This window comes from Alkalihalobacillus phoenicis, assembly GCF_047302405.1.
In the GTDB taxonomy this organism is placed as follows: domain Bacteria; phylum Bacillota; class Bacilli; order Bacillales; family Bacillaceae_D; genus Alkalihalobacillus.
In genome coordinates this window covers 4,094,670-4,210,012 of the sequence record NZ_CP154853.1, presented here as the reverse complement: position 1 = coordinate 4,210,012, position 115,343 = coordinate 4,094,670, and the positions used below count along the sequence as shown (strand labels likewise).

The window sequence follows — 115,343 nt, the reverse complement described above, 5'->3', positions numbered from 1 at the left end:
TTTCTTGCGTTTTTACACAGAGTAAAAGTTTGTAAATACAGAAGTAATATGCGGTATGTTTATTATATATTTTCAATACATGGGAACAAACCCATAGCCAAATGAGAAAAATGGCTTAGTCTATATCATCGTCATCTTATTTTTAAATTTTTGTTGACTTTTTCACACAATCCCTCTAAGATAAAAATTAATTCTTGTAACAATTGAATAGCTATACATCATTTTCTTATCAAGAGAGATCGAGGGAAAGGCCCTATGACGTCTCGGCAACAGATTCTATATTAGAAAACTGTGCCAACTCCTACAAATGCTTAGGCATTTGAAAGATGAGAAAAAGATCGTTTCTTTTTATAGAATCCTTCTTTTTCTTATTTTTTGAGAAAAGGAGGGATTTTTTTGTTGGGTATTTTTATTAGGTGTTGTTATAAAATAGGTTGTTCATTTTCGAATCTAGTTTAGAAAGTTCGATGGATGCATCATTGTCTACAAAGAATTGAAGAACTCTTCAGGAGGTCAACACATGATTGAATTTATTGATGTTTCCAAGACTTTTATTCTCGGAAAACGAGAAGTCCATGCCGTTAAGAATGTTTCCCTATCGATTAACAAAGGGGAAATCTTCGGAATTATTGGCTTCAGCGGAGCAGGAAAAAGCACACTACTTCGCTTAGTAAACATGCTTGAACGTCCCACTTCTGGCACTGTTTTTATCCAAGATATAGATGTCAGTAAGCTATCTTCTAAGGACTTACGAACAAGACGACGTAATATTGGGATGATTTTTCAAAACTTTAACTTATTTAACTCACGTACAGTAGCTGGGAACATTGCCTACCCATTGAAATTGGCTGGTGTTCCCAAAAAAGAAGTCAATGAACGTGTAACAGAATTATTGAATTTTGTTGGACTTGCCGATAAAGCAAAAGATTTCCCCGATCAACTGTCGGGCGGACAAAAACAACGAGTCGGTATCGCAAGAGCTCTTGCCACTTCACCAGATATTCTTATCTGTGATGAAGCAACTTCTGCACTCGATCCAGAAACGACTGCTGAGATTTTAAAGTTGTTAAAAAAAGTAAACCGAGATTTTGGGATCACGATTTTATTAATCACCCATGAAATGCATGTTATCCAATCGATTTGTGACAAAGTAGCGATTATGGAAAACGGAGAAGTCATTGAAGCTGGAAGTGTGTTTGATACGTTCACTGATCCACAACATCCAACAACCCAGCGATTCATTCAATCGGTTCAACAAGACTTACCATCTAAAACTATTTTAGAAAAGTGGCGAACACGAGGTGGTGGGAAATTGTATCGAATCATCTTTAAAGGAGATGTTTCCAATGAGCCCGTTCTATCAACAGTTACTAAAGAACACGGTGTTGATTTTAATATCGTCTACGGTTCAGTGCGAGAGCTACAAGAAAAGCTGTTTGGAAACTTAATCATCTCCTTTATTGGAGAACAGACAGCGATTCAAAACGTATTAAATACACTAAAATCTATCGTGGAACTTGAGGAGGTAACAGAACATGAATGTTGATTGGACCACTTTTTGGCCCCGAATATTAGAAGGTACTGGGGAAACACTCATCATGGTCATCGCCACTCTCATTTTTGGCTCCATCATTGGAATCACGTTTGGACTGCTTCTCTTTGTCACGAGAGAAAATAATATTTTAGAAAATAAAATCGTCTTTCAAGTATTAAATATCATCATTAATATTATTCGCCCCATTCCATTTATCATCTTCTTAGTTGCCATCTCGCAACTTACTAGACTAGTAATGGGGACGACAATCGGAACGGCAGCAGCTATCTTTCCAATGACCATTGTCGCAAGCTTTACGATTGCCCGAGTCGTCGAAAACAACTTAGTCAGCATTGATCCTGGTGTCATTGAAGCCGCACAAGCGATGGGTGCTAGCCCGCTTCGCATCATTTTCACTGTTTTGATTCCTGAAGCACTCGGACCGCTCGTTTTAGGCCTTACTTTCGTAACAGTCATGCTCATCGATTTCTCAGCCGTTGCTGGAACAGTCGGTGGTGGTGGTCTTGGACATATCGCAATGACTTACGGCTACCAACGATTCGATGGAAGTGTCATGCTAGTAACGGTTTTAATTTTGATTATCTTGGTACAAGTGGCCCAATGGATTGGAAATACCCTTTCGAAAAAAATTATGCGTCGTTAATCTACGCCAAAAAATAAAGAAATTTAAATTATGAGGAGTTGTTTTGAAATGAAGAAATTTTCGATTTTATGTTTGACTATATTAACTGTTTTAGTGCTTGCTGCTTGTGGTAGTAATACGAGTGGTGCAGATAGTAGTGATGATGAACCCATCAAAGTGAAAATTGGGGTAAATGGTTCAGACGGTGCTCAGTGGCCGATTTTAAAAGAGAAAGCCGCTAAAGAAGGAATTGAAATTGAACTCATTGAATTTGCCGATTATACCTTGCCGAACAATGCGTTAGCACATGGAGAAATTGACATTAACGCTTTCCAACATATCGCGTTCCTTGGACAATATGTCAAAGAAAGTGGTGAAGACATTTTACCAATTGGTTCGACAATGTTTGCACCTATGGGTCTGTACTCAGAAAAGATTGAAGACATTTCCGAACTTAAAGAGGGTGATAAAATTGCGATCCCAGATGATCCTTCTAACCAAGCTCGAGCACTCCGTCTCTTGGAAAGTACCGATTTAATTAAACTGGCAGATGATTTTGGGATGTTTGGGGATCCTTCAAAAATTACGGAAAATAAATTGAACTTGGAAATCATCGCAATGACAGCTCAACAAACTCCACGTGTTCTACCGGACGTTGCTGGTTCTATCATAAATAATGGAGTTGCGGGTCAAGCAGGACTATCACCAGCTGATGATCCGATTTTGAAAGAAGATGAAGATAATGACGAGATCCACCCTTACGTTAACATCATTGCAACAAGTGCTGAAAATAAAGAGAACGAAACTTATAAACGTGTTGTTGAGCTTTACCAAGAAGCGGATATTGAACAAGCGATCAAAGAGGACACAAACGGCGGATCAATCCTTGTGAAATTAACGCAAGAACAATTAGATGCTGCTTTTGAAGATTTAAAAAAATAAACTTTGAGGGGGAGTTACAATGAGCGTTACAAACTACTTGAAAGACGTACTATTTCAATCCGTTGAAAATAACCGTGAGCTTTACATTAAAACGAGTCAAGACATTCATGCAAACCCTGAAATAGGAAATCAAGAAGTGTATGCTAGCGGGAAACATGTTGAGATTTTAGAAAAGGCAGGTTTTGAGGTCACAACAGCTGTTGCAGGACATGAAACATCCTTTTATGCAGTAAAGGATAGCGGACAAGACGGGCCAACTGTCGCTTTTCTGGCCGAATATGATGCCCTACCTGGAATCGGCCATGCTTGCGGTCACAACATTATTGGTACAACGAGTGTGGCTGCTGGTATTGCCCTTGCAGAAGCCTTACCTGAAATTGGTGGCCGTGTCGCCGTATTAGGCACACCAGCCGAAGAAGGTGGACCAAACGGGAGTGCAAAAGGAAGTTTTGTCAAACATGGCTATTTGAAAGATGTAGATGTTGCCCTTATGCTCCATCCTTCAGGAAAAACAGCCTTAACTGGTGAAACCCTTGCCGTTGACCCACTCGAATTTCATTTTTTCGGAAAACCTGCACATGCAGCCGGTTCACCAGAAAAAGGAATCAATGCACTGGATGCTGTCATCCAATTGTTTAATGGTATCAATGCCCTACGCCAACAGTTACCATCCGATGTCCGTATCCACGGCATTATTACACACGGTGGCGATGCACCAAACATTATTCCAGAATACGCCTCAGCCCGTTTTTATATTCGAGCTGAAACATGGAGTAAGACGGAGGAAGTATCAACAAAAGTCCGTGCTATCGCTGAAGGTGCTGCATTAGCTACAGGAGCAACGGTAAAAATTGAACGTTTCCAAAATGAAGTAAAAGATTTTGTCCTTAATTCCGTGTTGGATCAAACTTTGCACGAAGCACTCGAAGCACTCGGCGAAACCGTGCATACAGAAAAACGTAAAAGCAAAGGCTCCACAGATGCTGGAAACATTAGCTATGAAGTACCAACTGCCCACGGCTATATTAAAATTGGTCCAGATGATCTCGTTGGCCATACGGTCGAGTTCAGAGAAGCCGCTAAATCAGAGCAAGGCAATCAAGCTCTAATCACCGGGGCGAAATCACTTGCCTCTACTGGTTACCGTTTGCTAACCGATTCCGAACTTCTACACCGAGTGAAAAAGGAATACGATCGAGCCCTTACTGCAAAAGAATAAAGGAAAAAAGCTGAAATGGTGTCAAATCGTTTCAGCTTTTTCCCTGTATCACCTAGAGCTAATTAACTTCTTCTAAATATCGTTCATAAAAGTTTGTGATTCATCCTTAAAATAAAGTATAGTTAGTATCTATAATAAAACAATCATCTGATTAAGGGTGTGTCAATATGCGTATAAATAAATTCATAAGTGAATCTGGAAAAGCATCCAGACGAGGTGCTGATAAATTAATTACTGCTGGGAGAGTTACAATTAATGGAAAGCGTGCAACGATAGGTAGTCAAGTTGAACCTGGCGACGACGTACGAGTAGACGGAAATCAAATTCGAGTAGCGAGGAATAATGTTTATATTGCCTTAAATAAACCTGTAGGTATTACTAGTACAACAGAAAAAGGGGTAAAGGGAAATATTGTTGATTTAGTTAATCATCCATTAAGAGTATTTAACATTGGACGCTTGGATAAAGATTCAGAGGGCTTAATACTGCTTACGAATGATGGCGACATTGTTAACGAAATTCTACGTTCTGAAAATAAGCATGAAAAAGAATATATCGTTTCCGTAGACAGGCCCATTACTCCTGAATTTTTAAAAAGGATGTCAGAGGGTGTCAAAATATTAGGGACGAAAACACTTCCTTGTGAAGTCGTTCAATTATCAAAATTTGATTTTCAAATCATTTTAACACAAGGACTAAATCGTCAAATCCGCCGCATGTGTGCTGAACTTGGATACGACGTTTACCGATTACAAAGAACGCGTATCATGAATATTCATTTAGGTAACCTCCCTCCTGGACAATGGAAAGATTTGTCCAAAAAAGAGCGAACTCAATTATTTAGAGAATTAAACTATGAGCCAAAAGAATGGTAAAAATGACGGAACTTTGAGTTTAGATAGGATTGGCGTTTGAATAAGAAGAGTTGGATGACTTTAATTTCTAGTCATCCAACTCTTTTTTAGGTAGTTTTGTCCCTACCTCTTTCGTTCTATTTATTGAAATCATAGTGGATCATGTTTTATTCACCGCTCCGGAAAACATCTACTTTTTTCACCTCAGAACTTAAGGTTTAAGTATATCAAACCAAATTTGAATGGATGTACCTAAAATGAGTATCGCCAAAATCGATTGTAAAACCTTTGTATTCATTCTTTGCCCAAGTTTCGCTCCTAGAGGTGATGCCATGACACTGGCGATAATCATGACAATAGCTGGACCATAGAGCACTTGGTTAGTCACTACTTTCCCAACAGTAGCCCCGATAGAAGAAATAAACGTAACGGCTAGAGAAGTCGCAATCGTCACTCGTGTTGGTAGTTTAAAAACCGTCAACATCATAGGTACTAACAGAAATGAACCCGCTGCCCCAACAACACCTGAGGCAACCCCTACGATAAATGACAAACCAGATGCGAGAACGCGATTAAAAGATATCTGTTCTCCTGACTGAACCGGTAATTGCTTTTTTGGTAAAAACATCACTATAACAGCAATCGTAGCAAGAATAGCATAAACGACATTCACTGAGCTTCCCGAAAAAAGGGTTGAAGCGAACGCACCTATAAAACTCCCAATTAAAATACTTGTCCCCATATACACCACTAATTTTCGGTGTATATAGCCTGTTCCTCTGTATGCCCATACACCAGCTATGGTGGCAAAAAAGACCTGAACGGCACTAATTCCAGAAACCTCATGTGCTGTGAATGCGGCAAATCCTAATAATGGAGGGATAAAGAGAAGCATAGGGTACTTGATAATTGCTCCCCCCACCCCGACCATCCCAGAAAGAAAAGACCCGAAAAAGCCAATGAGGAAAATCGTGATGACAAAATATATATCCATGTTTATCCCCCTATTGACCAAAAGAGGCAATATCCCGCCCCCTTCTCACCGTCAATCATTCGCCTTTCTTAATATAGAACGTGAACACACCACCGTCTTCTTTTGTTTGTAGTAACTCGTGACCTGTAGCTTTGGCCCAAGCTTCAAAATCTTTTAATGCGCCTTGATCCGTCGCTTGCACCTCCAAAATATCGCCAACATGTAATGCTTTCATTTCCTTTTTTGTTTTAACAATTGGCAGCGGACATGCCATACCTTTTACATCTAGTACTTTGTTTGCATTCATTTCAAAAACTCCTTCTTATTGTTTTTATCTAATGGCACAACGATTTGGGCCCATTTCCATTTCACGCTGTTCCTCTTCATTTGGTGCTTTTTTCCCCATATTGGTTTCCCGAATTTCTTGATAAGCATTCGGATGCTGCGGTAACTGCTCGGTTACCAGAGAGCGAAATGTCTTTTCATCTTCTACATTTAGTCCGTGATTCCTTTCGAATAGAACCCCTAGCTTTTCTGCCACACTTCCATCTTCATTTAATTCATCAATCATCATAAAATGGGCAGGCAGAACGATTAAGTCAGATGAAAGAGCATGATACTTTTCATAAAGAGAGCTTCTTAAATCTCCTACCCAATCTTCTGCTTTCCCTGCCAAGTCCGGTCGCCCGATCGAATCAATGAATAAAATATCTCCTGTTAACAAGTACGCATTATCAATGATAAAGGAAGTCGATCCAATCGTATGACCAGGTGTATACAGTGGATGAATACTAATCGCAGAAGCACCAATCTGGATTTGCTTCCCTTCCTCAAGTCGAGTAAAAGGGAACGTTACTTCTGTAGCATCTTTACTTGGAAGCCAATAGCTCGCTCCTGTCTGCTCTGCAATCGTCCGACCGCCCGAAATATGATCTGCGTGTAAATGTGTATCAAGCACATAGGAAATGGTCACACCCTTTTCTTTGGCAAAAGACAAATAGGCATCGATCATCCGAGCAGAATCAATAAGAAGCGCTTCCTTCCCTGAGAGAACCATATAGGAAAGACAGCCCTTTCCAAGGCGTACAAATTGATATAATTCTCCTCCCTCTTTTAAATCTGCCACTTTAACAGGTTCTAAATGCTCACTCCACGCTTTCATGCCACCAGCTAGATATAAGACATCGAACCCTTCATCTGCAAGCATTTCTCCAACCATAAGAGACGATCCTTCTTTTGCACATACAACGAGAATCGGTTTATCTCGTGGAAGCTTTGGTAATATCATCTCCACACCATCGATTAAATCGAAATAGGGAATATTCAAGTATTCGAAGTGTTCTCCTTCGACTTTCCAATCTTCAAATGCCGCTTCCGTTCGAACATCTAAAATGAAAAGAGCCTCTTTTTGGACGACTTTTTTAGCAAGCTCTTGTGGATTCATCGTTATGACATTCACCTTAGTTGCCTCCTTCTTCCTTCCACTTATTCATACCAGGTACTACATTAACAACACGCTTGTAGCCACTTTTCACTAACAAATGTGCGGCCATATCACTTCGATTCCCCGTGCGACAGACCACATAAATTGGCTTTTCTTTATCCAACTCACTCACTCGTTTTTCTAGTTCCCCCATTGGAATGGAGACAGCACTTGGAATATGGTACTCGTCAAACTCATTCTTTTCCCTGACATCCAGAATAGTTAGAGCCTCACGATTATTAATTACTCTTTTTAAATCTTCATTATGAATGATGTGCGGAAACGTATGCTCTTCCTCTTTATCACCACCCGAACGTAGGTAATGCTTTAATGTCGTTCCTTCTTCTATAGTCCCAACATACTGATGACCAGCTTTTTGTGCCCAAGCTTTTAAATCGGCTGTTGAACCTTGATCAGTGGATTGCATTTCAACAATTAAACCAGGCTCAATATCGTTCATGGCTTTTTTTGTTCTGACAATTGGCATTGGACAAGCTAACCCTTTAGCATCAACAAAAATATCGTGTTTCATATGTTCCACGTGAATCATCCTCCCATTTCTTTCTTTTTTTATACTAAAGCAAGCTTGTTGTTGTCTCACTTCTCGGCTTCCATTTAAATAAATAAGTTAACGTTTCCGTCTTCGGCCTCAGCTAAATAAGCAGCAACACCTGCATATTGGACCCCATCTCTAAGTTCTTCTTTTTGCAAACCTAATAAGTCCATCGTCATTGTACAAGCAACTAAATTAATTTCTTGTTCTTCCGCCATTTCAATTAAGTCACCTAATGGCATCGCATTATGCTTTTTCATCACTTTTTTTATTAACTTTGGACCGATACCAGCGAAGTGCATTTTGGACAATCCCATTTTCTCAGCACCACGTGGCATCATTTTTCCAAACATTTTTTCCAAAAAGGTTTTATTCGTTTGGATAGGCTCATCTTTTCGCAGTGCATTTAATCCCCAAAATGTGTGAAAGATCGTTACCTTATGATCGTAAGCCGCCGCACCATTTGCAATAATGTAGGCAGCCATCGCCTTATCGTAATCACCACTAAATAAAATAATATTAGTTGTCTTTGTTTCGCTCATACCGACACCCCTTATACATATACCCCTATAGGTATTATTAATATTAAAAATTTTTTCTAAGATAGACTGGTAACGCCTATCTTAGCGACTTTTAACGAGCAAGTTCACTGCCTGATCAACAAACTCTTTTGTGTCTTCACCATCTTCAATCGCTCTTTGGACACATGCAACAAGATTCTCACTCACAATAACACCCATTGTTCGATCAATAGCTGTTCGGGAAGCTGACAGTTGCGATACTACGTCACGACAATCTTGCCCTTCTTCCATCATTTTTAATACACCACGAATTTGTCCTTCTATTCGTTTCAACCTATTTTTCATTTGGTCATTATATTCCATCATGTTTCACCTCACTTTATAAGCTTATGAACATACTATATACCCCACTAGGTATAATGTCAACTTTGTTAATCTCGTCTTCAGGCAAGGCTCCCCTTCACATAGGCCAAACGATTAGAAAGGCTTACTTCCTGTCGAACAGCTTCTCCCATTAAAAAGCAGAAAAAACACCAATCTTTCTTAAAGAATCAGATTGGTGCATTTAATTTTTCATATATTTTTAGCATTTGTTGTCTTTCTTCATCTGTTAACTTCTCGAATAGTTTTCTACGCAGCTTTTGCCCTTCTATATTTGCTCTATGAACGATTTCGATACCTTCTTCGGTAATTTGCAAATAGATGATTCGACGATCGGAGGGATCTATGATTCTAGAGGCTAATTTTTTTTGAACAAGCTTTTCCGATAAATGTGTTAAAGTGGGCGGCGTTAACCCTAAAACCCTTGCAATATCTGATGGGCGGCTTTTCCCGTTTGCCTTTAGATGGCCCAGAACAAGAATATGAGAAACACCCAAATCTTCATTAAATATTTTATTCCACTGGATAATTAATTTATTTGTCACCTTGTCCATATTATGAATGATTTGAAAAACAGTCTGTTCTTCCATTGCTTGATACCCTTCCCTCTATTAGAAAAATTCAGCTTTTTGCCAAGTCTTGAATCCTTCTGACGTGATAATTAAAGCCTCTAATCAAATTAGAGGCTTTATTATCATACCATTCTATTTAGCTGAGAAGCCACCATCAATAACCAATTCTGCACCTGTAATGTAAGCTGAATCATCAGATGCTAAGAATAATGCTGCATTGGCAATATCTAAAGGCTTACCTAATCGTTGTAACGGTGTTGCTTGAATTAAGTGACCAAGGAGCTCCTTTGATGTACTTAAGGATTGTGTCATCGGTGTTTCGATAATGCCTGGAAATAAAGCATTAACCCGTACGCCGTGGATTCCAAAGGTTGTTGCAGCCGCTTTAGAAATGGCCCGAACTGCCCCTTTAGACGCTGAATAATGATTAAATCCTTGACCGATTTGGGCTGTATAAGATGAGATATTAATGATCGAGCCTTTCTTTTGGGCTACCATATATGGAGCTACATGTTTCATACCCGCAAATGGACCAAAGCCATTGATCGCGAGCATCTTTTGCCAATCATCTAGATTAATTTCTGGATAAGGCTTTTCTGAAGATATCCCCGCATTGTTTACAAGAATATCAATTTTCCCAAAGCGGTTATTTACTTCTCTCGCAAATTCCTCCCACGATTGATCGGAAGCGACATTTAATTTCATACCGTACACATTTTGCTTTTTACTTGCCCGTTCAAGTGCTTCTTCATTAATATCTGCAGCAATAACGATAGCACCTTCTTGACTAAACAAATCAACCATACTTTCGCCAATACCTGAAGCCCCTCCAGTGATAATGGCTACTTTATTATCTAATCTTCCCATGTTAAACCTCTCCTTAACGTAATTTGATCGAACCACCATCAACCATCATCGTTTGACCCGTTATATAGTTAGAGTCATCGCTAGCCAAGAACACGGCAACGCGACCAATATCCTCTTCAGGGTCACCAAGACGGCGCAATGGAATTCTATTAATCATGGCATCATATAATTCTCGAGCATTTTCACGCCATTGCTCGACACCAGGTGTCAATGCAATTGGAGATATAATATTTACATTTATCCCCTCTGGTCCCCACTCATTAGCTGCGACACGTGAAATAGCTCGAATCGCTTCTTTAGCAGCAGCGTAAGAGGTTTGGGTTACTTGTCCATCAAGTCCAGCACCTGATGCAAAGTTAATAACCTTACCTTGAGATTTCTTTAGTTCCGGATAAGCTGCCTGCATGAAGTGAAATGTTGGATAAAAGCCAGTACCAAACGATAGATCGAGAAGTTCTTCTGTTGTTTCTGTAAATAGTGCCTGTCTTGATGCATGTGCATTATTCACTAATATATCTAATTTCCCGAACTTTTCTATAACAGCATCTACAACTTCATAAACATTTTCCTTTTTAGAAATATCTTTGATGAAAAGTAATCCTTCTGTATGTTGATTGATCTCAGCCAAGGTTTCTTTTCCTTTTTCCTCATTCACATCTACAATAACGATATGAGCACCTTCTTTCGCCATGGCAAGAGCCATTCCTCTGCCGATACCAGAAGCACTACCAGTAATAACTCCAACTTTCCCTTGTAGCTTCATTCTTTTCAACCTCTTTTCTGAATATATTTAGATATCTAAATATCAGCAAATTGTATCCTCAAACTTGAGATCAACATCTAATAGGGACAACTGACGTAAGTTAACTCCAATGTCCTTCCTGCTCCAATCTCTTTTTATCTTTATAAGCAATGAAGACACATACAATACTAATAACTAACATAATGATGATTGCGTATAGTACAAGAGTATAACTGCCTGTAAAGTCAAAAACATAACCGTAGGCTGGCAAGGCAACGATAGAGGAGATAGCTAATCCCATCGAAGCCGTTGAGTAAATTTGACTATATTCTTTATTCCCAAATAAACTTGATGTAAGAGCTGGTACTAATGTACCGATTGATGAAGAAATTACCCCAAAAAGTCCAACAGCGAGCGTGATGAGCACGACACTTGATTCAGAAAGTAATAAGAAACCGATCGAAAGTAATCCAGCAGTCATCGCTAAAATAGCTGTATTTTTGGAACCAATTTTGTCACTTAGGAAGCCAATTACCAATGACCCGATCAATATCCCAATCATATAGGTTCCCATTACATTGCCTGCAAAAGTAACATCAAATCCTTTGTTGATTAAATAAGTTGGTACATGCATAGAAAAGCTGGCAATGGAAGTAATAAGAAAGAAAAAGACAATTAATGCGTAAAAAGCTGGAGATTTCTTCGCCACTGACATCGCCACACCTTTTTCCTCTGTTTCACTTGCCGCTTGATTTCCATTCTGTTCCTTGACTTCCATTCCAAAAGGAAGCAGCCCCTTGGCCTGAGGTGACCGTTTGATAAGGAGCAAAACGACTGGAATCACAATAATCATAACCGTAACTCCAACTATCATATAAGCGGACCTCCAGCCTTGATTAGCAATCAAATTACCGACAATTGGCTGTGAAATCGCACCAAGTGCTCCTCCAGCGGCAGTCATAATCCCAAGTGCTAGTCCATTACGCTTTTTAAACCACTGATTAATGATAACCGGTCCTGCAATAACCGTTATAAATACTCCGCCGACCGCTAATGGAACAGCTAGGATATACCAGCCCCATACAGAACTCATTAAACCAAATAATGCAAAAGCTCCAGCTTGAAAGATGATTCCAATGATTAGAATAAAACGCGTATCATATTTCGCCATCAATTTACCGCCTATTGGTAAAAAGAGCATCGTAACAACGGCCGAAACACTAAAATAAAGTGTTAAATTTCCCATCCCAATTCCAAGTTCCTGTGTAACAGGTGACAAGAATAGGCCGGCAGAGTTATTTAAACCGCCTTTTCCTAATCCGACAATGATACAAAGTGCAATTAATATCCACCATGCATAATGAAATTTACTTTTATTCACACTCACATAGTAACCCCATTTCTTACAGTTCACATTATTTAAGACATATAAAATCATTAAAGGCAGTTTTTAGATTTGCACTTTATTCATATAATCTCTGAAGTCTGGAGTACTAGGATTTCCAATATAATGCCCACCTTCGACTTGGATCGTCTGACCCGTAATAAATTTTGACTCATCCGAAGCGAGAAATAATACAGTATAACCGATATCATCAGCTTCACCATGGTATGGCAACGCATTATATTTCTCGAAAATATCCAATACTTCATCTGACATATTATTTTTGGCAGCTGGAGTTAAAATCAACCCAGGTGCTACCGCATTACAACGAATGTGATCTTTTCCATATTGAGTAGCAATATATTTTGTAAGATTCACAACAGCCGCTTTTGAAGCTCCATATGCCACACGGATCGCATCTCCAGCAAAGCCTGCCATCGATGCCGTGTTAATAATCGAGCCACCACCGGCCTTGATCATATGTGGAATGGCATATCTGCTACCTAGTAACACACTTTTTAGATTGACATTCATTAGACGGTCCCATTCTTCAAGGTCGATATTCACCACATCTAAATCCTTCTTCAGATTCGTTAAGCCGACATTATTAAACAGCACATTGATCTTGCCATAATGCTGAACTGCTTATGAAACCGCTTTCTCTATTGTCCCGCCATCTCCTGCATCAAGAAAGATACCAACAGCATCTCCACCTTGATTCTTAATATCCTCTGCTGCTTGTTTCGCCCCTTCAAGGTTAAAGTCTGCAATGACGACCTTGGCACCTTCCTTCGCCAATAAAGTAGCTGCCGACAACCCTATACCTGAAGCACCACCAGTGATTAACGCTACCTTATTCTCTACTCTCCCCATTGTTCCAAAAGCCCCTTTCTTAAAAGATCCTTTTTTACTACAGCAAATGTTGACTTTCTCATAACACTCACAATAAGCCTCTAGTCTTGCAACATTATTGGCTTGCATATTTACAAAACTTTCTCCAAATTGCTCATTGCTATGAAATCGTCATAGGAAGATGGATTATCTGATAAAAAATACCACTCTTCCTTGCTACATCTAGATATCTATTTCTATCCAAAACTATTAGACATCTAAATATTAGTCAACTAAATAGTAACTGAATAATGAAACATTTGCAATAAGTATTAGCTAACCTCGCCTAATAGTTTATCCTCACTTGTGAGATGATTTTTTTCCTTATCTATGAGGCTGATATGATCTGTATATGAGCATCAATTGAGCACTCTGTATTTGTTTGGGATTCTCATTTACTTATTTCTGGCTTCTATCACCGTCATTAATGATGAGCCCAAAAAAGAATTCTCTCAACTTTTTCTAAATAGTCAATGGCCTGAAATATACCTGTTTCATTTATTAGGCTCAGCGTCTCCGTTAGTACACTAACATTTGTAAATAGTATTTTCGATACTAACTCCAAGCTCTTGCTCTTCCATTATATTGTAATTTTAACTGTAATTTGTGGGAAGACACTGAAAAAGCCTCTAACTAATTCCAATATCCGAAACGAAGCGAGCGGAATGGCCGGAGACTCTGTAGGATTAGTGACGGATGGGAGAACTCACAGCGTTTAGCGAGGAGGCTCGAGACTCACCCGCGATTGCTACGAGCATGCAGCTCACGGAGTATGCTAACTAATATAACCATATTTTAACGAGTAGTCCGTTTTTCAGTGGTCTCAATTTGTGGCGCATGAAGGCTTTCTACTTCTTCACGCTGTGCGTAGAGTCGTAATTTAAAAAGAATTCCATCATAAGTTTTTTGTATAGAGCTCTAATTTCAATGCTTTTACCTGCCTGATTCTTTTATTGCAGAAATGAATGGAAGCACACTATCAGAAAATATGAAGTTGGAATGACTGGTGAATTTTTGGAAAATCTTTATTAAAAAAGAACCGATCATCAACCCTAAAGAAGCAAAATTATTCTTCTTACCTTTACTTTGTATGCAGATGGTAAAGGTTTAAAAGCTATTGCGAATCACTTAAACAAAACAAGATATAACTCTTATTGCACAAGGTCACAATCAAACCTTACCAAGCTCGACCCAGTTGCATAGATAAAATCGAGCTTGATTTTGATTTCATTGAGGACAATGCCGAAATCATCTACTTTTAACAATTAATTCTTATTTACAAAACAACTCTTAATCATTCGCACGTGAAGCCCCTCTCTCATATGCAGTTGGGGCATCCGCTTCTCCCCTCACCTTTTTGTTTGCTTCAATATTTTTATTTATGAGTGATTTCCATTCCTGTTCATTTTTTCGCAATCGTCTTCTTTTTTTCTGTGTTGATTTCTTTATTTGATTGAGAATGATTTCGCCTGTTCCTGAATAGGGAATATGAAATTGGTCGGCGATTGCATCTCCTTGTATTCGTCTAGCTACTGTATGTAATAGTGTTCTCGTTATTTTAGGAGGTAGGTTCGTCTGTTCCTTTAAAGCATTAACAATCGTTATTAATGTAGCATTCGTCAACGCTAGTGATGCTTCGTTTGGAGCTTTCGTTACACTTTGCAGTAATTCATCAATTCTTTCAGCGGAGGCATGATCTTTAATGCCAGAGGTTAATCTTTCTGTTACCCCTAGCAGCCTTCCTAAATGCTCCCAGTAGAAATATAGTTTTTCTAGTTCTTCTGCAGTAAGTTCATAGCCTAACATAGCCGAAAACCGTATAAGACGTAAAAGTGAAATCAATCCACGTCCTTGCCAAATCAATTTGATTAATGGCCACACCTTCTTTTGATTCATCGAACCCTTTTTCACGGGCGACATTTCTCATATGAGCATGTAGCAAACGTACATATAAAGTATCAACATAGCCAGCATTTCCACGACGTAATGAACCTGGAAGTGTAGCTGTATACAACCACTTTGATGTTTCAACAAGTCTGCGTTCAGCCCCTATATTCAATCTACCTGTGGCTGTTAACACATAAGCGATGGATGGAGAACTGTAAACGCGCAATAAACCTCCTGCACTTAGTGAAATCGTATGAATATATCTTGGAATTGTAAAAAAAGGAAGACAAGCTTCCTCCAGTAAATAATCATCTGTTTGATTCGCAATTTCTTCAACCTCAGTAAAAAAACTAATAAGAGCAGGAGTTGGATCACTTACTGCTCGTAGACCTTCTTTAGCAGCTAACCTGAATTGTTCATGACCTTTTTTCATACCAATGTCATGCATCTCACTAACAAGAGCATCTGCCAATGGATCACCAGTATTTAATGCCCAATTGATTAACATCATCCTATCTTGACCAAATTGGGCAAAGATTGATTGACAGGAAGGACGAGTTGAAGGCCAATCCGTAGGCTTTTTGAACATGTTCATATCTCCTTTACTATAAAATAAATGATTGGCATTACATTTAGATTTAGTATCCTTATCATTTTACGCTAACACATGGAATTACCTGGATCAATGAGCACAAAATAGGGGGTTAGAATGGGGGGATTTTTATACTATATAAAAGTTAGTCGAACATCCCCACAGGTTACCGCTCCATAAATAGGGCGAGGCTCGCAAAGGAGTCTCGCCCTATTTATTCCTATCATTACAGTGTAACACTTCATTCAACAAGCTGTAGTTCATGATTTTATTTTCAAAACAGGCATATTATGATATATCTAGTCATCTAATTACTGGTTAGATGCTTCTAAATCTACTATGATCTAGCCTTTCTCATCTAATAAAGAGGTTAGGCCGCTACCTTATAGATTCCATACAATTCAATAGTGGACACCGGTTTCGTGGCCAACCCAAATATGGCAAAGAACGTTCCGATTATGTTGCACTAATTTCTGCAAAACGTTTATTTTTTTTCTTCAATGATATAGTTTCATCGCTCCTTCAGGTTTTTTTGAAAAGAACTACTCATTTTCAAGTATCTACCTTAAAAGTCACCTTTTATTCGGGGTGCGCAGTACTGATTTTACACTGCATGGACGACTAACTATCCAATCCGTTTCTCTTATAAGCATAAACAAAGATACCTGCAGCCATAATAAACCAACCAAAAAGAACGGTGCTATCAAACAGATTCCATTGGTAGCTACCATGAGCAAACAAATCACTTGCAAAATTGGTTAATACACCGGTATACGTGTAGTCCACAAGGTAAGCGATATCTTCTTTGAGAAATTTGATTACCGGTACAGAAGTAAAAATAAGGGTTACAGGCATACTATAGAGAGCTGATTGGGCCTGGTTTTTAGCCAAAATACCGACGATATAGCCAATTAATAGACTAATTAAGCTAGCGACAGTCGTCATGATGATGTAACTGGCTAAAGGCACTTCTGTAAATGATACGCCACTAGCAGGAATCATGATGATATTGGCTACCATGAGAATTAATAATGGTGGTATCAACGTTCCGATTAAATATTCTAATCCGTTAACGGACGATGTCATTAAGACTCGTAAGGTGTTCTTTTCTTTTTCTTCAGCTAAAGGGCTACTGCTCATAGAAATACCCGCGATCGCAATATTAAATATAAGCCCAAAGCTAAGTACAAAGGCACCCGTTGAAAAAACAAAACCTGCTTCATTGACATCAACGTCTGGCATTACATGTCTCATCGCAAAGGCAAAAATGATTGCTAAGACTGGTCCTACAATAACACCGGTATTACTTAGTATCGTTTGAAATTTCATTCCGATTATCGCATTAACTTTTCTTAATGAAATGTTCATAGTAATTCCCTCCCTGTTACTTCTAAGAAGACTTTTTCTAATGTCGGTTCACATGAATGAATTGTGATAAGCTCGTCCTTCGCCATCCATTGTTGAACCTTAAGTGTCGTCTCTTCAGAATGTGGTAATATGAACTCTTTCCCATCTGTTAACTGTATTTGGTATCGTTTATTGCGATTGTACTTAAGGCAGACATCTTTCGGAACTCCGTGCTCGACAATAAGACCCTCATTTAACAGAGCCACGTGATCACAAAGTTTTGTTGCTTCATCCATGTTATGGGTAGTTAGGAAAATAGCCGTTCCACTCTCTTTTAATTCGTTTAGAAGCTCATGAACGGCTTCAGCTGTACTTGGATCTAAACCACTCGTAGGTTCATCTAAAAAAAGTACTTTCGGTTGGTGTAACAAAGCTCTTGCGAGAACCAACCGCTGTGTCATTCCTTTCGATAATTGGTTGGCCAATTTATTTTTATGGTCAGATAAACCAACTCTTTTTAAAAGGAAGTCAATACGTTCTTTTCCTACATCTAAAATTTTTGCAAATAATTTTAAATTATTATAAACCGTCATTTTTTCATATAATCCACTATTATCGGTCACAATTCCAACTTGTTCATAAATACTTTTATTAATTTGTTCAACAGGCTGCCCTAACACATAGGCTTTACCTGAAGTTTGTGCTAATTGTCCTGTTAATATTTTTATCGTTGTTGTCTTTCCTGAGCCAGATGGGCCGAGAAAGCCAAAAATTTCACCTGCATGTACTGAAAAAGAAAGATCTTTTAAAGCAGAATGTTCTTTGAACTTTTTCGCTAAATGTTCAACGTGAATGACTGCTTGCTTTTCCATTTTCTATCCACTCCTAAATGAAGATATTTCGTTAGACCTTCTAAATCGTTTTATCTAAAATCATTTTTTCTTTAGAATGTCCATCTGCTCATAAGTTTAGTGAACAGTGAGGGAAAAGTCGTAAAAGTCGGATGAACAGTACTTAAAAAAGCTCAAATGTACAAAAAAGAGGCTGAAATGAACTCATTTCAACCCGAGTAGTACGTTAAAACGTAATTAATTGTTTCATTTCCTCCAAACGATTGCGTGAAAGAGGAAGCTTTGCATGGGGATTGCCTTTCAAAATTAATGTATAGCTATTTTTCGAATAGCTAATTAATTCAGAGACACGTTGTAAATTTACTAAATAGGAGCGGTGGCATCTAAAAAAACCAAATTTTATTAGTTTCTCCTCTAATTGATTCATCGTTAAGTCTGTTGGAAAATACTCATTTCCAATTTGAATATTACTGACACTGTTAATGCTTTCAATATAATCAATCTCATCAGGGCTAAAGAAAATCGTCTTATCCGCCATTTTACAAGTCACTTTAAAAACATTCTTCGGTTGAATCGTTTCACTCTCACTTTTTTCCCGGGAAATAAAATCCGATTCTTCGACAAGATCCGTCTTTTCTAACCCTTTTGAACGGTCATAACGATAAATTTCGCTACTTAAAAGTAATAAATCCTCGATATAATTCGACGTGAAAAGGGTGGAGATATGATATGAGCGAAGGTGTTCGACTGCTTTTAAGTAGAGTTCAATTCCTTCATCTGTTAAATTATTTAATGGATCTTCAATCAATATAAGCTCCGGCGAAAATAAGTACATACGAAATAAGCTCACTCTTTTTTTCTGTTCTTTTGTCAGCTTCTTTATTTTCGTTTGCCAAACATCCGATAGCGAAAATGTAGCAATATACTCTTCTAGTGGGGCTTGAAAATCAGCTATTTTCTTAAAGAATTTCAAGTAGCTTTGAACGGTCATCGTCTCATATAAGTCATCATCACTTTTCTCTGTCAAGATTAATTTTGTATCTCTTTGAATATGTCCACTAGAAGGAATTTGATTCCCCACGATGAGTTCAAATAACATCCCCGTTTCCTCACCAGACATTTTAATGCCAATTTGAGAGGTTTCTTCAATCGCTAATGTGATATCTTTTAAGACCGTTCGGTTGCCTTCTTGTTTTAACACATTCTCTAACGTGATTAATGTCATGGTATACACACTTTCATTTTTTTATTTATGAACATTATTCAATTGAGTGACCGTCACTGCAAGGTTGTAAAGGAAACTTCGCGTTGGACCTCGATTTAAACGATGCGGGTTTTCCGATTTGCTGCCACTACTCCACCTATTTATCGTATGGCTCACCGTAATTTAGCTAAATGAGGTTTTCTAAAATATTTATTAAACCATTAATACAAATTTCCAAAAGTAATAACAGGGATTTAAAAATGATGTTTGGAAAGTAAAAATGTCTTATTTATTGAATTTTAAGTTAGTGGCAACCATATTGTAAAGATTGTCCCTTTCCCCTTCTCACTTTTTACTTTTATTCTTCCTTTATGTAGCTCAATCATATGATAGCTCATCGATAATCCTAGACCTAACCCGTTTTTTTTCGTTGAATGAAATGGAGTAGATAGCTTTTCTAAAGTATCTTTATCCATTCCAGCTCCATCATCTCTGATTGTCATTTCAATCCCATTATCAGATTGACTCTGATGGATATCAATTGATATGTTGCCATCAAAGTCGATGGCATCAAAGGAGTTTTGTAAAATGTTTAGAAAAACTTGCTTGATTTTATCCTTATCTACATTAATTTTATCTTTATAAAAAGCTTGATAATGAATCTTTATGTTTTTATTTCTAAAATCATTTTCCATTAACGTCAAAATATCTTCAATAAGTTCATGTATGCTCACTCTAGATTTTGAGACTTCTTTTGCATCAGGTTTAGCCATCATCACAAATTGCTGAACAAGATTTTTTATTCTTTCTAATTCACTGAAGATGATTCTAAAATATTCTTTTTGCTTGTCATTATCTGTTCTTAAATTTCCCTTAAAGACTTCTAATAAACCTATGATTGAGGTAAGTGGATTTCGAATCTCATGAGCAAGTCCGGCACTTATTTTTCCTATTGCTGATAATTTCTCACTTAGCATAAGTTGCCTTTCTAAAGCGAGCCTTTCTGTAATATCTCTAAACTGGCCAAATACTCCATTTATTTGGTTGGATTCATTATAAATTGGAAATGAGTCAAATAAATACGTTTTATTTGATATGGATATTTCTATATCTTCGTACTTTTTACTACCTCTCAAAACATTTCCCATATATCCTCCGATAACTGCTACTTCTGTAATTTGGCGATTACATATTTCTTCTTTATTGCAAGATAATACTTTCTCAGCAAAAGGATTTATTTCGACTATTTTTCCGTCCTCATTCGCCAAAATGACCCCGTTTCGACTATTTTCCATTAGCACTTGATTTAAGACTAATAATTTCTTATTCTGCTGCTTTACTCTCACTTCCCGTTCTATAGAATCTACAGCAGACTGGAGAAGCGCTGAATGGAAAGAACTTGCATGATGAGCGGCCATCATCACCGAAATGGTCCCGCTTATCTTACCTAATGAATAAAATGGGACAGAGAAACAAGCACTTTCATGCAAACAATGAAAGAAATGATCTGGCCAAATGAGTTGGGCAGATTGTCCCATTTTTAATGCCATTTCAATACTATTCGTTCCCACCTCTTCTTCCTTTAATCTGATTCCAGTAGATAAACCTAATGATTCAATTTGCCACTTAATCATTTCATCTCCGTACAACTCTATAATGTATCCTTCATGATCCGTAATAACGATTAAAACAGCTGTCTGTAACCGTCAAGTAGTTTTGAACACTTTTTGCTCATTAATTTTGAACACTTTTCGCTTGAAACAAAGACTCTCGATACTTAATTCTATGGCTAGCTCCATCAAAGTGAACAACTTCAGAGCGATGGAGAAGGCGATCTAAAATCGCCGTTGTTATTCCTTTGTCTCCTATTAGTTCTCCCCATTCCTCGGGTCCTTTATTTGATGTAAGAATAATAGAACTTCGTTCATAAAGATGATTAATTAGATGGAAAAAGAGATTAGCTTCATTTTGATCCATGGCCATATACATAAGATCATCAATTATAATCAGATCAGCTTCTCTAATTCTCTTCATTTTCAGTTGGGATTTACGGAGATACTCCTCACTTTTTAATAGAGGGATTAATTCTCCCATGGACACAAATGACACACGGTGCCCTTTATGAATAGCTTCTAACCCAATCCCAATAGCTATATGCGTTTTGCCAACACCTGGTGGCCCTAAAAATAGTAGATTAAAAGATTCATCAAGCCAAGAGAGCTCTTGGAGCTGTCTTAATTGTCTCTTACTAAGTGATGGCAATTCTTTAAGATCAAACTCATCAAGACTTTTTTGATAAGGGAACTTTGCCCACTTCAAGTGTTTTTCGATCATCTTTTCTTCTCGACGTTTTTCCTCATAAGAAAGTAATTCCCGAAGAAACTCTTGATAGGTCCATGAGTGTGACTCTGCTTTCCGCAAAAAAGAAGGCAGCTCCTTAGATGTTTCGGACATTCTTAAATGATGCAGTTGTCTTTGTAAACTCTCTACTGAGTATTCCAACTTACACACCTCCTAAAATCTTAAGATAACCATCTAGTTCTCTAACCAATGCTTTTTCTTTGTAGTAAGTGGAGGACATTTCTACAGTTGGAATATCAGTTGAGGGTATAATACTCTCTTGATCTTGAATCCTCGCTAAATGTCTAACGACATCATGAAAATCATTGGCACTCCATAAGGTCTGCTTAATACAAATTTCTAAGGCAGTTTCAGTAAATGGTTCAAAGTTCTTTACGGCTCTGCTTAAAATCTGTAACTGATCTCGCATGTATCTCGGATATCGCTTTTCAACTTCTTCAAGAAATAGTTGAATCTTATCCTGTTCATCAAAAGAAGCTTTTATCGTTTCCATATATGCTTGTATACCTTTTGACTTATCTCTTGAATGATCCGAGTTCTTTATCAACTGCCCTTTTCCTCTTGAAAGAGGATGGGTAGCTAATTGTTTACCTCCAGGGGTCTTTTCGATAATAAGTTCTTCCTTATCAATTCGAATATAGACGGTATTATCTCCCTGTGGTTTATAAGTTCCAAGTGGTAGCGAGTAACGATTCGATTGAAATTTGATAATATTGTCCTTATGGACAGTTCTTGTTATACTTGTTCCATGGTTACTCTCGAAAGAGAGTAAGGAGGAGACTTCTCGTAAGTGTGGCTTTTCCAGGGCAAACACTTCGACAGGTCTCTTTTTTATTGTGTTATGTACTTGATAGTTTCCTTTTCTATCAAGCCAAGCTAAACATTGCTCATTCCAAGTTTCTAGCTGATGATACACTCGATTTTTCGCAAAGTTTCTTTTAATAAATTTCACCACATTTTCAATCTTACCTTTCGTTTCTGGATCTGCTGCATTACACAAATAAACCGAAAACCCTCTTTGTTGTTTATAAGCTTGAAACTCTTCCGTATATATAATGTCGCCTCCATTTTCACTTACTGTCATAAGCTTATCTTGGTCATATACAATCTCGTCTGTTCTGCCTCCATAATACTCAAATGCATTCTCATGACAACGTAACACATCACGAGTAGTAAAAGGTCGATCTTGCCACTCCGCATATTTATAACGTGAGTGAGAAAGTACAAAGGCAATTACATATATTTTTATCCATTTCCCTTCAAAAGTCTTAATCTTTAGTTCTCCAAAATCCACTTGCATTTGTTTTCCTTTTGGCAATTCTTCTATTGCTTCATAACTTCTAAACATGACGTTTTTAGGTATATGGTATTTCTCCCGAAGTTCTCTAACATATGTACGAACCGTACTATCACCTATATCAGTGAACGAACAACGTTCCTCTAACCAATCAGAGATTTGTGAGGCAGATAAATCTGGATGCTCTTTTAGCCAGCCTAAAATTTGATTCTCGAAAGGATCAAGTTTTCTTTTTCTTGTCTTTAAGTCATCCACCCACCTATAAGCTTCCTCAAAATCTTTTTCTAGATATTCATAAACGGTTGTTCTGGATAATTTGCATTTTCTTGCAATAGCTGCAACTTTAAAACCCTGTCGTTTCAATTGATGAACTTCTACAATCACTTCTAATTTCAACACCTTCCCGTTCCTCCAGTACCTCAGTCATATTCATACTTCTTGATTTTAACTGATTGGAGGTTAATTAGCAGAAAGTGTTCATTTTTATCAAGCAAAAACTGTTCAATTTAGTCTAGCAGTTACACTGTCCCATCTAATTCAGCTATTTAACTTCATCATAAATGTTCTTGCTACAGAAATGGTATCATCAAGCATCCTCTTCCTTTGTTCCAACTCACTTTTAGGCAACTTTTCTTTAGGAGCTGAAAAATTATGAGGATTCATTTTTTTATTAAGACATCTTTGGTGTGAATTATATATATAAGCAATTCTAGATTCTATTATCATTAAAGCCACCATCTACCATTTATTTTGTAAGTTATTCAATTCAACCTATTAAGGATATCATTATTTTTTCATATAGGAATATGTGCTTATAAATAAATTGTAATAGAAATGCTATTGATTTCAATCTCATTTATCTCATATGGAATATGTGCTTATAAATAAATTGTAATAGAAATGCTATTGATTTCAATCTCATTTATCTCATATGGAATATGTGCTTATAAATAAATTGTAATAGAAATGCTATTGATTTCAATCTCATTTATCTCATATGGACAATTTAACAATTGTCTTATACTCTTTAGTCATTTCTCTAAAGCAGGAGATGGCGAATATGTAAGAAGATTAAATAGATAACTTGAAAAATTAAATGTGAGAGCGTTAGATTCCTAACTATATAACTTGCAAAGGCAAAGAGGCTTTCCTACTTAAAGAATTTCGCAGTTACTTATGATACGGTTCGGTTCTCTTGGATTTTTTTGAGATAATTAAAAGAATGAAGTCCATCCATCTCACTTCCTTTTCAATAAGAATTCTGATCCTTGAATAAGTAACTAGCGAAAGTAAAATAAGCGGAGATTTTTCGGTTATATGCAGAATGGAGCTCGTTTCGGGGTAAATAAGAGGAGGGTTTTCGATTATGCAAAGCAAAATCTCCATTTTCACGTTTTTCGAATCGATAGGCGAAGCGCTTTCTTTTCCATAAAATACTTATTATGTTCTAGCCTCCCCAACCTTTAGGAGAGGCATTTGGTTAAAACCTCATTTACTTATGATACGGTTCACCGTAATGATTTAAGGGTAGCTAAAAGTTAAGGACTCTATCATAAATATAGGTTAAGGAAAACATCCCATACTTTATTCTTTATCTAAGTTGTCATTAAATGTTTATTTCAAAAGAATAAACATTTATCTAAGAAACGAAGTGAATGTCTTGCAACAATAAAGTACGAAAGATTACCTATAAAATTTTCAGGGTGACAAATGTTAATGGTCTAGTAGGTTAAATCCACATGTGTAGAGTTGATAGTACTTACAAAATAGGCTAATTTATAATGGGAATAGGACTTGCCTAGATTAGAGTATTATCCAGATAAAAGAAAGAAAACAACATTAGAGGTACTTTCCTAAAAAATTCAGGTTAAAAGGCTTACTTTAGTGCTGCCCTCTTGTCCGAATTTAGTTATCATACAAGAAAAGAAGCAAGTAAACTAAATAATATAGATACTTGCTTCTTTCTTTTATAACCATTTACTTCTTTCTATTAACTCTTCTTTGTGAGAGTTTTTTCCAAATACTTCTCAATATACAAACTTCTTCATTACTAAATCCGTGGTGTTTAATAAGTAACGCTTGATCAATAATATCAAGCACCTTTTCTATATCTCGCTTTCGAATAAGCTCATCAATCTCTTCAAAGTCAACCGATATTTCTCTTAATACTGGTATTTGAATCTCTTCAATTTCGGAAGGTTCAAACGTCATTACTCCCCCTCCATAGCTACGTCCTGTAATCTCAGAAAAAGCAAAAGTCAGTGAATTAAGGAATGATAGAGTTGCTAGCCCTTTATTAATATCATCTTTAAACCTCACTCTATGAATCGTATCTGTTGATGAAGCCCCTGTCTCATTCAATACTATTTTAGGATAATCTCCGACTTGTCTCATTGCAAAAGCATCTGGCACCCATCTAGATGGCGTTATATACCAACGTTTCCTTATTCGAGTTTTATATCCTAAATTAAACCCTTGCTCTTCTCCATATTTAATGTATTTTTGGCATACTTCAGGTAGGTTTTGAAAATCTTCATCGGGTGGTAAAAATAAGTGAACCGCTTTTTGAGTTTCTGAGTTTTCTTTATAATCGTCATCTGAAAATGTGATACCTTTTAGCTGATTAGACTTACTAGTAACCGGGATTGTATATTCTTCCAAACCCCATTCTTTTACTTGTTCTTCCTTCATCATAAAGAATTCATTTCTACCCGTAACTAACCCAACGTCAACATCTAATATATCAACACAAGACATAACTCGAGGGTCGGTTTTTAAGCGTTTTAAAAGATCAATTTCATCTTCATCAAGAAAATATTTCGTCCACTTTTCTGTGCTATGATCAATAGGTTTAACATTCGAACCATTTATTTCTGCAAAATCCAAATCTTTCAACTCGCCCAAGTTTTCACATTCTATTACTCTTATACCCCTTCCATGCTCAACTTTCTTTTCACATAACAGCAATACCACTTCCTGTTGAATGTTTTCAAATACTAGTTTTTTAAATGTAACAATTGTAATGCGTTCAAAAAACTTTGACAAAAATACCCTAGTTTCTGATGCATATTTAACCTGAAAAAGTTCCGCAGGTATAACCATCCCTAACCTGCCATTGTCATTCAGCAAAGATGCTGACACAACAAGAAATGGAACCCAAATATTTGTTAACTTATTTGGATTTAGTCCAAGATTCCTCATCATTTCAATTGCCAGTTCTCGATGTTCCTCTGGGAAATTCTGATACCGAATAAATGGAGGGTTTCCAATTATAACATCATAATTACAAACTTTATTACTCTCGACATACTGAAAAAAATCACTGTTTATAATTGTTTTTGACTTGAGACCTAAAGTTTTTGCTCTACCCTCTGCTTTCAGAGCCTCTTCTTCAACCAATTCTATTCCTTTTATTTTACCATCAAGCTTTTTTCCATCGATACCAAGTTCTTTAAATCTATGAATTGCTGACTCAATAAAACTGCCATCACCACAACTTGGTTCAAGTACACTGTTGGTACTTTTTTGTATACTCCATTGGCACAAAAAATCTGCTATAGCTTGAGGGGTATAATAACCACCTCTTAATTTTTGTACACTTAGATTTTCTTTAACTTGCCCCATTATTCGTCTGCTCCTAACTCAGTTGTAAACATTTCATCATTCATTACAGTTTGAAATTCTTCATCATTTATTTCATATAATTCATTAATAACTTGAATAAGTTGTCCAAAAAGCACATTCTCTTTTCTTCTTAGAACGGTTCTTTTTGATCCATAATTTGCTTTATTCAATTTGATCTTAGTTTTAATTAAGTTTTCAACCGTTTTTACAATAATATCGTATTTCTCTACTTCATCAGCTTTATTAAAGTCGATTTTTCTTATCGGCAAATTTTCTATAAACTGCTTACCATGTGAGTAATATTCTCCACGGAATTCACTAGCTCCTGACTTTACCATATTTTCTATTAAAGGATGCGATAATATTCCTAAAAAGTAAAGTAAGGAATACTTTGATTTATTAAGTAAAGCATAGTAAGGGCCATTCCCACCACCAGTAAACTGCAAATCACTTTCATCAATCCCATATGGTGCCTCAGTTGCTAAAACTGACCATATTAATTTAGGTATATGATGAAATTTCGCTAGACTCTGAGAACGCCCAAATTGATACCATTTGGGTGTTTTCCCTTGTAAACTGCGTTTTTCTAAGATTCCTTTAAATTTATTCAAATATGTCCAAGCTAATGGGAATCTAGTTTTGAAATCCTCTTCAATTAATAATTCAGCAGTGGTTCCATTAATTGTATAAGGGAAAATCATCTGTGCGTTTGCCTCCACAGTATCGAAAAGACCAAAGGACAAATCATAAATTGCAGAAAGACAAATTCCCTTTTCAACTTCATACCTTTCTCCACTTTTAGTAAAAATAAAAGTATCTTGAGTTTCTTCTTCTGGTTCAAAAATATAAATTTTATCAGCACTTGTTTGAAGTCCAACAGTTATTTCAGCAACCTCTTTTAAAGGAACAAATAGATCATTATAAAATTTATTAAAAACAGCTTCTGTTTCAGGTGAAAGGAATACCCAAGGTGTTGAATTAAAGTTACTTGATTTATACTGAAGAAACCCCTCCGTATCCGCCAACATTTCGGGAGATATTTTTTTAATTCTCTTAAATTTAAAAGTACTCATTTTTTCCTTTTGTAGGATAAGCACTGCTGTATATGTTGACCTTTCAGGAAATACTTGAGCAACACCAAAATGAATAATTTTTGAAAGTTGACCATAACTTGTTATAAAGTCTCGTAGTTCTTTGCCTCCCTTCGTCAAAAAGAACTTGTGCGGTATTATATACCCCAAGTAACCACTTTGATTAAGAAGTTCTAATGCACGTTGAATAAACACAAAATATTTATCAATTGTTGCTTTTTTAGCAACTCCAAATCCAGAAATTTTTGATTGATAGTACTTAATTTCCTCAGGGCTATATTTTTGTAGATTTTGAATGCGAACATAAGGTGGGTTCCCCACTATGGCGTCAAATCCGTTTGTTTCTATAAGAAACGGGAACTCTTTTTGCCAATCAAAAGGTTTAACTTTATATAATATTTGATCATCTTCTAGAGTTTCTGGCATAAATTTATAAAACTTACTATCAACTACAGAGTTACCACACTTAATATTTTCTTTCAAACTAGGCAAAATTTTTCCAGAGTAACGATTAATAAAGCTTTCTACAGTTGCTTCATTCTCCCCCTCTAGTAATTTCAACAACAAACTAAACTCAGTTACTTCAGCAGCATAAGGATTAATATCAACGCCATATATGGTGTTTTCTAAAATTTCACGTTTTGCTTTTAATGTTAGAGTTTTTAAGTCTCCATCCACCTGGTGAATTATTTCGTGATTATTTAAATTTTCTTTTATCGCCTTTTCCATTCCTTTTTTAAGGATAAAATCATATGCAGAAATCAAGAAAGTTCCTGAACCGCAGCATATATCTGCAACTTTAATTGAACAAAGTTGTTCAAACGACATTTCTTCAATTAATGGTGTCAATGTATCTTGTACAATCTGTTCTACAATAATTTTTGGTGTAGGCACCACACCATTTGAAGCATATACTTCTGGTGATTCTAAAATGTGGAATTTCCGACCCTTTTCAATCGTTATTCTTCTTCCTAAAAACCTCTCATATATCTGGCTTAATATAGTCGAGTCTACCACAGAAAAATCATAAGGGCTTAAAGGAAAATATAATTCGTTAAAAATTTCAATTAATACATCAGCATCTATATCTACATTTAGAGATATCGTATCTTCAATAAAATCAAAAAGTCCAGAATTGAATTTCTTGTCTGATTTAATAAATACATTTTTCAATTCGTCATAATTTTTTATCCCTTTCAAAGTTTCATATTTTTCGATAGTTCTATCTTCGCATATCCTTAGAAAAATAATTCGATTAAGTAATCTTTGTATAATATAGTTAATATCATCCTCATTAAGGTTCTGATTTTTATTAATAGCAGATACAGCCAGCCTTTCCCTCCAACTTTCGATTTGCTGTAAGAAATACTCATCAAATGTTTGTCCAATTCTCTTATCAACATCAAACATACTATCTAATGCACCTGAATTAGCAGCATCGAAGGAAATCATTTCTTTAATCTCTTCAAAAGCATCTACAAACTGGTCATAAGAAAATATTTTGTATCGGGCTACATGCTCATTATCAGACTGCTCTGGCTTAAATCGACAGTCATAAATTATAATATGCTCAAAATTTGTAAGAACTGATATTCCTAGATTAGCACTCCATCCATATCTTCTTGCCTGAAATGCAGCCTTAGATGACTTCAAAATATTAACCGAAGGCTTTTTTACCTCCACAAATAATTTACGAGTCCCATTTATTCGTAATGTGTAATCTGGATTTTTTTTTGAAGATTCACCTTCAACTTCTATATACTCTTCCTGAACTACATCTCTTAAAAACTGTGTTTTCCCTTTTTCATTATCTACATCCCAACCTAGAAATTTCAATAAAGGATCTATAAAGTCATTACGAACTTGCGTTTCATTAAAAGTTGGTTTAAGGTACGTTTCACGATCCGATTTATATTTTTCAACTAATAGTTTTATTTCCATTAATACCACCTCACATATGTATGTTTTATATCTAAAATTCACAAAACGAAGATATCCAATTTATTGTGTCTCAATTATACCGAACGTAAGTTCTCTCGTGTGGCGATTCTTAAAGAAAAAATATATTTTTTTTGGGAATATATTTTGTGACAAACAAATAGTTATACTTTGTTATCGTCTCTTACATACTCAACAATATCTTCAATATTACAGTCTAACTCCTTACATATCTTACCTAAAACCTCCATTGTAACATTCTGGTTTTTACTTAACCTAGCAAGAGTAGAAGGCGTTATGCCAATGGCATCTCTTAGTGCTGTCTTATTCATTTTTTTATCAATTAATAGTTTCCACAGCTTATTATAAGAAAAACCCATAAAATTCCCTCCAACAACCATATATATATTTATATATTTTTTATATTTATAAGTGTACCATAAATTCATAAACTCATATTACAAAAACAATCTAATAATGACTTAGCATCTTTTGTTAAATGAAGGAAAATCTCTTATTAAACCTATATTTACGTAAAACTCTTATCCATATCTATTAACAGCTATTCTTGTATAAAAGTCAGACCCCTATTACAAGAAAATCCCCCAAACCATTAGTCTGAGGGAACAATAAGCACACTTCAATATTTAGTAAAATCCATTTAAACCTATTACTTTACTTTTTTCAGATCGGATGTCTCAACTTCTGTATAAATAATGTGTAAACAATATTATTGGAGTAGGACTTGCCTACCTGGATATATCACTCCAAGGTTTGACGCTGCAGATTAATAACTGACTGTTTTAATTTTTGATCTTCCTGTCCTTGTTTCCAAACACTCCAGAACTTAAGGCTATTGGACTTTGGTTTAAAAACTGGTTGCTCAATTTTTATCCTAAAAGGTAGTATACATGAGTCCCCTACAACAATCCCTTCACCAACTCCTAGGATAGGAAGAACTTCTTTTATTCCCCCTAAGTTTTCAGGTAATAAATTACTTACAGCATTTTTATCTGACTGATTTGCAAGTCTTAAAGCTATAACATTATTACATTGACTCATAATTGTAGTATTTAATTCTGAAGGACGTTGACTGATAATAGTTAAACTGACACCATATTTACGTCCTTCTTTTGCAATCCTTTCAAAGTGTTCAAGTGCTCTCACTTCTGAAGCATTGGCTAGTTGTTTTGCCGGTAAATATAAATGCGCCTCGTCACATATTAAAGAAATTGGATACCTTCTTTCTGAGGGCGTCCACTGTTGAATTTGAAATACAATTCTAGCCACCAAACTAATAACAATTGGCAGTATATCTGATGGAACTTCTGAAAAATTAATGATTTTAACACCACTATTATCTTCAGCTGAAGGTTCCATCAAATTTTTCACTAATTTTATTAAATAATCTGAACTACCCTTTTCCTCATCTAAACTAAATAAAAATCCATATCTTCTATCATCCATTTTAGATATTATTCTGGGAATAAACCGGTCGAATTTCCCTTTAAAAGGTCCGTTAACCATTCCTCTACTTCCTTGAACCCTCTCATTGTTTAGCTCTACTATTTTTTCAATAACATAATCTAATTTATATGGTATTGGACTATCAATAGTAAACGTTTCAAGTTCTTCCTGCATATTCAATTCTTCTAGATAATTTCTCTTAGCTTCCAGTACTGTTGATGAAAAAACCATTGCTTGGTTTGGAGCATTCTCATCTGTTCTATCTAAAATTAAAGCAAGCATATCTTCATAACCTAATAACCAATAAGGTAAATATAAAACTTCTTCAGAACTTTCATTTAAATCACCAGGACCCGCAATTCTGAATTGCTTTATTTTTTTATGTTTTGCTAAAGGGGCATACTCTCCATGAAGATCGAAAATAATCATATTTGCATGTTCTAAAGAAGCTGCTTGCTCTACTAATTTAGCCACAGTATAGGACTTTCCAGAACCTGTAGATCCAACTATCATTGCGTGCCTTTGGAAAAAAGCATTTCCATCAAGTATAGCTTTAGATTCATTAGATATAGCATAAGCTCCCAAGGTAAGAGGCGAATCAGTTGAGGTGTTTTCTGATGCAATGAGGGTTGTAAAAGAACTCAAATACTTTCCTGATAGATAAAAACAATCAGCACCAATTTCAGGGAGTACTTCAACTGCACGTGTAAATTGGGCACTTTTTCTTTCTGCATTTGGCCCGTATAAAGTCCCAAGCGCATTAATAATAGCAGAGTTGCTTACTTTTAAGTTCACACCGCCATCTATCGAATATTGCGTAATATCATCTATTCTTAATACACGATCAATTCTACCAATTAGACGTACATTAGGATTCGAAGTATGCAAGATGACAAAACCATTTACATTTAACGATTTTAAGATATCATCATCTGGAATATTAATTGTTACACTATAACTATCAACTTTAACAACTTGTCCTACACTTTCCTCACGCGGTATTTCAAACAAAATTATGCTCTCGTTAAACATTCTAATTCCCCCCATGCCATATCTAATAACCCTTTAAATGTCCAACAACATTTTTCACAATTCTCCTCTTTAACTATGTCACTATAGAGTTTACTTCCACTATCTAATTCTTCAATTGCTAAATAATTTATTATCTTTTTTTGCTCTACAATCTCTAAAAATGAATCTGATAGTTTCTTTGCTATTATTATTTTATAAATTGTTTTATCCACCAGTAAAGAAGTGAATGATCCTTGAATATGTATATCATTAAAACCAAACCCATAAAAGATCACGCTTCTTGTTTCTTGAATAGAAAGATTCATTTCAGCAATAATATTATTATATGGCTGTTGATGAGTCTCTAAATATTTACCTATTCCAGGAGTTACAATTACAGGATGCAAACCGTTTTCTCTTAACAGTGGCAGATCAGAATAACCAATGTTAGAGATACTAACAAACCTACCATATTTCCCCTTGAACCAACTTAGTGATCCATGTGGTTTAAACACCTTCAAATGACAAATTTCCTCTCTTGTAGTACTGCTATTTCTTCCTCTAATTTTTAATTCTATCATTCTTGAAACAAATTCATTATAAGAGATTGGATGTGAAACAAGTCCTGTATTAAACCCATCCCAAACTTGTAAGCCTGCAATTGAGGCAGAAAATTCTATAATTTGATCGTAATTCGTCGTTACTACATTTAATACTTTATTTTTAGTATGGAGATATTTTTTAAAATACCTAACAAAACCACAAATGTCTTCACCTGTAGCTATTTTCATCATAGCTTTCTTTTCATCTTTCGCTATGCAAGCCCATGTTTCTTCCACAATTGAAGTAGTTAGAAAATCAGGAATTACTTGTACAGATTGTAGAGCAGATTCTAAATCTAATCCCTCTTTCAATAGATTACTTATTTTTCCCCAAACAGCAGCATCTTCACCCACTAGACCTAGAAGATTTTCTTGCAGGAACTCAGAAAGTTGATACATTCCAGGTAAACCTGCGCCACAAGAAGAACCGCTTCCAACAACCAGTAGAGGATTTTCTGAAATCGCCTGTTCAATATATGATACTAGCTTCATTTTTCACCTCCTGGGCTTTATATTTCAGGTTATTTTATTAGAAAATATCAAATCTTAATTTATAACAAATTTTTCTTCAAGCTTTACTTTCTCCCTGAAAAATAATGAAAAAATTTAATATTTATTTACTTAATTCGACACAATTCATAAATTCCCTTTTATTTGAATTTATAAAAGTCTTTTGTCACATTATAATAGTTTTATTTCGCTTATCTCACTCTAGGCTATTTCTACATTTTGTTGTTTATCCATAAGTCTCCCTTTAATGGCTCTAAAGAACCCACGTTTTATTATAATGGACTTGATTCCTGATTATAGGATACTGCGATACTCTAATTAGAAAATCAAAAGAAGATGAAAATATGAAAGAAACAAAATTGATTGCAAATAACCTTACTATGATAATAGAGAAAAAGTACCTAATAGTTTGAATATACCCCTTATATCTCCACTAGTCTTCGTCTACATAAAAACCCATCAGTCTACTAATAAAATTTATGTAGAAAGGAAAATAATATAAATTTTCTACCCCTACTAGGTATTAATTTTTTATTATCTCTATAAATAATTGTGCCCCGGGTATGCCAATTATTAAAGAAGCATTAAAAACTCTCTTTTTATTATCTATTAATGAGCTAATACCCTTCGGGTATTATAGAGACGTCCTCCTGACAAAAATTCCAACAACATCCCGATCTCTTGATTTAAAATAACTTTTTAAAACCTCAAAACCTTCCCCTCATACTTTCTATTGGAATAAGTGGAAATCACTTATTTCATCTTTTCTAATTTATTCTATATCTTTTTTAGAGGAGGTATTATAGCTATTCCATAATCATTTTATAATACTCGAAAACATTATTTTAACCATTAAAATCGGAAGGATGGATAATCGATGTATACTTGTTTTTTATGTAACGACACTATTACTGACGCCTTTGTAGGTTCAAAAAACGAGACACAATTTTATTCTTGCTTTAAATGCTTCATACAAACGTTAAAACCTTTTAAATTTGAAGAAGAGTTCGTTTACTACCCTTCTTTTGGGATGCGAGATATTCAACTAAAGGATTCTGTTGTCTTTTATGACAATGATGGCCAAGAACTTGCTAGAGTCTATTTGGAGGCTTATGAAGAAGGGTTTTTAAGTTACTTAAAAGAAGAAATAGCTAGAGATTTAAACCTGGCTGTTGAAGACATTACATTAGTAATTGAACCCCATGATGTACAGTTAAAGAAATAACAAAACGGGCAATGATTGCCCGTTATCAAAACATTAGGGGGAATATTATTCACCGAATTTCAAACAAATCTTTTCATATTCAAGTGGAGACTCTAAACTTGCCCCTGTTAAAAAATTAAATATAATTAATTGATACAATCGAAAATAGATTGATGGTTTCATTGGAAAGTGGGCAACCATTGCCCACTCCCCTTGCTCATAATCAATATTGATCATTAGAATATTCGATAGTTCAGATGGCTATGCATTCAAGTAACTTATGTTTTAATCCTACTTGTATAATCTCATCATGACTTAAAACAAGAGTATTCCAGCAGTACCAGTCTAGCTGTTCTTCAGTAGCTTCTCGAATAAGGACCTTTAGATACTCACGGACTGTTACATTTAATTTTGCTTCTTTTATTTCAACTTCGATAGCATTCAAAAAACCACCATCTGGGAAACCCTCCAAAAGACAATAGTCAAGATTTTCCCTGAACATTTCTTCTGTAGCAACATCAATAAACTTACACATTTCTTCGGCATTAACTGGAACTTCAAGACACTTATGTCCTTCATATGAAAGCTTAACAGCATCGTAAGAAGATTCATTAACATGATTACGACCAAATATTTCTTCTGCTTCTTTCCCAAGACAGGTCTCACATATAATACTCCCATCATAACATTCTGCAAAATCACCAGTAATTTCTACATTACATTCAATACACTTTTTCACAATATCACCACCTGTTTTAACATTCAAAATCAACTTTTCAATTAATATAAAATGACAAAAGGTTAGCATCTCTCTTTATCACCGCAATTTGGTTTTGGTTTAAAAAAAGTTGAGATTCTCGATTTTATTGGCTATGACATACTTATTGATTTTATAGGATTTGGAATATATTTGATTCCCCAATCTTTTGGAATCGTCACAGGATTTATATCTATGTCTCTACAAGCCTTTTCATAGTTCCTGAAGGTATTTAAGCTTCCTTTAACGATTGTCTTTGTATGGGCTAGTGTTGTACCATCAACAAACTGCTGCCTCGCCTTTGATATACTCCTTGCCTGTGCAATAAGCTTGAGCCATTTCACAATATTTTCCTTCTTTCTAGTATTCCACTTTTTCGACTCTACTATTTTTATAGCCTCTGCTAAAGAATGATAATCAGCTCTGCCAATTACACTGTCATAGTAGGATAAAAAGGCCCATTCTGCAATATCTGAACGTAAATAAGTATATAAATTACCTCTACGTGGTAGATCAAATCTTTTTCTTATATGCTTCAACTTGTTATGATTTAGACACTGCACCTCGATTCGATAAATGTTTTGAGCTTCTTCTAGCAGATATGCATCAGAGGAATCTACACTTATCTTTTTTGATACATGATCGAACTTATCGTAATAGTTCAATACTACACTTTTAGACTTTCTATAGGAGCTTCCTGGCTTTTTTACTGGATCAGTATAATGATATGGATCTTTTCCTTTCTTGGCTAACGCTACGCACTCTTTTACATATTCAGACGTTAAATTCATGGTAAAGTCTATACGTGATACAGGCCATCTCTTTGAACGGGGAAGTGTAATGGATATACTTTCAATTGCATTATCTAAGGTACTTCTTAGCCTAGTAACAGAATCGGTTGTACATTCGAACACATCTATCGTTCTTTTTTCTTTTATAAGCGACTGCGGCTCTACCCTCAAATAGATTCTGTAATATCCGTTACTGGTATAAGAAATGGAGCATAGAATTATACCTGGTATGCTCAAAGGCAGTTCTATCACACCTCTTCGTCCCTTTAACTTTCCAAGCACTTTTTGTATCTCTTTCATCTCATAATACTCAGAAAGCACATTAATAGTCTGTAATTCGTTTAATAGCTTGTTGATTTGAAAAGTATGAATCAAAAAATCACCCCTATTATGATATATCCGGAACAGAGTATTATCATTGTAGTCCTTGATACAACAGCAATAATACTCTGAACAGGAGTTGTTAATTTGTGTGACATACCCTGCTTCTTTTTTCTTTACTGGTTTTAACTCGTTATATTCAGTGCAATTTAATTAATTTTTCCGTTTATCAAAAATTAATTCAGTATAATTCCTGTTCCACTTTCAAAATGCTTTGTTCCCAGTCCTTTACGATTCCTGGATGTTTTTTTAGGAAATCATAAATAATCTCCACCTTTTCAGGTATAGCCTCTATTTCTAACTTTATGATTCGAGCTGTTTCACTGTTTTCAAAGAAATAGGCATATGGCTGTTCAAAGATTTCCATTACCATAATTAATTGCTCAGCCTTTACCTTTGTTTTTCCTGTCTCTAATCTCCAGTATGCCGAGAGATCCATATCCATCAATTTAGCCATTTGCTCAAGCGTTAGTTTTTTTTGTCCTCTTGCTTCTCTTAGCATGTTGTGATTAAATTTCATAACATCAAATCCTTTCATTAAGTTCTAATAGCTTTATTACTTGGATTTTGAGTTATATAATATGTTTTTTTGAAAAATGATAGTTGAATCGCAAACAAATAGTATTACCTTTTGATTTTGTTTATATCAACATGCTCCTAGAACTATTTACTAGTAGGATTACTGGATGTTGAGAAATCAACATATTCTAATCCCTTTATTTTCAAGGCTTTATCATTTGAAATCTTCCTTTGAAAAAACGTTGATTTTATCACGTTCTTTTCGTTTTTATAAAAAGATACAAATTCCTTCGATTTCACCTAGTTTTAAAGTGATTAGAACTAATATCTGTTTCAGTTTGTGAAAGGACTAATCATTATTAATGTACTTTGACTAACCCTTAACTTGGTCAAGAGATTTTTTTGATATTAACTTTGCTATTATTTTCTGATTCCAATACTTTCTAGTAATTTCTCTAACGCTCTATGTATTTCTACTTTTTCTAGCGTCAGTGTATATACCTTACTTATTAACCTCGCTTCTTTGACTGGCTCGCCATGTTCTAACCTGGTTAATCTCCCTAGGCTTACTCCCGTTTCTTGAGCTATGAATGATCTAGATAATCCTAACCTCTCTCGCCACTCTAATAGCTGCTCACCTTCTTCAACCCACTTTTGCCTCGTTCTTTGAAACTATCCCATTTTCATCAGATTATTGTTCATTTAATTAGTCCTCCTGGTATTTTTACATACAAAAAACGCCCAGTTCGTCAATATATTATCAATAGTCCAACAAAGCAGTTGAGCTACCTATACTTGACGCCTGAGCGTTTTATCAGAAAGTGTTTTATAATTTTCATTTTTCTTTTCGTGAAATTTATCTTACAAAAATTATCACAAAAGGTCAATACTTTTTATTTTTCACAAGCAGATGGGTAACAAAATTTATGCCAATTTAATATGTTCTGCTTTTATCAGTGCTTCGTATGATGCTATAGCAACTTCTAAATGCTTTATTGATGGTTTTGATGTAAATAAAGTATATTGAAAAAAACCTCCAATCCAATAAAAAGGGGCCAAAATTTTCGATTGAATAAGAAATACTTCATATCCTAAACAAATACTAAGCATCGTTAATGTAATAAGGTCTGAAATAAAGAATGAAAGTATGAAATAAGTAACAAATACAAAGACCACAAAATTTGTCCCACAATGGGCATGAATCCTTGATTGTTTAACTACATCTGATATAGCTAAGCTAGACAGTGTACTATACGCTGTATCTGTCATATGCTCAGCACCATGATACTTGCCAAGGTTACTAAGTTTAATAACAACTCCAAAAATAACCATTATGATAGCTATTAGCAATAAAAAATGATTTTGAATTGTCTCTACTATAATTGGGAAAACAGGTATTGACGAACCACTCGAGTTTTTTCCGCTATGACTGGCCAACAGAAGGAAAATTAAAAGTGGAAGAAAAACCATTAGATAGATCTTCCACATAACAATCAAAGGTTTTACAAATAAGTATAGTCCACGAATAAATGGTAATCTATTAATCAAACTCTCAAACTTAGGAGCAACCTTTCGCTTAGATACATTTATAGTAATCGTTCCATCTTTATTCCTTATGGCTCTTGAACTAAAATTCTCGGAATAAAAAACTACACTTTTAAAACCAGCCGCACCACCTTTAATTATTGACATACATACCTCCGCTAAGCACTTTTATGTTATAAACCAATTTATTACTATTCTAATAAGGAATCACAATGAGGGCAACCATTGTCCACTGGATTATTGATTCTTTGAAAATATTATTTATTGACAATAATTTTTACTTTATATAGAATCAAGTTGTACTCAACTAAAGGTTATTTTGACACTCTTTCTTACTCCTTTATACTGGGGATGATAATCTGTGTTGGTTGTTCTTACTCCCTTACTAGAATAAGAACAGTAAAATAATCTCTCCACTACTACAAATGACAATTTAAAAATGTATAAAAACGCTCGGCTAAGCATGTACATTTTTGATTTCCCATGTATATTACAACTTTACATGGAGTGGCGGGCATGATAGCCTTGATTGGCTAGCCAGTCCTTGAGGATACTGGCTTCCTGGCTATATAGTCATGCCCGCAGAGGCTCCGTGTCAAGTTGTAATTATCCACTCGCTTGTATAAAGGAAGTTAATATGAGCAAAAGTGTACATGCTTATATCATCAAAAATGGACATTTAGATACGAGCATTTATACACTACATAGACAAAATGCTTCTGCATTAATTCACTATTTTACAAACTCCATATTTCCTAAACTTGTTAATGTTAAATTCAATAAACAGTAATTACTGCACTAACAAGACAAGACACACTATTAGTATTCTTTAAAATAAATAAACACACCTGATAAAAACGTAACCATACGTATAAGACACTTCGTTATTTTTAAGCTGTCATCTATACGTGGTAACGTTTTATTTTTTATAAAAAGGGATCGCACTCAAGATTGAGCCAGTCCTCTCTTTTATCAAACTTACCCGTCCGACAGAAAGTTAATTTTTTCAACAATTATTTCGGAGGGGTTAGCATGGAAAAAGAGACTAGTCAAACAATTCAAACTGATAAAAAGGATACTATGGATGTCATATCAGCATTTATTTATAAAGCCATTTCTAATAAATTGCTTTCTGAACAAAACAAGGAGCGTGTATAAAGATGAATAAAGAGATAAAAACAGTTGGTCTTTATATACGAGTTTCGACTCATAAGCAGGCGGAACTCGGTTTTTCATTAGATGGACAAAAAGAGGAAGGTATTCAAGAAGCCCACAAACGCTTTGGTAATAACGTTGATATAAGATTTTATGTTGATGAAGGGATAAGCGCAAAATCAACAAATGATAGACCTGAATTAAACCGTATGATGCATGATGTTAAAAAAGGCGACCTGCATGCTATCATAGCTTATAAAGTTTCCAGATTGAGTAGAAACCTTTCAGATTCATTGTCCCTTGTGGAAGATATACACCATTCAAGTGTAATATTTATCTCCATAAAGGAAGGTGAATATGGAACGCCTCATGGAAATTTGCAATTCAATATCTTATCATCAGTCGCACAATATCAAAGAGAAGAGTTGGCTGAAAACGTAAAAATGGGAATGACACAAAGGGCTAAAGAGGGTAAATTCAATGGTGGTAGAGTTCTTGGTTATCGGAGTGAAAATAAAGAACTTATCGTTATTCCGGAAGAAGCTGAGATAATTAAATTAGTCTTTAGCAAATATGTCAATGATAACTGGGGTACAAAAAAAATTGCTAACCATCTCAATAAAACTGGTCGGCGAACAAAAAACAATAAAGAATTTACTCAATCCACTGTAAATGCTTTATTGAAGAATCCTATATATAAAGGATATATCCGCTTTAATCAGGTAGTAGATTGGGAAAAAAAGCGAAGAAAAGGTACGAACCCTAATCACATATTAGTTAAAGGAATTCACACATCAATCATTGATGAAGAAACTTGGGATAAAGCTGATGCATTAATGAAAAGGCGTTCAACAGGCACACCTCGACAATACACTGGAAAATTCCCTTTGACATCTATAGCAAAGTGTCCTGAATGTGGATCATATATGACAAGTATGTATGGATCGAAACGTAAAGATGGCACTAAGTTACGTTATTATGTTTGCGGTCGCTATCATAATGGTGGAAAAGCAGTATGCAATTCTAACACTGTAAATGCTAGTGTACTAGAACAATCGGTTTATGATAGGCTTGCTAAGGCATTACAATCCGAGTCCGCCATCGATGCAATCACAGATTCAATAAATAAGCAGATTGTTGAACAATATACGAAAAATGATATCAGTAACGAAGCTAGCATAATAAAAAAACGTATAGCTGAATTAGATTCCCAAAAGAAAAGAATTCAGTGTTTATGGCAAACTATTAATGTAGGGTATGGCAATTAATTTCTGTAGGGCCCGGAGGGCCCTGCAGAAATCAAAAAAAACACTTGCCAATCATCTCAATTAAAAATACACTTCCTGTTGGGTAATCTAACGCAGGAGGTACTTTAGGAGATGTTGGCAGTGGCCGAAATTAATTATATCAGACACGAGATTAATAGAAAAGGTAGTAATTATCACGCTTTAGCGAAGAGGTTGGGACGAGATCCTCGTACGGTTAAAAAATATGCGGATTTAGAGGATATGAGTCCCCGATCTAGAGGGATACAGAAGCGTCCATCAAGGGTAATGGATCCATTTAAAGAAACGGTGGATCAGTGGTTAAAAGAAGATTTCAAACAGAAGAAGAAATTCAGACGAACAGCTAAGCGTATCTGGGAGTTATTGGTGAAAGACCATGGCTTTACAGGGTCTGACCGCACCGTACGTCACTATATTTCTAAGCGTAAAAAGGAGCTCTTAAATGAGGCGAGTGAGGCGGCGTTACCTCTAGAACATCAACCAGGTATGGCTCAAGTAGACTTTGGAGAAGCACCTTTCATCCATAAAGGAGAACAAGTGACGCTCCCTTATCTTGTCCTATCTTATCCTTATAGTAATAGTTTTTACTTTCAAGTGTTTCCTTCCCAAAAGATAGAGTGCTTTTTAGAAGGAATGAAACGTATTTTCCATCATGTCGGTTCTGTTCCCAAGGTGATTCGGTTTGATAACCTGTCTGCCGCCGTGAAAAAAGTCTTGCCAAATGGGGAACGGCAATTAACAGAGAGCTTTGAAAACTTCGTTTCCCACTACGGGTTTCATTATGAGTTTTGTAATCCTGGCAGTGGGAATGAAAAAGGACATGTAGAATCCATGGTCAAATACGTTCGAAATAATTTCCTCCTTCCCGCCTTGCCCGTTCTTCATATAGAAGATTTAAACGGGGATTTCTGGAAACAAGCAGAAGTGGACAGGCATCGTCCGCACTTCGATAAAAGAGAATCCATTGAGGAATTGTTTCAAAAGGACAAGCAGGCTAGCTATGTGTTACCAACGAAAGCCTATGAATGTGTACGGTATGAGACACTTAAAGCTGATAAATATGGGTATGTTCATTTTGAGAAGAATCAGTACTCAACATCGCCAAGATATGCCTTACAGAAGGTCTTGATTAAAATTCACTTTGACCGTATTGAGATTCTATCCGACATGAATGAAACGATCATTAGTCATTCTAGAGTGTACGGGGTTTATCGTAAATCGATGGAATGGCAACCGTACTTACGCTTAATGGCCAAACGGCCTTTGGCATTAAAGTACACGACGTTCTATTCGCAGTTACCTGACGAATGGCAAAGGTATTTTAATAGATGTACAAGTACCGAGAAATCCGACGCCTTGAAACTATTATCTTTCGCTTTAAAAGACCGCGGGTTTGAACAGATTACAGAAGCTCTAACCATCGCCTCAGAGCATGGGCACCCTTCTGCGGAATCGATCAGCCAAGTGTTTTATCAATTAATCAACGGCCGTGGGATTCGACCGACCATTAAACCTAAGCAAACCTTACCATCTATGCCAAAGGCATCAAGAGGACTGTCTCATTACGATCAACTTCTCAAAGGGGTGAACTCCTAATGCAGCCGTCTATATCGGAATTAGCTAAACGCTTAAAGCTTAGTTGGATTCGAGAACACTATGATGAAATAGAAGCTTCTTCTAATGAAGACTATTTACGGATTCTGTTTGAAAAGGAGATTGAGCAAAGAGAGGAGCGAAAAGTAAACCTTTTATTAAAGCAAGCGACTCTTCCTAAGATGAGCGGAGTGCCTTTTAATTGGAAAGATGTTGTCCTAACGCCACAATTAACGCAGTCTTATTTACTAGAAGGATTATTCTTGGAGAAGCAGGAGAACTTAATTTTTTATGGTGGAGTAGGCACAGGTAAAACCTATTTATCTTCCCTTATTTCGTTACAGTTGATTCAACAAAGAGGGTTATCGGTCAAGTTTTATACGGTAGCGACGCTGGTGAACAAACTACTAGAAGCTCATGAAAAAGGGACATTAAGCAAAGTATTTAAGCAAATGGAGAAATTGGATTTACTCGTTTTAGACGAGTTATGTGAAGCTTTGCATAACTCGTCTTATGGAAAGTCAAATATTATGTGGAGTTGAATGCTGAAACCCATGTTGAACCGAAGATTTTCAACATCCAACTTGGCATAATTAATATCTAGATAAATTCCTTTAGCCAGCTTAATAAATCTTTTTTGTCTTTGGATGTAAGTTTTTCATCAGGTAGCACATCAGGACTTGCTTGCTCAATAGCCCTCCGTTTGATTTCAGGGTTTGATTTTGCATAAACTTCAGTTGTTGTAACCGATGCATGTCCTAAAAAATCCCTTATGTATATTAAATTGACTCCACTTTCTAGTAAATGCATGGCTTTACTATGTCTAAATACATGTGGAGAAACTTTGGCTGGAAATAAATCAGAATGTTTTACTTTAGCTACCAAAATATATTTGTTTAAAATATAAGATAGGCCTGCACGTGTGAGTTTTTCTTCCCTTTTATTAAAAAACAAGGGTGCAAAAATTTTCGTTTCATTGAACAAACCGTAATCATTTATATATGCTTTTAAAATACTTATTGTTTGTGGCATTACCGGGATAATTCTAGTTTTTTCACCTTTTCCAGTTAATCTAATTGTTGCTGGTACTTTTATTCTTAAATCACTTACAGTTATATCAGCTAATTCTTGGACCCTTGCACCTGTATCATAAAGTAGTGAAAGAATGGCTAAATCCCTTCGACCTTCCTTTTTAGAAATATCAGGTATAGACAATAACTCTTTAATTGCTTCTATAGATAAGTAGTTCATTTCAACAACAGGTTTTTTTTTCGAACTTACAGATAAAATTGAATTGCACAGTTCCATATATTCTGGAGCCTCGATCTGTACATACCGAAAGAAAGAATGCAAAGCAGCCAATCTTTGATTTCTAGTTGAAATAGAATATTTTTTTGTGTCTTCTAACCAAAATAAAAACTCTTCAATCATTTTCCTGTTCACTTTAGAAAAACTTAATTTTTCGGGTCTAACACGAAGCACATCATTACAGTATCTGAGAAAAATTGTAAAGGTATCCCGATATGACTTAATGGTATTATCACTGTATCCTGTTTTATAGGGTATATATTTAATGAAATACGAAGATAGGTACTTTCCAAAATCAGTACTATGCATCTGTTTTCACCTCCGGGAAAACGTCATCATAAAGAGGGTTAAGGGAATCAATGATTTGTCCATAAGCTTCTTCGGTAAGTCGTAAATATTTTTCTGTGCTCTCAATATCCCGATGACCTAAGTAAGTACATAAGATCGGTAGAGCACAATAGATGTCCTGTCCATTCTTAACCATCTTTTCTAGCGAATGTACTGCGAAAGTATGCCGTATATCATGTACTCTAGGACCAACTTCGTTAGCTGTGAATATTTCTGCTGTCTTCATAAAATGTTTGAATTTCACATAAACAGGGGTCTTGTTATATTTTCCTTTATCCCGTGAGGGATAAAAATATCCATCGCCATACATATCGAATTCCATTTTCGAAGCATATTGGCGGCAATATTCGTTTAATGACTTCGACATAGGAATTAGTCTGCTAGTATTATTTTTTGCTTTTGTAACTGTAAGTATCCCATTTTCTATATCAACTTCTACCTTTTTCAACGACAATGCTTCATTGATCCTTAGTCCACATCCATACAACATCCTAAAAAGCATTGGATAAATCAAGTGATAATACTTACTCGATGGGTTATACTCCAAATTATCTACAACTTTTAATATCCTAACAATTTCTTCGTGAGTGAAAATATAAGGAGTAAATGTATTTGTAATGGGAATTAATTCTTTCGGGTGTATGTAAAAACTAAACCCAATGCTATTCATAAATATAGAAAATTGTCTAATAAGGCTCATTCTCATATGCTGAGTTTTGGGTGCTTCACTACCTCTTCTACTAACATAGTCTTCGACCATTTCTTTATTTAGTTTTAAGGTAGGCATATTATATTTTTTGAAAAAATCATCCATGTATCTTAAATTATAAAGTGACGATTCTCCAAATTTATAACCAAGATTTCTTTTATAATCGACATACATCGGACAGTATTCTTTAAATGGACCATCAAAAATGAACTGTTTTTCTCTATCTTTCATAAGGCACCTCCAATGCTACTGATCGGAGTTGTTCTATGTCGATACGGAGATACAACTTCGTTGTATTTGAATTTTCATGCCCTAATACACCTGTAATAACCGGAAATGGGGTATTTTGTTTGAGTAAATTGCTCGCCAAACTATGTCTCAAAGAGTGAAGTCCGTGTTTTCTATTATTAATAGTGATGCCGGAGGTATCCATGTATTTATTGATGGTACTCCAAAATACATGACCTGTGGAAAAAGCTGTGAAGGGTGCTCTATGTCGAATGAAAATATGAGGGTCGTTTGAGGATGGTCGACTATTTTTCATATAATCAATCAGTGCAAATTTTAAGTTTTCTGTTAATGGAAGTTGTAATGGATTTTTTGTTTTTTCTTGTATGAATTCAATTGTATCTAAATGCCATCTTATGTTTTCAAATTTCAAATGTTTTATATCGCCAGCACGCATGCCTAACTGCACTGCCAATATCAGAACTATATAGTCTCTGCGTCCAATTTCTGTATTCCGATCCACCTCTAATAGAATTTTGTGTATTTCTTCTATTGAGTAATAGGAAGGAATTCGTTCAAATTTATTTGAGAAAATAACAGGAAATAGCTGATCTAATTGATGACTAATATACCTTTTCGAAACGAGAAAAGCCAAGAATTCTCTCAAAGTAAACATAATACCAGTTTTTGTGGAGCTTGAATAATTACTCAATGAATCTAAGTACGCCAAGACATCATAAGGAACCAAATGATTGATGTCAATAATTTTTTGCTCATCAAGAAAACACAGAAAGTGTATAATTTGAATTTGTTTTCCTTGTATAGTACGTTTTGAAAATTGTCGATCTTTTTGTAGGTAAAAATATTCATTAAGGATGGGGCTAAACTGGTCAGGGACTTGTCGTCCTACTGGTTGATGACATTTATGAAATAATTTATGTTGGCGAAATTCTTCTAATACTTTTATGCACCTGACTATAAAAACCTCTGAACTGGTCAGTCTCATACCTTCTTCAATACCATAATTATCTGATAAAAAAGCTTTTCCCAGCTCTAATGAAAAATTAATCTCATTCTTAGTTTTAGCATAGGTCTGTAGGTGTTTCCATTTGAGCCTATAACGGTATAATGTCCCTTCGGAATAGTTCAATTCATTTAGATACAGAGTTGCCTGTTCAATCAAATTAGACAGTGAGATGTTTGTAGTATCAGTCATATGTTCCTCCTTAATATAGTTGATACTACTATAAACATAAAAAATATTATGCAAACTTGAATATTGAAAAACCATTGAAAAATAAGGATTTCAACACTTAACTTTACATAATAACTGACTTTCCATAAGACGAGCTAGGTTATATCCCTTTACACAAACAAGGGGCGGAGTTATTATTTCAAGTCATTTCATTGTGTTATGAGAAAACGAGCATTATCATTACGAGTAATTTGACGTTTGGGGAGTGGAATCATGTTTTTGGAGACCCTATTTTAACGGAAGCCGTTATCGATCGTCTCATCCATCACTCTCATTTAGTCGTCTTTAACGGGGAAAGTCACCGTTATAAGGAATCGATGATACATCAATAAAAAAGATTGGCAAGTGGTTACATATTTAATTGCCGTTTTATACATTTCTCACTTGCCAAATACAATTCAGGACGATGTAATGACTGGATCAATGTTTTACACACCAGAAGAAGCTAAAGAAAGAATCACTGAACTCCGTATGGAAGAAACTGATTTAAAGGATTCATTAGCCAAGCTACTAAATGAGCAAAAAGCAAACAACAATATGGTAAAAGAGATCAGTGGTGACTTTATACGGGAGCAACTTAAAGAATTTCTAACGCTTAAAGAGCAATTAGATATAATGGAGTTCAGACAGCTTCTTGTAGCATCTATCAAAAGAATTGACATTAGCAATAAAAAGCTTAAAAATATTCAATTTTCTTTTATTGCTCATATACCAAAGGGTGGGGGGTCAAATGATCCCCCATTACATAATACGATAACTAACAACTCCCCAGTCATCCTTAGGGGTTTATATTTTAAAGAAAACCGCTACCTATTTGTGGTAAGGTTCACCCTTAATAATCCGAAACGCCCGATACACCTGCTCTACTAACACAAGCTTCATTAACTGATGAGGAAACGTCATTTTAGAAAAGGATAACTTTTCATTAGCTCGTTGCAACACTTCATTAGATAGTCCGAGTGAACCACCGATAATAAAAGTAACTTTACTTTTGCCGTATGTTGCGAGATTGTTGAGGTTTTGGGCGAGTTGTTCTGAGGTAAGTTGTTTGCCTTCGATTGCTAAGGCAATGACGTGGCTGTCAGTGGGGATTTTGTTTAGGATACGTTCGCCTTCTTTTTGCTTCACTTGTTTTTCTTCTGCTTCACTTAATTTTTCAGGTGCCTTTTCGTCTGGAACTTCGACTAAATGAATTTGGCCGTAAGCTCCGAGTCTTTTTGTATATTCTTCAATTCCTTGTTTTAAATATTTTTCTTTTAATTTTCCGACTGAGATAATCGTGATATTCACAGTGTGTATAACTCCTTTTTTATTTTTATCCACAGAAGTTATCCACATATCAACAGGTTGTTTTTCTATTGATTTGATACGCTATATTTCGCCTCGTTTTGACAAAACTCGCATGCTGTGGATAAATCTTGATCTTTTGTTAGTATCTCTATATTAGGGGCCACTTCTTTTTCATCAATAATCATTTCCATTGCAAGCTCTACATGCTCTTGACAAGCCATTAACTTCATTTTATCCGTCCCTTCTTTTTTCCGTTTTTTATTATAGCATATTCTAATTTTAGATGTGGATACTTCCCAATATATTCTTATCCACAGGTGCAACCTCAGATTCTTTTCGCTCTTTTTCGACCTATCCCACTATCTCTCTTTTTGCCCATTGAAATTTGCAAGTGTAGAATAGCTGAAAGAAAGTACTTTCAAAACGTTTATCATGATGCGTTAATCCAAATGTAATCACTTCGGCCTCGCTCCGGGGAGACTCCACTGCAACCACTGAAAAGGTCCGGTTAGTTAGAATAGGTTGGATCATTAAGCCCACTCCACGTCTTCTCATCATCAAAAAAGCTCATCAACAAACCTCATTAATGAGACTTGTCGATGAGTGAGATTTCATTTAAAAACTTTCTTGTTCTTGTAACGTTAACGTAACCGTTTCCTTCTCGCCGTCACGATAGTACACCACGTCAACCTCTTGACCAACCTCGGCTTCGGTATATAAAAACTTGCGTAAATCATGGGTATCATTTACCTCGACGCCACCGATTTCAACGATTACATCATATTCCTGCATATTGGCACCTGCTGCAGGTGACCTTGGCGAAACGCTTGTGACAACAACTCCTCCACGTACGTCCGTTGGGAGGTTTAATGTTTCTTGCCAATGAAAGCTTTGAATTTGATTTAAGGAAATAATCCCTACCCCGAGCTGTGGACGCCTTACTTCTGAGAATCGTTCTAGATCATCAATAATAGGCAAGGCGATTGCCGTTGGAATTGCAAAACCAATGCCTTCTACGGCACTTTGGGCAATTTTCATCGAGTTTATTCCAATGACTTGGCCTTCTATGTTTAATAAAGCCCCACCGCTATTTCCTGGGTTAATCGCGGCATCCGTTTGAATAACCTCAGCATGCCAATCGACTTGACCGTCCCCATTTGTATCGACCGGAATGCTTCGTTCAGTACCGCTAATAATTCCTTGGGTCACTGAGCTTGCAAATTCAAGACCGAGCGGGTTTCCAATCGCAATAGCTGGCTCACCGACACGGAGGGTATTAGAATCGCCAAATTCCGCAACTGTATCCACTTCACTGCCATCGATACGAATGACCGCTAAGTCTGTTAACACATCTTCGCCGATCAGTTCTGCCTCTACTCGTGTGCCGTCTGAAAGGCTCACTTCAATCGTATTAGCTCCTTCGATCACATGTTGATTTGTCACGATAAAGGCATGTTCATCTGTGATTTTATAGACGACGCCTGAGCCTGTTCCTTCACCTGACATCCCTAAAAAGCCTGCTTGTTGAATATTAACAACGCCAACAACCGCATCTGAAACATTTTCAACAATTCCCGTTATGTCCGTATTAACCGAATAGGAGACAGATTGTAGATCACTAGTGTCATTTGTTCTATTTTCCTCGACATCTTGATTCGTTTCTTCATTTGAATAAATTTCATATGGCAACCAACCTAAGTTTGCTAGCACTGGAACCGAAAATAAAACGACAACCGCTCCGATAATCGCTCCTAAAAAAGCCGACAAAGCCGTACTACGTCTATTACCACTTCTTGTAGTTCGTGTTTGTCTCACATGTTCGTCATAATACCCCATAATAACAGCCTCCTAATAGGAACATTGATTCAATACTTATTAGTTAACTACTATTTTGACTAAGTCATCATCAAAATGTCCAATAAAATGCTTTTAAAATCCCTATCTATTATTTCCGATTTCGTTCACTTTCAAACGTTCAAACGACGGTCAAAGCGGTTGGTTCCACTGGGTCGGTATCATACAGATCAAATTGATCATTGACTGCTTGATCTTGTTCTTTTAAAACTTGCTCAACGGTCAAACGAGCTAAATCTTTCATATTATTATCTAAGCTTAAATGCGCTAAATAAATTCTTGAAGTGGCATCTGTAATCACATCATTTAAAGCCATTGCCGCATCTTCATTTGAGACGTGACCGACATCACTTAAAATGCGTCGTTTAATGCTCCACGGATACCTACCCATTTGTAACATATTAATATCATGGTTTGACTCAAAAACAAACATATTGGACCCACGAATCGTTCCTTTAATTCGTTCACTTACATAACCCATATCGGTTGCTATTGTTAGCTTCCTCCCTTGATGATGGAAAACATAAAACATCGGCTCAGCCGCATCATGTGAGACACCAAATGACTCGACCTCAAGATCAGCAAAGCTTTTCACTTCCGCGACTTCAAAATGAAACTTTTGCTCGTTTGTAATAACCCCTAGATGCCCTTCCATTGCCTGCCATGTTTTCGTATTCGCATAAATCGGCAAACGATGCTTCCTCGCAAAAATCCCGACTCCTTTTATATGATCACTATGTTCATGAGTGACTAAAATCCCATCAAGCTCTTTTGGATTCCGGTTAATCTTTTGAAAAAGCTCTTCCATCTTTTTTCCACTCAAACCCGCATCCACTAATAAACGTTGATTTTCTGTTTCTACATACATCGCATTCCCCGTACTACCGCTTGCTAACACACTAAAACGTAACGTCATTCCTGTTCACTCCAGTATCTCTCAACTCATCCTCTAAAGTATCTATTCTTCCTCAGCATCATCGACGGTTAAATGTTGGACATCTCCTTCAATCGCATGAACTAAATAACTTTCTTCACCTACTTCAATTAACCACATCGGTGCATACATTAAATCATCATTTTCTAATGAAAAACGATTATAATAACCATACTCAATTTTATTAATCGTATCACCAATATTTAAAAGCTGACTATTTAATAATACTTCAACCGCCTTTAAACTTGATAAAATTTCACTTTCACTACCATGTTGTTCAAACTCTATAAAACGTTGACTATAGCCAATAATTTCCCAATCGTCATTTAACTTTATCGTTAATGGTTCATAATTATCAGAGTACGCGGTATGCTGATTAAAAGTTTGATAAAAATAAATGTGCATAAGCTCTTTATGACGACCACCATATTGATAATGAGCTCCACCATTGACATGATCTAATAAAAATTGATTCAAATCTTGAGAAAATTGTTCCCTTGATAATGGATAAGGGGCATTTAAAATCGAGGTTAACACTTTGCCATCCTCACTCACCTCGGCAAATTGATCACTTAAATATTCGAGTTGCTGCTCATTAAATCGTTGATTGCGACCAATAATATGATAGTCTTTGCTCGTTACTTCAGGCAAGTCCCCTTCAATCGTAATGTTATTTGTCTTAAGTCGCTCTTGTAATGTCACTTCGGGTATGGAGCTTATTTGATAATGTTCATTTTTTTGAATTAATTGAAACGTTAAAAAAACATTAAGGAAGAGAAACGTAATAATAAAAATCGTTTTAGTTCTACTCCAATTCATCTCGATTCTCCCCCACTACATCTGTTCTCTCTTCGTCACTATCGCCTAGCTTTCTCCAATTTCCCTCATACTTAATAAACCAATGTGGTTCGATAGTAACATAAGAAGTCGAACTACTTTCCATCTCATAACCAATGAGCATTTTTTCTACTTTATCAAGTTCAAAAAACTCTTGTTCCTTTAATCCCGCTAACATTTCAGGACCTGATTGAAGTTGTACCGTATTCGTTTCAAAAGACAGGCTTTCAATACTAAATAACGGGCGAATATATCTTGACGTCTGTCCACCAACACGAGATACTTGTAAATTCATTAAATCGTCCTGTCCCTCATACATAATCACCGGTAGGTTTTCTAGCTGCAAACGGTATTCCGCCTTCGCTTCTGTTTCCGTCAATAATGACCAATCTGATAAATAATAAGAATTGGTCCAGCCATTATGACCATTAATATAATCAAAGCTTGAATCGACAATATGACGAGACGTAACATCTTCAGATATGGCTGGATAACGGAAATCAAAATCCATAAAGTCTTCGTTACTCGAAGTGGTTAAAATACGGCTTCCATCTGTATAAAAACGTTGTCCATTTGCCTGTCTACTTTCACTAATGGAGCTAGGGACAGGGAATAAAAGCTGTTGGAAAAAGTCAATATCAATCGAAGGGGCGGTATAAGATAGCTTTTTCCCTTCGTATGGTTCACCGGGTACATATAGCTGTTCCTTCAATTGCTCATCCAATTGTTCTCTCACACCAACAGCTGGGATAAATTCCTCAACTTCATTAAACATATTTTGGGCAAACATATGATAATCCAAATTAGAACGGAGGACGACCACATCTTGGTCAATGGCTGAATAAAGCTGCATGAACATATTGGCTCCATTTGGATTTTGATAAATATAAATACGATTAACCGCCGTCAAAGGAACTATTACTTCATCTTCTTCGTTAATAAACAATCTCATCAAAACATTCGTAGGAATCGCCGTTGGAAAAATAATTTCTAACCCTTGCTCCCCTTGTTCATTTGGGAAAGGATCACCTATTGGTGTCGTCTCCATCTCGATATTAGAACGAAATATCCGTTGATAAGTATCACGATATTGCTCACTATCTGCTGGGATCAAATAATAATCGCCCCCATTATGAACAACAAGTGCTTCTGCCGCAATCACGTCTTGTATAGATAACGAGCGACCACCAACTAAAGTATCAGGAGTGGTCAAATTATCTCGATCGGGATTGTCAAAGTCAGGCTGAAAGGTCCATAATTCCCATGTTAGAACAAGACTTAAGGTGACAAGACCAATTAATATCCAGTTTTTCACTTGTTCGTATCTCACCAATTACCCTCCTTATTTTTCGTAAAAGGTAAAGTAAAGAATATCGTGGTCCCTTGTCCATACATGCTTTCCACCCAAATCTCTCCATGATGAGCATGAACGAGCTCCTTAGCAATAGCAAGACCTAGTCCTGTTCCCCCAATACTTCTTGCTCTAGCCTTATCAACTCGATAAAAACGATCGAATATTTTTTGCTGGCTTTCTCGTGGAATTCCCATTCCTTCATCGGCAATACTAACACGGATATTTTGACCATAATGCTCGAGTGTAATCGTCACATTTCCACCTTCTGGGGAATACTTCATTGCATTCGAAATAATATTATCTATCACTTGTGTTAATTTATCTCGATCCATTTTGACGTACGTAAGTTGCGGCGAGATCTTACGAATAAAATGGATGTTTTTGTTGGCCGCAATCATATCAAAACGATCGATCACTTCATGTAAATATAAAACAAAATCAACCGTACTAAAATTTAATTGATAATCACGGCTATCAATTTTGGACAGCTGTAATAAATCGTTGACGAGACGTATCATTCGTTCTGTCTCATTTTGAGTGACCCCTAAAAAACGTGGACCTAAGTCTGGATCACTAATCGCCCCATCTTCTAATGCTTCCAAATAACTTTTCATCGTCGTCAATGGCGTTCTTAACTCATGAGAGACATTTGCGACAAATTCACGTCTATCTTGTTCGATTTGCTCTTGCTCTGTCACATCATGCAAAACCGTAATCACACCATTAATCGGTCCATCATTTTCTTGAATAACCGAAAAGTTCGCTTGTAACATATAATCGTTTTCTTCATCACTAAAATCAAGAATCAGTGATTCATCATGATCAAATAAATCATCGACGACATAGTCTTCCGCAAGCTGCAACACTTCTGTAATCGGTTTACGAATGACCTCATAAGTCGCTTTTCCTAATAACTCCTCGGCTCGATTATTCATCAAAATGACTAATCCTTTAGCGTCAGACGCGATCACACCATCCGTCATATGAGCAAGTACAGAGCTTAATTTCTTTTGTTCCCGGTCCCGTGTCGCTGTCGCATCTTGTAGCTTGGAGGTCAAATCATTAAATGATGTTGCCAGCTGACCGATTTCATCAGTTCCATAAACTCGAACTTTTCGCGAAAAGTCACCATGACCCATGCGCATGGCCTGTTTTCTCATATCAATAATTGGTCCAGTAATCGTCTGAGACACTAAAATGATTAAAATAACTGTAATCCCTAACGCTATAAAAGTACCGGTTAGCAGGATGCCATTAATTTGTTCCATTTGTAAATAAATTTCTTCCATCGAAGCTTGAATATGAATCGCTCCAACAATAACCCCATCGGCCGTTATAATCGGAACACCCATCGAACGAACAATACTACCAGTCTGCTCATCGACAAAGTTTCTTTGATCAGCAGTTCCAACTAATGCTCGTTTTATAAGGACATCATTTGATTGTTGACCAACGATATTACGTCTTGATAAATCCGACGTACCAACGACCACTTGATTAGCATTAACGACAAGTACCTCAGACTTATCAACATTAAAAAAGTCACGCAAAATGGAAGTTACCTCTGATTCAACGGCATTTGGTTCACTATCAATCATAATTTGAGCCAAATTATAAGCGAGAAACTCCGCACGATCAGCTAACATTTGATGATGGTTTTCGCTTAATTGTTGCTCTAATTGTTTCGTAAAATAAACACCAATAACTTGCATCGCAATTAAAATTAATAACACATAAATAATGATTAGCTTGAATTGAATCGATTTAAAAAAGCCAACCTTATTTTTCATTAAGCTTGCTCCAATGGGTCAGGAGAAGCCAAATAATACCCTACTCCTCGACGGGTAATAATCCAAGTTGGAAAGCTAGGATTATCCTCTACTTTTTCACGTAAACGACGAACCGTGACATCAACCGTTCGAACATCACCAAAATAGTCGTATCCCCATACCGCTTGCAACAAATGCTCACGCGTCATAACTTGTCCGAAGTGTTTGGCTAAATAATGAATCAGTTCAAATTCACGGTGTGTCAATTCAATCGTATCGCCTCGTTTTTTCACTTGATACGCATCTGGATAAATCGTTAAATCACCAATGACAAGCTCCTTCTGTGCTGTCGTTTCATCGGCACTTACTTTATGACGGCGTAAATTCGCTTTAACTCTCGCTAATAACTCTCTTGTACTAAATGGCTTTGTCACATAATCATCTGCTCCAAGCTCCAAGCCTAACACTTTATCTATTTCAGAATCCTTTGCGGTTAACATAATAATCGGTACATCTGACTTTTTACGTACTTCACGACAGACTTCCATCCCATCTTTATGTGGTAACATAATATCTAATAAAATTAAATCCGGATCAAATTTATCTACTTGTGCTAAGGCCTCTATCCCATCATAAGCACAAATAACCTCAAACCCTTCTTTTTCTAAGTTAAATTTTAATATATCAGCAATTGGACGTTCATCATCTACAACTAAAATTCGTTTATCCATCTAACAACGCTCCTGTTCTACACTTAATACGTGCTTTCTCTAGTTTATCATAAGTCATGGTTTTCCTTTAGTAGTTCACATTCTTACTTGTACCACTTCTTGACGATCCGTTCAATTCCCTTCTAACATATGAAGCAACTAAAAAACTCCGAGAGTTAGATTCCATTTTATCATTTAGCTTACTCCACTCGCTGCATGCCCTACGCGTTCCGCGGGTGAACCGGGAGCCTCCTCACGACAAGTCGCTGCGGGGTCTCCCGTGTTTCACTAATCCCGCAGGAGTCTCCGGGCATTCCGCTCGTTCCGTTTTGGTAATCCAACGCATAGAATAACATTGAATGAAGTTTCTTCTCATTTAGTCTTAGAATCCTACTTTTTCAGTGGTCTCCAGGACGCGGAGCATGATTTTCGGGAGTGGTGAATTGAGCACCATTCATCGCCATCCACTTTGGTTCTAATAAATAGAAAGAAAGCCAGTAACATTTGACTCGTAAAAATGTTACCGGCTTTTCCTATCAGAGAAGGGGTTTGTCCCAGCCTCTTTCTTCATTATGGTAAATAGTCCATCGGATTTAATAGACTACCGCCACGGGTCACTTCAAAATGAAGATGAATGCCCGTAGAATCTCCAGTAGAGCCCATTACCCCAATTTGTTGGCCTCTTGTAACACTCTGACCAACTTGAACACTCGTCGATTTTAAATGAGCATATAAAGTCTCTAAGCCATTATCATGACGAATACGAATATAGTTTCCATAACCTCCACCACTTGTGACCGCTGTAACGGTTCCACTTTCAGCCGCATAAATACTGTATGAGCTTGGTCGGGCGATATCAATTCCTTTATGATAGCTTCCCCAACGCTTTCCTTGATGACTTGAAATATAACCACCATCTGCTGGCCACGCTAGTTCTGATCTTTCCTTCGTTCCTTTTCTAACGACTTCACTAACGGGCTCTTCAATAACTTGTTGATTCAACACTTCCTGTTCAACCATTTCGCCATTTAGTCTTACCGTTTTATATTCAACATGTTGTAAGCCAGGGATCCCTTTTCGCTCGACTTTCTCTTCCCCTTTAAAAAGGTTGCTATCTTCTTTAACCTCTATGTCAAAGTCAAGCTCTTCTTCTACTTTACTATGCTCGACAACTTCAATTTCTAAATATGGCTCTAATGTTTTTATTTGTAATTTATCCCCTGCTCTGATCACACTCTCTTTATTTAAATCCTCATTGAATGCAAGCAATTCCTTTATCGATAAATTTAATTCAGATGCAATTGTACCAAGAACATCGCCTTCTTTTACCTCATAATAAAATTCATTCTCTTTTCCTTGTTCTATTTCTTCAAATGCCTCTTCCACAGTGCTAACTTTTTCAGGTGAAACGAGCACTTGTTTACTTTCAATGTCCGTTGTAAAAGAAACCGAATTAATGAGCTTTTCTTCCAATTCTAACCCAATCTCTTTATCATTCATTTCGTTAGTATGAACCGGTTCACGCTCGCCACTTTCTGAAGAGGGCAACTTCCTCGCTACTTCTTCTTCATTCACTTTCAATGAACCTTCTTCTTGTAAAGAAAGCACATACTCTTCAAAAGCTTCCTCTTCAACTTGTTCTAAGACCATTTGCTTTTTTAACTGTGCGACTGCCTCTTGTTCAGCCAAATAAACAACCTCGTCTTCCTCAATCACAAGAGCTGTCGCCACAGCCTTTACCGTTAGTAACTCAGCTAGCTTTTCTTTCGTTTGTTCCGTATTCGCATTTGGGATAAAAACGAGCTCAGGTATAACATCAATCGTCTCTTTAAAATCAAAGGTTAGCCCGAAATGTCGCTCTTGCTCTTCTTCTAATAGCTCATTTAAAAAGCCCAAGTAATCTTCTTCATCATCGACTGTCCCAATAAACTCTTCTTCAAGATAAATATGATAAACCTTCTCCATCATCAAATCTGAACTAGCCAACACATTAGAGACACCTGAAATCGATAAGAGCAATACCATCGCTAATATCCAGTGTTTATAAATAGGTTGCTTTAAGCGTAAATCAACTGCTTGCTGTTTTTCTACTTTATTCCAAACTATCATAATCCTTTTAAAATCCTCTCGCCAATTGCCTGTAAACGTACAATCAGTTCTTTCTTATAATCTAATAATCTAGCTTTTGTATTTGAAATTTTCTTATATAAACCAAATAAACCTCCCCCATTCTAGCATAATTCTAATTAAGGTGAGTCAATATTACTAAATGAAATTGATTTGTAATCTTTTTGGATAAAAATTCATGATAAAAGTCTGCTTTTTCACATTAGCCAGCTTAATCAATAGTGAATAACCTAATTCTTTCTTTTCCTACTTCTTAAAATGACTATAATCACTAACAGCACCAACAGGGCAACTTATTGATTTTGCAACTATTCCCTAAAAAACAAAAAAACCGTCACATACCCTAATCGGATAAGAAACGATTTTAACTTCTAACAGGTGCACTTTTACGGTAACAAGTATAAAAGGCAGATAGGAGTTTTCCTATCTGCCTTTTATACAACTAATAACCATTCAAAAAATTCTACTAATATTTATCCAAATAAAAAAGCATGCCATTGCATACTGAACAAAAAGTAAAATCTATATAAAATGCCGACCAGAGGACTTGAACCCCCAACCTACTGATTACAAGTCAGTTGCTCTACCAATTGAGCTAGATCGGCATAAAAAAATGGTGGCTTGGGACGGAATCGAACCGCCGACACATGGATTTTCAGTCCATTGCTCTACCGACTGAGCTACCAAGCCAACTTAAAAATAACCGAAATATAAAACTCATGGCGGTCCGGACGGGACTCGAACCCGCGACCTCCTGCGTGACAGGCAGGCATTCTAACCAACTGAACTACCGGACCGTATTAAAGATAAAATAAAAATTGGTGACCCGTACGGGATTCGAACCCGTGTTACCGCCGTGAAAGGGCGGTGTCTTAACCGCTTGACCAACGGGCCAATACACTTAAAATTTAAGAGTAATGGTGAGCCATGAAGGACTTGAACCTTCGACCCTCTGATTAAAAGTCAGATGCTCTACCGACTGAGCTAATGGCTCCTATTATCTTGCTTGTCTTACTCGCCTTAGCGACAAGATTTATAATACCACAGACAAAACACTACTGCAAGTATTTTTATAAAATATTTTTATTTTTTTTGTGGAAACACAAAATTTCTAAAACAACCTTCATTAGCATATCGAAAACGTAGCGAAAACACAAGCCTTTCCTTGCATTTTCGCCGTTTTCATTTTCTTAACTAGTGCAATTAAGCAAAAACTCCACGAACAAGATTTGTTTGGTTACGATCTGGTCCAACAGAGAAAATCGTTAATGGAATACCTGTTAATTGGGAAACACGCTCAATATAATGACGAGCATTTTCTGGAAGTTCATGTAAAGATTTTACTCCTGTAATATCTTCCGTCCAACCAGGTAATTCTTCATAAACAGGTTCACATTCTGCAAGAACTTTAAGACTTGCAGGGAATTCTTCGACAACTTCACCACGATATTTATAAGCGGTACAAATCTTTAATGTTTCAATCCCTGTTAAAACGTCGATTGAGTTTAATGAAAGATCCGTCAATCCACTCACACGACGTGCATGGCGAACGACAACTGAATCAAACCAACCAACACGACGTGGACGGCCTGTAGTTGTACCATACTCATTCCCAACTTCACGAATTTGGTCACCAATTTCATCAACTAACTCTGTTGGGAATGGGCCATCACCAACACGAGTCGTATAAGCTTTTGACACCCCAACCACATGATTAATTTTTGAAGGTCCTACACCTGAACCAATAGTTACTCCACCAGCAATTGGGTTAGATGACGTCACAAATGGGTATGTACCTTGATCAATATCAAGCATAACCCCTTGCGCTCCTTCAAAAAGAACACGACGGCCATCATCAAGAGCATCACTTAAGACGACAGATGTATCACAAACAAGCTCAGCAATTTGTTGACCATATCCATAATACTCTTCTAAGATTTCTTCTTTTGTAAAACCAGTCGTCTCATAATATTTTTCAAAAAGACGATTTTTCTCTTCTAAGTTTCGAACAAGCTTCTCTTCAAATACTTCTTTATCTAAAAGATCAGCAATACGAATTCCGATCCGAGCCGCTTTATCCATATAAGCTGGGCCGATCCCTTTTTTCGTCGTCCCGATTTTGTTATCACCTTTACGCTCTTCTTCCACAATATCTTGTTTTAAGTGGTAAGGTAAAATAACATGGGCACGATTTGAAATTCTTAAATTGCTTGTATCAATATTACGTTCATGTAAATAAGTTAATTCTTCGACAAGTGCTTTCGGATCAATCACCATTCCGTTTCCAATTACACATACTTTATCTTTATAAAAAATCCCTGATGGAATGAGATGAAGTTTGTACTTTACTCCATCAAATACAATCGTATGTCCTGCATTATTTCCACCTTGATAGCGAGCGACAACCTCTGCTTTTTCTGAAAGATAATCTGTTATCTTTCCTTTTCCTTCATCGCCCCATTGTGTACCAACTACAACAACTGATGCCATCTGTTGCACCTCCGCCTCGGACGTACGAGCCGAGTATTTTTATTCAAAAACCATTGATTAGTATAACAATTTAAGGGTGAAACGTCAACAAAACACGAACATTATTGTAAAATTATTTTTAGTTTGTTCGTGAAAACACTCAAATAATTCTAATAAATGAAAGCTTTTTCAAGTTTAAATGCACATCCTATTATTTGCTACACGCTGCGATTATATGTATAAACCCTTTCATTGCTCATTAGCCTTTTATTCGTACTAATTTCCCTAGCACTCTCTTTTCATTACTTATCACCATCAACAAAACAAACATCTTTCATTAACAAAAAAGGACTGTCTCAAATGGTCGAATGACCTTTTGAAACAGTCCTGCTCTTTAAACTAACCTAATCCAATTCCAGTGGCAGCTTTATCTTAACGGCTCCACAATAACACAATCAAACTTAAGCTCCTGGCGGCATATCTCTTTCGTCATGACGCCGGTCTAAATTCACGAATTTATTATATTCTTTTACGAATGCGAGTTCGACCGTCCCAACTGGACCGTTACGCTGTTTCGCGATTATAATTTCGATAATGTTTTGATTTTCAGATTCTTTATCATAATAATCATCACGATATAAAAAGGCAACGATATCGGCATCTTGCTCGATACTTCCTGATTCCCTGATATCAGACATCATTGGGCGTTTATCTTGCCTTGATTCTACGCCACGAGATAGCTGTGAAAGGGCAATAACCGGCACTTCTAACTCCCTGGCAATCCCCTTTAATGTACGTGAAATCTCAGACACTTCCTGTTGACGGTTTTCGCCACTACGGCCATTCCCTTGAATGAGCTGCAAGTAATCAATCATAATCATACCAAGACCGCTTTCTTGTTTTAAACGACGGCATTTAGCTCGAATTTCACCAACTTTGATTCCGGGGGTATCATCAATATAAATACCCGCTTTCGCTAAACTTCCCATCGCCATCGTTAACTTTTGCCAATCCTCAGACGTTAAGGCTCCTGTTCTCATACGTTGGGCATCAATATTCCCTTCTGCACACAACATACGTTGCACAAGCTGGCTCGCTCCCATCTCCAAACTGAAAATCGCGACATTCTCATCCGTCTTTGTGGCGACGTTTTGAGCAATGTTTAAAGCAAAGGCTGTTTTACCAACAGAAGGTCTGGCCGCGACAATAATTAAATCGTTTCGCTGAAAACCAGCTGTCATTTTATCAAGCTCAACAAAGCCGGTTGGAATCCCAGTAATATCGCCTTTTTGATTTTGAAGCATTTCAATGTTTTCATATGTTTCAACAAGTACGTCTTTGATGGAAACAAAGGCACTTGTATTTTTACGTTGAGCTACATCTAAAATCGTTTTCTCTGCATCATCTAAAATGGCATCCACTTCATCTTCACTCGTGTATCCTTCTGCGGCAATATTGGTCGCCACGCGGATGAGACGTCTTAAAACCGATTTTTCTTCAACGATGCGGCTATAGTACTCCACATTAGCAGCGGTAGGCACGGCATTTGCCAAATCAGCCAAATAAGCCATTCCACCAATGTCATCTAGCCATTTTCGGTCCTGAAGCTCTGAGGTCAACGTGACTAAGTCAACAGGTTCTCCCTTTTCGGCAAGATCAAGCATGATTTCATAGATTCGTTGATGAGCCGCTCGGTAAAAATCTTCTGGCTGTAAACGCTCAGATGCCGTAACGAGAGCCGTATCCTCTAAAAAGATCGCCCCCAATACAGCTTGCTCAGCTTCTATATTTTGCGGTGGTGTGCGGTCAGCAAATAAATCACTCATACTCAATTTTCCTTTCTCAGGAATCGCTCTGTTAACAATAACTGCTTCTTATTGTTCGACAACATGAACCTTAACAGTAGCAATAACCTCTGGATGAATTTTAATCGGCACATTTGTATAGCCTAAAGAACGAATCGGATCATCAAGCAAAATTTTACGTTTATCTACTTTTAGTTTCATGGAAGCTAATGTCTCCGCAATTTGTTTAGTTGAGACAGCCCCAAACAAACGGCCACCCTCACCTGACTTTGCCTTAATCGTCACTTCTGCTGCTTCTAATTTCGCTTGATACGCTTTGGCTTCCTCTAACTCTTCTTCTGTCTTTTTTTGAACACTTTTCTTTTTCGCCTCTAAATCTTTTACATTAGAGTTTGTTGCTTCTACTGCCAAATTTTTTGGTAATAGGAAATTACGTGCATACCCTTCTGACACGTTTTTCACTTCGCCTTTTTTTCCTTTTCCTTTTACATCACTTAAGAATATGACTTTCACTTTAATTTCCCCCTTCTAATGTTTCATCAATCACTTCTTGCAATTTTACTTTCGCTTCTTCTATTGTAACATTTTCTATTTGAGTAGCAGCATTTGTAAGATGGCCACCACCACCTAAATGTTCCATAATGAGTTGAACATTTACGTTCCCTAAAGAGCGTGCACTAATCGAGACACAGCCATCCGTACGGTTGGAGATGACAAAAGAAGCGTCTACCCCTTTCATCGTCAACAATGTATCCGCCGCTTGGGCAATCGTTATCTGATTAAAGGTCTCGTTCTCATCTGCCGTAGCAATCGCATATCCTTGGCGATAGTATTCCGTATTTTCGACCAGCTGTGCTCTTTTCACATAGTGATCCAAATCTTCTTTTAACAAATTTTGAACAAGCGTCGTATCCGCCCCATTGGAACGTAAATAAGAGGCCGCATCAAAGGTTCTCGCGCCTGTTCGATTGGAGAAACTTTTTGTATCGACAACAATTCCAGCTAAAAGAGCCGTCGCTTCTAAACGATCGAGCTTCAATTTCTTTGGTTGATATTCTAATAGCTCTGTGACAAGCTCTGCTGTTGATGAGGCATAAGGTTCCATATACACGAGAACAGGATCATTAATAAATTCCTCGCCACGACGGTGATGATCAAGGACAACAATTCGCTCAACCCGCTCTAATAACTTCTCTTCAATTACCATACTCGGCTTATGCGTATCGACAATAACGAGTAAGGTCTTTTCTGTTACTTCCTCTAACGCTTCTTCTGGAGTAATAAATTGCGACCATAAATGATCATGAACTTCAATTTCCTCCATTAAACGTCCCACATCAGGATTAACATCGTTAGAATCTAAAATCACATAACCTTCCTTTTGATTCACTTCCGCAATTTTTAACACACCAATAGCGGCACCAATGGCGTCCATATCAGGGTTTTTATGGCCCATCACCATCACTTGATCACTATCTAAAACAAAATCACGTAAAGCATGGGATATCACTCTTGCTCGAACACGCGTCCTTTTCTCGACCGCATTCGATTTGCCCCCATAAAAACGAAATTTCCCATTTTTCTGCTTGATCGCGACTTGATCTCCACCTCGACCTAACGCTAAATCTAAGCTTGATTGAGCCAGTTGACCTAATTCACGAATTGACGTATCCCCCGTACCAATTCCAATACTTAACGTCAGTGGGACTTTTTCTTTTCCTGAAATTTCACGAACTTGGTCTATAAGCTCAAATTTATTTTGTTCAATCTTTTTTAAAACACGATGATTCATAATCGCGATAAATCGGTCTGAGGATGTTCGTCTGAGGAAAATATCATACTCCTGTCCCCAATTATTAATCGCTTGAGTGATTTGACTTACTAGCTTACTCCGAACTTGCTCCTCCAACCCTTGGGTCACATCATCATAGTTATCAAGTAAAAGAAAGGCGACGACCGTCTGCGTGTTAACAAATAACCTTTTAGTTTCTTCTACTTCTGTCACATCAATTAAATAAAACAGGCGTTCATCTTGTTTTAACTGGACATGATAGGAATTGGACTCGATCGAAATAATCTCTTCATCTATATTCTCTTCAATCATCTCAACTAACTTTTCATGAACTTCCTGTAAACCTTCACCGATCGTATCTTTGTCGATAATTGAGCTTACAAACGGATTCATCCACTGAATTTTTAAATGCTCGTTATAAAGAAGCATTCCAACAGGTAAATTCAAAACCGCTTCTTCTCCGGCCTTTTGGACACGGTAGGAAAGAGTCGAGACATACTCCTCCATATCTTTGATAAACGCATCTTTCGCTTGCCAAGCATAAATCAATAGACCTAATAACAGAATGAAAGTAATAAGACCGAGCTTCCAATTATAAAATGTTACGATCCCTACTAATAATCCGGTGAAAAGAAACAAGCCGATTACATGATATCCAGACAGGTGTCTCAGTAAGAACTTCGGCATATGGTCAGCTCCTATTTTTTCTTCTTATTCTTAATCCACGTTCGTAAATCAAAGCCTAGATCGATTATCCCTAGAATTTTGACGATTTCCATTAATGGCGAAAACAAAAAGCAAACAACGACGATGACAATAGGCCATGCTTTTGACTTATTGACTGTATGAAAATAATTAAAAATAAAACTAAACCCTTGCACAATCATCACAAACCCAAGAAGAAAGTAAAGGTTAGTAATAGCTAAGAACATCGTTGTTCCTTCTTCAAAGCCAATTAAGGAAAGTATCATAACAAGTAAAAAATACCAAATAAAGGAACGCGGAAACTTCCACTCTCTAAAAGGTGGCATCTTCTTATACTTAAATCCAAGACGTTTGAGTACCATATTACTTAAAGCAACCGTTATTACAGCTATGGTAACCCCACTCATCACAATCATAAGGGGAGCTAAATAAAGAAGTAAATCAGCCATTTGATACATTTGCTCAATCGCTTCTGTATTCCCCATCGAACCTAAAGTCGACTTAACAAAATCAATTTGAAGATACATTGAATCACGCCCAGCGGTCATTGGATCGATACCAAAAATCGCAGTACTGACCACATAAGCAATCACCATAGCGGTCGTAAAGGTCAATCCAGCTCCTAATATTTGAGAAAAACCACCTAAATTACGACGATAAATCTCTCCTATCACAAGCCCGCATGTTCCAAAAAATAAAGCAATTAACAACCCAAGTGGCCCTGTTAAAATAAGAGCTAAAAACATCGCAACAAGCCATGTAATTCCATTCGCTTTTAAGCCAGCTCGAACTCCAAATATGATAAAGGGTAATGGTAAAAACCATAAAAATAAAATTCCTAATATAGGGATAAATAATGTAGCTAAAAGAATAATTGAAAAAAGCGCCGCCATCATCGCTCCCTCAATTAACGTTCGTCGTTGTTCCACTAGTTCACCTCATTTTGCCAAACTCATAAGTTTTAGCTTCTTCAAGTTGAAGATGTTTCAAGGTAAACTAAAGCATCCTTAACTATAAAATACGCAAAAATGAACGCAATTATCGAAACATCTTTCACAGTTTTCCATATCTTTGTCTATTTTAGCTTATTTAAGTCTTCAGGGAAAGCGATCACCTATTATATAAGTAAAAAACCCCCGTAATGGAGGTTTTCGACAGTTGAAAGAATGGCTCATTCCTTTCAATTCATGGCAGCCGAAACAAGTACCGCCTTTATTCACTTAAACGGTCGCTTTTTTATTAACTTTCCCAAGTAAGTAAGCCACGAAAAATCCTAATATAAAGGTAATGATACAAATACTGATTTCCGCCAAAGTAGCTGGAATACCAGGATAAATAACAAATACAGAACCGGCAACCGCGCCAATCATGACCGCATAAGTTAAACTCTTATGGTAATAGAAGAAATATCGAACGATCTTACTCGTAATTAATAATCCAAGTAAAACACCACTACCAACCGTAATAAGGACCGGCATATGGAAGGTCGAAACTGCTTCAATAATCGTGGCATACACACCTAATATTAAAAATATTAACGATCCACTAATTCCCGGTAAAATGAGGGCTGTACTCGCAAGCCAACCAGATAAAAAGAGTAATACATACGTTTGCCACGTAAAAATTTCAATAATATTCCCTTTATCCTCACTAGCTAACGCCGTTAACCCGACTAATGATAAGGCAATCAAAAACAAAATATAATGTTTGGCTCCAAATTCCTTTTTATAATCAACATCCCTTAATAAGGTAGGAACGATTGCTAAAACGAGACCCATAATAAAAAAGAAAGTTGGATGTGGCTGATGTTCAATTAACCACCCGATCGCACGTGCTGCAATTAATATTGCTGCTCCCATTCCTAGACCAACATTAATTAAAAAAATGAAATGACGTTTCCACTCTCGTGTCGTAATTCCATTAATCGCTTCAATTAACCTTTCATATAAACCTATTAATAGAGCAACTGTCCCCCCGCTTACACCAGGAATAACTTCAGTAAGTCCAATTAACATTCCTTTAAAAAAACGCTCCAACTTAAACAAAAACTCAAATCCTTCCTATCTCATCTCTTCGTTCCATTAAGCTTGTTTTACTTTACTAATAGTATCATTTTTTTTCTCAAAAAAGCATCGAGTTTTGTCAAAGATAATAAAAGGGATAAACATATTTTACAAGTATTCAAACCAACTACATTTCGCTAAATCCACTTGCCCTTCTTTGATAAAAGGAATACCTTCTTTTTCAAGTAGCACCCTTTGCGGAACACCTTGAAAAACTGATTCAGGAGGTAAAATCCCATCTTTTTTTACAACACGGTGAGCAGGCACATCATCTGGCGCTTTACTTAAAGCCCAACCAACCATACGAGCATGATGAGGAGCATCCAAATAACGAGCAATTTGTCCATATGTAGCGACTTCTCCCTTCGGTATCTGTTTCACCGTTTTATAAACCCGTTGAAAAAATGGCTCCATTTATTTATTTTCACCTCTTTCAAAGCTAACGTACTTATGACGATTTGGTAGTGGAGTTCATGCATTATCTATAAGCCTGTAATCAAACTATTTTATAGAAGTTGAAATCACTAAAAACGGGTTACTTGTTAAAATAGGGTTACATTAGTCAGCTTTAGTAATCAAAAAAAAACAATTTGTGCCAACTATTAGCCAATAACTCAACTTTCGCAGAGTATGATTTCTTAACCGTTGATAGAGATTGACTTTACATAAAAGGTTCATCGTTGACAGTCTGAACATATCTCCTCGTAGGCTGTTGAAGGAAACTGTTCACTAAAATGAAGCGCTTCGGTTGTCGCTTAGGCCCTCCGGCGGTCGCTCCCAAACAGACACTCCGCGTCCTGCAGGAACCTCATGAGCCTCCTCAGCACGCTTGCGGGGTCTCATTGGACGGTTTATTCCTGCGGGAGTCTCCGTGTCTGTTTGTCCGCTAGATAATGGAATCGAATCTAGATTCAGTTTTCTCATTGAATAAAAAAATAGTCATTACTTCAACGTACATTAGCTTGAGAATGATTTTTCTCCTTCCATGACTCATTCCGTTACAGTTGTAAACAAATCAGTGTCGATGCTCTGTACGTTAGCTAGATGATCGAGCTGGTTTCGATAAAAATAGGTGGCAACTATCTATTTAGTTTCATAACCAACAAAGGGAAGAAGAAGGTCCTTCTGCGTTAGAAATAGCTGATTGAGAATGGCCCTATCATCAAGCATCTCCACGACACTTAGCGGACAAAACCATACGGAGACACTCCCGCAGGAATAAACCGAGCTTACTGAAAAAGTCTTATTCTCACCTTTACCGGGGAAGAATCTCAAATAATTAGGTGATTCATTAGATGATCTATTAGGGCTCAGCTGGTTTTTCTTTGACCAAAACGGAGCCAGCGGAATACCCGGAGACTCCTGCGGGAGAAGTGAAACACGGGAGACCCCTCAAGCGATGAGTGAGGAGGCTCCCGGTTCATCCGCGGAACGCGTAGGGTATGCAGCTGGCGGAGTAAGCCAAATCATCCAACCCTATTGTAACTAACAGAACTTTTTCAGCAGCCTCGAATAAACCGTGGAGCGAGACCCCGCAAGGCTTGCCGAGGAGGCTCGTCAGGTTCTCGGCAAGGACGCGGAGTGTCTGTTTGGGAGCGACCGCCGGAGGGCCTATTATTTTTTCTTACTGCACAGTTTATCCGTTTGGTGTGATAATACGTTCTCGCTTTTCAAACGTGTCAAGGGCATTTGTTTAAGAGCTTCCCTTTCGCTCTGCCAACTAGTTGAACGGATTTTCTCGATGCGAAAGTTGAGCCAATAACTTTAAGTTACTTCTCCTTTAGTTATAGAACAAAGCAGTAGGTTATCTCGTACATTGTTGTTCAAACCATTAAGCAGAAAAAGCGGACTGATTCTCTTCATGAACATGTCAAATTGGAAAAAATTCATCACCATCCATCTGAGAAAAGATCATGATGAATAATTATTTGTGCTTCCTTAAGAAGAAACATAGAAGAACGGACCTCATGCCACAAAGGATTCTTAAGCTCCCGGGAGCGATCGGTTTTCCTCTTTCCTTGTCGAAAGAGGTTAATGATACATTTTTGGCTTACCATGAATCCACCGAATTTCAGCATGATTAACGGGAAAGGTATAAAACATCCCCTTCAAAATTATACAATTTCCTGTGTATAAATCGTCTGTAACTGCATGATGATAATAAGAAACTAAAAAGAGACTAATATTCTTAAGATTATAACGCACTATCCTTTTCATCTGCTCGTTTAAACGGTATTATAAGATTATACATATAGATATTATTTCGTTTGATATAAATTGAAGGAGGCTTCTCTTTTGAAAAAGGTAATACCTATTAAACAAATCCTTAAAATCATAGGGATTGTAGCTTTTATTGTACTTGCTTTTGTCTATTTCTCTGCTCTAATGCCGATTTTATTTGCGATACTTGCGGCCTTAATTGTAGAACCTTTTGTACGGTTACTCCAAAAGTGGTTTAAAAGCCAAAAACGGTTATTACCTGTTACAATTGTTTTTTTAACCTTTCTCTTTATTAGTTCAACCATACTTTATTTTACGATTGCCCGAGTTTATAAATCCTTTTATGAATGGTCGTTACAAATTCCTCAATATGCACTAGAGCTTCAAAAGTTTATTGATGGATTTATTATTGAGTTCAATACATTAATTGCAGAATTTCCACAAGCAAATGTCATTATTCAAGAATTAGAGAATCAATCGGCCGGCTTATTCGATACCGCAGTCCGGATGACATCTCAGCTTGTGACAATGATTGGAACATGGTTACAGTCGATCCCGAATCTATTATTTGTCTCATTAATTTTCTTAATCACCTTTTTCTTAATTAGTCTTGATTTACCAAGGTTGACTAAAATGTTTTTCCAATTATTTAAACCAGAAACATCAACGAAGTTACAATACATTTCTCAAAAAATGGGAACGGTTTTCCTCGGTTACTGGAAGGCTCAATTTATCCTTTCTGTTGGTGTTTTTATTGTTACGTATATTTCATTACAATTTATTGCACCAGAACTTGCACTATTTATGTCCTTCTTTATCTGGATTGTCGATATTATCCCACTTTATGTAGGGCCCGCTTTAATTTTAGTGCCTTGGGGTATTTTAGCGATGATTTTAGGCTCCGCTCAACAAGGGATACAATTAATGGTGTTAGCACTCGTTCTCCTTATTTTGCGTCGTATTATTGAACCGAAAGTTTTAGGAGATTCGATTGGGTTAGCTGCCTTACCAACTGTGCTATCCATGTATTTCGGGTTTATCTTTGGTGGGGTAATGGGTTTAATTGCTGGGCCATTCGTTTACATCGCCTTTAAATCAGCCATTGAAGCTGGCTTATTTACCTCAGAAAAAAAAGAGGAAGAAACGATTGATACACCTCCTGCTGATGACTTAGATGATCTTGAGCCCGAACAAGAAAAACCGACCGACTAAAAATAAAACTCCCCAGACAGGATGATTCCTTCGGGGAGTTTTTATGTTTTCTTATGCCTTTGCCAATAATGAATCGCCAGTTGCGTTCGATCTCTTAGTTCTAACTTATCTAAAATAATGGAGAGGACATTTCTGATGGTTCCTTCACTTAAAAAAAGCTGGCTCGCAATTTCTTTATTGGAAAACCCTTCGACCACAAGTTCAACAATATCGCGTTCTCGTTCTGTTAATCCTTGAAAATTGAATTCATTCGGTTGCATCAATGTTTTGAGTACATCACTTGCAAGCACCGTCGAACCCGTTTTGAGAGCACGAATTTGTTCTCCCATATGGTCAATCGATGCTGATTTCAATAAATAACCTTCTGCCCCAGCCTTTAATGCTAGACGAATATTTTTTTCATCTCGAAAGGTGGTCAGCATCATAACTTGAACATGTGGCCACTTCCTTTTAATTTCCTTCGTTCCCTCAATTCCGTTCATCCTTGGCATCTGAATATCCATCAAAATCAAATCCGGCTGGCTACCTTTGCAAAAGTCAATCGCTTCTTGTCCATTGTTCACTATTCCAAGAACCGTAAAATCCTCTTCCTTATCTAATAACAATTGTAAGCTTTGACAAACTAACGGGTCATCATCAACAATTAAAATCTTCAATTCTTCAACCTCCCCGTTGTAATTGGTAACACACAAACTAGCAAATAGCCGTTGGAGCGATCAATCGTCAAACTTCCTTTTAAAGCACGTGCTCTTAACTGCAAGCTTCTTAGTCCGCTCCCATTTTTAGATTTCTTTTTGACCGAGCCATTATCTTGGACTCTTAGCCTCGCAATCGTCTCCGTAATGTCTAAATCAACCTCAACTTTTGTTGCATTACTATGCCGGACTACATTTGTTAAAGCTTCCTTTAAACAAGATTCAAGTAAAACCGAAACATGAATGGGAGCCAGTTCAATATTGCCAGAAGACAGAAATTTAACCTCTAATGATTCAACATCGTTAATGATCTGCTCAAACCTCTCCATCTCCATTAAGGTGACAGGAGTCATATTATGAACGGTTTCGCGGAGCCTTTTGGTACTTCTTGTTATTCTTTCTTTTACTTGTTTGAGCATCTCTATTGCTTTTTCCTCATCATCGACATGTTCATATGCTTGTAAAGCAAGTAACGCTCCCGTTAAATCATGCCCTAAATGATCGTGTAAATCCCGTGAAATTCGATTACGCTCTTTCACTTCGGCTATCTGTGCCACCTCACTATACGCTTCTAATAAATCTAGTTTTACTTGCTCTAATTCATAACGAGCCCTCCGTTCAAAATCTGCTTCTAAGAGAGACTCTGAGCGATTTTTAAATGCATAGTAGGCAAAAAGCCCAAAAAAGAAAGCTTGAAGCAAATACCAAAATAGTAGCCCAGTTAAATGCCCTTGCAAAATGATAATGAGTCCTACTGGAATAACAAACAACCACTTCCCTTTTAAAGAGAATTCAAATAATGGGAATGATAGTCCAAAAATAAAAGCAGGATTAAACGGAACAAAAAATAAACAAATGGACGTATCAATGATTATCGTCCATACAGGCAATTCATAGCGATAACGTAAACAAACCATAATTGCTAGTAAAATAATTAAGATAAAACCCTCTATCCCTTGCTCCCCTAAATACCAAAGATGTGTAAGAACAATTAAATTAAGAAATCGCCATCCATTTACAAACCAAATGGGGTCCTCTAATTTTTCCATCTCACACATCTCCTCTCGAAAAAAGTTATGCACATGTGGATAACTTTTATTGAATCCTTCTTATACTACCTAATATTAAAAAGATAACCGCGTATAATAAAAGCATACCATTAACTAACAGAAAATCACTCAAGTTTTCTCCTAATACAATCCAATTTAACCCTTCCATTAACCAATAAGTCGGAAAGAGAACCGCTAACTTTACTAACACATCCGGCATCATCTCAATCGGAATTAACAAACCTCCCATTAAAGCTAATAAGCTAATCAACGAAATGAAAATCAGAAAAGATGTTTCTTTGCTACGAAAAAAAGAGATCCAAGCTAAGGCAAAAGCTAAAGCCGTTAAACTAAAGGAAAGAAATAACCCAAATAATAAAAATGGTTGATATAGCTCTTGCCCATAAAGCAGTCCACCATAAACAACAATAAAACTTTGAATGACCATAATGATAAAATAAGCGAGTAAATTTTGTGACAAATACTGAAAATGGGTTATTGGGGCAACCGCTAGCCTTTTCACAACCCCTCTTGTACGGTCTTCCAAAATAATACTCGTTAAACGCATACTAATAAACATAATTAAAATCCCAAAATACTGATAGCCAAAAGGAAAAAGTGGCCAATGTTCAGCTGCTGGTAAAAAGATACAAACAACGGGGGCTAGCATTAAAAACAGCATATTTGTTTTGTTTGAAAAGCTTCTTTTTAAAGCATACTGAAAAATCGTCACTTTATTTTTCTCCTTCCGATCAAAAACATGATCATAAATGTCACAATAATTGCTCCTATTAAGATAAGGACATTAAACCATGCCTCACTCCCATTCCCCATTTGTTGATACCAAATCGCTTCTGCCGATAAAACAAGAGGATTTATATACGTATTTACAAAGGTAAAAAAAGCATGATCGGGCATCGGGAAAAACAAACCAGCTAAAACGATAAATCCAACCCCATAAACCTCACTTAATCTTTCAGCAATTTTGTAGCTTTTTACTGAGAAAACAAAGATTAAACAAATAATACTAGATAAAATCGCCATTAAGGAGATGACAAATAAAGCCCACAACCAACTTCCCCAATCCACTCCTAATACTAACTCGCTATAGATGACTAAAATAAGGCCAAGCATAATGGAATAAAGCGTTCCACACATTGAGATTGAAAAAGCGTACATAGACCGATTAAACGGTAATACTTGAATACGCTCCTTTCGTTCTGAGAAAAAATCCGGGTGTATATAAGCCATCACAACCGCTCCCCCAAAAAACTGAAAAGCGAGTGTCATTAAGATGGCGGATTCATTGATGACAGGTACTCCTGTTTCGGTTGTTATATCATTAAAAATAAAAGCGAAGACGGTAATTAATACTAACGGAACAATTAATAAGAGTAATAAAGAAATATAATCTCGTAATAACCTTAAAGCCGTATAAGGTACAGTGGAAAGAACTCGCATTAGCTCTCCCCCCCATCTCTTAATTTCTTCCCTGTTAATGTCAGGAAAACATCCTCCAAGTTCGGTTTGTCTGCTTGAATACCTATAATCCCAACATGTTCTTTAACAATAGAAAGAATCCGATCAAAATGCCCTGCACCGGCTGTAGAAATGACGTGAATTTCATTTCCAATCGATGTGACTTGCTTGACTCCAGCTAAGCTTTTAATTTGCTCTAATGGTACTTGTTTTGCATTAATGACTTCAATTTTTATTTTCTCTTCATGCTGAATGTTTTTAATTAACTCCTGCACTGTTCCTTCTGTAATAATTTGCCCCTGATCCATTATTACAACTCTTGACGCAATCGCTTCGACTTCTTCCATATAATGAGTCGTATATAAAATCGTCGTCCCTCGTCTTTTTAATTCCTTGACCGCTTCTAAAATATGATTTCTAGATTGCGGATCAATGCCAACAGTTGGTTCATCCATAATCAAAAATTGAGGATGATGAGTCAGTGCGCAGGCAATATTTAAACGACGTTGCATCCCTCCCGAAAACTTAGTAGGAAGTTCTTTTGCATGCTCCGTTAAACCGACAAATTCTAACGCTTCCTCGACTCTTTTTTTACGTAACTCCCCTTTTATTCCGTAAACACCCGCAAAGAAGTTGAGATTCTCCTTAGCCGTTAATTCAGGGAAAACGGTAATTTCTTGTGTCACAAGCCCTAACTTTTCTTTATTTTTATTTTGAAAGGGCTGCTTCTCTTCGTCAAAAAGCACAATCGTTCCTTGGTCAATTGGGACCATACCCGTTAAACTTTTAATAAGCGTTGTTTTCCCCGCCCCATTCGGTCCAAGCAACCCAATAATCTCGCCTTTTTGTATATCTAAGTCGATATAGTCTAACACCACTTTAGAACCATATCTTTTCAAAATTCCTTGCATCGAAGCAATCGTCATGACCATCACCCTTTTCTTCATTGATTACCCTCAGTATGACAAGAAAGAGATATTGACAATAGTTACATTTGTCATCGAAACATATGGAACGACTTTTCATGACTATTTTTCCGTTATTCGTACTTTAATTTCGCACATCTCGATTTTTCATTACTTATTCTGATTTATTTGTACCCTAATTCCACACAGCTCGGCTTTTCATTACCTATTCTGATTTATTCGCACTCTAATTCCGCTCAGCTCGACTTTTCATTACCTATTCCCAATTATTCGCGCCCTAATTCCACACAATTCGGTTTTTTATTACCTATTCATAATTATTCTCACTCTAATCAAAGCAATCCTCCCTTTTCATTACTAATTAGCCTAATATGGTTCCTTTGATTTACACGAATGAACATAGTCTCTTCATCTCAAAAAAGACTTCGCAAAAGGTCAGATAACCTTTTGCGAAGTCTTTAAAAAATTTATTATTGGTCTGACCAACGTTCAACAGTTACCTCAAAAACATGGTCGTCCTCTTCAAATGTATAGATGCGATTTTGTGTTTGGCGTTCTCCTATTAAATCAACACCTTCACTTTTTTGTTCCCGTTTCGCCCAATCGCCTCTTGTAAACTTATACTCTACCATTTCAAAAGGTCGACCTTCGATAGTAATTTCATAATGATCACCAACAGGCTCTAAAATCATATCCGGATCAGCTTCATTCCATCCATTAAATTCTCCAACAAGATAAATATCTTCTTCCTCTGGAGTATTTTTCGGCAAGGTGACTTTAAAAGTGACGGAATAATCTTCATCAGGAATTTCCACTACTACTTCCTCTACTGGCAAAATTCCCTTATCAGAATGAAGAATAATCGTTTGATACGGAGCAATGGTTACTTCATCTCCACTTCTATATTCTGAATTTTCCCGTAACTCTTGAACATCATCAGTGATCACATCTACTGTTTTCTGCTCATTTCGTTGATTATGAATGATCGTTAATTGATAATTTACCTCGTCCGACTGAACAGTATATCCATATAAACCAAGGTCTTCTAGAAAATCGATCAATATCATGATTATCGATAAAGGTAACTTGGTCTAGTTAACTGAAAGAATTACTATTATTCATTCAATAGTTTAAAAAAAGATTTTCCTCATAATTTCATCTAGTTTTTCGTGCTTAAAATAACCATAGACAGCACAACGCTCCAGCTCTAACGGAGTGATTTCTACGAGTACTTGAAATAACTCTTAACGACTCTACCCAATAGGGTACAACGGTAAACAAAAACGTCTGAAATCCTGCAATTTAAAGGATTTCAGACGTTGAGTTTAAAGCTACCCACAGTTTCTAGGAGAAAAGGATGGCTTAATACCATGTTTTTTGAACATATATTATGGTTTTTTATTTTACAGTATTGTATGGAGTTATGTTTTTTTGAAATTTACTTATCATTCATCTAACTTATTACTAGCTTTTTGGCTTTGTAAGCTAAATACTTCAACTGTATCATTCATTTCTTTACGAGCAATTTCTATTTTATCAAGTAAAAGTTCCTTTTTAATTATCTCTACACATATCAATTACCCATAATTCAATTCTATAAATCTTCTCAAAGGTCTTTTTAACCTATTCATTCTTTAGTATTCCCCCGTTTGTTTCAATTACTTTCTTATACCAATAAAAAGAGGCTTTTCGGTATCTATTCAACGTCCCATTACCATCATCATCTTTATCCACATATATAAAACCATAACGTTTTTTCATTTGACCAGTTGAGGAACTAATAAGATCAATTGGGCCCCAACTTGTATAGCCTATCACCTTAACACCATCTCTTATTGCTTCTTTAACTGCTAAAAGATGATCATTAATGTATTTAATTCGGTAGTCATCATCAATAATGTTGTCTTCTCCAACCTGATCGACTGCCCCTAACCCATTTTCAACTATGAATAAAGGAAGATTATAACGTTCATAGAGTTGATTTAATGCATACCTTAATCCCTTAGCATCAATTTGCCAACCCCAATCTGAGACGAGAAGGTTTGGATTTTTAACTCCACCAAAGATGTTTCCTTTTGCTTTTGCTTCCTCATTGTGCTCTAAAGCTGTACTATAAGTATTACTATTGTAGTAACTCAAGGCAATAAAATCAACTTTATTTTGTTTAAGTAAATCTTCATCACCTTGTACAGTCTCTATTTCCACATTATTTTCTTCAAAAAACCGTTTTATATAATAAGGATAACTTCCTTTTACCAGAACATCACCAAAGAAAAAGGTTTTTCTATCATGCTCCAATGTCTTGAAAGAATCTTCTGGCTTAGAGGAATATGGATAATTTGCTGAACCAGCTATCATACAACCTATTTTTGCATCTGGAATGATCTCTCGACCAGCTTTAATAGCAAGGGCACTTGCAATAAATTGATGGTGTGCAGCTTGATAAATTACTTGCTTTTTGTTTTCATCGTCTTTAATAACACAACCACCCCCTAGGTATGGAACATGAGCGATCATATTACTCTCATTAAAAGTTATCCAGTACTTTACCTTGTCTTTATACCTATCAAATAAAGTCCTTGCATATTTTTCATAAAAATTAACTAGCTTTCGATTTCTCCAGCCTCCATAATTTTGCAAAAGAGCAAAAGGCATTTCAAAGTGTGAGATTGTTACAATAGGTGCTATTCCATATTTCAATAATTCATCAAATAGATTATCGTAATATTGAAGACCCTTTTCGTTTGGTACAGAATCATCACCATTCGGAAAAATTCTAGACCAAGCAATAGAGGTTCTAAAACATTTAAATCCCATTTCTGCAAATAACGCTATATCTTCCTTATATCTATGATAAAAATCAATCGCTTCATGGGTAGGATAAAATTTATCTTCTAACTTTATTTCTTTTATCTCCCCATCATAAATTTTGAACCTATAAGGAGCAGATGGAAGAACATCCGCCGTAGATAAGCCTTTTCCATCCTCTCGGTAAGCACCTTCAACTTGATTTGCGGAAACAGCTCCTCCCCATAAAAATCCTTCTGGAAATTCTTTAATGTTATTATTCATCCCTAATCCTCCTATATAATTAAATAAACTTTAAACTAAAAAATGTAGGCTACTTAACAAGTTATTTTAATAGTGTCATTAATTTCTCTCTTGCTTTAACATCCGAACTATTATTCTCTACTATTTCAAGATAGGTGCTAGCATTAGTTATAATGATAGGTGTAGTAAGCTCATAACCTGCTTCTTTAATTTTTTCCATTTCAAATGTAGTCAATAGATCTCCACTCTTTATTTCATCCCCCTGTTTAACAAGAGAATTAAAGTATTTTCCTTCTAACTTTACAGTATCAATCCCGACATGAATGAGAATTTCAGCTCCATTTTCAGAAGTAATTCCTATTGCATGTCCTGTAGGAAATAAAGTTGTTACCGTACCAGCCACAGGTGAAATCACTTCACCCACTGTAGGTTCAATCGCAATTCCCTTTCCCATTGCACCGGAAGAAAACACGTTATCATTTACCTGATTTAAAGGCTTAATTTCACCCGTAAGAGGACTATTAATAACTTCTTTTTTTGTTTCAGATTTTTTTGTTTCAGTATTATTTACTTCATTTACTTTTACTCCATGTTCTTTTACTGCTTTACTCTCAAATCCTAGGAAATAAGTAAGAAGAGTTGCCATTGAAAACGAAACAGCAATCGCAATTACATAAGAAAGCATCGGAGTAAATACCGTTATTGAAAATAAACTTGGAAACGCAAATGCTACAGATTTAGTACCAAGAGATCCAGCAATCGCGCCCCCAACGGCACCAGAAATTAAAACGTAAGGAATCGTACGTTTATATCTTAAAAATAAGGCGTAAATAATAGGTTCTGAAACTCCAGCTAATAAACCAGGTAATAATGTAGATCCAGAAAGTGTCTTAAGCTTTTTGTCCCTAGTACGTAAAAATATTCCTAGTGCTAAACCCATCTGAGCAAATACAGCACTTGCGGTCATGGCAGATAGTGGATCTCCACCGTATTGAACAAGATTTTGTATCATGATTGGTACAAGTGCATGATGAATACCAAAAATCGTAAAAATTGACCATGAACTTCCCATAACAACTCCAGTAAGTAAACCACTTTTATCCATTAGAAAGGCAACAAAATCACCAATAGCCGTCCCTACATATAAGCCAAATGGACCAAAGACAAGAACTGTAAAAGGAACCATAACCAATAAAGAAATCATCGGATTTAAAAATAATTGTAAATGTTGATTGATATTATTTTTCAGGAATTTATCAAGCAGGGAATAGATAGTTACAGCAATAAAGATCGGAAATACTGTAGCCGAGTACGTAGCAACTATAACCGCCATTCCAAGAAACGTAACATCACCTTCAAAATTTGCTAATTGAGTAAAGTTCGGTTCTAACAATGCAGCACCTATTAACCCCCCAATGTATGGGCTCGCACCAAGTTTAGTTGCTAAGCTAATTCCTAGAAATATAGGCAAGAAATAGAAAATGGCATTAGAAGCAGCGTATAAGATTAAATAAGTACTACTTTCTTCTGAAAGCCAGCCTAACATTGTTAGAACTGTAAGAAGCGCTTTTAACATTCCAGATCCAGCAAGAGCACCAATTAATGGTCCGAAACTCCCGGATATAATACCAAATACCTTAGTCATTACAGTTTCCTTTTTATTTGACGAGCCACCAGAACTTCTATTAGTTATTTTTCCGACTTTTGTGATTTCATTGAAAACATCTGAAACATGTGTTCCAACTACTACCTGAATTTCTCCTCCATTTTTCACAACTTTAAATACTCCATCCAAAGACTCCATTTTGCTTTCATTTATTTTAGATTCATCCTTAACTTGAAACCTTAGACGGGTTGCACAGTGAACGAGACTAGTAACATTTTCACTACCACCAATCTGTTGCAGAATTTCTTTAGATAAATTAGTATATTTCATTTTTGAATACTCCTTCATTTATTTACATTTTTTCTAAAACGAGTAATAAAAAAACCTAAACCAAACAGTCATTTAAGAAAGTTTGATTTAGGTTTTGCCCTTGTGGTAACACCCTAAATAGATTATTCACTTTTTCTTGTTATTCTTTCAATGTGGATGGTCAAATACATCTTTTCTTCGTTAGTTAACTCATACGTATATTTATTTTCTATAAACTTCTTAATTTTCTCTGAGCAACTATATGCATTGGGATATTTACCTTTAATAACATCCAATAAATCGTCGTCACTGGATCTATTATAGTGGTTACCTTTAACTAACCTCTGAGCAAAGAATTTCAAATGGGTAATAAAACGATAATAATTTAGAGAATTTTCATCAAACTCAATCTTAAAATGATATTTCAGGAGCGTCAAAATTTCTTGCATAACTTTAGTCATATTCTTAATATTAGGCATTTCTTCATTTAATTCAGCATTAACAATGTGAAGTGCTAAAAAACCTGCTTCGTCTTCTGGTAATATGACCCCAAATTGTTCACAAATCATATTCAAAGCTTCCATACCGATTTCATATTCCTCTTTATACAAATGTTTCGTTTCCCATAGCAACCCATTTTTTATAGGTAAATTGCTTTTAAAACGTTCAATTGCAAAGTGTATATGGTCTGTCATATGGAGATAAATACTTTCATTTAAATGTTTTCCCAGCTTCATTTTTGCATATGCTATTATATTTTCGGAAATTTCCATATATTCAATAGGTATACTAGTTATCAAGGTTTTAAACTTTTTATTTATATCTTCGTTTTCTAAAGTGAAAATCTTTTCAATTTGAGAATCGATAATCTCATCCCCGATAGATTTGTTAAAGGCGATACCGCGCCCAATAATTATTATTTCCTTTTTATCTTTTATAGCAACAACTGCATTATTGTTTAACACTTTATTAATTTTCACTTTAACCACCTCCGATATAAAAAAGGCAAAACCATCACCTTTTTAGGTAATCGGTTTTGCCTGATTTAACAGTAACAACCCGTTCTGTATACGCTATCACAATAGTAGCATAATTTTTTTGAAATAACAACAATAATAAATAAATTTTTTGGAAGCATGGGGACGGTTCGAGACTGGTGAAAAAGTCAATTGTGAACAGTTGCTTCCTAAAGAAGAACTTTTTATTGCAAATAGAAGAAATCCTTCGGATTTAAAACAGAAAAAACCTCCTAAATGGTATAATAAGTGTGACCAAACACCAACCATTAGGAGGTTTTTCTTATGCTTCGACAAGAGCCAAAGCAATTAAGTTTTCACTCAGTATTATACAATAAAATCCCAGAGAATCATATGCTTAAGAAGATTTCAAGAGTAGTAGACTTTAGCTTTATCAACGAGTTATTAGAGAATACATATTGCAAAGAGTTTGGGCGTCCTGCTAAAGAGCCAGAATTAATGTGTAAGCTTCTTTTTCTTCAATATTTATATGATCTATCAGACGAAAAAGTAAGGGAGGAAGCAAGCTTTAACCTTACATTTATGTACTTTCTTGGTATTAACCCAGAAGATACTCTTCCTAATAAAAGCCTTCTATCTAAGTTTAGAACTCAACGTTTAGGAGAATCGACTTTAGATGAAATTATTATAGAAATAGTAAAACAATGCGTTGAAAAGGGTATTCTTAAAGGAAAAAGTGTAAGTATAGATGCAACTCATATCGAAGCCAACACTAAGAAGAAAACTCCTGAACATTTAATGAAACATCTTGCGAGAGGAATTATTCAAACATATACAGAAGAAACTGGACGAGAGTTAGATAACATTCCTACGGTACCAGAGTATCAAGAAATTAAAGATCATCGTGAAGCGAAAAAGGTTATGAAAGACTATTTAGAAACGGTCATAGACGAAGCAGAAAAACAGTCTGAAACTAAACATGATAATACTCATAAAGCTGTCAATAAGGCTAAACAAGTTTTAGAAGATCCGAAGTTTATAAATCAAAAAGGAATACGTTCCATTATCGATGAGGATGCTAGAGTTGGACGCAAAAGTAAATCGCAAGATTTCTTTGGCTTTAAAACGGAAATTGTTATGACAACTGATGAACGCATTATTACTTCCGTTAGAACGGCTAACGGTTCCTATATGGATGGAAACTACGCTAAGGAAATGCTTGCAGCAACAAAGAAGGCAGGTATTGCAATTAATGAAGTATATGGTGATAAGGCGTATTTTAGAAAGTCTATTTTAGATGACATTAAAGAGACCCCGGCAAAAGCTTTTATACCAGTAAGTGCATTAGTGTATAGAATTGATGAAAGTCAGTATACATATAACAAAGATTCCGACGAGTGGCAATGTATTCAAGGTAACACAACAGTTGAAAAGAAGTATTATAAATCGAAGCGTAAGGATGGTGTAAGGGAAGGTTATAAATACTATTTTGAATTACAACAATGTAAGCAATGCCCACTAAGGGAGGAGTGTACCCAAAAACGGGCTAGAAGAATTCTTACAGTGGGTAAAAATACAACAGAGTTTTATGAAATTTCTCAGTATCAAAAAACTGAGGAGTTTCTAGAAAAGTATAAAAAAAGAGCTTCAATTGAAGGAAAGAATGCGGAGCTCAAAAGGTTTCATGGCCTATCTCGTGCTAGGGGGTATGGTCTATTAGGTGTGTCTAAACAATCTAAATTGGCTGCAATAGCAGTCAATATTAAAAGAATAGCAGCTTTAGTATCATAATAGAAAGGAGAAAACCGTAAAGGTTTTCCCCCTTCAGAGTTAGAATCATTAAAATTCTTTGGATTTTAATTTTTGAACCTAAAATTTTTGCGCTTAAATAAAATTGGCTAATTATAAACGGTACTTTTTCACCAGTCTCGAACCGTCCCTATGCTTCACTTTTTCCTTTGCTCTTTTAATACGCTCAATTGTTCGATCACAGTTTTAAAATTTTTCTTTTGTTCTTCTAGCTCACACCTAAATGTCCGAAATGGATCCCCGTCACTTCGAATTCGCTCTAATACGTGTGGAACGGTAAATAAATTCGGATTTAAATTATCATCAACCTCATCCCAATATAAAGGAGTCGCAATTAACCCTCGTTCATGACCACGAGGCGAATAAGGAGCGATAATCGTTTTCCCCTGATCATGTTGCAAATAATCAATATATAAACGTCCGTTTCGATTTTTCTTTAATCTCTCTAACGTAAATAACTCTGGATTTTGCTCACAAATATATTCACTCACAAACTGACAAAATAATCTTGTCTCTTTATAAGTGAATGACTCTTCTGGCAAAGGCAAATACAGTTGGATACCCTTATTTCCAGACGTTTTCACAAAAGCGTTCAGAGAGAACTGTTCAAAAACTTCTTGCATTTTTTGGGCTGCTATTATCGCAAGCGAAAATTCATTGACACTTGGTGGATCGAGATCAAAGACAATTTCACTTGGTTTTATTTGGTCTTTTTGTTGAAAGGGAATATGAAATTCCAATGCCAATTGATTGCCGAGCCATAGCAAGGTCTCAAGATCATTACAAAGAATATAGTCAATCTCCTCGACGTGAAAAGTTTGAACAAACTCAGGAGCATAATCGGGACAGTTTTTTTGATAAAAAGCTTCACTATTGGCCCCATGTGGGTACCGGATCGTCGTTAATAGTCGGTCATGCAAAAAGGGCAATAGATAAGGGAACACGGACTGCAAATAATATAAATAGTCCTCTTTTACAAGCTCTAATTTAGGCCATATTGGTTTAGTTTCACTCGTTATCTTTACTTGTTCTGGAAAAGGAGTAAGCTGGCTTTGCAGATTTCGCCACGTGCAGTTCTCAGGTTCTTCTTCTAACAAAAACGAGTCAAACAGCGGCTCCCGCAAATGTTTCCCATCAAATCCAACACAGCCAATCTTTACACAAATCGAAGGCGGCAGTTGCCACACCTCCTTTTGAATAAGCTCACCGTTTTTTTGAAAAAGAGTCGCCAATGTCCTTTTCTCTTCTTCCGACATCCCATGTGAAAAGGTAACCACTTCAACTAATGTCTCCCCTTTATAAACAGACCCTTTAAAGTAACCATTCTGTTTTTCATAACTCGTCAACACAACATGAACAAATCGATAATTTTTATATTTGAACCATTCTCTTGAACGCATTTGCGTATAGACACTCTTCTTCTTTTTCGCAACAATCCCTTCACTAAAATGAGCTTTCATAACTCCTGTAACCTCATCTAAATCGTTAAAGGTTTGAATTAATTGAAAGGCTTCTTGTTGTCCGATTGAAGTAAAAAAAGCCAAAAGTTCTCTTTTTCGCACTGTTAAAGGCTTCCCTTCAAGACAAATTCCTTTCTTTTGTAAAAAATCAAACACCAAAAATTGAGTGGGCAATCGTCCAGAATATTTACTTATTTGACTTTTTGTTCTCAACTTTCCCCTTCGCTGCACAATTTTGAAATCACTGTGATAGGGATTGAGTAGATAAACAAGTTCACCATCCAAAATGAGTGGTAGATAAGTTTTTATTTGTTCATAAATACGTTCACTATCTTTAATAATTTCAGGAAACATCGAAGACAAATCTTTTCCATTTCGACTTAATAGGCGGGGTGTTTTCTCTTCCCATTCCAATAAACAACGAAAGCCATCATATTTAATTTCATAAAGCCAATCATCACCTATTGGCAAGTCCGTAGTCGTCGTTAAAAGCATTGGTTTCAAGCAAATATCCCCCCACTCTTTTTACGACTAGCTTTTACTCGTGATACATAAATTATGATGTTCTTCAACATATTAAGAAGAAAAGTAGGTGCCTACATGCATACAGTTTGGAAAGGTAGTATTAGTTTCGGTCTCGTGAACATCCCCATTAAACTTCACACAGCAACAGAAAATAAAGACATTAAACTAAGACAACTACACAAAAAATGCCATACCCCCATTAATTATCAAAAAGTTTGTCCTGACTGTGAAGAAGAAGTGAAAAACGAAGATATCGTCAAAGCATATGAGTATGCCAAAAATAAGTTTGTCATTTTGGATCATGAGGAACTTGAGCAATTAAAAAAAGAACAAGAAGATAAAGCAGTTGAAATCATTGATTTTGTGAAATTAGAAGAAATTGATCCGATTTATTTTGAAAAAAGTTATTTCCTCGCCCCTGATAGTGGTGGTGGAAAAGCCTATGGATTATTACGTGCCGCTCTTGAAGAGTCGGGAAAGATTGGGATAGCAAAAATCATCATACGTTCCAAGGAGCAATTAGCCATTGTCAGAGTCTATAAAAATGGATTAATGATGGAAACGATTCACTTTCCAGATGAGGTACGAAATATAGCGGATGTCCCAAATTTACCTGACGAACAAAACATCGTAAAAAAAGAGTTGGATGCCGCTCTTCTTTTAGTCGAACAATTAACGACTACTTTTGATCCTGATAAGTATCATGATGAATATCGAACAGCCTTAATGGAATTAATTGAAGAAAAGAAAACAGGGAAGAAAACCGTTACCCATACAGACAAAAAACAAACTAAATCAAATGTGACCGATATTATGTCTGCCTTGCAAGCATCCATTGATAAAACAAAAAAGAAAAAGCCAGCAGCGAAAAAGAAAACAACAACGAAAGTAAAAAAGAATGCTTAATTTGTCTTACTCGGCCAGCGGAATGTCCTACGCGTTCGCTGGCTCCGCTTTGGTCAAAGAAAAAGCTACTGAAGCCATATTCGAACCGTAATTAGTAGAATTTATGATTTTCATTACGTATTTCCCGTTATTCGTACCTTAATTAAAACAACCCTCAACTTTCATTACCAATTACCGTTCTCTTATAGTCGTATGAGCGTTTTATATGGTTTGAGGTTTATTGCCTCAGTTCTTAGTTCTACTTCTTTTCCCCTCCCCTTAATTATTGGAAATTAATGCACTTGATTCCTGCATTCATCCATAGAAACGTCTCAAAGTCTCTTTTATACTAAAAGATAGACAAATTAAAGGGTGAGTTAAATGAATCAAGAGCAATTTAAAAACAAGCTAAATGAATTCCATAATGACTCCAATCATTTAAGCGATGTCATGGTTCAATATTTAAAATGGAATGCACAACTAAACTATGAAACAAAAACGTTTCAGTGGCTTTATTCCAATGTGATGTTAGTTGCGTCTTTAGAAAATAAACAGGTCGAACAGATCTTGATATCTGAGCTTGAAAATAGACATTCTTATTATGAGGTCATTAACCTTATTAAAAGTGAGGAAGAAATTTCTTTATTTAATCAATTCACTAATATGGTTCCTTTGTTTTATACGAATTAACAAAAAAATGGCACGGTGGATGAGTCATCCTAAAAGAGACTCCTCAAAGGGTTTTTTGACCTTTTGAGGAGTCTTCAAGAATCTATTTATTGGTCTGACCAACGTTCAACGGTTACCTCAAAAACATGGGCATCCTCTTCAAATGTATAGATGCGATTTTGTGTCTGGCGTTCTCCTATTAAATCAACACCTTCACTATTTTGTTCCCGTTTCGCCCAATCGCCTCTTGTAAACTTATACTCTACCATTTCAAAAGGTCGACCTTCGATAGTAATTTCATAATGATCACCAACAGGCTCTAAAATCATATCTGCATCCGCTTCATTCCATCCATTAAACTCTCCAACAAGATAAATATCCTCTCCCTCTGGAGTATTTTCTGGTACTGTGACTTTAAAAGTTACGGAATAATCCTCATCTGGAATTTCCACTTCTACTTCCTCTACTGGTAAAATTCCCTTATCAGAATGAAGGATAATCGTTTGATACGGAGCAATTGTAATCACATCACCACTACTAAATTCAGAATGTGACCATAGCTCTTGAACATCATCAGCGATCACATCAACAGTTTTCTGCTCATTTCGTTGATTATGAATGACCGTTAATTGATAATTTTCCTCGTCAGAATGAACGGTATATCCATATAAACCAAGGTCCGTTGCGAAAGATTGATACTCTCCTGTAAATAGCATTGGATTTTCTGTTCGAATTTGAATTAGTTTTTTATAATGTTCATACATACTTTCTGCTTGGCCTTGTTGCTCTTCCAAAGAGATTCCATCATTCGGGTGAGTAAATTGACTTGGATGAAAGAAATGCTCATCCATGACCGTCATCCCATCCCCTTCAGCTGCTGCATACCATTGGAAAGGCTCGCGACGATTATCATCTGGTCGTTGCCCTTCTTGTCCTAATTCATCACCGTAATAAATAAAAGGTGTTCCTGGTAAAGTAAATAAAAGGCTTGCTGCTAATTTTGCTTGTTCTTCACTACCAAGACGGGTCATGACACGATCCATATCGTGATTGCCAATCATCGTTGAATCAATAGCAGGTGCCTCTCCTCTACTATTTGAAAAACGATCATAACGATTGTGAGCATCATTTAATTCTGCAACAATATCAACCGTCATTCCATTCGCCATCCCGATAATCTCTTCCGTTAAAACAAAGTTAAAGTGGGACTCTAACGCACTATAATAGAAACTAATATCCTCCCAACTATGGTACCATGTCTCACCTACGATAAAGGCTTGAGGGTTTTCTGCTTTAACATGTGTATTAAATTCACGCCACCACTCAATCGTTTCATTTCGATCGTCATAAATATCGGCTACAGCGTCAATTCGAAAACCATCGACCCCTTTATCTAACCAAAAACTCGCCATTTGTTTAATTTCCTCACGGACGGCCGGATTATCATAATTTAAGTCGGGCATGTCGACATTAAAGTGTCCGGAGTATATTTGACCATCTACTTCATGCCAACCTTGTTCCCCATTAGGCTCTTCCCCATTATAAGATTCATGATTATCCCAAATATAATAATCACGGTATTCACTATCTGGATTAGCTAAAGCTTCTTGAAACCACTCATGCTCATCAGATGTATGATTCACGACAAAATCAATAATCACCTTTAAATCCCGCTCATGTGCTGCATTCAAAAAGCTCTCAAATTCCTCCATCGTTCCATAATCTGGTTCAACCCCATAATAATCGGTCACATCATAACCATGATAAGACTTGGAATCCTTCATCGGCATTAACCAAATCGCGTTAGCTCCTAACTCTTCCACATATGAGAGCTGTTGTTCAAGCCCAGCAAAATCACCGACCCCATCTCCATCTCCATCAAAAAAGCTCCGGACAAAGATTTGATAAAAAATCGCTTCCTCTGCCCAATGATAGTCTTGCTCTAAATCAGCTAAAGCAATAATTCGCTCTTCCTCAACGTTTTTTTCCTCTTTTTCGTCTACTTCTTCGGCTTCCTCTACATCGATATTTGCCTCATCCGTCGGAGAACAAGCAAACAAAAAGAGACAAAATGTTGATAGAAACAGAAACAACATCATTTTTTTTAACATCTTTTTACCTCCATGCGATATTTATTCGTCGACCATATACTTATTGATTGAAATTCACTTCTACGATTCCAGTAGAATTTTCTGGTGTTCTATAGATATGGTTGCCTCCACTTTCCCAGCTTACATTTCCATTTTGATCTTTCATAATATATTTGTACTCTATATCTTGATTAGCAGGTACACTCACATCATAATACCAAGTGGGATATGAATATAAAATTTGATTAAACATAGGACCAATTGCTTTATCAGGATCCCAGCTCCCTAATTCAGGTACATGCCCAACTACGTATAGATTTTCTCCAACAGACGTTTCGGCTTGATTCACAACAAATCTTACAGATGTTTGTGAACCAGTTAATAATTCAAACGGATAACCATTACTGCTTTCACCTGAGTTAGTCCTTACGGTGATACTATTTTTTCCACCATTATGCACAGGCAGTTCGGCTATGATTGTATCATCACTCCAAGACAGTACATTCATAGTTGAACCCGCAAAAGAAACATCCCCCGTACTATTTCCAAAACCTGAACCATCGATTCTCACTTCATCTCCTGGTTTCCCAATAGGAGGACCAATTTGTCCAATTTCCGGTGCTATATTCTGACCATTCGAATACTGCCAAACACTGACTTCACCTGGAGCTAACCAAAAGGGCTGAACAGACCCATTTTGATCGACGGTTATCGATTGACCGTCTAAAAGACCTGACAGCTCATCTTCATATAATTGCGGAGGCATATCCGTTACTAAACTACTAATCTGATAAGAATGGTTTAAATTCCGGTTCAGAGCAACAAGGGCATATTCGCCATTAAATGAACGCTCATAAATAAATACATCTTCATTAATCCATCGTTCAGTCGTATCACCATAAGCAATCGCCTTATTTTCTTGTCGCAGTGATGAGAGGCGTTGAATGATTTGATAGGCAACGGTTGATTGATCAAATGTATTCATCATTTGCCGATTATCTGGGTCCCCATCACCTGTCATATAAATTTCAGTACCATAATAAATCGTCGGAACTCCTCGAGATGTCAACAAAAGGGCTAAGCCTAAATCTGTTGGACGCGTTGAGTGACCACTTCTAGAAAACCGATTAATATCATGGTTATCGATAAAGGTAACTTGATCTTGCGGCTTTTCGTAAACGCTTTCAGTTTCTCGCAACACGGTTTCCAAATCATACATCGTTCCATCGTTATTTCTTAACACATCTTGGACGACTTGTGCGTAACGAAAATCTAACGCACTCATCCCGCTATTATTAATAAAATAATGATACTCATCACTTCCACTGGCACCTGTAAACCATTCTCCAAATGTAAAGACAGGATTATAATCATAGATGGAGCTAACAAAATTCTTTTGCCACCCTACTGGCATATGGGCTACGGCATCTACCCGAATTCCATCAATCCCTAAATCTAACCACATTTGAATCGATTCTTTTAAATAACGATCAATAAATGAATTTTGCTGGTTTAGACTAGCTAAATCATAAAGATTTCGATAAATACTGTCTTCATAACTTGAGAAATCTGAACCTCCATTTGTATAAAAATAATCGCCACTATCATTGGAATAATGACCAACTAAACGACCATTATCATATAACGCTCCATCCTCAATATCGACAGGAGATGTATGGTTAGGAACAAAATCGATGATTACTTTTATATCATGATTATGAGCCGTTTCAATTAATCTCGAAAAATCTGCCAAACTACCAAAAGCAGAATTTGTTCGTTTAAAATCTCTACCCCAATAACCATGATAAGATGCAAAACCCCCTGGGTGAGGCTCCATAACATTTTCAATCGGTGGCGAAATCCAAATAGCCGTTATGCCCATATCCAGCAAATAACCGTCCTCTATCTTTTCAATAATACCTTGCCAGTCTCCGCCACAATATTTGGTTAAATCTAGACAACCTGGACTAAACAAAGCTCCTTCAGGATTATTCGTTGGATCGCCATCAAAAAAACGATCCGTAACAATTTGATAAATAACTTCTTCTGCATAATTAATATTGTTTAAATTTTCATTTGCCCCTGCCTGCCCTGTGTTAACAATAACTAGAAAACTAATCAAAAATGAAATCATAAGTGAAAAAGAAAACTTTCGAATCATTCTCAAACCACCCTTTGAATTAGTTTTTGGAAAAGCACTCTTCCATTAATTGATTCATTACACTTACTTTGTAAATAAAGATCTCGCTCCCCTTTATCATGCAATCGTTTGCTCTAGTAAACGCTTTCATACCAATTTAAACATTGATTCTCTCAATTGTAAATACTTTACTATAATATAAACCATACGTTTACATAGTTCGTCCAAATGACCTACGTTTGCACAAATTTCGCAAACATTCACTTCCTTCTTTTCCACTTGTTACTTTCGTTGATTAAGAAACCCTTGCTTTCATGTTGTTAAAAGTACATCCCATTTCCATAACATAGTTTCACCCCCTATGTATCCACACATCACAAACTACAAAAAAAAGACATATTAGGTTCATCCCTAACATGCCTTTTAGCTGCTAATTAGTTTACATCATTAACATACGGTAATAAAGCGATTTGACGAGAACGCTTGATTGCAGCAGTTAATTGACGTTGATATTTAGCTGAAGTTCCAGTTACACGACGAGGTAAAATTTTACCACGCTCTGAAATGAAACGTTTTAGTAAATCAGTATCTTTGTAATCGATGTGCGTAATTTTGTTTACTGTGAAGAAACAAACCTTACGACGTTTTGGACGACCACGACGAGCCATTATACAGCACTCCTTTCAAATTTTTATTCTATATTATACATTCCGTTTATTCACTAGAGGTAGGGTTAGAACGGTAAATCATCATCTGAGATGTCAATTGGCTTGCCATCGTTAGCAAATGGATCATCATTAAATCCACCAGATTGACGATTTGATTGCTGATTCCCTTGCTTAGCGTAGTCATTTCCACCACCAGCAGGTGCACCATAGAAATCATTATTTCCTTGGCTTTGTCCTTGACCACCTTGGTTTGCACCACGTGGCTCTAGGAATTGCACACTGTCAGCGACAACTTCTGTAATGAAAACACGACGTCCTTCATTATTATCATAGCTTCGCGTTTGGATTCGACCATCGACTCCTGCTAAGCTACCTTTTTTAAGATAGTTCGCCACATTTTCAGCTGGCTTACGCCAAATGACACAATTAATAAAATCAGCATCACGTTCGCCTTGTTGATTGGAAAATGTACGGTTCACTGCGAGTGTAAAATTCGCTACCGCTACTCCATTCGGTGTATAACGTAATTCTGGATCGCGTGTTAAACGACCGACTAATACGACACGGTTCAGCATCCGTACCCCTCCTCGAAAAATTTATTACTGTTCGTCTCTTGTAACAAGGACACGAATAATGTTGTCATTGATTTTTACAAGACGGTTAAATTCGTTAATCGCATCAGAGTTTGCAGCAACGTTTAATAGTACGTAGAAACCTTCACGATAATCGTTGATTTCATACGCTAAACGACGTTTACCCATCTCTTCAACTTTTTCAATTTCAGCACCATTAGTAGTTAATACACCATTAAAACGTTCGATTAACTCTTTGTTTGCTGACTCTTCTAAGTTTGGAGCGATAATGTACATAATTTCATACTTACGCATTCCGGTCACCTCCTTTTGGTCTAAGCGGCTCCTACACGGAGCAAGGAGCAAAAACTACTCTACTGAGTCATTTTACTCGCATTATTGAATTATATCAGAATGCCTTGTCCGAGGCAAGGAAATTTCTTAATAGTTGATTTTAAATCGTTATATTTCTCTCCTATTTAATGTCAATGGAAATATAAATCATTTGATGGCTTGATACTTGTATACACTGTCAATTGTATACCCTATACTTTCTGCAGACGAAATGAAGCATATGTAGCCATAAATCGGAGCCCACTAGAAAAACAACCTTTCCTTATAATTCGTTTAGAACATGCTGAAATGGCCCTCTAGCGGACGAATTCGGATGGGTGACTCCTAGGCCTTCATTAACCGCAAAAAAGCTTGTCAACGTCCCCAAACGAAACTTAATCGACAAGCTAAAAAATAACCTCTTATAACACTTATTCTACACATTAAAACGGAAATGAATGACATCGCCATCTTGTACGACATAGTCTTTTCCTTCAAGACGAACCTTCCCATTTTCCTTGGCTTGTCCCATTGAACCAGCTTCCATTAAATCATCATAAGAAACAATCTCCGCTCGAATGAATCCACGCTCAAAGTCTGTATGAATGATTCCAGCTGCTTGTGGTGCTTTTGTTCCTTTACGATATGTCCAAGCCCGTACCTCTTGAACACCAGCTGTAAAATACGTTTCTAACCCTAATAACTGATAAGCTGCTCGGATTAATTGATCTAACCCAGACTCTTCAATACCAAGCTCTTCCAAGAACATCTGCTTTTCCTCGCCGTCAAGCTCAGCAATTTCAGATTCAATTTTGGCACAAACGACGATCACCTCACTATTTTCAGCTGCGGCAAATTCCTTTACTAGCTTCACATAGTCGTTGTCCCCATCACCTAATAAATCCTCTTCACTCACATTGGCAACATATAATACAGGTTTGCTCGTTAATAAATGTAACTGCTTAACAATTTTTTGCTGCTCTTCACTAAATTCAATACTTCGAGCCGGCTTTTCTTCTTCAAATGTTTTTTGGAGAATTTCTAAGACTTCAAGCTCAGCAACGGCTTCTTTATCCTTCGTTTTGGCCAACTTACCGACACGGGTGATTCTTTTTTCAATACTTTCTAAGTCGGCTAAAATAAGCTCTAAATTAATGACCTCGATATCACGGATTGGATTTACACTTCCTGAAACGTGCGTAATATTGTCATCAGAAAAACAACGAACAACATGTGAGATAGCATCGACTTGGCGAATATGTGATAAGAACTTATTTCCAAGTCCCTCTCCTTTACTTGCTCCTTCTACAATCCCTGCAATATCAGTAAACTCAAAAGCGGTTGGAACTGTTTTCTTTGGGTCTACTAATTCTGTTAACTTTTGCAAACGGTGATCAGGCACTTCCACAATCCCTACATTTGGATCGATTGTACAGAACGGGTAATTCGCTGATTCCGCTCCCGCTTGAGTTATTGCATTAAATAAAGTTGATTTCCCCACATTTGGGAGACCTACAATTCCTGTCGTTAATGCCATTGAATCATTCACTTCCTTTATTTGAATAAATATCTATTGAGCCATTGAATATAAGTCCTTTCAATTATAGGAAGAAGACCACAAAAAAACAAGACAGATTGGAGGAGACGCCCCATTCTGTCAATGTATCGCCCTAATTTGATGATTCGAGAACTTTTTTCAACTTCTTGCTAAATTCTTTTCGAGGTAGCATCACACTATGCTGACATCCAAGGCATTTAATTCGAACATCCATCCCCATTCGAATTATTTTCCAGCGATTTTCACCGCACGGATGTTGTTTTTTCATCTCAACAACGTCATGCAGAGTAAATTCCTTCTCAGCCAACTGCTTCGCCCCTTTCAATTCATTGCTATAGTACTCTCTATTATACACCAATGTTAAAGGAGTGGAAATGATTGAACTCATTCAAGTTTATTTCGAACGGTACGATGATTTAAAATTGGATATAAAATAATAGAAGATAAAAGATAAAGATTGAGAACACCATATAATGGGTATAAAACACTAATTAAAGTAGAAAAGCCAAACATTGTTAAGGGGGCCATAATCGCCACTAACAATAGTGCAAGCATCCATGCTGGTGATTGAATATATCCTCTTATTCTTGAAATAATACCAAACACACCAGATGCAGCTGTTGTATAAATTGCTACCCATAGAAGCCCAGACATGACTAAAACCATATAATAAGGGTAGTGTTTCAGAATCGCAAATAACGGAATTTCATAAACGACTAACTCATTTGCCACTTCTAATAAAGAACTATTGTATAAAAAGGTTAAACTTCCTAAAATCACCCCACTCCCAATACTAGCAATTAAGATTTCTCCTTTTTGCTTTATCTTCTGACCAATTGCACCTAAGACAGAAATTAAAGGAAGAATATTGAGAGCGGTAAACGTAAGTGAGCTGGGCCAATTGCTTTGGTTTCCATCAATAAAATGAAGGGGAAAACCATGTAAGGATTGAAAGGCTAATAAGACCCCTACTAAGGCAAAAATAAGGAGAGGTGTAATAACGGTATGAATTGTCGTAATCCCGTCCGTATCCCAAATAAATAAGACTACAACAAATGCTGCTAGAATAACCACTCCCGCCCAAAATGGAAGGTGAATCACTTCTAATGTCGCTCCTCCACCCGCAAGCATAATGACCGTAGTAGAAAATAAATAAATCATAATCATCACATCATATAATTTGGAAATCCGTTTTCCCATTAAAATATGTAAAACAGGTAGATAATGAACCGATTGATGTTTAAAACTAATATGCATGACCACATAACAACAAATGATAAATAGAACCATAAAGAGAAAAATGGCTAGTCCACTTTCTGCACCAAAAAATTCCCAAATTTCTCTTCCAGATGCATATCCAGCTCCGATCATCGTTCCAATTATTAAAAACATCCACATGAGTCCATTTCTCACCATACGCGCTACTCCCTTCACACTCGTTATCTTTTTTCTCTTTCATGTATAGAAATGCAAAGATAACCGTATACTGTTACTACTATGGCGAAGGAGTCGAAAATATGAGTACAAACTATCGGTTGTTTAGTAAAAAAGCTCCCCCCTTTCGAATGCATATGGATCATAATGATATACACAATGAATTTGCAAAGGCACTTACCTTTTATATTAACAACCAGCTAGACTCGCCTTTAGTCATTGTTTGTATCGGAACAGACCGCTCCACTGGGGACTCTTTAGGTCCTTTAATAGGTTCTAAGCTTGAATCTTTTAATCTTAAAAACTTTTATATTTATGGAACCTTACAAGACCCGATTCATGCGGTCAATATGCATGAAAAAATACAGAGAATTGAACAACTTCATGACAGGGCTTTTATTATCGCAATTGACGCTTGTTTAGGAAAAATGAAAAGTGTTGGGGATATTACATTAGCACATGGTCCTGTGACACCAGGGGCTGCCGTAAAAAAGGATTTACCACCCATTGGAGATATTCATATTACAGGAATCGTGAACATTGGTGGTATGATGGAATATTTTGTTTTACAAAATACCCGCCTTTATATGGTGATGACAATGGCTGATGTCATCGCTACTTCAATTCAGCAAGTGGATCAACAATTGAGTGAATCGCCAGAATTAGAATCAACCTTTGAAACGACCTTAAAAAAGCGTCGAAATCTGTCTAGTGCTTTTTCATTTATGAACACTGAAAAATTCAAATTATAATTTTAAAACTAAAGTATGTTACTCTAAAAAAGCTGTAAAGAACAATAGTTCCTTACAGCTTTTTTGAAATATTGATAGTTTTTTTATATCAATAAACAAGTTGAACCCCTTTTATGTTCTAAAACAGCGTCCGATTTCTGCAGGGGGAAGGGCAAGCTACCGAAAACAGGCTGCTCGTTAAAATATGGTTACATTAATTAGCCTACTCCGTTCGCTGCATGCCCTACGCGTTCCGCGTGTGAGTCGGGAGCCTCCGGGCATTCCGCTCGCTCCGTTTTGGATCATAAAAGAACAGTTCGTGTCTATGAACAACTGTTTACATAGAAGCCTAATAACCTTTGATTTTTCTAATGGAAATCTGATGTCGAGACTTTTTCATTGACTTCAATAAGGACAGGTGGAAATCCCTCCAGAGTGGAGCCTGAGCAACCTATCAAAGCTACTTTTTTAACTACATAAAGCTTTTATACTTATACAAAATGAAGAACAGTCACGATGACTGCGACGACTAATATACTTGGTAGAAGGTTTGCCACCTTTACATTTAATAGCCCTAATATATTGAGGCCAATTGCGATAATCATTATTCCACCTGTAGCTGTCATTTCGACGATAAAGGCATCCATAATTTCTGGTGGAACATATTGATTAATTTGCCCAGAAAATAAAGCAATTGTTCCTTGATAAAGTACGACAGGTATAGCTGAGAATGCGACCCCTATCCCTAATGTCGAAGCAAAAAGAAGAGACGAAACACCGTCTAACATTGATTTAGTAAATAAAACCGAATGATCACCTCTAAGTCCACTATCGAGGGCTCCTAAAACAGCCATCGCTCCGACAACATAAATTAAAGTAGTGGTCACAAATGCCTTGGCCACTGTCCCTTCTCGCTCTGACCCTATTTTACGCTCTATCCATAATCCAAAACGATTTAAATATCCATCTAAGTCCAGTATTTCCCCAATTATTGCCCCAATTACTAAACTAGTAATGACAATTAAAAATTGCTCACTTTTAATCCCCATTGTAATGCCTAATATAACAACAGCTAACGCAATGGCTTGCATGATTGTCGTTTTCATTTGTTCAGGAATATTTCGAACCGTTAACCCAATAAGGGCGGCAACGACAATAGCTGCTCCATTCACTAATGTTCCAGTTAATACCATCTACTCATCCACTGGCCTCTCATTATGATATTTTCTATTTCCAATAAACCAACACTAAGACCGTGATTATTGAAACGCTGTTACTATCTCTTCTATGGCTTGTACAAACGTTTCTACCTCTTCTTTTGTATTATATGGTCCAAAGCTGACTCTCACTAGCCCCGTATCAATTGTGGCTAATGAATGATGGGTTCTTGGTGCACAATGCAATCCTGCTCTAACACCAATTTTATAATGTTCATCTAAAATTATCGCAAGCTCATGACTACCAATTTGTTCTAAACGGAAAGAGAGAACAGCTAAACGTTTTGTTAAATCAGTAGGTCCATAAAAACTGATCCCTTCGATCTTTTTTAACCCATCTAAACAACTTCTCATTAATTCTTGTTCATGCTTATAAATAGATTCAATTCCGACCTTGTTAAGTTCATCGATTGCTTTTGATAACCCAGCAATACCAGGCGTATTCAACGTGCCAGCTTCATATCGTTCAGGCCATTGTAACGGTTGCTCAGGGAGCTCTGAATAGCTTCCTGTTCCACCGGTAATTAATGGTTTTAATCCATAGTCTTGTTTACTAATTAAAACAGCTGTTCCTTGTGGCCCTAACATACTTTTATGTCCAGCAAAAGCTAATAAATCAATACCTTGTTCTTCCATGGAAATAGTAATCGTACCAGCTGTTTGTGAAGCATCAACTAAAAAGACGGCACCTACCTTTTGAGCAATTTCTGAAATAGCCTTTAAATCAATTAATGCTCCCGTTACATTAGAAGCGTGTGAAACAGCCACCATTCGTGTACGAGGGGTTACGACCATTTTTATTGCTTCGGTTGTAATAAGACCGTTTTCGTCTGGTTCTACGTACGTAACATCTATACGCTTCTCTTCAACCATACGATTAAGTGGCCTTAATACAGAATTATGCTCAAACGCTGTTGTAACAACGTGCTGTCCTTCTTCAAAAGGGAAACCAAGAATCGCTTGGTTTAATGCCATTGTTGCATTTTGATAAAACCAGACATGGTTTGGAGAGGGAGCTGAAAAAAAAGTCACAAGCTTTTCTCTTGTTTCTTCAATTGTTTTCCCTGCCTGTTTAGATAGGAAGTGCCCTCCCCTACCAGGGTTTGCCCCATATTCATTTACCGCTTCAAGCATCGCTTCCCCAACTTCTTTCGGTTTCGGAAAAGAGGTCGCGGCATGATCGAAATAAATCATAATCCTCTTCCTTTCATCAAATCGAAATATCTTCCCTATCATACCAAATTTAAAACAGAACTCAAATAAAGGAGTTCTGACGGTATGTAGACTTTACGTAAGGATGGAAATCCGTATAAAAAGAAAAGCCATCTGAATTAGATGACTTCCATTTATATTATGACATAGATTCTTGTTCATCTGCATTTTCCATTAATTGCAGAATACGTTCTAAATCCTCTTCCGAAAAATAATCTATTTCTATTTTTCCTTTTTTCTTTCCAGGTTTAATTGTAACAGATGTACCAAAGCGTGCTTTTAATATATCCTGTCTTTCTTTCAAAAATGGAGATAAGCTTTGTTTCTTCTTCTTTGTTTCACGTGAAACATTCTCATTCATCCGTTGAACCATTTGCTCCACTTCACGAACACTTAATTTTTCCTGTAAAATTACTTCAAGTAACGAGGAGATTTTTTGTTTATCTTTTAACCCTAAAATCGCTCTTCCGTGTCCCATTGATAGTTTTCCATCTGAAATAAATTGTTGGACAACTTGAGGTAGCTGCAATAAGCGGACATGGTTCGCAATATGGGGTCTACTTTTCCCTACTCTTTTAGAAAGCTGCTCTTGAGTAACTTTTAAATGTTCCATTAAACGTTCATATGCTAAAGCTTCTTCAATTGGATTTAAATCTTCTCTCTGAAGATTTTCAATTAAAGCAAGCTCCATCATTTTTTCTTCACTAAGTTCTTTAACAATGACAGGAATTTCATTCAATCCTGCTGCCTGTGCTGCACGGAATCGTCTTTCACCAACAACAATTTCATACCCTTTTATGCTTTTCCGAACCGTGATTGGCTGTAATATTCCATTTTCTTTAATGGATACAGCTAATTCTTCTATTGCTTGGTCAGAAAATGTTTTTCGAGGTTGATAGGGATTTGGACGTAATTCTGTTAAAGGCAATTCTTCAATACGAGACTCTTTTCCCTCTTCATGTTCAGGAAAAAATGCTTGCAAGCCTTTACCTAACCTTTTCGCCACCGGCAACCACTTCCTTTGCTAATTCTAAATAGACTTCAGCACCACGGGACTTCGGATCATATATAATAATAGGCTTTCCATGACTTGGGGCTTCCCCTAAACGGACATTACGAGGAATAATCGTATCAAATACCTTTTCTCTAAAGTATTTCTTCACTTCGTCAATCACTTGAATTCCAAGGTTCGTCCTAGCATCCAGCATCGTTAATAAAACTCCCTCAATCGCGAGTTCCGTATTTAGATGTTTTTGAACTAAACGGACCGTATTTAATAACTGACTAAGCCCTTCTAATGCATAATATTCACATTGAACTGGGATTAAAACGGAATCAGCTGCCGTTAACGCATTAATCGTTAATAATCCTAAAGAAGGCGGACAATCAATAAAGATATAATCATAATCATTTGAGATGGTCGAGAGAGCTCTTTTTAACCGAACTTCACGAGAAATGGTTGGAACTAGCTCGATTTCAGCACCTGATAACTGTATTGTAGATGGGATAATATCAAGGTTTTCGACCGTAGTTTGTTTAATGACTGTTCGAGCCTCTGTATCTTCAACAAGCACATCGTAAATACATTCTTCTACATCGCCTTTTTCAACTCCGGTTCCACTTGTTGCATTTCCTTGTGGATCAATATCAACAAGCAACACTTTTTTGCCAATATAAGCAAGACAAGCACTGAGGTTAACCGATGTTGTTGTTTTCCCTACTCCACCCTTTTGATTTGCTACAGCAATGATCTTAGCCACGCTGTCACCTACTTTCCATCCAAACATTCGCTTTTTACTTATACGATTTTATTTTAACACAGTTTTATAAAAATCGTTTTATAAAGTTACGATAACATCAAAAAAAAACAGTAAATCTTCTGAAATTAGTTCTCAATCCCTAGAAAACAAAAAAAATAACCTATCTATATTGATAGATTATTTCTACTACAATTCGAGGCCACTGAAAAACAGTTGACTCGTGGTTACATTAGTTAGTCTACTCCGTTCGCTGCATGGCCTACGCGTTCCGCGGGTGAGTCGAGAGCCTCCTCGCTAATCGCTGCGGGGTCTCCCGTCCTTCACTATCCCCGCAGGAGTCTCCAGGCATTCCGCTCGCTCCGTTTTGGTACATAAAAAAACAATTTGTGCCTATCAACGACTATTTACATAGAAACCTAATAGCCTTTAATTTTTCTAAGAGAAATCGGATGTTGAGACTTTTTCAGTGAAACATACGATTACTGTTGAAGTCTCGTGTATTCCGTCCGCTATGTTAGTTAAAACTTCTATTATTTTTATCAAAAGACCTCAATTCCAAATTTCTCCTAAAAGAAGCTTTGTTTCCGACCTAAAATAACCTATCTAATTGATAGATTATTTCTTCGGTATACGAATGGTAAATTGATAAAAGTCATCATTTTCTTCTTCATCTGTATCCACATGGAGTCCACTTTTTAACACCATATCAACAGATTGTCGAATTGTATTCATAGCAATTCGCATATCTTTTGAATAGGATTTTCTTGTTGCTTTTTTCTTTGGCTCTTTATCATTAACCTCAAGTAAAAGCTTAACTCGTTCTTCTGTTTGTTTTACATTTAAGCTTTCATTTATAATCATTTCTAGCACTTTATTTTGTAACAACTCATCTTTTAATACTAATAATGAGCGGGCATGTCTTTCTGATATTTCTTTTGTTAAAATCGCATTTTGAACAGATTCAGGTAAATGTAATAAACGTAATTTATTAGCAATTGTGGATTGTCCTTTTCCTAAGCGTTGTGCTAGGCTCTCTTGTGTTAACTGATGTATATCTAAAAGTTTTGCATATGCAATTGCCTCTTCAATAGCTGTTAGCCCTTCTCGTTGTAAATTCTCAATTAAAGCAATCGATGCGGTTTGAGAATCATTAAATTCTTTAACAATTGCGGGGATTTTCTCCCACCCCAATGAAGTAACAGCTCTCCAACGACGTTCTCCAGCAATAATTTCATACTTACCTTCTCGTTGACGAACAACGATCGGCTGGATCACCCCATGTGTCCGAATCGTTTGAGCTAATTCTTCAATACGCTCCTGATCAAAAATGGTCCGTGGTTGGAAACGATTTGGAACGATATCAACAATTGCGACCTCTTTTATTTCCTCGCGCTCGATTACTTCTTCTTCTGTCACTTCATTTTGCTTCTCATTAAAGCCGAATAGGCGTGAGAACGGCTGCTTCATCGCCTAACACCACCTTTGATATTAACCATCCCTACTATATTCGACATGATTAAAGTCATTCCTTCTTCCCCTATTCGATTATCGATTTTCCGCAAAAAATTTATCTTCAAGTAGACCCCTCCACTGAACAAAGATGATGTTTCACGTGAAACATTTTAAATCTATTAAACTATTAAGAAAAACTATCTTGATGCCATCCCATAAGGTCTTTTGACTTCATAGATACAGCATCATTTTTTAGGGCAAGTCCTATCACTAACTGCAATAGTGCCCGTTATTTACTTAAAGGCTGTTTATTTGGTGTTCCCGGTTTTCGTGGATACTTCTTGGCTGTTTTTTTCTCTTTTTTGATGATCACAATATGTCGATCACTATTTTCTTCCGGTAATTCGAACTGAAAGGAATCCATCACACGTCCACCTAATGACTCAATTGCAAATAACCCTTCTGATAGTTCTTCTTGTGAGCTCGCCCCTTTTAAAGCTACAAAGTCGCCTCCGACCTTCACAAGTGGTAAACAAAGCTCTGACAATACGGACATTCTTGCTACAGCTCGTGCCATAACTAAGTCATACTTCTCTCGATGTTTTACATTTTGACCAAACAATTCAGCTCGATCATGATAAAATTTTACATTTTCTAATTCAAGTTCGTTTGCTAAATGTTCAAGAAAACCAATTCTTTTATTTAACGAATCGACAATATGGACATTGAGTCCTGGATGAATAATTTTTATAGGCAAACTTGGAAAACCAGCCCCAGCGCCTACATCAATAATATTTTGACCTTCTTTAAAGGAATAATAGAAGCAGGCCGAAATTGAGTCATAAAAATGCTTCAAATACACATCCTCTTCTGAAGTAAGAGCGGTTAAGTTCATCTTCTCATTCCACTCCACCAACACTTCAAAATAACGTTGGAATTGCCACTGCTGTTTCTCGTTTAATTGAATGCCTTTTTCTAATAATGCTTCTACAAATGTTTCTTTGTTCATTTAAGCCTCCATATGAGCTTAGAGACTACTGAAATAGTCTTGTTAGTTAGAATAGGGTTTGATGATTCGGCTTACTCCGCCAGCTGCATACCCTCCCTATCCGTTCCGCGGATGAACCGGGAGCCTTCAGGTATTACGCTGGCTTCGTTTTAATCAAATAAAAACTAGCTAAAGCCATAATGAATCATCTAATGAAGAACCTAATTATTTGAGGTTCTTCCCAGTTTTAAAAGCGAGAATTAGACTTTTTCAGTGACCTCAGCTTAGTCTATTTTCGCTAAACGTCCTTGTTCGATATACACAAGAAGAATAGAAATATCAGCTGGATTAACACCAGAAACGCGAGAGGCTTGACCGACTGATAATGGTCTCACCTGACTTAATTTTTGTTTAGCTTCAGTCGCTAAGCCATTAATTGCAAAATAATCAAGATTATCTGGGATCTTCTTCTTATCCATCTTCTTTGCCCGTTCAACTTGCTGCAATTGCTTTTCAATATAGCCTTCATACTTGACTTGGATCTCAACTTGTTCCGCAATGTCTTCATTTATATCTTGTTCAGAAGCTGGAATGACAGATGCAACATCTTGGTACGTAAGTTCTGGTCGTTTTAAAAACGCAGATGCTCTCACTGCTTCTTGTAAAGGTGTAGAGTTCGCTTTCTCTAAAAGATTGGCAACCTCATTAGAAGGTTTAATAATAATCCCTTCTAAACGCTTCTTCTCTTCTTCTATAGCTTGTTTCTTTTGCTCAAAGCGAGCAAAGCGTTCATCACTAATGAGACCAATTTCATAACCTTTTCTCGTTAAACGAAGATCAGCATTATCATGGCGAAGCAATAAACGATACTCTGCACGCGAGGTTAATAATCGATAAGGTTCATTTGTTCCTTTTGTTACTAAATCATCAATTAATACACCAATATACGCTTCAGAACGATCTAATATTAAGCCTTCTTTATCTTTTGCTTTTCTAGCCGCATTAATACCAGCCATAATTCCTTGACCAGCAGCTTCTTCATAACCAGATGTGCCATTAATTTGGCCAGCTGTAAATAAATTCTCGACTTTTTTTGTTTCCAATGTAGGCCAAAGCTGTGTTGGAACCATCGCATCATATTCAATCGCATAACCAGGACGCATCATTCGAACATTTTCAAGGCCAGGAATCGATTTTAACATTTTTAATTGAACATCTTCAGGCAAACTTGTTGATAAACCTTGAACATAAACTTCCGTTGTATTACGACCTTCTGGTTCAAGGAAAATTTGATGTCTTGGTTTATCATTAAATCGAACAATTTTATCTTCAATAGAAGGGCAATATCTTGGTCCTGTGCCTTCAATCATTCCGGAATACATTGGTGAACGACTTAAGTTCTGATTAATAATTTCATGTGTTTCCGTACTCGTATATGTTAACCAGCATGGCAATTGATCGGTAATATATTTAGTCGTTTCATATGAGAACGCTCGTGGTTTATCGTCGCCCGGCTGAATCTCTGTTTGATTATAGTCAATCGAACTTCCATTAACCCGAGGTGGCGTCCCTGTTTTAAACCGCACTAAGTCAAAACCAAGCTCTTTTAAGTGCTCCGATAATTTAATCGATGGTTGCATATTATTAGGACCACTCTCATAAGAAAGCTCGCCCAAAATAATTCGCCCACGTAAGTACGTACCTGTCGTAATGACAACTGATTTACTACGATATTCTGCCCCTGTGTTTGTAATAACCCCTTTACAAACACCCTCTTCTATAATTAAACGATCAACCATACCTTGACGTAGCAATAAATTCTCTTGCTCTTCAATTGTTTTTTTCATTTCATGTTGATAAAGGAATTTATCCGCTTGTGCACGTAAAGCCCTTACAGCAGGACCCTTACCAGTATTTAACATACGCATTTGGATATGCGTTTTATCTATATTACGCCCCATCTCTCCACCAAGCGCATCAATTTCACGAACAACAATCCCTTTTGCAGGTCCCCCTACTGATGGATTACACGGCATAAAGGCGACTGCATCTAAATTTAATGTAAGCATTAAGGTGTTGGCTCCCATGCGGGCAGCTGCAAGTCCAGCTTCAACCCCTGCATGACCTGCACCAACGACGATTACATCAAACTCTCCACCTTGATAGTTCATCTGCTTTCCCTCCTTTTCTTTCGTTCCTTATTTTCCAAGACAGAACTGCGAGAACAGTTGATCTAATAAACTGTCCTGAATGGTATCTCCAATAATTTCACCTAATATTTCCCAAGTTCTAGTCACATCTATTTGCACTAAATCGATTGGTACCCCCATATCAATTGCGGCAACAGCATCCTCAATTGTCGACTTAGCTTGCTCTAACAAGGCAATATGACGTGAGTTTGAGACGTATGTGACATCCTCTGCTTCCATGCTGCCTGAGAAAAATAAGTCAGCGATGGCCTGTTCAAGCTCCTCTACTCCCCTATCTTCTATTAAAGCTGTCGTGACAAGAGGACGACCTTCATTTAACTTTTTTACTTTTTCTAGATTAATTTTTCTCTCTTGATCGGTTTTATTCACAACGACAATGACATTCATCATCTGTACAGCTTCGAATAAAGCTTCATCTTCTTTTGTTAATTCATCTCCATAATTTAGAACAAGGAGAATTAATTCAGCTTCTTTTAATACTTGCCGCGAGCGTTCTACCCCAATTTTTTCAACAATGTCTTCTGTTTCTCGAATACCAGCTGTGTCTACTAGTTTTAGTGGTACCCCTCTTACATTGACATACTCTTCAATTACATCACGAGTCGTTCCTGGTATATCAGTAACAATCGCTTTATTTTCGTGGACAAGGCTATTTAATAAGGAAGACTTCCCAACATTTGGTCTTCCAATAATAACTGTAGATAACCCTTCTCTCACAATTTTTCCTTGCTCGGCTGTGATTAACAACTTCTCTATCTCACTTATAACAAAGCCAGCTTTCGTTTTTAATAAATCATGAGTCATTGTTTCCGCATCATATTCAGGGTAATCAATATTCACTTCAACATTGGCGACCGTTTCTAATAAGGCTTGACGCAAGACCGCAATCTTTTTTGATAACCGACCTTCTACTTGATTTAAAGCAATACTCATTGCTTTATCTGTTTTCGCTCTTATAAGATCCATAACCCCTTCTGCTTGCGAAAGGTCAATACGCCCATTTAAAAAGGCTCGTTTTGTAAATTCACCTGGTTCTGCTAGTCTTGCTCCATGTGTTAAAGCGAGCTGCAACACACGGTTAACCGACATAATTCCACCGTGACAATTAATTTCGACAACATCTTCTCGTGTAAATGTCTTTGGTGCTCTTAAGATCGAAACCATCGCTTCCTCTACCCGCTCATCTGTTTTCGGGTCAATCAGATGCCCATACACAATCGTATGAGACGGTACATCCTTTAACGTTTTTTTTCCTGTGTATATTTTATCTGCTATAGAAATCGCTTCATCACCGCTTAAACGAACGATACCTATCGCTCCTTCTCCTAAAGCGGTCGATACAGCTGCAATTGTATCAAACTCCATTTAACCTTCACCTCAATGCTCACATGTCACTAATTATAATGAATAGCGGATACTACCTTTTCAAAATTCCGTCTGTGCCTCTAAAAATTATTTTATTTTTTCCTCTATTAGACACCATTCTATATCCTTCTATTTTAACCGATCGCACGCAAAATTTCTTCCTTTATGTTTGTTCTTATCCACATCTATTTAGTTTATCCTAAATAACGTCAAAATAAGCTAATAATCCACATGTGTATAACAACATTTATACCATTTATACACAGGAAGACTCCCTAATCTTTTACATTATCATACGAATACAACAATGAAAAGTTTCTATCTAGGGAGCTACTAGTTTACAAAATAAAGAAAACCCTCTATCGATGTGATAGAGGATTCTGACAATCCATTTTATTTGGTTTCTGGGACGATGACGATATGGCGATTAGAGCCCTTACCTTGCGAATACGTATCAACTCCAGAGACATTCTGTAACGATGTATGAATCACCTTACGTTCTCCTGCATTCATCGGCTCTAGTACCACTTTTTGCTTCTGTCTTAAAACCTTCCGGCTGACACGATGAGCTAATTGCTCTAAAGCTTCTCTTCGTTTCGCACGGTAATTCTCTGCGTCTAGTTGGATGCGAATATAAGAGTCATCCTGCTTATTAGCGACTAAATTCGTTAAATATTCCAAAGAGTCTAACGTTTGACCTCTTTTGCCGATTAAACGTCCCATATCCTCTTGCCCAATGATTTCAAATAAAATAAAGTCACCTTGTTCCTTCTTTTCGATTTCTACCGAAAAGCCAATCTCTTCAATCATCTCTTTAAGAAAGGTATAACCTATCTCAACCGCATCAGGTTTGATGTAAGCTTCAATAATCGCAGGTTTTGTTCCAATAATACCTAAAAAACCTCTTTGCGGTTGTTCAATCACTTCATAACGAAGACGTTCCTCTGTAGTCCCCAATTCATTCAGTGCTTTTGAAACAGCTTCTTCAATCGTTTTACCTGATACAGTTAATTTGGTCACTTTTTCTTCCCTCCTGAATTTGCTGTTACTTCTTTTTTCTTACCTGCATTCGGACCAGTAATAAAATAAGTTTGAGCAATCATATATATATTACCAACAACCCAATATAATGTAAGTGCTGCTGGGAAGAAGAAGGCAAATACAGCAATCATTACAGGCATGACAACTAACAATACCTTCATTTGTGGGTTATCTTGTACCATCATCATTTTTTGCTGGATAAAAGTCGTAATACCCGCAATAAACGGTAAAATATAGTCAGGTTGATCAAGAGCAAACCATAAGAAAGACCCTTCGCCAATATCTGTTCTCATAATGGCATGGTATAATCCAAGCAAAATCGGCATTTGTACTAAGATAGGTAAGCAGCCCGCTAACGGATTAACCCCTCTCTCTTGCCATAAAGCCATCATCTCTTGCTGTAGTTTTTGTTGAGTCTTTTGATCTTTGGCACTATATTTCTCTTGTAATTTCTTAATTTCAGGTTGAATTTGTTGCATCGCTTTGGCACTTCTTGTTTGTTTAATCATTAGCGGTAACATCACCGTTCTTAACATAACGGTAACTGCCACGATTGACCACCCAAAGCTGCCATTAAACATATCGGCCAGTTTAATAATTAACCAAGATAATGGATAGACAAAATAGGAATTCCATATTCCTTCACTTTCACTCGTGATTGGCTGCTCAATTTCAAAACACCCAGTTAATAGAACAAGCATTCCAATCGTCACTGCTGCAAGGCTAAACTTCTTGAGCACAAGCTCTCCTCCTTGTTCATCTTTCATTAATATATATTGAAGCCCTATATAAAACCAGAAAAGGTTATTTCCCTCTCCTTATATATCGGCCTTTTCTTAATATGTGATGAAGACTACTTTCTACTTCTGAAAACTCCATTGTTGCAACTGGTTTTCTAGCAATCACTACATAATCATATCCAATATGTAGTCTTTCTTTATTTTCTTGGAAAAAAGCTCGAACCATTCGTTTCACTCGATTTCTTGTCACCGCATTTCCAACCTTTTTGCTAACAGACAATCCGAGTCGAAATTTATCTTGTCCCTCTTTTGCTAATGCGTACAATACAAACTGACGATTCGCAACAGATGTTCCTTTATTAAAAACAAGCGAAAATTCCTCATTCTTTTTGATTCGTTGCTCTTTATTCATTCCATTACACCTCAAAACGGTTCACTTATAACCTCTTTTAAAACCGTCTTTTATTTTAAACTGGAAAAAGACCACTGAAATTCAGTGGCCTATGCAGATAACACTTTTCTTCCTTTACGACGACGACGAGCAAGTACTTTACGTCCGTTCTTAGTGCTCATGCGGGCACGGAAACCATGTACTTTTTTACGTTTACGATTATTTGGTTGAAATGTTGGTTTTCCCATTTATTACACCTCCCTCGAGGATATACTCCATTGTAAGACTCTATAAAAGACATTCTTGTAAATTATACGGAACATAAGGGCATGTTGTCAAGGTTCCATTTAGAACTCCCTCAATTTCAAAGTCCCACTTCAAAATCCCTTATCCATATTAGCATATTCCGGTTCAATTTACATTGTGGATAAATGGTAATCGACAATCTTCGCCCTATCCCCAGACTTATCGACAGATTGTACACATATCTTGTGCTGTGGACAACCACAAACCACAGGATGTTGTGGTTTGTGGATAAACGAAGAAATCCGTTGCGGTGTAAGGTTTTTTTTGCTATGATTAATATGTTTTCACTCGTGGACGACTAATTATTGTCATAAACCTGTCCACAGCCTGTGGGTAAGGTTGTGGACAGGTTTATGTTTCTGTGTGTACTTTTTCCACAGACTCTATGGATATGTATAAAACGACACTTTTCTACTATATTATATTTATCTCCACATTTTCTACGTTTTTATGTTTATACAGTTTTATTCACTAGCTTATACAAAGCTTATACAACATAGAATAATGATGAACTCTGTGATTTCTTTTTGTGACTTAAAACAATTCAAGATAGCAGAGATTTTTAAGTTTTATGAGGCTTTTAACCCAACTAAAATAATGATTACAAAGATAGGAGGTTCATCCGTTGGAAAATATTCATGATTTGTGGGAGCGGGTCTTAGCTGAAATTAAGAAAAAAGTAAGCGAACCTAGTTATGACACTTGGCTAAAATCAACAAAAGCCAGTGACATCCAAAATGATGCGATTACGATAACAGCACCAAATGAATTTGCCCGCGATTGGTTAGAAGACCACTATTCTGAATTAACATCAGATACAATTGAGCAATTAACAGGGGCGAGATTGATACCTAAGTTTGTTATTCCTGAACATAAATCTGATGATGATTTATTTCTTGAACCTATTCCTAAAAAGAAAACTGTAACAGAAGCAAATTCGGCAGCCCTATCAACAAAGTCGATGTTAAATGATAAATACACATTTAATACTTTTGTCATCGGTTCCGGAAATCGCTTCGCCCATGCCGCTTCACTTGCTGTGGCAGAAGCACCAGCAAAAGCGTACAATCCCCTTTTTATTTATGGTGGTGTTGGTTTAGGAAAAACACACTTAATGCATGCGATTGGTCATTATGTGATGGACCATAACCCAGATGCAAAGGTTGTCTACTTGTCTTCTGAAAAATTTACGAACGAGTTTATTAACGCGATCCGTGATAACAAAGCCGTTAATTTTCGCAATAAATATCGAAATGTCGACGTCTTGCTAATAGATGATATTCAATTTCTTGCTGGAAAAGAACAAACACAAGAAGAATTTTTCCATACATTTAACGCTTTACATGAAGAATCTAAACAAATTGTCATTTCAAGTGACCGACCGCCAAAAGAAATTCCCACACTTGAAGACAGATTGCGCTCACGATTTGAATGGGGATTGATTACTGATATTACTCCCCCCGATCTGGAAACAAGAATCGCGATTTTGCGTAAAAAGGCAAAAGCTGAAAACTTAGACATTCCGAATGAAGTGATGCTTTATATTGCTAATCAAATCGATACGAATATTCGTGAATTAGAAGGGGCCCTCATTCGCGTCGTTGCCTATTCATCATTAATTAATCAAGATATGAATGCTGATTTGGCTGCAGAAGCTTTAAAGGACATTATTCCAAATTCAAAACCTAAAGTCGTGACAATTATTGATATTCAAAAAGCAGTAGGTGAACATTTCCAAGTGAAGCTGGAAGATTTTAAAGCGAAAAAACGAACCAAATCCGTTGCATTCCCCAGACAAATCGCCATGTACTTATCAAGAGAACTTACAGACTCCTCTTTACCTAAAATCGGAAGTGAGTTTGGGGGGCGTGATCATACAACCGTGATCCATGCCCATGAAAAGATCTCTAGGTTACTTTCAAGCGATCAAGATTTACAAAAAAAATTACAAGAAATTAGCGAACAAATCCGCTCGTAGTGGAAACTGTGTATAACTCACCTTAATTCATACACAGTTTATTAACATGTGGATAACGCGGTGTGATTGAGTTTCTCTTAGTTACCCACATAATCACAGGCCCTATTACTATTACTACTATTCTTTTAATAAAAAAGATCTATAAAAAGGAGTTACTTTCTATGCATTTTTTGATTGAACGCGATCGATTTGTTCATGACGTTCAGCACGTAGCTAAAGCCGTTTCGTCTAGAACAACAATCCCGATTTTAACTGGAATTAAAATTGTTGCGACAAAGGACGGTGTCACCTTAACTGGAAGTGACTCTGATATTTCGATTGAAACCTTTATCCCTAAAGAAGATGAAGAAAAACAATACATTACACTCGAACAAGAAGGCAGTATTGTTTTACAAGCAAAATATTTTGCGGAAATCGTAAAAAAATTACCTGGTGAAGAAATTGAATTAATCGTACAAGATCAATTTGCAGCAACGATTAGGTCTGGTTCTGCTGTTTTTAATTTAAATGGCTTAGATCCTGAAGAATATCCTCGTCTTCCACAATTAGAAGAGGAACTCTTATTCCGTCTTCCGCAAGATATGTTAAAAAATATGATTCGCCAAACCGTCTTTGCGGTGTCCACTCAGGAAACACGCCCGGTATTGACAGGTGTAAACCTAGAGTCGAACGAAGGTGTGCTACACTGTACTGCAACAGATAGTCATAGATTGGCCATGCGTAAAACAAATATTGAAAGAAATGACGAAAGCCTTGCTTTTGAAAATGTCGTGATTCCAGGTAAAAGCTTAAATGAATTAAGTAAAATTATTGATGAAAGCAATGAATTTATCGATGTTGTTGTCACAGAGAATCAAATTTTATTTAAATTAAAAAATTTACTCTTTTTCTCAAGGTTGTTAGAAGGGAAATACCCTGTAACCAAAAATATGATTCCGACTCAAAGCAAAACAACGATTCAATTAAAAACGAAACCATTGCTGCAAACACTAGAACGGGCATTATTGCTATCACGAGAAGCTAAAAATAATGTGATTAACTTAAAAACACTAGAAGAGGGCTTAATTGAAATCACCTCAATCTCACCAGAAATTGGGAAAGTAACAGAAAGAATTCAAAGTCAATCGTTCGCAGGAGAAGAAATGCGTATTTCCTTTAATGGGAAAAATGTTATTGATGCTTTAAAAGTTATTGATAGCGATGAAATTAAAGTTGAATTTACTGGTGCGATGAGTCCATTTGTGATTCAACCAATCGAACAAGATCATTATTTACATTTGTTCTCACCGGTTCGTACTTATTAAACCGCCTATTCATCACCTTTTTTTAGATCAGACTTGGCTAGAATCGTTTCGTTTAGTACAATAGAGACAAGAGAATAAAAAACGGCTAAAGAAAAGACAGCATTTCACTTTCATGATTTGCTGTCTTGCGTTTGATTACGGCAATTACGGATAATTATGTACGGAAAGAAGAGTGAAGGTATGGAGCATATTTCAATTTCGACAGAATACATCACACTTGGTCAATTATTAAAAGAGGTAGGTGCAATTGATACGGGTGGAATGGCAAAATGGTATTTAGCCGAATATGAAGTTCTTGTGAATGGAGAGTTGGAAAGTCGGCGTGGAAAAAAACTTGTTAATGGTGATCGTATCCAACTCGCGGATGGAGCTGAATATGAAATTACAGCTAACTAGAGGATTTTCTTATGCATATTAAATCACTAACGATAAAGCATTTTAGAAACTATCAAGATGCCCAAGTTTCTTTTGATCCCAAAGTGAATGTTTGTATCGGTGAAAATGCTCAAGGGAAGACAAATATCATTGAAGCCATTTATGTATTAGCACTTGCTAAATCACATCGAACGTCTAATGATAAAGAACTAATTAGCTGGGGAGAAGAGTTTGCAAGAATTCAAGGTGAAGTTATTAAAAAGGGATCCCCGCTCAAATTAGATGTCATCATTTCGATAAAAGGGAAAAAGGTTAAACTAAATGGGTTAGAACAACGTAAATTAAGTGAATATATTGGAGCTGTCAATGTGGTCATGTTTGCCCCAGAGGATTTGAACCTCGTTAAAGGTAGTCCTCAAGGTAGAAGGAAGTTTATTGATCGTGAATTAGGTCAAATAAATCCACTTTATTTATATCATTTAGGCCTCTATCAAAAGGTACTGCAGCAACGAAATCAATTGCTAAAGCAGCTGCAAATAAAAAAAGGCTCGCTCGAGATGCTTGATATCTTAACCGATCAAATGATTCCGTTAGCAGCTGAAATCATTCAAAAGCGCTATCGATTTCTTAAACAACTACAAAAATGGGCAGAACAGATCCATTCGGATATTAGCAGAGGGAAAGAATCGCTTAAAATTACATATTTACCATCCTCTGGTGTATCAGAAGAGCTTGATTTGACGAAAATAAAAGATATACTCTATCAAACTTATCAAGAAAAAAAACAAAAAGAAATTCAACGTGGGGTCACATTATTTGGTCCACATCGTGATGATTTAGGGTTTGAAGTGAATGGAAAGAACGTACAAACCTTTGGCTCCCAAGGGCAGCAACGTACGACAGCTTTATCTATTAAGTTAGCTGAAATTGAATTAATTCATTCCGAAATCGGTGAATATCCGATTCTTTTATTGGATGACGTCCTTTCAGAATTAGATGATTATCGTCAGTCTCATTTGATTGAAACGATTCAAAAACGCGTTCAAACGTTTGTAACAACAACAAATCTTGCGGGTGTTCATAAACAAGCCTTAGAGCAAGCTTCCATTTTTGAAGTGGAACAAGGGACGATTCATCCAAAATGATGAGGTGGTGATACGATTGTTTATCCATTTAGGTGGCGATATGGTCGTTCGTGGAAAAGAAATTATTGCGATTTTAAGTCGAGATGTGCAAGAATCATCTACTGTCACAAGTACTTATTTAAAACAAGAGAAAAAGCGAAAACAAGCTATTGTGATTAGTGAAGAATTTATTAAATCGATTGTTATTACAGATCATGCAGTCTATTATTCGCCTGTATCATCGGGTACGTTAAAAAAACGTGCATCGGTTAATGTTGACCTTGATTTCACAGAAAAAGAGTGAACAGCTGATCTGAACAACGATGTGTTAGCTGACGATAAATAGAAAGCGAAAGTATAGAGAATGAAGGTGAAGAACTTGTCGAATGAACAACATTCTGAACAACAATCCTATGATGCGAGTCAAATACAGGTCTTAGAAGGGTTAGAAGCCGTACGAAAAAGACCTGGAATGTATATTGGCTCAACGAGTGCTCGTGGCCTGCACCATCTAGTTTGGGAAATTGTCGATAATAGTATTGATGAAGCAATGGCAGGATTTTGTGATCAAATTGATGTTTTGATTGAAGAGGATAACAGCATTACGGTCATTGACAATGGACGCGGTATTCCAGTAGGGATTCATGAAAAGATGGGGCGACCAGCCGTTGAAGTTATTATGACGGTCCTGCATGCAGGAGGAAAGTTTGGCGGCGGTGGTTATAAAGTATCCGGCGGGCTGCATGGGGTTGGTGCATCGGTTGTTAATGCGTTATCGACAATGTTAGAAGTCGAAATTGAAAGAGATGGGAATCTTTATCATCAAAAATATCATCAAGGTGTCCCTGCGGCAGACTTAGCAATTATTGGACAAAGTGAGAATTCAGGAACGAAAACACACTTTAAACCTGATCCGGAAATTTTCCAAGAAACGATTGTTTATGATTATGATACGTTGGCTCTTCGTTTAAGAGAACTAGCCTTTTTAAATAAAGGCTTAACAATCACAATAACGGATAAACGTGAGGATGGTAAGTCAGCTAAGTATTATTACGAAGGTGGTATCGCTTCATTTGTTAAGCATTTAAACCGTACAAAAGAAGTGCTGCATGATGAACCGATTCACATTGAAGGCGAAAAAGAGGGCCTAAACGTAGAAGTTGCTGTGCAGTACAATGACGGCTACGTTGGCAATCTTTATTCCTTTGCGAATAATATTAGCACTCATGAAGGTGGAACACATGAGTCTGGTTTTAAAACGGCTTTAACTCGGGTGATCAATGATTATGCGAGAAAAAATAGTCTTGTTAAGGAAAATGACCCGAACTTAACAGGTGATGATGTTAGGGAAGGACTTACAGCCATTATTTCTGTGAAAATTCCTGATCCACAATTTGAAGGTCAAACAAAAACGAAATTAGGTAATAGTGAAGCAAGAACGATTACGGATTCATTATTTTCAGAGCATTTTTCACGCTTTTTAATTGAAAATCCACAAGTAGCTAGAAAAATTGTCGAAAAAGGTTTAATGGCATCTCGTGCTAGAGAAGCAGCCAAAAAGGCACGTGAATTAACGCGTCGTAAAAGTGCGTTAGAGGTAAGTGCCCTTCCAGGTAAATTAGCTGATTGTGCTTCAAAGGATGCTTCTATTAGTGAAATATATATCGTTGAGGGTGATTCGGCTGGTGGTTCCGCTAAACAAGGTCGTGACCGTCACTTCCAAGCGATTTTACCTTTACGAGGAAAAATTATTAATGTTGAAAAAGCAAGACTTGATAAAATTCTCGCCAATAATGAAATTCGAGCGATGATTACCGCTTTTGGTACAGGTGTTGGTGGAGATTTTGATATAGAGAAAGCAAGATACCACAAAATTATTATTATGACAGATGCAGATGTGGATGGAGCTCATATTCGAACATTATTGCTTACTTTCTTTTACCGTTATATGAAACCACTTATTGAGTATGGTTACGTGTATATTGCGCAACCACCTTTATATAAAGTGACACACGGAAAAGAAATTCAATATGCATATGTCCAAAAAGAACTAGATCCGATTCTAAAATCATACCCAGAGAATGCCAAAATAGGCATTCAACGTTATAAAGGACTTGGAGAAATGAATCCAACTCAGCTTTGGGAAACGACAATGGATCCAGAGCATCGTACTCTCCTGCAAGTCACATTAGAAGATGCGATTAAAGCCGATGAAATCTTTGAAATATTAATGGGTGATCGTGTCGAACCACGTCGTGACTTTATCCAGGAAAATGCTCAATACGTGGAGAATCTTGATATCTAGTTGGAGGTTTAAGTAATGGCTGAACAGGAACAATCAAGAGTTAAAGGAATAAACATAGCCAAAGAAATGAAAACATCGTTTATGGATTATGCGATGAGTGTAATCGTCAGCCGTGCTTTGCCTGATGCACGAGATGGTTTAAAACCAGTACACCGTCGTATTTTATATGCGATGAATGATCTTGGAATGACAGCTGATAAAGCTTATAAAAAATCAGCACGTATCGTTGGGGAAGTTATCGGGAAGTATCATCCACATGGTGACTCCGCTGTATACGAAACAATGGTAAGGATGGCACAAGATTTTAGCTATCGTTATATGCTTGTAAATGGTCATGGTAACTTCGGTTCAATTGATGGAGACTCAGCTGCCGCTATGCGTTATACAGAGGCGAAGATGTCGAAAATCTCGATGGAGCTTATCCGTGATATTAATAAAGATACGATTGATTACCAAGATAACTACGATGGTTCAGAAAGAGAGCCTGTCGTACTACCAGCGAGATTTCCAAACTTATTAGTTAATGGATCTTCTGGTATCGCAGTTGGGATGGCGACAAATATTCCTCCGCACCAATTAGGAGAAGTGATTGATGGCGTCTTAGCGTTATCTGAAAATCCTGAAATGGACATTGCCGAGTTAATGGAGTTTATTCCAGGACCCGATTTCCCGACTGGTGCTGAAATTCTTGGTCGTTCCGGAATTCGTAAGGCGTATCAGACAGGTCGCGGTTCCATTACTTTACGTGCAAAATCTGATATTGAAGAACATAATGGCAAACCGAGAATTATCGTTTCTGAAATTCCTTATCAGGTTAATAAAGCGAAGTTAATTGAAAAGATTGCTGAACTTGTTCGTGATAAAAAAATCGAAGGCATTACCGATTTACGTGATGAATCGGATCGGGATGGTTTACGAGTTGTCATTGAGTTAAGACGTGATGTAAATGCGAATGTATTGCTAAATAATTTATATAAACAAACATCTTTGCAAACAAGCTTTGGAATTAACTTATTGGCTCTTGTAGACGGTAGGCCAAAAGTTTTAA

99 protein-coding genes, 5 tRNA genes, 4 pseudogenes and 1 riboswitch (1 of these 109 only partly in view) are annotated in these 115,343 nt (G+C 36.6%); of the genes and pseudogenes, 24 read left to right on the top strand and 84 right to left on the bottom strand.

Annotated features, from left to right (window positions below; translation table 11 throughout):
* Positions 1-223: 223 nt before the first annotated feature.
* A riboswitch (SAM riboswitch) is annotated at positions 224-333 on the top strand.
* 187 nt (positions 334-520) lie between these two features.
* The 5 genes from AA0017_RS19825 to rluF all read left to right on the top strand — a co-directional run bounded on the left by AA0017_RS19825 (position 521) and on the right by rluF (position 5,213).
* Complete coding sequence (locus AA0017_RS19825) at positions 521-1,546, top strand: methionine ABC transporter ATP-binding protein (RefSeq protein WP_413377255.1); 1,026 nt, start codon at positions 521-523, stop codon at positions 1,544-1,546.
* On the top strand, positions 1,536-2,198 hold the full coding sequence (locus AA0017_RS19820) for a methionine ABC transporter permease (RefSeq protein WP_413377253.1): 663 nt from the start codon (positions 1,536-1,538) through the stop codon (positions 2,196-2,198). Before AA0017_RS19825 ends, AA0017_RS19820 begins: the two co-directional genes overlap by 11 nt.
* A gap of 48 nt (positions 2,199-2,246) precedes the next feature.
* Positions 2,247-3,119 (top strand): MetQ/NlpA family ABC transporter substrate-binding protein, encoded by an 873-nt coding sequence (locus tag AA0017_RS19815; protein ID WP_413377251.1) that lies wholly within the window; start codon positions 2,247-2,249, stop codon positions 3,117-3,119.
* A gap of 19 nt (positions 3,120-3,138) precedes the next feature.
* On the top strand, positions 3,139-4,338 hold the full coding sequence (locus AA0017_RS19810; RefSeq protein ID WP_413377249.1) for a M20 family metallopeptidase: 1,200 nt from the start codon (positions 3,139-3,141) through the stop codon (positions 4,336-4,338).
* A 167-nt stretch (positions 4,339-4,505) separates the two neighbouring features.
* Entirely contained in the window at positions 4,506-5,213 is a 708-nt protein-coding gene (gene rluF, locus AA0017_RS19805; RefSeq protein WP_413377247.1) for a 23S rRNA pseudouridine(2604) synthase RluF, read from the top strand.
* A gap of 190 nt (positions 5,214-5,403) precedes the next feature.
* On the opposite strand, the gene AA0017_RS19800 is transcribed toward rluF, so the two are convergent.
* From AA0017_RS19800 to AA0017_RS19685, 24 genes and pseudogenes are all read right to left on the bottom strand, one after another.
* Positions 5,404-6,186, bottom strand: coding sequence for a sulfite exporter TauE/SafE family protein (locus tag AA0017_RS19800; RefSeq protein ID WP_413377245.1), 783 nt, complete (start codon positions 6,184-6,186; stop codon positions 5,404-5,406).
* Positions 6,187-6,241: 55 nt separating this feature from the next.
* The gene (locus AA0017_RS19795; protein ID WP_413377243.1) at positions 6,242-6,472 is read right to left on the bottom strand and encodes a sulfurtransferase TusA family protein; all 231 of its coding nucleotides are present in this window, start codon (positions 6,470-6,472) and stop codon (positions 6,242-6,244) included.
* Positions 6,473-6,496: 24 nt separating this feature from the next.
* On the bottom strand, positions 6,497-7,609 hold the full coding sequence (locus AA0017_RS19790; protein WP_413382732.1) for an MBL fold metallo-hydrolase: 1,113 nt from the start codon (positions 7,607-7,609) through the stop codon (positions 6,497-6,499).
* Positions 7,610-7,625: 16 nt separating this feature from the next.
* Complete coding sequence (locus AA0017_RS19785; protein WP_413382729.1) at positions 7,626-8,180, bottom strand: sulfurtransferase TusA family protein; 555 nt, start codon at positions 8,178-8,180, stop codon at positions 7,626-7,628.
* 83 nt (positions 8,181-8,263) lie between these two features.
* Entirely contained in the window at positions 8,264-8,743 is a 480-nt protein-coding gene (locus AA0017_RS19780) for a DsrE/DsrF/DrsH-like family protein (RefSeq protein ID WP_413377241.1), read from the bottom strand.
* Positions 8,744-8,824: 81 nt separating this feature from the next.
* A complete protein-coding gene (locus tag AA0017_RS19775; protein ID WP_413377239.1) occupies positions 8,825-9,085 on the bottom strand; it encodes a metal-sensitive transcriptional regulator in 261 nt (86 codons plus the stop codon).
* Between the two features lie 188 nt (positions 9,086-9,273).
* Entirely contained in the window at positions 9,274-9,693 is a 420-nt protein-coding gene (locus AA0017_RS19770; protein WP_413377237.1) for a MarR family winged helix-turn-helix transcriptional regulator, read from the bottom strand.
* A 114-nt stretch (positions 9,694-9,807) separates the two neighbouring features.
* Positions 9,808-10,542 (bottom strand): SDR family NAD(P)-dependent oxidoreductase, encoded by a 735-nt coding sequence (locus AA0017_RS19765; RefSeq protein WP_413377235.1) that lies wholly within the window; start codon positions 10,540-10,542, stop codon positions 9,808-9,810.
* A 13-nt stretch (positions 10,543-10,555) separates the two neighbouring features.
* The gene (locus AA0017_RS19760; protein WP_413377233.1) at positions 10,556-11,305 is read right to left on the bottom strand and encodes an SDR family NAD(P)-dependent oxidoreductase; all 750 of its coding nucleotides are present in this window, start codon (positions 11,303-11,305) and stop codon (positions 10,556-10,558) included.
* A gap of 100 nt (positions 11,306-11,405) precedes the next feature.
* Entirely contained in the window at positions 11,406-12,671 is a 1,266-nt protein-coding gene (locus AA0017_RS19755; RefSeq protein WP_413377231.1) for an MFS transporter, read from the bottom strand.
* A 63-nt stretch (positions 12,672-12,734) separates the two neighbouring features.
* Positions 12,735-13,541: pseudogene (locus AA0017_RS19750) on the bottom strand (SDR family NAD(P)-dependent oxidoreductase).
* 1,308 nt (positions 13,542-14,849) lie between these two features.
* The gene (locus AA0017_RS19745) at positions 14,850-15,365 is read right to left on the bottom strand and encodes an oxygenase MpaB family protein (RefSeq protein ID WP_413377229.1); all 516 of its coding nucleotides are present in this window, start codon (positions 15,363-15,365) and stop codon (positions 14,850-14,852) included.
* Complete coding sequence (locus AA0017_RS19740) at positions 15,352-16,035, bottom strand: hypothetical protein (RefSeq protein ID WP_413377227.1); 684 nt, start codon at positions 16,033-16,035, stop codon at positions 15,352-15,354. Before AA0017_RS19740 ends, AA0017_RS19745 begins: the two co-directional genes overlap by 14 nt.
* 624 nt (positions 16,036-16,659) lie before the next feature.
* On the bottom strand, positions 16,660-17,406 hold the full coding sequence (locus tag AA0017_RS19735; protein WP_413377225.1) for an ABC transporter permease: 747 nt from the start codon (positions 17,404-17,406) through the stop codon (positions 16,660-16,662).
* A complete protein-coding gene (locus AA0017_RS19730) occupies positions 17,403-18,257 on the bottom strand; it encodes an ABC transporter ATP-binding protein (RefSeq protein WP_413377224.1) in 855 nt (284 codons plus the stop codon). The genes AA0017_RS19735 and AA0017_RS19730 overlap by 4 nt, the downstream gene beginning before the upstream one ends.
* Before the next feature lie 205 nt (positions 18,258-18,462).
* Entirely contained in the window at positions 18,463-19,461 is a 999-nt protein-coding gene (locus tag AA0017_RS19725) for a LytTR family transcriptional regulator DNA-binding domain-containing protein (RefSeq protein ID WP_413377222.1), read from the bottom strand.
* Positions 19,462-19,739: 278 nt separating this feature from the next.
* Complete coding sequence (locus AA0017_RS19720; protein ID WP_413377220.1) at positions 19,740-21,074, bottom strand: ATP-binding protein; 1,335 nt, start codon at positions 21,072-21,074, stop codon at positions 19,740-19,742.
* A 100-nt stretch (positions 21,075-21,174) separates the two neighbouring features.
* Positions 21,175-21,942: an IS21-like element helper ATPase IstB gene (gene istB, locus AA0017_RS19715; RefSeq protein WP_413377217.1), complete on the bottom strand. Its 768-nt coding sequence runs from the start codon at positions 21,940-21,942 to the stop codon at positions 21,175-21,177.
* 1 nt (position 21,943) lies between these two features.
* The gene (gene istA, locus AA0017_RS19710) at positions 21,944-23,497 is read right to left on the bottom strand and encodes an IS21 family transposase (protein WP_413377215.1); all 1,554 of its coding nucleotides are present in this window, start codon (positions 23,495-23,497) and stop codon (positions 21,944-21,946) included.
* Positions 23,498-25,075: 1,578 nt separating this feature from the next.
* Positions 25,076-26,722, bottom strand: coding sequence for an Eco57I restriction-modification methylase domain-containing protein (locus tag AA0017_RS19705; protein ID WP_413377213.1), 1,647 nt, complete (start codon positions 26,720-26,722; stop codon positions 25,076-25,078).
* A complete protein-coding gene (locus AA0017_RS19700) occupies positions 26,722-29,754 on the bottom strand; it encodes an Eco57I restriction-modification methylase domain-containing protein (protein WP_413377211.1) in 3,033 nt (1,010 codons plus the stop codon). Before AA0017_RS19700 ends, AA0017_RS19705 begins: the two co-directional genes overlap by 1 nt.
* A gap of 161 nt (positions 29,755-29,915) precedes the next feature.
* The gene (locus tag AA0017_RS19695; RefSeq protein WP_413377209.1) at positions 29,916-30,131 is read right to left on the bottom strand and encodes a helix-turn-helix domain-containing protein; all 216 of its coding nucleotides are present in this window, start codon (positions 30,129-30,131) and stop codon (positions 29,916-29,918) included.
* Positions 30,132-30,513: 382 nt separating this feature from the next.
* On the bottom strand, positions 30,514-32,250 hold the full coding sequence (locus tag AA0017_RS19690; RefSeq protein WP_413377207.1) for an ATP-binding protein: 1,737 nt from the start codon (positions 32,248-32,250) through the stop codon (positions 30,514-30,516).
* Positions 32,232-33,323 carry an SIR2 family protein gene (locus AA0017_RS19685; RefSeq protein WP_413377205.1) on the bottom strand — a complete coding sequence of 364 codons (1,092 nt, stop codon included), beginning with the start codon at positions 33,321-33,323 and terminating at the stop codon, positions 32,232-32,234. The genes AA0017_RS19690 and AA0017_RS19685 overlap by 19 nt, the downstream gene beginning before the upstream one ends.
* A gap of 895 nt (positions 33,324-34,218) precedes the next feature.
* Between AA0017_RS19685 and AA0017_RS19680 the strand changes: the two genes are divergently transcribed.
* Positions 34,219-34,566: a hypothetical protein gene (locus AA0017_RS19680; protein WP_413377203.1), complete on the top strand. Its 348-nt coding sequence runs from the start codon at positions 34,219-34,221 to the stop codon at positions 34,564-34,566.
* 45 nt (positions 34,567-34,611) lie between these two features.
* On the opposite strand, the gene AA0017_RS19675 is transcribed toward AA0017_RS19680, so the two are convergent.
* From AA0017_RS19675 to AA0017_RS19650, 6 genes and pseudogenes are all read right to left on the bottom strand, one after another.
* A complete protein-coding gene (locus AA0017_RS19675; protein ID WP_413377201.1) occupies positions 34,612-34,746 on the bottom strand; it encodes a hypothetical protein in 135 nt (44 codons plus the stop codon).
* A gap of 52 nt (positions 34,747-34,798) precedes the next feature.
* Entirely contained in the window at positions 34,799-35,284 is a 486-nt protein-coding gene (locus AA0017_RS19670; protein ID WP_413377199.1) for a hypothetical protein, read from the bottom strand.
* Positions 35,285-35,415: 131 nt separating this feature from the next.
* Positions 35,416-36,393 carry a hypothetical protein gene (locus tag AA0017_RS19665; protein WP_413377198.1) on the bottom strand — a complete coding sequence of 326 codons (978 nt, stop codon included), beginning with the start codon at positions 36,391-36,393 and terminating at the stop codon, positions 35,416-35,418.
* Between the two features lie 262 nt (positions 36,394-36,655).
* A complete protein-coding gene (locus AA0017_RS19660; protein ID WP_413377196.1) occupies positions 36,656-36,994 on the bottom strand; it encodes a helix-turn-helix domain-containing protein in 339 nt (112 codons plus the stop codon).
* A gap of 419 nt (positions 36,995-37,413) precedes the next feature.
* Positions 37,414-37,608 (bottom strand): annotated as a pseudogene (locus AA0017_RS19655) (hypothetical protein); the annotation flags it as partial.
* Between the two features lie 309 nt (positions 37,609-37,917).
* Positions 37,918-38,685, bottom strand: coding sequence for a DUF1385 domain-containing protein (locus tag AA0017_RS19650; RefSeq protein WP_413377194.1), 768 nt, complete (start codon positions 38,683-38,685; stop codon positions 37,918-37,920).
* Between the two features lie 885 nt (positions 38,686-39,570).
* Here AA0017_RS19650 and AA0017_RS19645 point away from each other — a divergent pair.
* The 4 genes from AA0017_RS19645 (at position 39,571) to AA0017_RS19630 (ending at position 43,114) form a co-directional block, all read left to right on the top strand.
* Entirely contained in the window at positions 39,571-39,696 is a 126-nt protein-coding gene (locus tag AA0017_RS19645) for a hypothetical protein (RefSeq protein ID WP_413377192.1), read from the top strand.
* A 2-nt stretch (positions 39,697-39,698) separates the two neighbouring features.
* Positions 39,699-40,961 (top strand): recombinase family protein, encoded by a 1,263-nt coding sequence (locus AA0017_RS19640; protein WP_413377190.1) that lies wholly within the window; start codon positions 39,699-39,701, stop codon positions 40,959-40,961.
* A gap of 111 nt (positions 40,962-41,072) precedes the next feature.
* Positions 41,073-42,575 carry an IS21 family transposase gene (gene istA, locus AA0017_RS19635; protein ID WP_413377188.1) on the top strand — a complete coding sequence of 501 codons (1,503 nt, stop codon included), beginning with the start codon at positions 41,073-41,075 and terminating at the stop codon, positions 42,573-42,575.
* Positions 42,575-43,114 carry an ATP-binding protein gene (locus AA0017_RS19630; protein ID WP_413377186.1) on the top strand — a complete coding sequence of 180 codons (540 nt, stop codon included), beginning with the start codon at positions 42,575-42,577 and terminating at the stop codon, positions 43,112-43,114. The genes istA (AA0017_RS19635) and AA0017_RS19630 overlap by 1 nt, the downstream gene beginning before the upstream one ends.
* Positions 43,115-43,172: 58 nt before the next feature.
* On the opposite strand, the gene AA0017_RS19625 is transcribed toward AA0017_RS19630, so the two are convergent.
* The 3 genes from AA0017_RS19625 to AA0017_RS19615 are packed head-to-tail and all read right to left on the bottom strand — an operon-like array spanning position 43,173 to position 46,381.
* Positions 43,173-44,189, bottom strand: coding sequence for a tyrosine-type recombinase/integrase (locus tag AA0017_RS19625; RefSeq protein ID WP_413377184.1), 1,017 nt, complete (start codon positions 44,187-44,189; stop codon positions 43,173-43,175).
* The gene (locus tag AA0017_RS19620) at positions 44,182-45,168 is read right to left on the bottom strand and encodes a tyrosine-type recombinase/integrase (RefSeq protein ID WP_413377182.1); all 987 of its coding nucleotides are present in this window, start codon (positions 45,166-45,168) and stop codon (positions 44,182-44,184) included. The genes AA0017_RS19625 and AA0017_RS19620 overlap by 8 nt, the downstream gene beginning before the upstream one ends.
* A complete protein-coding gene (locus tag AA0017_RS19615) occupies positions 45,158-46,381 on the bottom strand; it encodes a site-specific integrase (RefSeq protein WP_413377180.1) in 1,224 nt (407 codons plus the stop codon). The genes AA0017_RS19620 and AA0017_RS19615 overlap by 11 nt, the downstream gene beginning before the upstream one ends.
* A gap of 128 nt (positions 46,382-46,509) precedes the next feature.
* Here AA0017_RS19615 and AA0017_RS19610 point away from each other — a divergent pair.
* Positions 46,510-46,752, top strand: a pseudogene (locus tag AA0017_RS19610) (ATP-binding protein); the annotation flags it as partial.
* Positions 46,753-46,831: 79 nt separating this feature from the next.
* Positions 46,832-47,290, top strand: a complete 459-nt coding sequence (locus AA0017_RS19605; protein WP_413377179.1) for a hypothetical protein — start codon at positions 46,832-46,834, stop codon at positions 47,288-47,290.
* On the opposite strand, the gene rlmH is transcribed toward AA0017_RS19605, so the two are convergent.
* The 21 genes from rlmH to AA0017_RS19500 all read right to left on the bottom strand — a co-directional run bounded on the left by rlmH (position 47,231) and on the right by AA0017_RS19500 (position 66,543).
* On the bottom strand, positions 47,231-47,710 hold the full coding sequence (gene rlmH, locus AA0017_RS19600) for a 23S rRNA (pseudouridine(1915)-N(3))-methyltransferase RlmH (RefSeq protein ID WP_413377177.1): 480 nt from the start codon (positions 47,708-47,710) through the stop codon (positions 47,231-47,233). The genes AA0017_RS19605 and rlmH overlap by 60 nt on opposite strands.
* Positions 47,711-47,775: 65 nt before the next feature.
* Entirely contained in the window at positions 47,776-47,940 is a 165-nt protein-coding gene (locus tag AA0017_RS19595; RefSeq protein WP_413377175.1) for a CxxH/CxxC protein, read from the bottom strand.
* 385 nt (positions 47,941-48,325) lie between these two features.
* Positions 48,326-49,546, bottom strand: a complete 1,221-nt coding sequence (locus tag AA0017_RS19590) for a S1C family serine protease (RefSeq protein WP_413377173.1) — start codon at positions 49,544-49,546, stop codon at positions 48,326-48,328.
* A gap of 139 nt (positions 49,547-49,685) precedes the next feature.
* Complete coding sequence (locus AA0017_RS19585) at positions 49,686-50,480, bottom strand: MBL fold metallo-hydrolase (RefSeq protein ID WP_413377171.1); 795 nt, start codon at positions 50,478-50,480, stop codon at positions 49,686-49,688.
* A gap of 42 nt (positions 50,481-50,522) precedes the next feature.
* Positions 50,523-51,317, bottom strand: coding sequence for a two-component system regulatory protein YycI (locus AA0017_RS19580; protein WP_413377169.1), 795 nt, complete (start codon positions 51,315-51,317; stop codon positions 50,523-50,525).
* Positions 51,304-52,665, bottom strand: a complete 1,362-nt coding sequence (locus AA0017_RS19575) for a YycH family regulatory protein (protein WP_413377167.1) — start codon at positions 52,663-52,665, stop codon at positions 51,304-51,306. Before AA0017_RS19575 ends, AA0017_RS19580 begins: the two co-directional genes overlap by 14 nt.
* The gene (walK, locus tag AA0017_RS19570; protein ID WP_413377166.1) at positions 52,662-54,479 is read right to left on the bottom strand and encodes a cell wall metabolism sensor histidine kinase WalK; all 1,818 of its coding nucleotides are present in this window, start codon (positions 54,477-54,479) and stop codon (positions 52,662-52,664) included. The genes AA0017_RS19575 and walK overlap by 4 nt, the downstream gene beginning before the upstream one ends.
* The gene (gene yycF / locus AA0017_RS19565; protein WP_413377164.1) at positions 54,479-55,189 is read right to left on the bottom strand and encodes a response regulator YycF; all 711 of its coding nucleotides are present in this window, start codon (positions 55,187-55,189) and stop codon (positions 54,479-54,481) included. The genes walK and yycF overlap by 1 nt, the downstream gene beginning before the upstream one ends.
* A 549-nt stretch (positions 55,190-55,738) precedes the next feature.
* The gene (locus AA0017_RS19560; RefSeq protein ID WP_413377163.1) at positions 55,739-57,277 is read right to left on the bottom strand and encodes a peptidoglycan DD-metalloendopeptidase family protein; all 1,539 of its coding nucleotides are present in this window, start codon (positions 57,275-57,277) and stop codon (positions 55,739-55,741) included.
* Positions 57,278-57,827: 550 nt separating this feature from the next.
* Positions 57,828-57,900, bottom strand: a tRNA-Thr gene (locus tag AA0017_RS19555).
* Between the two features lie 9 nt (positions 57,901-57,909).
* Positions 57,910-57,985, bottom strand: a tRNA-Phe gene (locus tag AA0017_RS19550).
* Positions 57,986-58,015: 30 nt separating this feature from the next.
* A tRNA-Asp gene (locus tag AA0017_RS19545) sits at positions 58,016-58,092 on the bottom strand.
* 22 nt (positions 58,093-58,114) lie between these two features.
* Positions 58,115-58,189 (bottom strand) — tRNA-Glu (locus AA0017_RS19540).
* Positions 58,190-58,213: 24 nt separating this feature from the next.
* Positions 58,214-58,289 (bottom strand) — tRNA-Lys (locus tag AA0017_RS19535).
* A 209-nt stretch (positions 58,290-58,498) separates the two neighbouring features.
* Positions 58,499-59,785: an adenylosuccinate synthase gene (locus AA0017_RS19530; protein WP_413377161.1), complete on the bottom strand. Its 1,287-nt coding sequence runs from the start codon at positions 59,783-59,785 to the stop codon at positions 58,499-58,501.
* A gap of 440 nt (positions 59,786-60,225) precedes the next feature.
* Complete coding sequence (dnaB, locus tag AA0017_RS19525) at positions 60,226-61,590, bottom strand: replicative DNA helicase (protein ID WP_413377159.1); 1,365 nt, start codon at positions 61,588-61,590, stop codon at positions 60,226-60,228.
* A gap of 48 nt (positions 61,591-61,638) precedes the next feature.
* The gene (rplI, locus tag AA0017_RS19520) at positions 61,639-62,082 is read right to left on the bottom strand and encodes a 50S ribosomal protein L9 (RefSeq protein ID WP_413377157.1); all 444 of its coding nucleotides are present in this window, start codon (positions 62,080-62,082) and stop codon (positions 61,639-61,641) included.
* Between the two features lies 1 nt (position 62,083).
* Positions 62,084-64,048: a DHH family phosphoesterase gene (locus tag AA0017_RS19515; RefSeq protein ID WP_413377156.1), complete on the bottom strand. Its 1,965-nt coding sequence runs from the start codon at positions 64,046-64,048 to the stop codon at positions 62,084-62,086.
* 11 nt (positions 64,049-64,059) lie between these two features.
* Positions 64,060-64,995, bottom strand: coding sequence for a YybS family protein (locus AA0017_RS19510; RefSeq protein WP_413377154.1), 936 nt, complete (start codon positions 64,993-64,995; stop codon positions 64,060-64,062).
* A gap of 291 nt (positions 64,996-65,286) precedes the next feature.
* A complete protein-coding gene (locus tag AA0017_RS19505; protein WP_413377152.1) occupies positions 65,287-66,111 on the bottom strand; it encodes a DUF368 domain-containing protein in 825 nt (274 codons plus the stop codon).
* Between the two features lie 126 nt (positions 66,112-66,237).
* Entirely contained in the window at positions 66,238-66,543 is a 306-nt protein-coding gene (locus AA0017_RS19500) for an MGMT family protein (RefSeq protein ID WP_413377150.1), read from the bottom strand.
* Positions 66,544-68,424: 1,881 nt separating this feature from the next.
* Between AA0017_RS19500 and ytvI the strand changes: the two genes are divergently transcribed.
* Positions 68,425-69,561 carry a sporulation integral membrane protein YtvI gene (ytvI, locus tag AA0017_RS19495; RefSeq protein WP_413377148.1) on the top strand — a complete coding sequence of 379 codons (1,137 nt, stop codon included), beginning with the start codon at positions 68,425-68,427 and terminating at the stop codon, positions 69,559-69,561.
* Between the two features lie 41 nt (positions 69,562-69,602).
* Here the strand turns inward: ytvI and AA0017_RS19490 are convergent, their stop codons facing one another.
* From AA0017_RS19490 to licT, 9 genes are all read right to left on the bottom strand, one after another.
* A complete protein-coding gene (locus AA0017_RS19490; protein WP_413377146.1) occupies positions 69,603-70,217 on the bottom strand; it encodes a response regulator in 615 nt (204 codons plus the stop codon).
* The gene (locus AA0017_RS19485) at positions 70,214-71,305 is read right to left on the bottom strand and encodes a sensor histidine kinase (RefSeq protein ID WP_413377144.1); all 1,092 of its coding nucleotides are present in this window, start codon (positions 71,303-71,305) and stop codon (positions 70,214-70,216) included. Before AA0017_RS19485 ends, AA0017_RS19490 begins: the two co-directional genes overlap by 4 nt.
* 46 nt (positions 71,306-71,351) lie before the next feature.
* Positions 71,352-72,038 carry an ABC transporter permease gene (locus AA0017_RS19480; protein WP_413377142.1) on the bottom strand — a complete coding sequence of 229 codons (687 nt, stop codon included), beginning with the start codon at positions 72,036-72,038 and terminating at the stop codon, positions 71,352-71,354.
* Positions 72,035-72,766 (bottom strand): ABC transporter permease, encoded by a 732-nt coding sequence (locus AA0017_RS19475; RefSeq protein WP_413377140.1) that lies wholly within the window; start codon positions 72,764-72,766, stop codon positions 72,035-72,037. Before AA0017_RS19475 ends, AA0017_RS19480 begins: the two co-directional genes overlap by 4 nt.
* Positions 72,766-73,710: an ABC transporter ATP-binding protein gene (locus AA0017_RS19470; RefSeq protein ID WP_413382726.1), complete on the bottom strand. Its 945-nt coding sequence runs from the start codon at positions 73,708-73,710 to the stop codon at positions 72,766-72,768. Before AA0017_RS19470 ends, AA0017_RS19475 begins: the two co-directional genes overlap by 1 nt.
* 470 nt (positions 73,711-74,180) lie before the next feature.
* The gene (locus tag AA0017_RS19465; protein ID WP_413377138.1) at positions 74,181-74,771 is read right to left on the bottom strand and encodes a hypothetical protein; all 591 of its coding nucleotides are present in this window, start codon (positions 74,769-74,771) and stop codon (positions 74,181-74,183) included.
* A gap of 562 nt (positions 74,772-75,333) precedes the next feature.
* Complete coding sequence (locus AA0017_RS19460) at positions 75,334-76,782, bottom strand: glycoside hydrolase family 1 protein (protein WP_413377136.1); 1,449 nt, start codon at positions 76,780-76,782, stop codon at positions 75,334-75,336.
* Between the two features lie 61 nt (positions 76,783-76,843).
* Positions 76,844-78,697 (bottom strand): beta-glucoside-specific PTS transporter subunit IIABC, encoded by a 1,854-nt coding sequence (locus AA0017_RS19455; RefSeq protein WP_413377134.1) that lies wholly within the window; start codon positions 78,695-78,697, stop codon positions 76,844-76,846.
* Between the two features lie 122 nt (positions 78,698-78,819).
* Positions 78,820-79,656: a BglG family transcription antiterminator LicT gene (licT, locus tag AA0017_RS19450; RefSeq protein ID WP_413377132.1), complete on the bottom strand. Its 837-nt coding sequence runs from the start codon at positions 79,654-79,656 to the stop codon at positions 78,820-78,822.
* Positions 79,657-79,977: 321 nt separating this feature from the next.
* On the opposite strand from licT, the pseudogene AA0017_RS19445 reads away from it, so the two are divergent.
* Positions 79,978-81,441, top strand: a pseudogene (locus tag AA0017_RS19445) (IS1182 family transposase); the annotation flags it as partial.
* A gap of 158 nt (positions 81,442-81,599) precedes the next feature.
* Here the strand turns inward: AA0017_RS19445 and AA0017_RS19440 are convergent.
* A complete protein-coding gene (locus AA0017_RS19440; protein WP_413377130.1) occupies positions 81,600-83,426 on the bottom strand; it encodes a DNA ligase D in 1,827 nt (608 codons plus the stop codon).
* A gap of 96 nt (positions 83,427-83,522) precedes the next feature.
* On the opposite strand from AA0017_RS19440, the gene AA0017_RS19435 reads away from it, so the two are divergent.
* Complete coding sequence (locus AA0017_RS19435) at positions 83,523-84,353, top strand: Ku protein (protein ID WP_413377128.1); 831 nt, start codon at positions 83,523-83,525, stop codon at positions 84,351-84,353.
* Positions 84,354-84,713: 360 nt separating this feature from the next.
* Entirely contained in the window at positions 84,714-85,022 is a 309-nt protein-coding gene (locus AA0017_RS19430; RefSeq protein ID WP_413377126.1) for a hypothetical protein, read from the top strand.
* An 86-nt stretch (positions 85,023-85,108) separates the two neighbouring features.
* Here AA0017_RS19430 and AA0017_RS19425 read toward each other — a convergent pair whose 3' ends face one another.
* The 8 genes from AA0017_RS19425 to AA0017_RS19390 all read right to left on the bottom strand — a co-directional run bounded on the left by AA0017_RS19425 (position 85,109) and on the right by AA0017_RS19390 (position 93,778).
* Positions 85,109-87,112 carry an alpha-amylase family glycosyl hydrolase gene (locus tag AA0017_RS19425; RefSeq protein WP_413377124.1) on the bottom strand — a complete coding sequence of 668 codons (2,004 nt, stop codon included), beginning with the start codon at positions 87,110-87,112 and terminating at the stop codon, positions 85,109-85,111.
* 40 nt (positions 87,113-87,152) lie between these two features.
* Positions 87,153-89,252 carry an alpha-amylase family glycosyl hydrolase gene (locus tag AA0017_RS19420; protein WP_413377122.1) on the bottom strand — a complete coding sequence of 700 codons (2,100 nt, stop codon included), beginning with the start codon at positions 89,250-89,252 and terminating at the stop codon, positions 87,153-87,155.
* A 413-nt stretch (positions 89,253-89,665) separates the two neighbouring features.
* On the bottom strand, positions 89,666-89,899 hold the full coding sequence (gene rpsR / locus AA0017_RS19415; RefSeq protein WP_003323774.1) for a 30S ribosomal protein S18: 234 nt from the start codon (positions 89,897-89,899) through the stop codon (positions 89,666-89,668).
* Between the two features lie 65 nt (positions 89,900-89,964).
* Complete coding sequence (ssb, locus tag AA0017_RS19410; protein WP_003323775.1) at positions 89,965-90,474, bottom strand: single-stranded DNA-binding protein; 510 nt, start codon at positions 90,472-90,474, stop codon at positions 89,965-89,967.
* 24 nt (positions 90,475-90,498) lie between these two features.
* Positions 90,499-90,786: a 30S ribosomal protein S6 gene (rpsF, locus tag AA0017_RS19405; protein WP_003323776.1), complete on the bottom strand. Its 288-nt coding sequence runs from the start codon at positions 90,784-90,786 to the stop codon at positions 90,499-90,501.
* A 454-nt stretch (positions 90,787-91,240) separates the two neighbouring features.
* Positions 91,241-92,341, bottom strand: coding sequence for a redox-regulated ATPase YchF (ychF, locus tag AA0017_RS19400; RefSeq protein ID WP_413377119.1), 1,101 nt, complete (start codon positions 92,339-92,341; stop codon positions 91,241-91,243).
* A 133-nt stretch (positions 92,342-92,474) separates the two neighbouring features.
* Entirely contained in the window at positions 92,475-92,669 is a 195-nt protein-coding gene (locus AA0017_RS19395) for a DUF951 domain-containing protein (protein ID WP_003323779.1), read from the bottom strand.
* Positions 92,670-92,746: 77 nt separating this feature from the next.
* Positions 92,747-93,778, bottom strand: a complete 1,032-nt coding sequence (locus tag AA0017_RS19390; protein WP_413377117.1) for a hypothetical protein — start codon at positions 93,776-93,778, stop codon at positions 92,747-92,749.
* 101 nt (positions 93,779-93,879) lie between these two features.
* Between AA0017_RS19390 and yyaC the strand changes: the two genes are divergently transcribed.
* Positions 93,880-94,548, top strand: coding sequence for a spore protease YyaC (gene yyaC, locus AA0017_RS19385; RefSeq protein WP_413377115.1), 669 nt, complete (start codon positions 93,880-93,882; stop codon positions 94,546-94,548).
* Between the two features lie 470 nt (positions 94,549-95,018).
* Here the strand turns inward: yyaC and AA0017_RS19380 are convergent, their stop codons facing one another.
* The 12 genes from AA0017_RS19380 to rpmH all read right to left on the bottom strand — a co-directional run bounded on the left by AA0017_RS19380 (position 95,019) and on the right by rpmH (position 107,151).
* Complete coding sequence (locus AA0017_RS19380; RefSeq protein ID WP_413377113.1) at positions 95,019-95,720, bottom strand: DUF554 domain-containing protein; 702 nt, start codon at positions 95,718-95,720, stop codon at positions 95,019-95,021.
* Between the two features lie 66 nt (positions 95,721-95,786).
* Entirely contained in the window at positions 95,787-96,938 is a 1,152-nt protein-coding gene (locus AA0017_RS19375; RefSeq protein WP_413377111.1) for an aminotransferase class V-fold PLP-dependent enzyme, read from the bottom strand.
* A 157-nt stretch (positions 96,939-97,095) separates the two neighbouring features.
* Positions 97,096-97,962 carry a ParB/RepB/Spo0J family partition protein gene (locus AA0017_RS19370; RefSeq protein ID WP_413377109.1) on the bottom strand — a complete coding sequence of 289 codons (867 nt, stop codon included), beginning with the start codon at positions 97,960-97,962 and terminating at the stop codon, positions 97,096-97,098.
* On the bottom strand, positions 97,943-98,716 hold the full coding sequence (locus tag AA0017_RS19365) for a ParA family protein (protein ID WP_413377107.1): 774 nt from the start codon (positions 98,714-98,716) through the stop codon (positions 97,943-97,945). The genes AA0017_RS19370 and AA0017_RS19365 overlap by 20 nt, the downstream gene beginning before the upstream one ends.
* 615 nt (positions 98,717-99,331) lie before the next feature.
* Positions 99,332-100,183 carry a nucleoid occlusion protein gene (gene noc, locus AA0017_RS19360; RefSeq protein ID WP_413377105.1) on the bottom strand — a complete coding sequence of 284 codons (852 nt, stop codon included), beginning with the start codon at positions 100,181-100,183 and terminating at the stop codon, positions 99,332-99,334.
* A gap of 274 nt (positions 100,184-100,457) precedes the next feature.
* Positions 100,458-101,177, bottom strand: coding sequence for a 16S rRNA (guanine(527)-N(7))-methyltransferase RsmG (gene rsmG, locus AA0017_RS19355; protein WP_413377103.1), 720 nt, complete (start codon positions 101,175-101,177; stop codon positions 100,458-100,460).
* Between the two features lie 263 nt (positions 101,178-101,440).
* Positions 101,441-103,327, bottom strand: coding sequence for a tRNA uridine-5-carboxymethylaminomethyl(34) synthesis enzyme MnmG (gene mnmG, locus AA0017_RS19350; RefSeq protein WP_413377101.1), 1,887 nt, complete (start codon positions 103,325-103,327; stop codon positions 101,441-101,443).
* Between the two features lie 27 nt (positions 103,328-103,354).
* On the bottom strand, positions 103,355-104,731 hold the full coding sequence (gene mnmE / locus AA0017_RS19345) for a tRNA uridine-5-carboxymethylaminomethyl(34) synthesis GTPase MnmE (protein WP_413377099.1): 1,377 nt from the start codon (positions 104,729-104,731) through the stop codon (positions 103,355-103,357).
* A gap of 393 nt (positions 104,732-105,124) precedes the next feature.
* Positions 105,125-105,751 carry an RNA-binding cell elongation regulator Jag/EloR gene (gene jag / locus AA0017_RS19340; RefSeq protein WP_413377097.1) on the bottom strand — a complete coding sequence of 209 codons (627 nt, stop codon included), beginning with the start codon at positions 105,749-105,751 and terminating at the stop codon, positions 105,125-105,127.
* Entirely contained in the window at positions 105,748-106,512 is a 765-nt protein-coding gene (gene spoIIIJ, locus AA0017_RS19335; protein WP_413377096.1) for a YidC family membrane integrase SpoIIIJ, read from the bottom strand. The genes jag and spoIIIJ overlap by 4 nt, the downstream gene beginning before the upstream one ends.
* A 64-nt stretch (positions 106,513-106,576) precedes the next feature.
* Positions 106,577-106,924, bottom strand: a complete 348-nt coding sequence (gene rnpA / locus AA0017_RS19330; protein ID WP_413377094.1) for a ribonuclease P protein component — start codon at positions 106,922-106,924, stop codon at positions 106,577-106,579.
* A gap of 89 nt (positions 106,925-107,013) precedes the next feature.
* Positions 107,014-107,151, bottom strand: a complete 138-nt coding sequence (rpmH, locus tag AA0017_RS19325; protein ID WP_003323480.1) for a 50S ribosomal protein L34 — start codon at positions 107,149-107,151, stop codon at positions 107,014-107,016.
* Positions 107,152-107,834: 683 nt separating this feature from the next.
* On the opposite strand from rpmH, the gene dnaA reads away from it, so the two are divergent.
* The 7 genes from dnaA to gyrA form a co-directional block, all read left to right on the top strand.
* A complete protein-coding gene (gene dnaA / locus AA0017_RS19320; protein WP_413377092.1) occupies positions 107,835-109,187 on the top strand; it encodes a chromosomal replication initiator protein DnaA in 1,353 nt (450 codons plus the stop codon).
* A 161-nt stretch (positions 109,188-109,348) separates the two neighbouring features.
* The gene (gene dnaN / locus AA0017_RS19315; protein ID WP_413377090.1) at positions 109,349-110,491 is read left to right on the top strand and encodes a DNA polymerase III subunit beta; all 1,143 of its coding nucleotides are present in this window, start codon (positions 109,349-109,351) and stop codon (positions 110,489-110,491) included.
* Positions 110,492-110,671: 180 nt separating this feature from the next.
* Positions 110,672-110,887: a S4 domain-containing protein YaaA gene (gene yaaA, locus AA0017_RS19310; protein ID WP_003323476.1), complete on the top strand. Its 216-nt coding sequence runs from the start codon at positions 110,672-110,674 to the stop codon at positions 110,885-110,887.
* 11 nt (positions 110,888-110,898) lie between these two features.
* Positions 110,899-112,011, top strand: coding sequence for a DNA replication/repair protein RecF (recF, locus tag AA0017_RS19305; RefSeq protein WP_413377087.1), 1,113 nt, complete (start codon positions 110,899-110,901; stop codon positions 112,009-112,011).
* A gap of 16 nt (positions 112,012-112,027) precedes the next feature.
* Entirely contained in the window at positions 112,028-112,294 is a 267-nt protein-coding gene (gene remB / locus AA0017_RS19300; RefSeq protein WP_413377085.1) for an extracellular matrix regulator RemB, read from the top strand.
* Positions 112,295-112,354: 60 nt separating this feature from the next.
* Positions 112,355-114,295 carry a DNA topoisomerase (ATP-hydrolyzing) subunit B gene (gene gyrB / locus AA0017_RS19295; protein WP_413377083.1) on the top strand — a complete coding sequence of 647 codons (1,941 nt, stop codon included), beginning with the start codon at positions 112,355-112,357 and terminating at the stop codon, positions 114,293-114,295.
* Between the two features lie 15 nt (positions 114,296-114,310).
* Positions 114,311-115,343: the beginning of a DNA gyrase subunit A gene (gene gyrA / locus AA0017_RS19290; protein ID WP_413377081.1), read on the top strand. The gene runs 1,511 nt beyond the window's last position; the window shows 1,033 of its 2,544 coding nt (coding positions 1-1,033); it begins with the start codon at positions 114,311-114,313; its stop codon lies off the right edge, out of view.

Excerpts from the sequence above, each read along its gene's own strand:
- AA0017_RS19825 (WP_413377255.1), top strand. The coding sequence starts at position 521 with ATGATTGAATTTATTGATGTTTCCAAGACTTTTATTCTCGGAAAACGA.
- AA0017_RS19820 (WP_413377253.1), top strand. The coding sequence starts at position 1,536 with ATGAATGTTGATTGGACCACTTTTTGGCCCCGAATATTAGAAGGTACT.
- AA0017_RS19815 (WP_413377251.1), top strand. The coding sequence starts at position 2,247 with ATGAAGAAATTTTCGATTTTATGTTTGACTATATTAACTGTTTTAGTG.
- AA0017_RS19810 (WP_413377249.1), top strand. The coding sequence starts at position 3,139 with ATGAGCGTTACAAACTACTTGAAAGACGTACTATTTCAATCCGTTGAA.
- rluF (WP_413377247.1), top strand. The coding sequence starts at position 4,506 with ATGCGTATAAATAAATTCATAAGTGAATCTGGAAAAGCATCCAGACGA.
- AA0017_RS19800 (WP_413377245.1), bottom strand. The coding sequence starts at position 6,186 with ATGGATATATATTTTGTCATCACGATTTTCCTCATTGGCTTTTTCGGG.
- AA0017_RS19795 (WP_413377243.1), bottom strand. The coding sequence starts at position 6,472 with ATGAATGCAAACAAAGTACTAGATGTAAAAGGTATGGCATGTCCGCTG.
- AA0017_RS19790 (WP_413382732.1), bottom strand. The coding sequence starts at position 7,609 with ATGAATCCACAAGAGCTTGCTAAAAAAGTCGTCCAAAAAGAGGCTCTT.
- AA0017_RS19785 (WP_413382729.1), bottom strand. The coding sequence starts at position 8,180 with ATGAAACACGATATTTTTGTTGATGCTAAAGGGTTAGCTTGTCCAATG.
- AA0017_RS19780 (WP_413377241.1), bottom strand. The coding sequence starts at position 8,743 with ATGAGCGAAACAAAGACAACTAATATTATTTTATTTAGTGGTGATTAC.
- AA0017_RS19775 (WP_413377239.1), bottom strand. The coding sequence starts at position 9,085 with ATGGAATATAATGACCAAATGAAAAATAGGTTGAAACGAATAGAAGGA.
- AA0017_RS19770 (WP_413377237.1), bottom strand. The coding sequence starts at position 9,693 with ATGGAAGAACAGACTGTTTTTCAAATCATTCATAATATGGACAAGGTG.
- AA0017_RS19765 (WP_413377235.1), bottom strand. The coding sequence starts at position 10,542 with ATGGGAAGATTAGATAATAAAGTAGCCATTATCACTGGAGGGGCTTCA.
- AA0017_RS19760 (WP_413377233.1), bottom strand. The coding sequence starts at position 11,305 with ATGAAGCTACAAGGGAAAGTTGGAGTTATTACTGGTAGTGCTTCTGGT.
- AA0017_RS19745 (WP_413377229.1), bottom strand. The coding sequence starts at position 15,365 with ATGTTAGGCTATGAACTTACTGCAGAAGAACTAGAAAAACTATATTTC.
- AA0017_RS19740 (WP_413377227.1), bottom strand. The coding sequence starts at position 16,035 with ATGTTCAAAAAGCCTACGGATTGGCCTTCAACTCGTCCTTCCTGTCAA.
- AA0017_RS19735 (WP_413377225.1), bottom strand. The coding sequence starts at position 17,406 with ATGAACATTTCATTAAGAAAAGTTAATGCGATAATCGGAATGAAATTT.
- AA0017_RS19730 (WP_413377224.1), bottom strand. The coding sequence starts at position 18,257 with ATGGAAAAGCAAGCAGTCATTCACGTTGAACATTTAGCGAAAAAGTTC.
- AA0017_RS19725 (WP_413377222.1), bottom strand. The coding sequence starts at position 19,461 with ATGACATTAATCACGTTAGAGAATGTGTTAAAACAAGAAGGCAACCGA.
- AA0017_RS19720 (WP_413377220.1), bottom strand. The coding sequence starts at position 21,074 with ATGATTAAGTGGCAAATTGAATCATTAGGTTTATCTACTGGAATCAGA.
- AA0017_RS19705 (WP_413377213.1), bottom strand. The coding sequence starts at position 26,722 with ATGGGGCAAGTTAAAGAAAATCTAAGTGTACAAAAATTAAGAGGTGGT.
- AA0017_RS19700 (WP_413377211.1), bottom strand. The coding sequence starts at position 29,754 with ATGGAAATAAAACTATTAGTTGAAAAATATAAATCGGATCGTGAAACG.
- AA0017_RS19695 (WP_413377209.1), bottom strand. The coding sequence starts at position 30,131 with ATGGGTTTTTCTTATAATAAGCTGTGGAAACTATTAATTGATAAAAAA.
- AA0017_RS19690 (WP_413377207.1), bottom strand. The coding sequence starts at position 32,250 with ATGTTTAACGAGAGCATAATTTTGTTTGAAATACCGCGTGAGGAAAGT.
- AA0017_RS19685 (WP_413377205.1), bottom strand. The coding sequence starts at position 33,323 with ATGAAGCTAGTATCATATATTGAACAGGCGATTTCAGAAAATCCTCTA.
- AA0017_RS19680 (WP_413377203.1), top strand. The coding sequence starts at position 34,219 with ATGTATACTTGTTTTTTATGTAACGACACTATTACTGACGCCTTTGTA.
- AA0017_RS19675 (WP_413377201.1), bottom strand. The coding sequence starts at position 34,746 with ATGGTTGCCCACTTTCCAATGAAACCATCAATCTATTTTCGATTGTAT.
- AA0017_RS19665 (WP_413377198.1), bottom strand. The coding sequence starts at position 36,393 with ATGAAAGAGATACAAAAAGTGCTTGGAAAGTTAAAGGGACGAAGAGGT.
- AA0017_RS19660 (WP_413377196.1), bottom strand. The coding sequence starts at position 36,994 with ATGAAATTTAATCACAACATGCTAAGAGAAGCAAGAGGACAAAAAAAA.
- AA0017_RS19650 (WP_413377194.1), bottom strand. The coding sequence starts at position 38,685 with ATGTCAATAATTAAAGGTGGTGCGGCTGGTTTTAAAAGTGTAGTTTTT.
- AA0017_RS19645 (WP_413377192.1), top strand. The coding sequence starts at position 39,571 with ATGGAAAAAGAGACTAGTCAAACAATTCAAACTGATAAAAAGGATACT.
- AA0017_RS19640 (WP_413377190.1), top strand. The coding sequence starts at position 39,699 with ATGAATAAAGAGATAAAAACAGTTGGTCTTTATATACGAGTTTCGACT.
- istA (WP_413377188.1), top strand. The coding sequence starts at position 41,073 with ATGTTGGCAGTGGCCGAAATTAATTATATCAGACACGAGATTAATAGA.
- AA0017_RS19630 (WP_413377186.1), top strand. The coding sequence starts at position 42,575 with ATGCAGCCGTCTATATCGGAATTAGCTAAACGCTTAAAGCTTAGTTGG.
- AA0017_RS19625 (WP_413377184.1), bottom strand. The coding sequence starts at position 44,189 with ATGCATAGTACTGATTTTGGAAAGTACCTATCTTCGTATTTCATTAAA.
- AA0017_RS19620 (WP_413377182.1), bottom strand. The coding sequence starts at position 45,168 with ATGAAAGATAGAGAAAAACAGTTCATTTTTGATGGTCCATTTAAAGAA.
- AA0017_RS19615 (WP_413377180.1), bottom strand. The coding sequence starts at position 46,381 with ATGACTGATACTACAAACATCTCACTGTCTAATTTGATTGAACAGGCA.
- AA0017_RS19605 (WP_413377179.1), top strand. The coding sequence starts at position 46,832 with ATGACTGGATCAATGTTTTACACACCAGAAGAAGCTAAAGAAAGAATC.
- AA0017_RS19595 (WP_413377175.1), bottom strand. The coding sequence starts at position 47,940 with ATGAAGTTAATGGCTTGTCAAGAGCATGTAGAGCTTGCAATGGAAATG.
- AA0017_RS19590 (WP_413377173.1), bottom strand. The coding sequence starts at position 49,546 with ATGGGGTATTATGACGAACATGTGAGACAAACACGAACTACAAGAAGT.
- AA0017_RS19585 (WP_413377171.1), bottom strand. The coding sequence starts at position 50,480 with ATGACGTTACGTTTTAGTGTGTTAGCAAGCGGTAGTACGGGGAATGCG.
- AA0017_RS19580 (WP_413377169.1), bottom strand. The coding sequence starts at position 51,317 with ATGAATTGGAGTAGAACTAAAACGATTTTTATTATTACGTTTCTCTTC.
- walK (WP_413377166.1), bottom strand. The coding sequence starts at position 54,479 with ATGAAAAATAAGGTTGGCTTTTTTAAATCGATTCAATTCAAGCTAATC.
- yycF (WP_413377164.1), bottom strand. The coding sequence starts at position 55,189 with ATGGATAAACGAATTTTAGTTGTAGATGATGAACGTCCAATTGCTGAT.
- AA0017_RS19560 (WP_413377163.1), bottom strand. The coding sequence starts at position 57,277 with ATGATAGTTTGGAATAAAGTAGAAAAACAGCAAGCAGTTGATTTACGC.
- AA0017_RS19530 (WP_413377161.1), bottom strand. The coding sequence starts at position 59,785 with ATGGCATCAGTTGTTGTAGTTGGTACACAATGGGGCGATGAAGGAAAA.
- dnaB (WP_413377159.1), bottom strand. The coding sequence starts at position 61,590 with ATGAGTGATTTATTTGCTGACCGCACACCACCGCAAAATATAGAAGCT.
- AA0017_RS19515 (WP_413377156.1), bottom strand. The coding sequence starts at position 64,048 with ATGCCGAAGTTCTTACTGAGACACCTGTCTGGATATCATGTAATCGGC.
- AA0017_RS19500 (WP_413377150.1), bottom strand. The coding sequence starts at position 66,543 with ATGGAGCCATTTTTTCAACGGGTTTATAAAACGGTGAAACAGATACCG.
- AA0017_RS19485 (WP_413377144.1), bottom strand. The coding sequence starts at position 71,305 with ATGGAAAAATTAGAGGACCCCATTTGGTTTGTAAATGGATGGCGATTT.
- AA0017_RS19475 (WP_413377140.1), bottom strand. The coding sequence starts at position 72,766 with ATGCGAGTTCTTTCCACTGTACCTTATACGGCTTTAAGGTTATTACGA.
- AA0017_RS19470 (WP_413382726.1), bottom strand. The coding sequence starts at position 73,710 with ATGACGATTGCTTCGATGCAAGGAATTTTGAAAAGATATGGTTCTAAA.
- AA0017_RS19460 (WP_413377136.1), bottom strand. The coding sequence starts at position 76,782 with ATGAATAATAACATTAAAGAATTTCCAGAAGGATTTTTATGGGGAGGA.
- AA0017_RS19455 (WP_413377134.1), bottom strand. The coding sequence starts at position 78,697 with ATGAAATATACTAATTTATCTAAAGAAATTCTGCAACAGATTGGTGGT.
- AA0017_RS19435 (WP_413377128.1), top strand. The coding sequence starts at position 83,523 with ATGCATACAGTTTGGAAAGGTAGTATTAGTTTCGGTCTCGTGAACATC.
- AA0017_RS19430 (WP_413377126.1), top strand. The coding sequence starts at position 84,714 with ATGAATCAAGAGCAATTTAAAAACAAGCTAAATGAATTCCATAATGAC.
- AA0017_RS19425 (WP_413377124.1), bottom strand. The coding sequence starts at position 87,112 with ATGTTAAAAAAAATGATGTTGTTTCTGTTTCTATCAACATTTTGTCTC.
- AA0017_RS19420 (WP_413377122.1), bottom strand. The coding sequence starts at position 89,252 with ATGATTCGAAAGTTTTCTTTTTCACTTATGATTTCATTTTTGATTAGT.
- rpsR (WP_003323774.1), bottom strand. The coding sequence starts at position 89,899 with ATGGCTCGTCGTGGTCGTCCAAAACGTCGTAAGGTTTGTTTCTTCACA.
- ssb (WP_003323775.1), bottom strand. The coding sequence starts at position 90,474 with ATGCTGAACCGTGTCGTATTAGTCGGTCGTTTAACACGCGATCCAGAA.
- rpsF (WP_003323776.1), bottom strand. The coding sequence starts at position 90,786 with ATGCGTAAGTATGAAATTATGTACATTATCGCTCCAAACTTAGAAGAG.
- ychF (WP_413377119.1), bottom strand. The coding sequence starts at position 92,341 with ATGGCATTAACGACAGGAATTGTAGGTCTCCCAAATGTGGGGAAATCA.
- AA0017_RS19390 (WP_413377117.1), bottom strand. The coding sequence starts at position 93,778 with ATGGTGAGAAATGGACTCATGTGGATGTTTTTAATAATTGGAACGATG.
- yyaC (WP_413377115.1), top strand. The coding sequence starts at position 93,880 with ATGAGTACAAACTATCGGTTGTTTAGTAAAAAAGCTCCCCCCTTTCGA.
- AA0017_RS19380 (WP_413377113.1), bottom strand. The coding sequence starts at position 95,720 with ATGGTATTAACTGGAACATTAGTGAATGGAGCAGCTATTGTCGTTGCC.
- AA0017_RS19375 (WP_413377111.1), bottom strand. The coding sequence starts at position 96,938 with ATGATTTATTTCGATCATGCCGCGACCTCTTTTCCGAAACCGAAAGAA.
- noc (WP_413377105.1), bottom strand. The coding sequence starts at position 100,183 with ATGAAGCAGCCGTTCTCACGCCTATTCGGCTTTAATGAGAAGCAAAAT.
- rsmG (WP_413377103.1), bottom strand. The coding sequence starts at position 101,177 with ATGAACAAAGAAACATTTGTAGAAGCATTATTAGAAAAAGGCATTCAA.
- mnmG (WP_413377101.1), bottom strand. The coding sequence starts at position 103,327 with ATGAACTATCAAGGTGGAGAGTTTGATGTAATCGTCGTTGGTGCAGGT.
- mnmE (WP_413377099.1), bottom strand. The coding sequence starts at position 104,731 with ATGGAGTTTGATACAATTGCAGCTGTATCGACCGCTTTAGGAGAAGGA.
- rnpA (WP_413377094.1), bottom strand. The coding sequence starts at position 106,924 with ATGAATAAAGAGCAACGAATCAAAAAGAATGAGGAATTTTCGCTTGTT.
- rpmH (WP_003323480.1), bottom strand. The coding sequence starts at position 107,151 with ATGGGAAAACCAACATTTCAACCAAATAATCGTAAACGTAAAAAAGTA.
- dnaN (WP_413377090.1), top strand. The coding sequence starts at position 109,349 with ATGCATTTTTTGATTGAACGCGATCGATTTGTTCATGACGTTCAGCAC.
- yaaA (WP_003323476.1), top strand. The coding sequence starts at position 110,672 with ATGGAGCATATTTCAATTTCGACAGAATACATCACACTTGGTCAATTA.
- recF (WP_413377087.1), top strand. The coding sequence starts at position 110,899 with ATGCATATTAAATCACTAACGATAAAGCATTTTAGAAACTATCAAGAT.
- gyrB (WP_413377083.1), top strand. The coding sequence starts at position 112,355 with ATGAAGGTGAAGAACTTGTCGAATGAACAACATTCTGAACAACAATCC.